This window comes from Gammaproteobacteria bacterium (assembly GCA_013816845.1).
Lineage (GTDB): Bacteria > Pseudomonadota > Gammaproteobacteria > DSM-16500 > DSM-16500 > Aquicella.
Genome location: JACDDU010000002.1, coordinates 113,712 through 229,054, shown reverse-complemented (window position 1 = coordinate 229,054; position 115,343 = coordinate 113,712). Strand labels below are relative to the sequence as shown.

Here is a 115,343-nt window from a genome sequence, read left to right as displayed (position 1 = left end):
ATATGATTTAGCAATTTCTGTTCTTTGTGCATCTGTATCGACCAGTTCGTTTGCTTTGTGTAACGCGTCAATTTGTAATTTATAATTATCTTCCAATGCTTGACGATCATTACAATAACTAAGGTAGAATTTGCTAAAGGCATTATAAAATTGGTGAAGCTTTTCAATTTCAGTATCAAATGCATTTAATGAATAGAAATCTGCATCGAGTTGCGATTGAGCATGAGTGGTATGGAGTTGCAAATTTCGTAACGTCGCCTTTAGAATTTTAAATAGGTCATATTCAATTTGATAATCACTTAAACTTTTTGGATCAAAACAAAAATTGAGGGGGTTGGGAAGATGATTGGGATTAAATTCTGCTGCTGGTTGAAGAAAAGTATACCCATCTTTCAATTTTGCCGTGTAGGAAAAAGGTGTAAGTAACTCACTCTCACCCATGGTCAAAGCGCGGTCTCCCGGTGGTGTTTGATAATAAAGAGGAATACCTGCACTTTGAAGTTTGTGCCAACATTCAAGTAAGCAGTGTTTTAAGAAATTTATACTGGCCGAACTTTCATTACTTTTAAGTAGGATTCGCACAGCTTGAAAGCGTTGATCAACTTGTTCGCCTGTATACGCCCCATCTAACTTTCTTTTATCAAAGAGCGAATTCTGGCTTGGTAACTGAAGTATATCCCAATTATAATTTTTAAATGATTTTTCTAGGATAGGTTTTGCTTGTGATAAATAAAATGGATCAATATGGATGTGCAAGAACCATTGATGTTCTGCAGAGGCTTGCTCCACTTTGCCTGGAACGTAATTTATTAAAGGCATTAAAATTTTCCTAACAATTGATGGAAAGGATTAGTCAAAATAAGCTTATTTAGCTAGAGTTTTGATTCAAGCTTGCGGAGAGTATCAATTTTGATAACATTGCCGCTAACTACAAAGCGGCAATGATTCAAAAAGCTAGTTATTTAACAATAGAGACGTCTTCTGCTTGAAGACCTTTTTGTCCCTGTGTAACAGTGTATTCAACGCGCATTCCTTCTTCAAGCGTGCGGTAACCGTCCCCTTGAATTGCTCGGAAGTGAACAAAAACATCGCCACCTTGATCTCGCTGAATAAACCCATAACCTTTACTATTGTTGAACCATTTTACAGTTCCACTTTCTCGTGCTGACATAAAACGTATACCTTTGCTAATTAAACAAATACCTACATCAAACCTATCTAACCGGAGGATTTTAATCTTGAGGCAAGACAAACAGATGATATTAAAATTATAGCAGATTGTAACTTCAAAAAAAGTGATAAATCAGCGCCTTAAGTTTATTTTAAGACTTCAAAATTAGTAATTTTACGTTATTAGACAAACGTTAAAATAAAGCTTGCTAGAACTTAAAAAAATTTTTCTAAGTGAATTTTGCGGGCGTCACAATCTTTTAAAAATTGATCTGATGCAAAATAGTTGTATTCTTCAATTCGAGCCTTACCTAAGGGATCATTGGGCGTTATAGTGCGTGCAGGGTGGCAGAGAATAATGCCCTTGTCGTCAACCTCAGTTAAAAATTGAGGGAATAATTGCTGATATCGCATTCCCTGCTTGAAAGAATAAATACCTGCGAAACTTTTATTGTGTGGAACTTTCTTATTTCTTAATTTTCTTCCCAACACTTTCGTGCCGGTGAAATGAATTATTCTTTTTTTAAATTCACAACCAAGCCAACCCATTGGTTTTAAATTAACCCATCGAATATAGACGTGATGTTGGCTCAAAAAATGCATATACACGTTAATCAAAACATCGCGGAGGATAGGAAATTGATGGATATGTTGGTGACCATCAATATAATCCGGTAAAAAACCAAAAGCCGTTTTGAAGCTAGTAAGTTGTGCGATCAACTCCTCCCTCAAAATATCCCAGCTTAACTGGCGAAAGAAAGCTTTACGCAACAGAACGCTTAAAGGAAAAAAAACTGGACCATAGGTTTTTTGATAAACCGCTGAGTGGGCATAGCCTTCCGTAAGGTTCCAATGCAAGCCAATATCAATATCCTTTTGATAAGGCTTGAGACGAAGGGCGTCTGCAGGAAAAGTAGTTTTATTGACCAAACAGCTCACTGCAGATAATCGTTTACGCTTTACTAAATCCAGAATGCCTTCCGTGATGCCCACAGCTTGCCCATAATCATCAGCACAAAGTACAATGCGTTTCATGTTTGCCCTTGGGTTAAACTAACAATATTTACTGGAGAGCGATTCTTCATGTCGTCCATTCGCCGTATTTTACAAAATGATTGGATTATTGACCTTATTTTTTTTGCCATCATGCTACTTCTTTTTTATACAGCATGGTTGGGCAGTTATCCGGTATTTACGCCCGATGAAGGTCGTTACACTGAAGTTGCACGAGAAATGGTTGCTCGTGGCGATTATATTACACCCCGAGTCAATGGGGTTGTCTTTCTCGATAAACCTATTTTGTATTATTGGCTCCAAGCCTTATCGATCCAATTATTTGGATTAAAAGAATGGGCCTATCGGCTTTTTCCTGTTCTTTTAGGATTAATAGGCTGTTTAACAACCTATATTTGTACAAGACATCTTTTTGATCGACTGACAGCCTGGTTTGCAGCCGCCCTATTGGCAACTACACCCCTCTATTTTGCTTGTTCCCATTATGCCAATCTCGATCTCGAAGTGGCCGTATTAATTAGTGCATCGCTTCTTTGTTTTATTACCGGAGTGGGTCAAGAAGGGCGTAGAAGGTTGTGGTTCTTTTGTGCAGCTTATGCATTTTCAGGTTTAGCCATTTTAACAAAGGGTATGATCGGCCTTGCTTTCCCGGTGATGATCGTGGGGTTATGGGTATCACTCAGTAACCAATGGTCTGTTTTGAAAAGAATTTATATTTTTCGGGGCTTGCTTATCATCAGTGCTATCATTTTACCTTGGTTTTTACTTATTCAGCGCGCTAATCCTGAGTTTTTTTACTACTTTTTTGTCACACAACATGTGACGCGTTATTTGTCTGGCGCTGCATTCAACAACCAATCACCAGCATGGTTTTACGTTCCCATTGTCTTACTTGGTTTTTTCCCTTGGTCCTTATTTTTATTCCAATCCTTCGTCGTCAATTTTCGGAATGTAATAAAAAATACTAAATCATACAGTACTGAACTTTATCTTTTTCTATGGGTCATTTGTGTCTTTACTTTTTTCTCTATTCCTCACTCAAAAATTATCAGTTACATTCTTCCTATTTTCCCCCCGCTCGCCATTTTAATTGCCCGCTACTTTGCAATTTTGTATCGCGGCGATACGATTAAGCAACAACACGTGGGCTGGCAACTTATTGCAGGCGGTCTACTTTTTGCGATTGTCCTATTAGTTACAACGTTTGTGCCGATTCTTCCTCTACCCGCAACTTTTACACCCCACATCAAGCTTATTGCTTATCTCTTTATTTTATCAGCTTTAATCGGTTTAATTTTTTTAAGGAGAAAGAGTTTGCTGTTTCACTTTAGCTTGTGGAACATTACGACAATCGCTTATTTACTTGTGGTCATAGCCGGCGCAACCCACTTAAACGTTAACACTGCCAAACCGTTAACAACCTATCTACAGACCGTTTTGAAACCTGAAGATGAAGTCGTGCATTACTTTAAATATTATTACGATGTTCCCCTCTATCTCCATCAGCAAGTAACTCTCGTTAATAATTGGGATCCCCTTAAAATACGTGCGAAAGATAATTGGGCAAGAGAATTACTTGATGGTCGCCACAAACAAGAAGCCAATTGGTTAATTAATGAAGAAATTTTTTGGTCGAAGTGGCATAGCAAAAAACGCTTGTATGTATTTTTGAATACTAATTATTTAAATCAATTCAAAGTTGGAGCCCCTACTTATTTTGTCGTGCAAAAACATCGTGATATTTTGCTAGTGAGCAACCAACCACAAGTTACTTAAAAACCCAAAATTTATTTGAAATAAAGGTAAAAATAGGAAGGATCATTAAGACAACGGCGAGCGCTATAGGATAAGGAAGAGATAACGATAAGAATAGATAGAATAACACTTCACTTAGCATTAAAACGATGCATTGGATTAAAAGCAGTTTGGGGAGTGCAATGAAGTGAACGACGTCAGTATCCGAAAAAGTCCACAACCGATGACCCCAATAACTAAATTGGAATGCAACAAAAAAAGCAAAAACATTGGCAATAAGTGGATTTAACGTTCCCCATTGAACAAGAAAAACGACGCAACAAAAATGCACGAGGGCTGCGAATAAACCGACCACTCCAAAACGACACAATTGATGAATCAAAATCAAGTTTGACGTATTACTTCTCATCAAAGCCTTCTTTTACTTCTAATAAATATTTAGGACGTTGTTTGACTTCGGTAAAAATCCGCGCAATGTATTCACCCAAAATGCCAATAGATAATAACTGGATACCCCCTAAAAACATGATAGCAACAATAAGTGTCGGGAAACCTGGTAGATCCGCGCCATAAATCAGCGTCACTGTTACCATGTAAATCGCATAAAGAAGTGAAATAAAAGAAATGATCGAACCGATAAAACCCCAAACACGTAACGGAACATTCGAAAAAGAAGTGATACCTGTAAGGGCAAGTTCAGCTAAACTTCTTAAACCCCAACCACTTTGCCCTCCTCGTCTTGCTTGTACTTCGTAAGGAATACCCATTTTTTTATAACCCACCCACGCATACAATCCCTTCATAAAACGAGTGCGCTCAGGAAAAGTAGACAAAGCGGCCATGATTTTTTTATCGATTAGTCTGAAGTCGCCAGCGTTATTGGGAATATCAACTTGCGCAATTTTACGCATTAGCCAATAAAATAAATGGGCAAATTGACGTTTAAAATAAGACTCGCCAGCACGGTCTTGTCGTAGCCCATAAACCATGTCATAACCTAGCCCCCATTGATTTAAAAATTCAGGTAGTAAGGCAATTGGATGCTGAAAATCACCATCAATTAAAATAGCAACTTGACCGTGCGCGTGCTCAAGACCTGCGGTTAACGCAATTTCCTTGCCAAAATTACGTGAGAGTCCTAATAATTTTAAGGGATAAAGAGATGCAAGTTGACGGATTTTTGCAACGCTCTCATCCGTGCTTCCATCATCAACTAAAATCATTTCGTAAGAATGAGACAATGTTTTAAGCATTTCATTGAGATGTTCGATAAAAAGTTGGATGTTATCTGCTTCGTTAAAAACCGGAATGATGCAAGATATAAAAACTGATTTATTGTGCAAAGCAACTTGGCGTTGGGAAGGATGCATTATTATAATTTCCTACAAACCAAATAAACGATGGGGATGAAAAAAATGAATCACGGGGTGGTCCCTTTATTTTTTTTAAGAAGACGATGAAAGAAAATTTTGCGTAAGAATTGCGAAGACTGCATCGATTCTGTATAAATTTCTAAAAAGCGCGTCAGTGTAAAATGCTGCCAAAAAGCTTGGTCTTCTTTATTATCAAAAATATGTTTTAAATTCCGATACCGTTCATAAATATGGAGCGGACGGGATTTGAATTGAACATCAGTGATATCAATTAAATGAATTTCATTATGATGCCAAATCAAGTTACCCAAATGAATAGACCGAAAAAAAACACCCTTTTCGTGCAACATTGCAATAAAATGAATGATACTTTTTATAATTTTTACATTGGGTTCCACTGCTAGAATAGTTCGCAAATCTTCGCCAGGAATTTTTTTATATTTAATTAAGTGTGCCTGCATAGCCTGACAACTTGCAAATTGACTAATGACAGGAGCGTTAAAACCGTATGCTAATAATTTCCGAGCATTTTCATAAAATTTTAGTGCGCGAGGTTTGATTCGATCGGAAGAAAAAAATTTATCTTTGCGTAAAAAAACGCGAATGATTGCATCATTATTTTCTACAACTTTTGGAAAATAACCGGGCGCTTGTGTTCGATAGACGATATTTTGCGTATCGTAAATAATTGCATTAAACGCGCTAGAAGTTAATGAATCCATGAAAATGCCTTAAAAAAAAGAAAAAATCTACTCTGACTGGTGCAGGCGCAACAAACCTGTATAAACACCTTGGATACGAATCCGATGTGATGGATAAGCTTTTGGTTTGACTGCCGCATCACTCGAAAACAACGTGATATGGTCAGGAATTTGATAAGATAAACGCTTTAAAGTGTTCTTCTTGCCATCAATGCAAGCCACAACCATTTCACCTTCTTGAACATCTTGAGTCTTTTTACAAATGATAAAATCACCCTTCAAAATGCCGTCCTCCGTAACAAAGTCATCTTGCGCTTGCACTAAAAAATGATGCTTAGAAGCAAGTAATCCAGACAAATCGACGGCATTCGTTCGATCCAAGAGATGCATGCCTTGAAAATTGTCTTGCATGACAGGGAACATATAATCCAACGATTCCACGACTTGAAGATTTCGATATCCTTGTCGCTCGTACTTCAACTTTCCTTCTTTGACAAGAGCGTGAATATTTCTGCTGATCAGACTAATTGAATTAGCACTAATCCCTATCCCGGTTGCAATTTCAACTAAAGAGGGGGCATAGCCTTTTTCTGCAATGAAATCCTTAACAAATTGTAGAACCCGAATCCTTACGGGTATCGCCATGTTTATTCACCTTTTGTAGACTATTTTTCGAGAATAGTGAAGTAATAATCAAATAGCAAGCATTGTGAAAGTAGAGGCTAAAAAGGTGCTAACGATCATGACCCAACACCCCAGTGCCTATGTGGCAAATGGGTCGTAATGCAAGCAACTTATGCTTTTACCCTAAATCACGCACCTGATAAGGGCTTCATTAACTTTAAACAAGCCAGATATTCTGATGCATCTAAATAGCGTCGTGCACATGCATAGTAAGGTTTGAATTTATTGACGATCGGTTGCACTCTTTCACCCACTGAATAATAATTTTTATAAATTATTTCATACTGATCGGTGCGTTCAAATGATTTCATGCCGGTTAAAATCTTACAGTCTTTACAGTTGGGATTGTAGGTTGCATTAAAGTCATATTCCTTCTTCCAAAAACCCTTTTGGCGAATGGAATAGTAATACGTAATATAGTTTTCAAGTTGTTGTTGATCAAGTGAGTATTGATAAGATCTGAAAGCTGGATTGTTACCAAAAATAGGACTAACTGCAGGATTACCGCATAAGGGGATTTCAAATTCGCTATGCGGAAAAGTTAAAATTTGAAACCAATCGCTATGCAAATGTCCTGCAAAAATGCCGACAATATCCTCTGCATTTTCTTTTAATAAAGCTTGAAATGCTTTAGCATTTTTCTTTTGCCAAAATTCAATTAGTGTAAACAAACGAAATCTTAAAGTTGCAAAAACATCAATGCCTGGGGGAATATGCATTAAAATAAGAGCTTTTTGATGATTTGTTTTAACGTGTTTCAATTCATTGCGCAACCAATTTAACTCTTCCTCGGCAGCGCTCAACACTTGCTTACCTCGTGCACTTGAAGAAAATAAAACTGTGTTAAGCGCAATGATTCTTAAACGCGGATCGCCGTGGGCATTAATCGCATAATAGCCGCCTTTTAAAAAAGTTTGATTAAACTGACCGCGTTCATTTTGATTCTGAATCAAGGGTCCCCAAAGATTAGCAAGATCCCTAAAAAAACTTCCATTAATTTCCTGAAAATAGTCACCCTGATAGGAATCATTATTCCCAATGACGGGATAAATATCTTTTCCTGGAAAAGCTTCACGTAATTGCAAGGTTAAGAACGTCATCATTTTTTTTATAAACGATTGGTAACCAACTAAACTTCGGTCTAACGAATATTTTTTATAATAAGTTCGCAAATCATGGCCTAAGTAATCGCCTAACAAAATAATAAATTGTGCCTGCTCAAGTTCTGCAACTTTACTTGCTTCAATAAAAGTTGAATGCAGCAAATTGAAATTACTATCTGCAAGATAACGCGGAGGATTCTTATCCAAAGCGGTTAACAGCGTTGCCCACTGCTGGGCAGGAGTTGCTTGCATTTTTTGGATGAGGGGACAAGGAATTTGCTTTCCACAGGAAGTAAAGGGGTCAAAATGGAGGTCAGTCATTGTCAAAAAATGAAGCGCACTCTTCCCTTGCGTTGGCGTTGCTGCTAAAACGTGAGTTGAGGTAAAAATAAAACCAAATAAAGCTACATAAATAATATAGAAAACGCGGTTCAGTGCCTGCATGGGTTTACCCTTTTTATAATTTCTTAATCTGTTTTGGGAAATCATAAAGACTGTTAAAAACATTTGCAAATGCGACGTCATAGCGCTACATTGTTGCACCTTTCTGGAGCGTATGAACATGATGAACTCGATAATTTTAAGAAACCTCATCGTGCTGAGCATTTTTTTAGCACCTTTTGCGCCTCTTTATGCGGCGGTTGCAACCACTGAGCAAGAAAAACTTGCACAAGAAATCAATCAAGCAGCTGATAATGAAACCCAGGTGGAAGGAAAACTAGCCCGCGAAAATAAAATTCCAAATTATTTTGGCATCGCTTTCTATAAGCCTACCTATGTAATGCCTTATTATTACACAGGCTCACCGTACAAAAGTATTTACGAAAATAACACCCCCGGCAATGAAGGCGTTTCACGAACTGAAATTAAATACCAATTAAGTTTCAAAGTGCCGGTTTGGAAAAACATGTTTCATTCTTTTTCCAGTCTTTACATTGCTTATTCGCAACTCTCCTATTGGCAGGCCTATGATCATGATGCCTTTTTCAGAGAAACTGATTATGAACCCGAAGTATTCATTGCTAATGAATTTAATTTACCTCTTACGTCAAATTGGAAATTAAACTTCATTAACCTCGGTGCTTCGCATCAATCCAATGGTTTTGGTAATGATTTGGAAAGAAGCTGGAATCGAGTCTACCTCGAAGCCATTGCTTCTGCCGATAATTGGATGGTAAGCGTGAAACCTTGGCTCATTATTCATGACGAAAGTTTCCGGGAGCACAATCCTAATATTGCCAATTATTTAGGATATGGTCAGGTCACTGTGGCTTACAAAATTGATCGCCAAGTCATTTCGCTCATGGCGCATAATTTCATTGAAGGCGGTGGCAAACATCCGACTGTTGAACTTGCGTATAGCTTTCCTATTACTAAAAACTTTAATGGCTTCGTCCAATTTTTCAGTGGCTACGGTCAAAGCTTAATTGAATACAATCACCACACCAATAGTGCGGGCATCGGCATCGCATTATCTAATTGGATTTAATTGGGGGAAAGGTGTTACCAAGTTTTGCTTCTTTTAGCCAAAACTTAGTGGCACCTGCAACCGCAGCTGGGATCACAAAAAAGTTAAGAAAGGGCACCATACTTGCAATAAGGACGCTAATCCCAAACCCAAAAGTTGTAAAGCGTTGTTTATTTAAAAATAACCGGGTTGTTTGAAAGCTAATCCGATGATTATCTGAAGGATAGTCAATAAAGGTCATGGCCATAAACCATGCATTAAATAAAAACCAAAACAAAGCAGCAAAAGGTTGGGCAAAAGGTAAAAGAAATAAAAGTAAAAGCAACAAAGCTCTTGGTAAATAGTAACCTAACACTGCAATTTGCCGGCCTAAACTACGCGGCACATCTTTCAGCGTCGCCATCATACTTTGATTCACACTCGCCTGCCCTGTTAAATGCGCCTCGACTTTTTCTGCGAGTAAACTATTAAAAGGCGCACTGATCAGGTTAGCGAAAGTCACGAAGGTATAAATAAAAACTAAGACGAAAGCTACAAAAAACAGTAACCATAATAAAGAGCCAAGCCACTGCAACCAACTTGGCAATATGCCTGCAAACCATGCATCAAACACATGCATATAATGTCTTAAGAAAAAAAACAAGCCCAGGAATAAGATGATATTGACGATGAGAGGAATGATTACAAATCGTTTAATACCAGACTTTGTGATGAGACTAAAACCATCCAATAAATAACTTATTCCTGTCATTGGCGAGTTCATAACGTAATTAATTTTCCTGGACGCAAGTTGCTAATACAAATGATTAATAGAAAAGGAATGACAATGTCCATCCAAAACCACGAGCCTGCATTACCCACGGCAAAATTGTTATGTGCCACCATTTGATAAATATGAACTAAGGCGTCTCCCCACAACCAAATGGTTGCGGCAATAACAGTTGCCAAGCGAAAGCCATAACTCGCTTTAAACGCTAAAATACCTAACACCCCAATACTTAAATTAGCCATCGCAACTTCATACTCAAAAGGATTAGTAAACCAACCAATACTTGCAGAAGCAAGATGGGGGAAAAAGAGATGCATGATAAAAGCAAATACGCCGGTAACCCCTAAAGCAAAAAAGGAAATCCACCGAAATACTATTTCACTTTCAATAAAACGTTTACCCACCATTATTTTATGAAAAATCATAAAAAAAACGGCCAAAACCAACATGGCTAAAGAAAAATTTCCTAAAATACTTGCCATCACATTTCCAGGCATATCCCTTACCTCCAAAATAGTGTTGTAAAATCTTATCATAATCCCACGTGACGCTGTGAGTTATCCATGAGGGGTTGAACGATAGGACCAAAATTTCGGTAAACTAATACAGCAAACAGCAACACCCGCTACACAAAGAATGCCGCCCGATACAATCGAAGTTGTGATGCCAAAAGCTGCCGCAACGAGCCCCGCTTCCGTATCACCCAGTTTAGGACCACTTAGATAACTGATCATTTCGATGCCCGCCATGCGACCGCGGATGTTATTGGGAATGGTTTCATTCCACATAATGCTTCTAAAAATGCCACTAATCGCATCAAACCCACCAGCAATGGCGAGAAACAACAGCGCGAGCCCGTAGTATGGCGCTAAACCAAAACCAATCATCGCAAAACCCCAGAGTGTTGCAGCAATAGCAATCGCCCGACCATGTCGTTTGACATCACGTGCCCAACCACTAAAAATAGCGACCCCTAATGCACCCACTGCAGGCGCTGCATAAAGTAATCCAAGTTGCTCCGGCCCACCAAAGGACAAGGCGATAGCAGGAAAAAGCGCAGTCGGCATGCCGAAGACCATTGCAATAAAATCCACTAAATAGGTTCCCATCAGCTCTTGTCTGGAAACGGCATACCGAAAACCTTTCATGATAGAAGCTAGCGTTGATTCATCAACGACGTTCGAGGGTTTGGGGATATGAGACATGAGTAATAGCGCGCAGAGAGACAGGCCAAAGCTCATAAAATCGAGGAGATACGTTGCAACAAGTCCGTAATGGGCAATGACAAGTCCGCCTATAGCGGGGCCTAGAATCATACCGATGCTAAACTTAAAAGTACCTAAAGAACTGACTGCCGGGTAATCCTCTTTAGCGACAACTTGCTGCACCATACTATCCAGTGCCGGACGATGTAAGCCATTAAATGCTGACATGATGGCTGCTACGATAAACATGACTGAGATTGAAGGCACAGGAAGTGTTGCATTCATTGCGAGGATAACGCTGCCGCCCGCTAGAATAGCTTCCGCGCTAAATAATAAAAATTTGCGATGATAACGATCTGCAAAAACACCCCCGATTAAAGCAGTTACTAACAACGGTAGCAATTGCGCTAAACTCAACAAACCCACCATCATAGTCGAACGCGTTTCCATATAGATTTGATAGGGTAAGGCAACGCCTGTAATCATCGTCCCCATAAAGGAAATAAATTGGCCAGAAAAAAGATAAGCGAAGTTACGATTACGACGCAGGATGGATAGATTAATGAGATAGCGCATGACAAGGACCTGATAAGCGGAATAAAAATATATAAATTAAAGCAGGAAATGTAAAGGGATTACGCCGGATTAAGGCTTACTACAGTATTTAGGGGGGGAGGAAGAGGATTTAATTTTATAAGCGTTCAGGATTTCAGAGTCTCAACAAAAAATAAAAAAAGCCCAGAAACAATTCTGGGCTTTTTGAATAGTTGGCGTAAAGTTAGACTTATTATCTAAGCATCTTCATTCATTTTTCGATTAAAACATCCAAGATTCAATTCAAATCGAAAAAAATCACCATTAGCGGTGCAAGCACAAGATGCATCTAAGTCATTCCATTTTTACGCCAAACTTTTTACTATTCTTCCCTGAATATTGAGCAATGTGTGTGTATGCATTTAGTATGAACTAAATTACATTGTGTAACAAGTGACCAACTTCATGATTTGATGAAGAATAAATTTACCAATAGAAACATGTAATTTAGTGAATTGAATTCAATACAAATTATTTTTATTTTATAAATAATCGTTCAAAAAATGCGGAACGCGGCTCTCTAACCAATAATCCGGACGCCAAGGATAGCGACCCCCCACAAACCCCACGTGTCCACCCCGCTCGGTAATTTCTAAAAAAATATTAGCAGGGAGATCATCTTGCTGAGGAATAACATCTTCAGACATGAACGGATCATCTTTTGCATGAATGATAAGGGTTGGCACGGTAATGTGGTTTAAAAATTGTCGTGAGCTTGAAGCGTTATAATAATCATCAACCCCGGTAAAACCATGTAAGGGCGCGGTGACTTTATCATCAAACTCAGCCATCGTCTTAACTTGATTAAATACACTTAAGTCTAGAGGGGCTGCAAGATTTTTAAATTTTTCTTCCAAGCGAAACCTTAAACACTTAATGAAATACCATTGGTAAAAACGTGAAAAACCTTTTTGCAACCGTGCAGCAGCTTTATGCAATTCAAAGGGGACTGAGATAGCCGTGGCTACTTGCAGCGGACTTTTTTCTTTAGTCTCACCTAACCACTTGAGTAAAACATTGCCTCCGAGTGAGTACCCGACCGCGCCCAGTTTCGCATTGGGATAGCGCGATTTTATTAAATCAACTACATAGCTCACATCACTCGTATGGCCAGAATGATAGTCTTTTGGAAAACGGTTGGGCTCACCGCTACAGCCTCGGAAATGCATGAATACAGCATGCCAGCCTCGCAGAGCTAAGCTTCTTAACATACCGCGCGCATAATGCGAATCAACAGAACCTTCAAGACCATGCAAAATAATGACTAGTTTTTCGCAGGGAGCTTTATTAACCAGCCAATCTAAATCAACAAAATCACCATCAGGTAATTCCAAGCGTTCCCGCTTCAAGGGTAAGGGGATGATGCGACGGCAAAACACGGGCCATATCGTTTGTAGGTGAGAGTTGGGTAACCACCACGCAGGCTTAAATTGTTTCTTACTCATGGATGCTCCATCGAAACAACCGATTTCGTTTCAACATAAAAAAACCGAAACGATTTTTCTATCATACAATAGGCACGAATCAGGTTGGAAGAGGGCAAAGTCATTTGAATTGTCGCTGATAAAATCGAAAACATTATAAACATGCATTATTTTTATAACCATTTTTTTGCTCTGAAGTAAAATAACATCAAAATCGCGACCCCTGCCATACTAATAAATACGATGAGCCACGCCCAGGGCGTATGGATGCCGGGCAGATCGACAAAATTCATACCATAAAAGCTTGCAACTGCTGTAATAGGAATAAAAATGGTCGTGATTACGGTTAGGGTTTTCATGATTTCGTTCATACGGTTGGTTAAACCGGATAAATACATATCTAACATACTACTTAACATTTCCCGAAAAGTTTCCAATGTATCGATGGCTTGCATCGTGTGATCATAAACATCACGTAAATAAATTCGCGTCGATGTTGAAATAATTTCATTTTCAATATGCAACATATGGCTCACCGCTTCGCGCATAGGCCATATGGCTTTTCGCAAAATCAACATTTGTCTTTTTAAGCGATAAATTGTTTTTGCGTTTTCAGGTGTGGGACTAATAATAATTTTATCTTCGACTTGTTCAATGCGATCGCCAATAGATTCTAGTACAACAAAATATTCATCAACTACTGCATCAATTAATCGATACGTAAGGTAATCGGTGCCTTGCTCACGTAAGCGCTGGGACGTTCCATGTAATTTTTCACGAATTTGATCAAAACGGGTCGTATCTGCTTCTTGAAAAGATAAAACAAAATCTTTGCCTAAAATAAGACTTAATTGCTTAACTTTAAAAGTTGTTTTTTTCGATTGCCAATCTAACACTTTTAAAATAACAAATAGGTAATCTTCAAATTCTTCTATTTTCGGACGCTGTGCAATATTTAAAATATCTTCCACAGTAAGTGGATGAAGTTTGAAATAAGTCGCCACTTCTTGAATGAGTTGTGTATCATGCAACCCCTCAATATTGACCCATTTCGCACCCGGTGAATGAAGTATTTCCATGTCGGGAGAAAAATGAGTGCCACTCTTTTCTTCATAGTGTGTGGGGCTATAACTCGCAATCGTTACGCTCGGTAGGCGATCACCCTGCTTTCCTGTAAACTTTAATGTTCCGGGGGGTAAGCCTGCTTTTTTGGCGCGCTGATGTTCTTCTGAAAACATAGGATTGGCAACTCCTTTGCCTTAGGCAGATTGAAACCACTTCGCGACATCTTTAGCGAAATAAGTGATGATAAAATCAGCACCTGCCCGATGTATCGCCGTTAAGACTTCAAGGGCAGCTTTTTGCTCATTCAACCAACCTTTCTGATGCGCAGCTTTTATCATCGCATATTCCCCACTGGTATGGTAAGCGCAGAGCGGCATATCGGGATGAGTTTGTTTCACCCGCAAGATTACATCAAGATACGTATGCGCAGGTTTCACCATGAGCATATCCGCACCTTCTTCAACATCTAGTCTGCATTCGCGTAACGCTTCTTGTAAATTAGCATAATCCATTTGGTAAGTTTGGCGATTTCCAAATTGGGGCGCACCTTGTGCGGCTTCACGAAAAGGTTCGTACATGGCAGAAGCATATTTAACTGAATAGCTAAGGATAGGTAAATGCGTAAAACCAGCCTCATCCAAAGCTTGGCGAATATAGCCCACCATGCCATCCATATTGCCACTCGGGGCAATGACATCAGCGCCCGCTTTGGCATGGCTTATGGCAGCTTTAGCAAGTAAGGCTAAAGTCTTATCATTATCTACATCAACATGGCTTTTTTTGTTTGCTGAGTTGACCACTCCGCAATGACCATGATCCATATATTCACAAAAACAAAGGTCAGAAAGGACTAACAAATCAGGGGCGACTTTTTTGATGAGTGGAATAGCGCTTTGGATAATGCCAGTCTCTGCATAGGCATCACTACCTATCTTATCTTTTTTTTCAGGAATACCAAATAAAATGACACTGCGGATACCGAGGGCTACAATATTTTTTATTTCATCTTCCAATTGGTGCAAAGGAAATTGAAAATGTCCCGGCATTGCCTCCAATGGTTTTTTTTCTTTTAATCCGTGTTTAATAAATAATGGCAGAATAAGTTTTTCAAGATCTAACTGCGTTTCTCGAATTAAGCCGCGTAAAACTTCATTTTGTCGCAAACGTCTTAACCGCGTTTTAGGAAATTGACTCATTTTATTACCCTCATGATGCGCGAATTATAATAAATCACAGCAAGAATAAGTAGAAAAAATCCGCATATTTAGACCAGTTTTGGATAAGAAGTTGATAAATATCACTTAAAAAGTTATAGTGCCTGCCTAACCTTAGCAACTCTCGATATCCTTTTTAAAATAATCCACCCTGAAGGAGTTTGATCATGAAAATTTCGCGTTATATACACGCCACCTTTTTTGCTATTTTTATTCTGTTGAGCTTCCAAGCTTATGCAGTTCCCAATGCGGCAGCATCAGATACCGTCATTACGGGAAAAGTAAAATCAAAGATTGCTTTGGATCCAACTATTTCAGTTTTTAAAGTTGATGTCAGTACAAGCAATGGCGTTGTCATGTTATCTGGTACTGTTAATTCAGATACTGATGCGAGTGCTTTGATTGAAATTGCACAATCTACGGATGGCGTTAAAGATGTAGACACTGGCAATTTGGCAATAAAGAATAGTAGCCAACCTTTCACCGATACAGTCATCACTGCGAAAGTAAAGGGCGTACTCATTCGTGAAAAATTATTAGGTAAAGATGTACCTGCAGTCAACGTAAGCGTTGAAACCAATAATGGTGTGGTCTATTTATCTGGTAATGTCGATACTAACTTACAAGCTACTAATGCGGCTAACTTAGCCAAATCTGTGGATGGCGTAAAACAAGTCGAGTCACGTCTCAAAGTAGGTAAAGGAAATTAAGCATTGCAAGCTTGGGGGGCGAGTCCCCCAAGCTTGAAAAGGTTGTCAGTCCATGTTTCAAGGCCGTTCTGGGACCACGCTGAAAGAAGCAAATCTCGGTTGTCTAAAGAAAAATAATAAGAGTAGCGAACTTTAACTTACCGCTTGTTTGAAGACTTTTTCCAATTCACTCATTAATTTTTCCTGACGCGCATAGTCTAAGAAGCTTGCACTAAATGAATTTTTAGCGAGTTCATAGATAATCGTTTTATTTAATTTTAACGCAGCATTCGCTGCAATATAATTTTCATTAAGGTAGGCATCAAAATACGCTGGATCATCTGAATTTAATGTTACGCATAACCCATCTTCATACATTTTTTTTAAGGGATGTTGTTTAAGTTGAGGATAGATGCCCAGTTTGACATTAGAAATGGGGCACACATCCACTGGAATTTGTTTTGCAGCTAATCGGGTAATAAGATCTGGATCTTGCATGCATTGCACACCATGGCCAATACGTGAGACGTGCAACACATCAAGCGCTTGCCAAATATAATCAGGCGACCCTGTTTCGCCGGCGATGGCAACACTTAAAAAACCCTGTGCATGAGCGAGATCAAATAAATTTTTAAACTTTTCTGGGGGGTTACCCTTTTCCGTGGAATCTAAACCAATCGCGACGATATGATCTTTAAAAATTAACGCCTCCTCAAATATTTTAATTGCTTCCTCTTCACTTAAATCACGCATAAAACACATGATCAGAAAAGCAGAGATACCATACTTTGCTTTTGCTTCTTGGACTGCGCGAGTTAATCCCTTGATCACAGTAGAAAGCGCAACGCCTCTGGATACATGTGCCTGGGGATCAAATGAAACTTCAGCATGACGAATATTTTGCATAGCAGCTTTGTGAAAATAAGCCATGCCTAAATCATAAAAATCTTCTTCGGTAAGCAGCACTTGGAGTGCGGCATAATAAATTTTTAAAAAAGAAGATAAGTCGGTAAATTGAATAGTATGCGGAGTAGATAATATAATTTTATTTCGTTCAGCGAAACGAGTTACTAATTCTTCAGATAAACAACCTTCAATATGAATATTTAATTCTGCCTTGGGTATCAGTGCAATAAACTCATCAATTTGCATGGAGGCCCTACTCCTCGGGTAAAAAACGAGTCCCGTTACTTTAAGTCTAGCAAAGTTAAATCCATTTTTATTAACTTTATCTTACTTAAAAAGTTTATAATTAAGTTTTAAGCTGGAAAGGACGCCCTTTGAAAAATTACTCATTTTTGCTCATTTTATTAAGCATTATAGTGGGGATTTTAGCAGGGATATTTTTTCCGCGCGAAACGATTGAAGTTAAGTGGATTGGTCAACTTTTTATCAACCTTTTGAAATTAATCGTTTTACCCCTTATTTTCTGTGCCTTAGTCAGTGCTATTACTTCAATTGGTGGCATGAAACGCCTTGGCACGATTGGCATGTACACATTAGGCTATGTTTTATTCAGTGTTTCAGTAGCCGTTACAATTGGTCTCATTTTGCTCAACATTTTCAAACCAGGCGTTGGCGTCGCTGCAAATTTAATTCTCGCATCTGCTGAGCCCATTGATTTAAAGCCCATCCCTTTTTCCTCTTATATTCTTACATTATTTCCTCCTAATATTGTGGCAGCTGCTGCGAAATATGAAATTATGCCCATCGTTTTTTTCAGTATTGTTTTTGCGATTGCATGCTTAGCAGTGGGAAAAACGTCGCGACCCGTCATTGATTTTTTTGTGGGGTTGCGAGACGTGTTAATTAAAATGATTATGTGGTTGATGTATTTAACTCCCCTTGGCTTATTTTCCTTACTGGGGGCTGCGGTTGCTGAAGCACAGTTACAACATCTTTTGTTGCAAAGTTTAAAAGGTATGATGTTTTTTATTTTGATCTTTTTAGCCGGCTTGTTTTTGCAAATACTCTGGCAATTTGTAGCGTTAATATTAATCACCAAACGCAATCCAAAACTTTTTCTAAAGTCAGCCAGTAATGCTTTGCTGACTGCTTTTGCCACCTCAAGTTCAATGGCAACTTTACCGGTAACGTTGATGGTCGCAAAAGAGCAAAACGTGAATGAAGATGTTGCTCGATTTGTATTACCCTTTGCAACGACAATTAATCTCGCGGGAACTGCAATGTATGAAGCCGTTTCGGCTTTATTCTTTTGTCAAATCCTCGGGTACGATTTATCCCTCCTAGGACAACTGGGCGTCTTCTTTGTTGCCATTCTCGCGGGCATGGGTGCAACAGGTATTCCAGAAGGGGGCTTAATTACCATGGTGATGGTACTAAAAAGTGTTAACGTACCAGCTTCCGCCATTGGATTACTCCTACCTTTCGATCGCATCTTGGATCGCTTTAGGACCATGACGAATGTATGGGGTGATTTAGTCTGTGCCTCCATTGTCGACCATTTTCAGTCGCAATCAAAAAATAAGTCTGGATAAGTTAGATGAACTGAAGTGCCTCTCCACTTCATCAAAAAATTTCCTCTATCTTCTTCTACAAATAAATATTCTTTGCAAGATATGCGTTAAGATAAAAGTTAGATATTGATAAGGCATTGAAACTTCACTTTCAGGGAGAGCAACATGCGCAGGAAACCCCTTTGCAAAACCATTGTAGCAAGCTTCATTTCACTGATTTTAACTTCAGCTTATGCTGCAACCACCGTACCCATGTACATGATCGATGCAAAAGGCCAGGGGAAAAGTATCGGATCCATTAAAATTGAAGATTCCCTTTGTGGTGTCCTCATTACCCCCGATCTCCATGATTTGCCGCCAGGACTCCACGGCTTTCATGTTCATCAAAAACCTTCCTGCGGCGATCGAGGGATGGCAGCGGGCGATCATTTAGATCCTGATGAAACCGGTGAACATAATGGTCCTTATCGAAAATTAGGCCATCTGGGTGATTTACCTGTTCTCGTGGTGGATCAAGCAGGGAATGCAACGATCCCTACCCTTGCGCCACGTTTTAAATTAAGCAAACTTAATGGGCATAGCATTATTATTCACGAAGAAGGAGATAATTATGCTGACTCACCAAAAAAATTAGGTGGGGGCGGTCCTAGAATTGCTTGCGGCATTATTGGTGAAGGCGCATTGTAAAAAAAAAGGGTGAACGTCTTCCGTTCACCCTTCTTGCAGATAGTTACGCAGGCATCGCAAAATCAATTATTTCCTCGATAATTTCACCTAAGACGCGATGAACAATTTCAGTAGGATGGAGTTGATCCCAAAAAATATGTTCGTTAGGTTTTGCACAAGGTATTGCTAAGCCTAATTGGTAAGACTTACCTAAATGATAAGCGTGCATTACTTCAGGTGTTTGCCGGGCTTGTTCTACCAATTGATCAATTTCTTGTTCGGAAGGTGCACTATGATATTCTGCAATCCAACCTTGGCGAAGAGCTTGCTTTAATTCATCTTTTTGATTTTGGTCTTGGAAAAAGTATCCTCCTTTCCAACAAGCAGTGGTGGTGTCTGTAATATTGCCATTATATTTTTTATTATATTTAGCAGGATTGGCAATGACGTCATTTAGCATATCGAACAAATTAATATAAATAATTTTGATTTGCGGATTTGCATTTTTCAATTCCTCCATGACTTTTAATAATTTCTTATTATGGAGTTGCGATAACTCTGAAAGTCGTTCACTGGATTTATTATTATTTTGTGCAAAAGGAGATTTAGCTAAATCAGGTAAATTAAGCACAACAAAAGATTTTCCACCTTTACTTATTAATGTTTTGATAGAAGTAGCAATTTGTTCTGTAACTTTGGTGCTAACCACTTCGCCATCGGCTTTTTCATCGAACATGTAATCATTGGCGCCAATCCACACGGCAAACAAAACTTTTGATTTATCTTGAAAGTTGGAATCAAGAAGGTAATCGTTGACTTGTGCAGTCAATGTTGATGGCGCGATAAACTTACCATTCGGGTGATGATATATTGCAGTTGCTCCACCTACAGCATAAACTTTATAACTACTATAATATTTTTTATAATATCGATCACCTAATCCTTCTGCCCAAGTCATGCCATTAGAAAATCGTCCTTTGTAATAAGGCGGAGACTTTGGAATAATTTTTAAAAACTTTTTATAAAGATTACCATTGTCAGTTAAGCTATCACCAAAAAAGATAATTCGATTAAAGGGTTCGGCAAAAATAGTTGTCGTCCAGAAAAACATAAAGAGGAAGATAAGTTTTTTCATTAAGGTTCCTTGGCAATAAAAATGTAAATTTTAACGAGGCAAGCCTGACTTGTCATGCTGTATCTGCACGTCTAGCCAAACCTTTTATTTTAATTGACCAAAATAAATTTTAGTTAAATAACTAAACTTTATTTTTTTCAAATGTGCGTGCACATTAAATATTTTCTGTAAATCATCAATCATTTCTTCATAACGCGGTTCACCTTTTTGTAAAGCATAAGAAGTTGACAACAACCGGCCTTTAAAGCCTTCCCAATTAAAAAATTGATGCTGAGGAAAAGAATAAGTTTGCATTGTAAAAGGAGAAAAAAAATCATCCATAATAGTTTTTTCAAATTGTCGTGCAGATGTTTCTTGTGCATAACGACCATATTTGAGAATGAGATTTTCATAATCTTGATTAACTTTCGTGTGCAAATCGCGAACGTTCCATACAAATATCCCAAAACCGGGTAAACGAAGAATACGTAAAAATTCCTGGTGACATTGTTTTTGATCAAACCAATGAAACGCTGTGCCTGCGGTAACATAATCAACACTGTCAGCGGGAAGTGTGGTTTGCTCTGCACTACCTTCTACACTGATGAAGTTGGGAAAATTTTTTAAAAAAATTTCGCCTGCTTCGCGCATTTTTTTATTCGGTTCAACACCATAAACACGATTACCATTTGCCAAGAAAAGCTTGGTTAATAATCCCGTACCCGAACCAATGTCAGCAATTACGGCTTGCGGAGATAATTGTAATTTTTCTTTCAATAGCGTTATCAACGCCTGCGGATAAGAAGGACGGTAAAGCTGATAATTGGACGACGTATGGCTAAATCGTTCAAAGTTATTTTTCATTGGGTTTGATGATGAGTCATAACGCGAAGTTGTAGAATTCCGGCAATTTTTGCTATTTCATCTAATGTTTCTTGATTAATCGGTAATGCTAAATCAATCACTGTGTAGGCAATATCTTCGCGCGACTGATTTAATAAACTTACAATATTTAATCGGGCGGCAGCAAGTTTTGCAGAAATTTGCGCGACCATATTGGGAATATTGGCGTTAACGATCGCTAACCGTGCGGGTGTTGATAAAGTAGGAACTGAAAGAGAAGGGAAATTTGCAGCATTCGTAATCGACCCATTTTCCAAAAATTCACGAATTTGGTTTGCGAGCATCATGGCACAATTTTCTTCAGCTTCTTTTGTTGAAGCACCAAGATGGGGCAAGCTGATGACGCGAGGATGGTTGCGCAAAATTTCTGTAGGAAAATCGGTGACATAAATATGAACTTTATCTTCATTCAATGCATCGACAAGCGCTTCCTCGTCGATAATGCCCATACGTGAAAAGTTTAAAAGGACAATCCCTTTTTTCATTAGATTAAAGCGAGCTGCATTAAGTAAATGCTTTGTAGCTGGCATTAAAGGGACATGAAACGTAATAAAATCAGCTTCCATTACCAAATCATCAATACTTCGTGCTTTTTTGACTTCAGAGGAAAGCATCCAGGCATGATTAACAGTAATGGACGGATCATAACCAATAACTTTCATTCCGAAACTCATTGCAGCATTCGCGACGCGCACACCGACATTCCCAAGCCCGATCACCCCTAACGTTTTGCCTAACAATTCAAAACCTACAAATTGTTTTTTATGCTGTTCAATCATTTGTTCTAAATTGTTATTCGTAGCAAGAGAGGTAACATAATTTAACGCTTGTGGAATATTGCGACTCGCAAGTAACATACCAGCCATCACTAATTCTCTCACAGCATTGGCGTTCGCACCTGGCGTATTTAAAACGGGTATGCCGCGTTTAGTTAAAGCAGCCACGGGAATATTATTTAATCCAGCACCCGCGCGTCCTACAACTTGTGTCGAAGCGGGAATCGTCATTTCATGCATAGCATGGGAACGAACTAAAATAGCATTGGGGTTTTTAATATCAGATGCTATTTCATAATATTCACGAGGGAATAAATTTAAACCCGCCACTGCTATGGTATTAAGCGTTTGGATCTTAAACATCTTCGCTCCTTCTCGCCCTAACCAAAGGACGTTGATGATTTCTCATGAAGAGAGTTTAAAAATTAACACAAGATGTTATATTGACATCCGAATGATTAGCGTAATGGGTATATACCATGGCAATTTTAAATTGGCAAATGCAACAACCGATCTCTTCTGTTTTCTTTGATTGCGATGGCACACTCACGAGTATTGAAGGTATCAATCAATTAGCCGAATTGAAGGGTGTGGCCTCCCAAGTTGTCGCCCTCACAGAACTTGCCATGAGTTCAACTGGTATCAATGAAGGGCTGTATACTGAACGTTTAAAGATTATTTTACCTCATGAAACCCAGGTTCATGCATTAGCACAATCTTATATAAAATGGCAAACTCAACATGCTAAAGATGTCATTACCATTTTGCAACGCTTGGGCAAAACTGTTTATATTCTTTCCGCAGGACTAGAACCTGCAGTCATTTTTTTTGGTAAACACCTTGGCGTACCTGAAGAACGTATTTTTTCGGTAGGTATTACTTTTGACGCTCAAGGTCATTATCTTGATTTTGATCATACTTCACCCTTAATTCACCATGATGGAAAACGTCGGCTTATCCAACAACTTGTTCGGGATGCGCGCCTTACATCTTTAATTGGGGATGGATTAAATGACTGTGTTGCGGCCGATATTGTAACTCGCTTTATCGGTTTCGGCGGTGTTTTTTTTCGCGAAAACATTGCGCGCCTCTCTGATTACTATCTTAACGCGCCTACTCTTTCTCCGCTGCTTGCTTTATTGTTAACAGCCTCTGAAATTCAATTATTAAGCCCAGCTGAAAATCAACTTTATCAGCTCGGATTAAACTATTTTTTAATGCAAGACAGTAACATACCCGCCATCAAAAAATAAAATTTAAACTTGCAATCCCAATATAAATTTTGCAAAATGCAAAACCCTTCGTTGCACGTTTTATCCTACCCTTTTTTAAAATTTTCCCACACATCCATCATCTTATTTGCTTTGGAGAAGCTTTATGCGCAATTTTTTTTATGTAATTTTTATTTACGCCCTAAGTACACAAGCCTTTGCCTTTCACGGTTCTCATTTTAAAATACTCAATAGCACCATTCGATCCACAACGAATGCACGGGGTACATTTATTAATCTCCCCCGCGTTTTCCGCATTCATGAAAACGATGACTATCCTGCGTCTAGAGCATTTTCAAGAACAAATAATCTCACCGGTCATACGGGAACCCCTGTTAAATTACGTGGTGTTCACGAGGTCTACATCACGAATGAAACCCAACAAAAGCAAATTTTTGAATATCGTCAGGGATTATATTTCCAACAGCACAAGATTGAGCGCATTACGCTCATTGAACTTGAGCCAAAGGGAGAATTTTCTGATGAATCAGAGAGCGAAATGGAAGTGACCCCTCTTGAGCGAGGTCAATATCCATTTGTGGTCGAGACCGACTTTCGAGGCATCTATAACGCGCACGTTGAAGCTCATGGTAAGTTAGCGATTAGCGATTAGCGATTAGCGATTAGCTCTTCAAATTTTAGTGACTTGGTAATATAGTCCCAACTATAATAATAAAAGACATCATCGTTATGCCCTCCACACAATCTTTAGAACTTTTTGCAACGCTCGCTGGATTTCTGAATATTATTCTTTGCATTCGCGCCAATATCTGGAACTGGTTTTTTGGCATCGTGATGGTCGTTTTATATGCAGTGGTTTTTTACCAAACAAAGCTCTATGCAGACATGGGGTTTCAATGTGTCGCATTAGTTTTGCAATTTTATGGTCTGAAGAGGTGGTCGGAAAAGCTCAAGCTCGAACCAACTCCTCTAAAAATAACACCTAAAAAAATATGGTGGATCGCTTTAAGTTCGACCATGGTTTTATTTGGTGCCATTGCCTTTTTGTTAGCAAGATATACGGATTCAAATACCGTTTTAATCGATGCCGCCACTACCGCAGGGAGCCTGGTTGCCTTATGGATGCAAGCGAATGCTTGGATTGGGCATTGGTTATTGTGGATCGTGGTTTGTAGCGCTTCGGTTGAAATGTATTTAATTAAAAACCTATATTACACAGCGGGTCTATTTTTTATTTTTATTATTTTAAATGGTTTCGGTTTTTACCGTTGGCGGGCGCAATTGCGACTAACAAAGGAAAACTGGTAAGCATTTATTATACAGATGCTTACCAGTTGTTAATTACAACACCAATTTAGCTTACTGGGTAGTAGTCGTTGCTGAAGCTGGTTCAACAGTCGTCGTTGTGGTATCTGGCGCTGCCGTTGTCGTTGTTGTGGTTTCTGTTGTCACTGGTGTGTAATTAAAATAGAAAATCACCCCGATTACGGCTAGTACGATAATGATAATACCAACTATCATGCCTGTATTGCTGGCATTCTCATCACGATCCCTTGGGTTTCTATTGTCACTCATTGTGATCTCCTTAAGTCGATTGCTTCCTAAACGCGAAAATGTATTCCACTCACTATCATAGCAATTTTTTATGCACTTGATAAAGTCACTTTCTTTTCAAGTTCTTGATTTGACCAATCAGGCGTTACTTCCCAATCTCACCACACGTTCAAAATTTGACCCACACTGTTGCAGCTCATCATAAATAGGTTTTAAATGTTTACTTCCCGAAGGTTATTCATTTGAGAAAGGAAGCAGGATGATTAAACGAGTAAAGAAATATTTTGGCATACTCGGACCTGGCATAACCACAGGGGCAGCTGGAAACGATCCTTCGGGAATCGCAACCTATAGTCAAACTGGTGCTCAATTTGGATACAAACAACTCTGGATAGTTTTTTTAATCCTCCCTTTCCAAATTGCTATTCAAGAAGCCTGTGCACGGATTGGTGCCGTCACGGGAGAAGGATTGGCCTCGGTTATCAAAAAGAAATTCAATCCTTGGATTCTTTATAGCGTTATTTTTTTATTCCTCATTGCCAATGTTATTAACATTGGGGCAAATTTAGGTGCGATGGCTGCCACGATGCAACTGATTTTTCCTCTTAACTTCACGCTTTTGACGGTTGGTTTCACGACGATCATTTTGGCTATGCAAATCTTTTTATCCTATCGTATTTATGCAAATATTTTAAAATGGCTGGCCTTGTCGCTCATTACTTACCCCTTGACCGCTATCATGATTCACATTAATTGGGGGCAAGTTTTCAAAGCCACCTTCATCCCCCATCTAGAATTTAATTTTGCTTATTTATTTATCTTAACCGGTTTATTAGGGACAACAGTTTCTCCCTATTTATTTGTTTGGCAAGCTTCGCAAGAAGTTGAAGAGGTCAATAAGAAAAACTTAAATACCATAGGTGGAAACTCAAAAGTAAGTCGGCGTTACATCAAACGAATGCGGATTGATAATTTTGTTGGCATGTTATCCTCACAGATTTGCTCATGGTCGATCATTGTAGTGAGCGCTGCCGTGTTGCATCAACATGGTATTATCGATATAAAAAATGCGGCCGATGCTGCAAAAGCGCTAGAACCTTTTATCCATTCCTTTCCAAACGCTGGTTTAATTACGAAAATTATTTTTGCCACTGGCATTATTGGTTTGGGGTTATTATCGATTCCCATTCTGGCTGGATCTTGTGCTTATGCCATTGGTGAAACTTATAATATGAAAGTTGGATTGGACTTAAAATTTTATAATGCCTATGGATTTTATGGGATAATTATTTTCGCTACGTTAATCGGATTAGGGATAAACTTAGTCGATATCGATCCTTTTAAGGCACTGATCTATAGCGCAGTCCTAAACGGTCTCGTTGCTGTCCCTCTTATCTTTCTCGTAGCAGTTATCGCGCAAGACAAAAAATTTATGGGTAAACATTACAGTCGTTTTCTATCAAATATTTTTGTTTGGCTTACCTTCTTAGGAATATTAGGTGCAGGAATTGGTATGGTCTATTCCCTCTTTTTTTCTTAAGACGGCGACATTGACAATATTAGTATAGGAAAGAAAAGCTTAGATTTAAACTCATAAAAATGATAGAAATGCCTATAATCGGACCTTATTTATCGTCTAAAGTATTATAATGTATTAATAAAGCTAAGTTTAGGAGATCCACATGAATACATCACCGCAACCGCGTCGCAGACTTTACCGTTCTCGTCAAGATCGTATGATTGCTGGTATTTGTGGCGGTATCGCTGCATATTTCCATACCGATCCCACCTGGATCAGACTCTTATTCGTGTTGTTATTTTTCTTGGGCGGGTCAGCGCTATTAGTCTACATCGTGATGTGGATTGTGGTTCCTATTGAACCAGAAAATCTTGTTTAACTTCCTTTTCCATGGGCAAGCTTAGCATCATTATCTGCTTTGCTTGCCTGATATTATATTACTCATCTCTTTAAGAAGGCTCACCTTTTTTAATTAGCGTTGGATCCCATTGAGCCAGTTGAGTTCCCGCATGATAAGTCGATTCAAAAAAATTCAATAAATCTTCTTCAGGTTGGTTAGATTTCTCAATCGCCTCATAATCTAAAACAAATTCCGTTAACTTCGCATCCCAGCGCGCAGCTTGCGGTTGGATAGTGGCTGATTCAATAGCGTCGGGTTGGGGGTAGGTAAATGAATAATAAGCGGGACGAGGATACATTTCATTCCCATGCCAAAAACCGATTTCAACTTGCGCTTCATCCATGGCATTTCGACGAATATAACCTGCATTAACCCCTGTCGTTGGAACAGGCATGCCATTGTAACGTGCATCTCGTAAATCAAATGTTCCCCACATCAATCCAATGGGTGGGGTTTCCCCATCAAAACGTGCATGATAAAGCTTCATCACTTTGTAGGAACTTAATAAGATTCGCCACCACGCATTAGCAAGTACGCTGTTATACTCTCGTATTTCAGTATCTTCATTAAATGGAATAGGATTTGGAATTTCTTGAGGCATAGAATTAATATGCAAATCAATGTTTAAATCTTTTAAAATCATTAAAATTTTTGTTTCGAACTCTGCTACTGACATTGACGTAAGAGGAAATTGTCTTTCAGTTCCAAAACTAGATGTCACTAAAATAAGATGATTGTTTAAATCAACTTCAATGCTAAAAGCACCCGATTGATAAGGAATCAATCCCGTGGTGATGCCTTTGGCTGTTAACCATAAGGCAACATTCGCCCAATGGGGTTCAAAGGGCGTATATAACTTGAATTTTCCAATAATTTGTACGCCCATATGCAATAGGTGGGCTGTCGATTTGAATTCATCGTAATTTAAATGAGGCCAAGCTGCATCCTTCTCATTCATCGCATCATCCTTGTCATAATAAAATAGAGACTTTGGTAATTATTATACAACATCATGCTCAAGAAAAATTGCGCTGAGAACGACAAAACAGTATCTTTTATTAGTTTTATTTCAGATTTATGATTATATTAATTTTAAGAAATGTTATTTTTACGAATGGACATCGTATTGAGGTTACTAGCGAAAACTTCCTTACTGATTAGGCAATTAAATCTTTAATTTTATTTCTTACCGTCTCCATCAATAGTTGCTGTCCATCCAACATTTGGAATTTACCTGCATCAATGGGTTCGCCTACTTTAAGCTCGACAGTTTTGTTAAAACCAAATTCCAATTTATGAGGTGGTAGAATTGCGCGCGTATTGCAGATGCCAACCGGTACAATTTTGGCGGAAATTTCTCGCGCTAAACGAAAACCCCCGCTTTTAAAGGGCAGTAAATCTTTTTCGCGTGATCGCGTCCCTTCTGGAAAAATCCAAATAAATATATTTTTATGCAGCCTCTCTTTAACTTGTTGAAAAAAAGCTTTTTCTTGCATAGGTTTGCTTCGATCAACGGGCACGCATTCACTTATTGCCAACATTCTTCCAAAGATTGGGATTTTAAATAATTCTTTTTTAGCGAGAAAGCGTATGGTTCCTGTCATTGTCGCGTAAATTAAAGGAATATCCATTAAACTTTCATGATTGCTCATGAGAATATAAGCGGTATTTTCTTGAAAATGAAATTGGGTCGCATAAGATATTTTGTAACGCGTTTTGGTTAAACTTAAAACCGACACTGCGGCTTTATTAACAATTCGATTCATCTCTTGATGATTAATTCTATTTAAGTTAGCTTTTACAATCACCACCAGGCAAGGCCAGGCGACCGCCCAAAGGCATTTGGTAAAGAAAATAAATTGCTTCAATTTAGCCAAGATTGTTTGCATGTTTAATTCCGCATTGGTGTCTTCACCGCCGAATATAACACAAAAAAATCACACGTCCTACCGCAAGTAAATTGCGTAAAAAGCTTTATTCAAAGCGTAAGAATCAAATTATAAATTTGTTGAAGCTCATGTTATGATAACCAGTCTTATCATTCCATACTAAGGATAGAATGTTATGAAAAAGCTATTTTTTACCCTGGTTTCTCTATGTGCGGCAACCACACTTGGCGCAACCACTATGACATCGATGACTAAGGATGAGGTCATCTCGACCTTTGCAGGTAATACGATAACAACAATTCCCCTCTCAACCATTGACGCTCAACTTATTCCCAATCGCATCACAATTTATTTAGATAAAAGTAATAAAGCTACGGGTAAGTTGGATACTAAACCGGAAAGTAATGTCCAAGCAGATGAAGGTACATGGACGGTTAGCGATGATGGTGCTTTATGTATCACTTGGCAGCATTGGAATGAAGCAAAACCATTTTGTGATTTCGCTTATAATGCAAACAATAGCTTTATATTTATCAATGCTGAAGGTGATTTTATAAGTTTAGCGCTGAAGAAAAATATCACCCCAGGCAATCAATTTACGCAGTAATTTTTCTACCATCCAATCTTGTCGCGGTGGGCTCAAGTGTGCCCACCTCGATGATCCAATTTGTTTATCTCGAATTACGATGGTTGAGAAAGCTTACTTGCTGACCATCATTATGCTGCAGGGGCGGCCCAAAAAGGCCATGGGAATTTCCAGTTATTTTTTCTTTTTGGATGCCTTGTAAATACTTAGGCGTTTGAAACGAAAAAGTAGTTTTAAAATTAAATAATTTATTGACAGCAAATTGCAGACGTAACAACATCGTATCATTTCTAACCGGCAAATAATTATGTTGACCTATGGAAAGACAATAACTTAGCCGATGGTAATTAGGATTATAAGATGTAAGAAAATGAAACACTCCAATTTCATTTGTTATTTTATGTTTCATAAGTTGAATACGAAACGTTAGTAATTTTTCATTCAAAAACGTTAAAGGATAAACTTCACCGCTCCAGGTATCACAAACTACAGCATGAGGTCCCCACGTCTTCGGTTGCAAAGGATCACTTTGCGGATCACGATCAATAATTAAAATAGCGTGATCACCATTTTGTACATTGTAAACTTCCGCCGGAATGCTAGTTCCATTTTTTTCGATTAATTTTTTTAAAGCAATAAAGCTCATGATACCGCAATTCGCCATTCCCTTTTTTTCATATAGATCAGTTTTACTTTGTAAAAAATGATAAGCAATATCTTGAGGTAATTCGACTACCACTTCATTTTCCCAGACTTGTACTACTTCATATTGGTTGCCTAATTGACGTAAGGCAGTATTCTCAATGAATCCAGATGATTTTTCGATAGATTTAATTTGCTTTTCAATTTGCGAAATTTCATCAAAATTATGCTTTGGAGAAGGATGCGTCGAAGAACCGTGAATTTCAGCCCGCGTTATATTAGCAACCCGACAAGCCTCTTTTAAATTACGATATAATCTACTTTCCTGAGCGGGATTGAATTCTTTAATGATTTCAGAAAATTCAAGGGGCGTGTTCAAGTCCTTTAATTTTTTCATGCTGGTTAAAGACAGAAGGATATCGTAAATTTTCCCTTTTTCAGTATCAGGAACTTTAAGATTTTCAACCAAATCAAAAGGAATTTCTCCCGCATCATTAACAGTTGTCGCCATGAGTGAAACTGCCTGCGCCCCATTTACCTTGATCATGTATTCAATAGCTTCTGCATTCTTGCAGTGTCGAAGTAAGTTATGTAAATCCGTATTGCCTTTCGTATAAACCTTCTGTCGATTATTGAACATAGTTTTTTCCATTCTTTTAATATTTTTATGTTTTAAATAATTTAACTTTTTATATGCTGAAAAACTTTTATGATCTACTCCCAGTTTCATGTAGAAATAGTACTCCGAGGAGCAAACGTAACTGAGAGCTAACTTGAAATGTGAAGCATTCAAAGTTTTTTAGTAAAGTTGTTGAACTAACTCATTCCAAATCATCTTATCCTGCTCCCCCTAATTTTTCTGTCAAATGTCGCGTATGGGAATAAATGAATTCTAATAATAATCGTGTACGTTTTGGTAGAACATGCTGTTGAGGATATATGGCGTACAGCTTGTAGTGACCCCAGTCATAATCCCTGAGGACTGGCTTTAAGGTTTGATGCTGTAGTGCCATTTTTACATTTAAATCAGTGAAGCGTCCGATTCCATGACCTGCTATACAGGCGGTTAAGCTACTTTCAATATCATTAGAAGTATACTGTGGATTAAAAATAAAATACTCTTGCTCGCAGCCGATTAGATAAGGCCACTTTGCCTCTTCTAGTTGTGATGGATTGCTCGCCGAATTAATAATGGCATGGCTCAATAAAGCTTTAATATTTGTAGGCTCGCCGTGTTTGAAGAGATAGCTTGAGCTTGCATATAATCCGATTTTTTCTTGCAAGAGCAACTTCATTTGCAGACTACTATCTTGCAAATTGACTTCATCAATATAACCCGCGCCTCGAATAACCAGGTCAAATTGTTCTTTAATAGGATCTAATTGATCATTACTGAGGTTTAAATCAATTTTTATATCTTTAAAATCAGCTAGAAACTTCATGATAATGGGTGTTAAAAAATGTCTTCCAAAATATAAGGGAGCACTGAGACGAATTTTACCTTTGGGTTTTTGAGCAAGCGATTGGATTGAGCTTACTGCAGAATCAAGTTCTTGTTGTATTCGTTGGGCATGCTGCCAAAATAATTCTCCTTCCCGGGTTAATTGTAACTGACGCGTTGTTCGTTTAATTAATGTTACACCGAGTTTTAATTCCAATTGAGCAATACGTCGACTCACCAAGCCATTGGAAAGACCTAGCTGCTTCGCCGCCCGGCTAAATCCGCCTAACTCAACGACTGCAGTAAAAATAGCGGTGTCATCTAACATTCCCATGCAAATTAACCTCATTATACTCAAAAAGTAAAATATATTGTTTAAAATCGCATATTGTTTAAATTTTGTAACTATATTATAGTATTTAAAAGCACATTTGCGAGGAAATTTAATGAAATTTAATCATTACATTTACATTTTTTTAGGTCCTGATTTGGACCCTCAATTACATCGTACGGAAATTAAAACGGATAAACTTACTTTTGTCACGGCAGGTATCGACTTTAAGCAAAAAGATAGAGTCATTGAAGTTGCCAAAGAGGCCGTGTCTCAAGGTGCGCAAATGATTGAGTTATGTGGCGGATTTGGACCTTTGTGGGTGGCGAAAGTTTATGAAGCACTAGAAGGCGCAGTGCCCGTAGGGAGCGTTGCCTACGGTCCGGAAGCGCGTAAACCTTTACTTGATCTATTGAGTTAATGAAATGAAAATTTTGTATGTTTTAGCGCATCCTAATCCAAAATCATTTAATGGTCACCTTGCCGAAGAAGCTGTAACTCACCTTGCTTCATCCCATGAAGTTAAATTTTCTGATTTATACCAAGAAAATTTTAATAGTGTCGCCAGTTTGCAAGATTTTAATTTGCCTACCCATGCAAAAGATGAAGCTTTTTTTTTAATGCAACAAGCCGCATTCAATGAACAGCGTCTCAGCCCTGATATTACTAAAGCCCTTGAACAAGTTCAGTGGGCTGATCATTTAATTTTTCAATTTCCTTTATGGTGGTTTGCAACGCCGGCGATATTAAAGGGTTGGTTTGATCGAATTTTAGTGAAAGGTTTTGCCTATGATGCGAATAAAATTTTTGATGATGGCTTGTTAAAAGGCAAAAAAGCTTCAATCGTCACCAGCACTCAATCTCCCGCTACAGCCTATCAAACTGATGGTGTACATGGTGCAACCCTTGATACTTTTTTACATCCTATCCATCACACTTTACGCTTTGTAGGTATGCAAATTTCTTCCCCCTTCGTAACCTATGGCGCATTTAATTTAACCCTAGAGCAACAAAAAAATATTATAAAAAATTATAAAAACTACCTAGATCATTTATTTAAATAAAAAAAAAAGATTCTGCCGTTCAATAAAATACTAAGGAAAGCCTCATGACTGAAGTAAGGTTAGATACTTCATTGGATCCTCTATTGCATAGAAAATTTAATGCGCGTCTATTAAATATGATTGCAATCGGTGGTTCAATTGGAACGGGAATTTTTTTGGCAAGTGGTAATGCCATTCACACTGCAGGTCCGGGTGGAACTTTGCTTGCTTATCTTTTAACAGGTCTCATGGTTTATTTTTTGATGACTAGTTTAGGAGAAATGGCAGCCTATATGCCAACCACAGGTTCTTTTTATACGTACGCTGCTAAGTTTGTGGATCCAGCTTTGGGTTATGCTTTAGGATGGAATTATTGGTATAACTGGGCCATCACTGTTGCATCAGAAATTACTGCCGCCTCGTTAATTATGCAATTTTGGTTTCCTCACAGTCCCTCTTGGATTTGGTGCTTAGCATTTATTACTTTGATCGTCGGGTTTAATGCCCTCTCAGCGAAAGGATTTGGAGAAATTGAGTATTGGTTTTCATTTATTAAAGTATCAGTCATCATTTTATTTATTATTGCAGGAAGCGCTCTAATTTTAGGAGTTTCGCCAGGCGAGTCCATTGGTTTTAAAAATTGGTTTATTGGTGATGCTCCTTTTCATGGTGGAAGTATGGCAATCTTAAGTGCCTTTATGATTGCTGGTTTTTCATTTCAAGGAACAGAATTAATCGGTATTGCAGCTGGTGAAAGTGAAAACCCGCATATCAATATTCCAAAAGCAATCAAGCAAGTATTTTGGCGCATTTTATTATTTTTTATATTAGCCATCTTGGTGATCAGCTTTCTAATCCCCTACACTTCACCCCAACTGATTAGTTCGGATGTTGAAATGAGTCCTTTCACGTTAGTATTCAAAGAATACGGCATGAGCTTTGCAGCATCATTTATCAATGGCATCATTTTAATTGCTATTCTTTCGGCGGGTAATTCAGGTTTGTACGCTGCGACCCGGATGCTTTGGTACTTAGCCAAACAACGTCATGTTCCAAAAATTTTTGCACGCGTCAATCAACGTGGCGTTCCAGTTATTGCACTTGCGGCCACAACGTTTATTGCGATGTCCGCATTTTTATCTTCTTTTTTTGGTAATGGCTTGGTTTATTTTTGGTTAATTAATGCGTCGGGTTTGTCTGGATTTATTGCATGGTTAGGCATTGCTATCAGTCACTATCGGTTTAGAAAAGCATATATCAAACAAGGAAAAGATTTAAGCCAACTTCCTTATCTGGCTAAAGGTTATCCATTTGCTCCTTTAACTGCCTTTGGTTTATGTCTTTTAGTGATAGGTGGCCAAAATTATAAGGCGCTTAGTGAACACCAGATTGATTGGTCGCAATTCTTAGTTTCCTACATTGGCTTGCCAATCTTTATATTGTTATGGCTCGGGTATAAACTTATTAAACGCACAAAAATTGTGAAATTAAACGAATGTAACTTTGATTATGATAATATAACACAACCTAATAATTAGGCTTAGGAGAGCGTGCTAGTTCTATAGGAGTGCGGTCAAGTTGATGAGCAGTACAAGGCTTGACATACTTACACCAAAAGTGATGAGAAAATCTTGTAGGTTTAATTTCAGGCGCAGGCGTTTTCTGACTTAATGGTTTAAAACGTGTCCCTTGGGGTAAATCAATATTGAAATATTGTTTTAATACTTGTAAATAATCTTTCCCATCTTTTATATCGCTTTTTATTTCCTGGCCATCCGTTTCTATTTTTAATTTGTTATTATTTAAAATAATATACCCTTCGGATCGTGGCAAAACGCAAATTTTATTATTAAAAAAAAATGATTGTGGATGATGTGAGACAAAGTAACTCATGGGTTCAAAATCGATCGCTTCAAAGACTTCTAAATTGAATTCATATAAATCTTTCCAATCAGAAGTCGTTAAGGTTTGTAACATGAGCCTATCATTGAATTTTTTTAATCGATATTTGTGATGATATTGAACAATTTCTTTCTCAACTTCAAGAGGAAGCGGTTCCAAAAAACCATAGCCGCCAAACCCCACATCAGCAAGCCAAGGCTTCCCTTCAATCGTAACTAATAATATTTTGTGCCCCCGCGCAACAGGTACTGGAGTCATTACGCGAGCTGCTAAACGCTGCACTTTAAATCCAAGTTGAATTAAAACCAGTGCTAACAATTCGTTATTTTCATGACAATAACCGCCCCGCTTATTAATCACTAATTTTTGGAATAAATGCCCCTCATCAAGATGGATAAAGGCATTGGGATTATTTTCATTTTCTCGTTCGTGAATAGCTAGGTTTTCAAAAGGGATTGTTAAGGCTTGGGCGCGATGAATATTTTTCAAAGTTTCAAGGGAAACTGTCATTGGCCCTTGGTAGTTGATTCGATCAAAGTAAGCTTGCAGATTAAGAGGCATGTGAGCTACTTTTCCTTCCTCATGGTCGAGGATCAAGCGATAACTTCAAGTTTACTGTAATTGGTGATGCTGATAAAGATAGCGTAGATTTGGCTTATGCCTTGATTGAATTTTGATCAGCAGAGCGGCGTGCAGTGACAAATAAAGTTTATATTATCTTATCGACCGAGCAAAATTTCGTCGACAGTCGGTTATGAAACTCATGTAATGACCCTTTTCCTTGACCGTTAATAAAATTCGCCCTACCTATTGTCCCTCATTTTAATTTGTTTTTTGAGCAATGCAGAATATCATACGTATCATCCTCAGAAAAAAGTCATTGGTTTTTGAATAGATTTATTCTTAATTTAGCTTTACAACACTTGGCTTGACAAAAAAAAATTAAACTAGGAGCATTAAACATATGGTTGCTGACACATTTGAAATAAAACCCGCAACAATTCAAGATGTACCACTCATTCTTGCTTTTATAAAAGAACTTGCTGAGTATGAAAAATTATCTCATGAAGTTGTTGCAACTGAAGCTGCATTAAGTGACTCATTATTTAGTCAGCCCAGCTCGGTTGAAGTTATCATTGGTTATGTTAATAACCAACCCGTTAGCTTCGCTTTATTTTTTCAAAGCTATTCAACATTTTTGGCACGTACCGGCATTTACTTAGAAGATTTATTTGTAAGACCTGCAGCAAGAGGCAAAGGGGTGGGTAAAAAAATGTTAGCCTACTTAGCGCATTTAGCAAAAAAACGTAAATGCGGCCGGTTGGAATGGTCAGTCTTAGATTGGAACGAATCAGCAATCGGGTTTTATAAAAAGTTAGGGGCAAAAATGATGGATGAATGGACCGTTTTTAGATTAACAAATGAAGCATTAAATAAACTGGCAGCAACCCATCAAGAATAGAGTAACATCATGTTTGAACTTCATATCACGACAACAAATGCATTCATTGATCAGCTTAGCGATGAAATAGCTCTTCATCAGGTCACTGCTATAACTTGGCAAGATGCAGCGGATCAATCTATTTATGAACCTTTGCCGGGCGAGGTTATAAAGTGGGACAAAATGATTCTTAAAGGATGCTTTGCTGATTATGCTTCAGTCTTAACTTTAATTCCTTATTTAGAACTTGCAAAACAACGCAACGAAATTTCTCATTATCAATGTTGTGCTATCGATCATCAAAATTGGATCCAAGTGGGTCGCAAGGGTTTTGAAGCACGTACTTACGGAGAAAGATTATGCATTTGTCCAAGTTGGGAAAAGTCTCCCTATCCTGAACTCGTCAATGTTTTGCTTGATCCGGGACTTGCCTTTGGTACGGGCGCACACCCCACAACAGCGCTTTGTTTGGAATGGTTAGCATCACATATTTCTGGCAATGAAATGATTTTAGATTATGGCTGCGGATCAGGTATTCTTGCGCTCGCTGCAGTCAAACTGGGTGCAACCCATGTCGTTGCTGTTGATCATGACGAACAAGCCCTCACTGCATGCTGTGATAATTTTGCGAAAAATAAATTAGCGCAAAATCAGTTGGACGTATTTCTACCAGATCAGTTACCAAGGCGAGAGGTAGATATCGTGTTAGCTAATATTGTCGCAACGACACTTATTGCCCATGCTGACCTTTTTGCCCAATGGACAAAACCCAAAGGCATACTTGTCCTCTCCGGCTTAACCGAAACAGACTTCGAATCAGTTGTAACCGTCTATCAGCAATATTTTATATTCAAAAATAAGATCACAAAGGAAGGGTGGATTCTTTTAGAGTTTGTTAAAAAATAATAATAGATGATGACAATCTAATGTAATTGATTTTTTCTTTCGAAAGTAATGGTAGACATTAAGAGGTGCCAGGTAATTAAACAGAAGGTAGGACGATAAACAAGATACGAGATGTTAACAAAAGGTAAGGTCCTGGGTGGAACGCAAAGCGAGGAACCCAGGCTAGCAACCTCGCAAACAACTTTTTTTAACTCATTAACTATTACCGAAACCGAGTGAAAGGACGACATATTTAAGAAAACCTTAATACGAAAATAACCTCATGCTTAGCCTGACATTAAACTTAAGGAGATTTTAAATCGCCAGCGCGGAAAAATTTTAGTGGCTAATAATACTGACTTAATCTTTAAGAGTTAACATGTTACTAATCTTATGCTTATCATTTAGGTGCTATGATGCAATTACGCTGTACCGCTCTTGATCCCTGTAGTTACGAACAAATAACATTGCAATCCGTGCAATATAGTAGCTCACATCATCAATATGAAAAAAATAAACAGCATAGATATTTAGCCATATTTTTGACTCCGCCCAATCAGAAAACACTCAGTAAGTGGGGAGATATCATCGTAGGCCGAATCCGAGAATTGAAAGCACATATCGATTTATCTCATCTCAATTTGAATGAGATTGATTTCAACTGTAAAAATGCAAAAACCGGCCCTGACACCATTCATTTACTTGTCAATTCAAGATCCAGTATAAATTTTACTTTAGAAGATTTTCAGCTAGTGGCTAATCTTATAATCACCTCAAATGAGACGATAGTGAATGAAGCGAGTGCTGAAATTAAAGAAAATTCAAATAGTAAAAAAAGAGTTTCGTTAAAAAATAATGAACTTTGCAAACATAAGCCAGCTTTATATCTTAATCTTAAAAGAATTCCTAATTTTCCTTATCCCGCCATACGTAGCACAGTGGAAGACCCACTATTTTTTGCGGTGTTTGAATCTTCCCTGAATATAAAACAAACTCCAAAAGTTCTAATAAGCCTTAGTAAACGATGGGACATAGTCAATACTAAACTCAAAGAAATGGGAATTGAGATTTTTGGAAGTGTAACAGTGCAATTAAATACTATTTATTTTCAAGTTAAACTTTTAGAAAATTTAAATTTAACCATTCAGCAATTTGATTGGATCTGCGAAATTTTATTGCAACCTTCTACTAGTATTTTAGAGAAACATGCATTAGAAAAATTTAATCTTATGCCTGACTCACCCATACCGCTTTCCACAAATACTAATGATTTATCAGTTGAGCAACACATCAACATGATTTGCAATACTCCTACTGAGCGATTGAATACAGATAAAAAAATTAGAGAAATTCTTGGGTTGTTTAAAACAATCAATGCAAATAGTCTTAAAGGTAACCAAGAAACTGATATCATAAGCAATTCTACCACTTTTGATAGTCCCAAACTGGCTCAAATTAACCGGAATAACTTATTTCAACTTTCTAAGTATGACGGCGAATCTGAAGATCCTTTTTCACGACAACCTGATCTTTTAAACCGGGATAATTTAAGCTTAACTTAATATTTAGTAAACTTTGATGCGGTAGAATGTTTCAAAACTGTACTCGACCCAGGTAATGATTTATGCTGACTCAACGTTCTCGCCATCCTCGCCGGACTTATTATGAATTGCTCAGCTTAATATCTATCAAAGACGTTTCTTCATACAATGTCAGTAAAAATTATGCGGCTTATAAATATTTAGCCATTTTTTTAGCTCCTGTTAAGGATACAAGGATCCATAATAATTCATTAGTTAAGTGGAGAGACGTTGTTACATACCGCATTGCTGAATTAAAAAACCACATTACATTTAATCATTTCAATTTTTGTGAGGTAAGCTTTAGGACCAAAATTGAAAAGGAACCCGATAAAATTTATTTATATGTAAGTTATAACTCACCTAAAAATTTTTCAATCCAGGATTTTGAACTATTGGCTAATCTTATAATCAGCAAAAATGAAAAGATAACAAAGGCAGCAAATATTCAAGCCATTGCAGATACAAAGTTAGACAATGCAGAAAATATTCAAATCAGTACAAATGAAAAATTAATAAATGAAGCAAATATTCAAAATGAATTTCTAGATAACTCAGAAAAGGAAGATCCATGTAATACACTCAATTGCAATCACCAGACAACAGCTACAACTGAGAACCCTCTAGTACTCAATATATTTGAAAATGCTAATTTAAATGACGCTCAACAGCCAGAGAAATCGAAAATTGAACAATTTTATGATATTAAAGGTCAACTTTCTGTTCCCATCCCCTCTCAACAAAATATAGAAATGATATTAAATAAAAAATTGCCTGAGCGTGAAACCAAAATAGCAATTTTATCTCTACTCGAAAATTATAGACTAAGTACTGAAGTGGTGGACCATGGAGCAAAACCAAACGGAATGACTGAAGATCAAAAGCTAGTATTTAAAGCTCAAATTCATATGTTCAATTTTTTTTCTGCGGCTCAAGCTCAAGATGAAGTCCAAGACTGTTTTCCAACCCCACCTCAGTTTACTTAAGATAAAATATAATAAATTAGCGAAATTTCTTATTGCGCAGAAGATTTTAAGAAATTTTTTATAATTCTAATATAGGAGTCGTGTGCATCAACTGCAAGAGAATGGCCGCTCTGTTTAAATATTTTTAATTGGGATTTTGGTATATGTTTAGCCATTACTTTTGATTGTGATGGTGGGCAAATCCAATCTTCACTACCAGCCAGGATCAATGTTGGGGCGGTAATTTTTTTAAGGAACGGAATGAAATCAAACGTACGCAAATAACCTTTAAATCCTTCATTAAGCGCTTCATAAGACCAGATGGTTTTGGATTGGTTAAAAGATTGGTGATGATTTTTTTTAGTTGTTGTGGAATATAATGGCTCCATTTCTTTAAAATATTTCATGAGGTGGCGAGAATTCTTAAATGAACCATTCCATAAATGTTGACAAATGGCGATTTGTTTTTGGTTACCACGTTTTGCTAAAATTATTTTTGCTTCGTCTAAAAACCGATAACTTGGGGCGGTGACGACTAAAATAAGTTTATCAACATTTTTCGGGTAACGGATGGCATATCCTTGCGCAACCATTCCCCCGTAGGATGTTCCCAAAATACAAATTTTTTCTAACCCTAAATGTTGGCGTAAAGCTTCCAAGTCTTCGATATTATTGTCTAATGTGTAATCACGTTGTTTGGTCTTCTTACTCCGACCACAACCACGATGATCGATAAAAATTAATTGTGCAACATCTTGTAATTCTAAAGAGTGTTGTTTAAACCGCAAATGGTCGCCTCCGGGCCCACCATGTAACATAAAAACAACAGGTCGTTCCACAAAATGATTTCGAACTGGCTGTAATTGCATGCCAGCAACATCAAAATAAAGTTCAGTATTGCGTAACTTTGCTTTCATAAGTAACCACCGCATTATTTATAAAGTGATAATTATAACAATCACTTTTATTAAGGTATAGCAAACTAAAAAAGTAGCTCCGCCCTAAAACCCCAGGTAAACTAGAGTGCATCTAACTTACTTAGTTAAAATTACTATCCCAAATAGGCTTGTGCATCAAAACATTTATTTTTTATTGGAATTTATTAAATGAATCTAATTTCATATTTTTTCAAATTTATATTCACGATAGTAGTAATCGTAGTACTAACGATCACAACCAGCTATAAATGTCCATTTGGACAATTTTCACCAACTTGCATTGGCTATATACTCCTTCACATCGTTTTTACCTTGATAGGTGCAGCGATCTTCATGGTTATTATTATGGGAATACAATCCATCCTACACTGGCGCGGCAAAGTTTCTCTCTATTTTCAATTTTTGCTGGTCGTTATAGTTACTTCGGTCCTCATAGAAAAATTACCACTTTTGAAGAGCACGACTGAAAAGCAGACAAGTCATACTGTCGTCACGCAAACCCAACGCCTGCAAGATTAAGCTCCCATTTTAGTTTTGAATTTCGTTTGGCTTAGAAAAAAATGGAGTGGGACGGAAAAGAAGTTAGTTTTTTCCTTTTTTACTTTTCCGGTGCATGAGCGAACCGAAACTCAATTTTTTATCAATCCCAGGCTCATTTTTCTTTTATAGCCTAGGATAATTTGTGCAGCAAATCCACTTATGTTAATAATTACTTTTTTTGGACAAATAAAAAACTTAGAGTCTATGGCGCGTGTCGCTATTTAATATCATATCAAGCTCATGGTTAGCACGTATGACACGTAATGCTAAACGCATCCCCGATGCCACCTCATCATGTTTTTTAAATAAACCCAAAACGCGCGAAGAACTTTGATCCGTTTGTATAATGGCTTGCATTCTATCAATTAAACCTAACAACACGTCTGCAAAATTAACAGAGTCGTTTTCAACATGATTCAAATTTTCATTAATATATTTGCGTAAAGAGATGAGCGCTTCTCTGTGAGGAATTTTTTGAGGAAGCTTACTATCCGGATACCGTGAACTTTCATAATCTTCGATATAGTTCAGTTGGAAAAAACCTTGGATATCTTTGGGTGCGCGATTTTTTATCGCTCTTACACAAGTTTCAAATAATCGTAGATTCGTATTTTCTTCCTCTTGCGGATAGTCTTGATAAAGTGGCTCATTGCTTTGCTGCGTACTCATCTCTATCTTTTTAATTTTCGCACTCAGAGTTTTTTCCGCACTGTAAATGATCGGTTTGGCTGAAGCGTTTAAAACAGGAGGCAAAAGAAATGCTTGAGGCTGATTGTTTATAAAAGCCAGTAAATTATTAAAGGTAGCATTAGGCACAATGTCAGCTAGTGCATTTCGAATTTGTGCACCCACGTGTGGATTCATAACTTCAGTAATACCTTTGCGGGGATTGAAGCGACCATGCTTTTTTTGCGCATCAACTTCTGCACCGATAAGGTTTAAAAGACTTTCTTGGGAAATAGTCTGACCTAACGGATAAACATACGTTTTCGTAAATAATTCATCACTGATAGAATCCTGTAATATTTCTTCCATTTTGATTTTAGCTTCCTCTTCGGATGAATTTTTAGTTTCATGTAGTATTTGTAAAATTTCTTCTATTTTTTTGTTTCGGATAAAATCAATTCCCTCTTTGTACTTCTCGGGTAAAGTCGAACGTTCATAAGTAAACCCATATCCCGCGGAATCTTTACGAATGACAATCACAGGTTCGATAAATAATTCTTTAGTGGTCACATCTGTCAAAAAAGGATGCCATTTTTTCAGGTAAGGAGATAAAGTTGTTTGACTATCCATAAACCCCTCGGTTTCTACATTATATTTTAATTATTATACCTCTTAATGATAAGCCAAAAGATGAAGCAATTTGATTTTATGAAAGATTTAAGCTAAGTGATTCATTTCTATAACTTTAGTATAATAGTCAACGGCGTGACTGGCCTCATGAGTATGAGTACCAATCAGTATTTTACTTAGAAAAGAATAGTTTGGAATAAAAGGATTATATTAATGAATTTAACCTACTCTATCGAGGGAATACATTGCCCTTCTTGCATTCATAAAATTTCCTCAGTGTTATCACCCCATGTAAATATAATTGAGATAACACTGAATCCCCCGCTACTTAAAATTGAAGCTGAGCGTCCTCCCAACCTTGATGCACTTAATGCCCACCTCGCTTTGATCGGGAATTACAAACTACAAGCTCGTCCTACACATCATCTTAGCAATTCTAAGTCTCTTTCTATGGCTGATCCAGAACCGCAAGGATGGCGAGTCTATTACCCTATTTTTCTGATTATGAGTTATATAATCGGTGTTGCTGGGATAAATAATTTTCATGCAGGAGAAATCAATTGGCAAAGCTTGATGAACCAATTTATGGCTGGATTTTTCTTAATTTTTTCAGCTTTTAAATTTTTAGATATTCGTGGTTTTGCAGAAGGGTATGCGACTTACGATTTATTAGCACAACGTTGGCATACCTATGGTTACATTTATCCTTTCTTAGAATTAGTGCTGGGAATTTTATATTTAACGCAAGAACTACCAACTCTAACGCAATTTGCGACTATAGTCATCATGGGTTTTTCGAGTCTCGGTGTCATAAACAGTTTACTTAAAAAACAAAAAATCCACTGCGCCTGCTTAGGAACGTTACTCAAAGTTCCGCTTTCGAGTATTACCTTGATTGAAGATTTAACCATGGTCATTTTAGCTGTCGTCGCTTTGATGATGAGAAACTGAGGCAATGGATTCGCCGGCGTGGTTTATAACCTTTACTCAACCGAATATTTAATATAACAAACCAATTATCGTTTATATTTGAAGCACGCTTAATGAAGGAGCACATTACGATAATTTCTTCTTACACAGGTCTAGGTAAATTTTTACAACTTGGTCTTTTTTATTTTGATCATGACACATCCTAAAATACTGTTGAGCTTCCATATAATTTTTTTCTTGATACGCATTTCGTGCCCGATTAAAACAGTCTAAACTTTTTCTTTTTGCTTCTAAGACATCGGGTTCATCGACATCACAAACTTCCCAAACTTCAATTGTATTTTCTTTACCTTTAATGATTGCTTTATCCACCAAACGGAGCGTAAAGTGTTCAGGAAACCGTAAATTTAAGCGCGTTGTTTCGCTAATTAATAATTTTGTCCCGTATAATTTATTTAATGTTTCTATACGCGTAGCAATATTGACTGAATCACCGATGACTGTACTTTCAATCCTATTTTCACTCCCAACAATACCCAACATTAATTCGCCTGTATTAATTCCGATTCCTATATTGATTTCAGGTTTGTTGTTTATTTTGCACGCTTCTTGATACTTTTTGAGACCTTTCAACATATCAACGCCCGCTTGCACGGCATGATCTGCAACGCCGCTAAATAAAGCCATGATGGCATCACCAATATATTTATCGATAAATCCATGTTGCTTGCGGATATAAGGTTCCATGGCTGAAAAAAAGCTATTAATTAAATCAAATGCTTCAGCGGAAGTTAAATGTTCAAACAAATTAGAAAAATTTCGAATATCACAAAAAAGAATGGACATATTCTGATGGGAATTATCGCCTAACGAAACTTCGGATATATTTCGTTTTTGTAACTGTTCCAAAAATTCGCGCGGCACAAAGCGACCACTTGCAGCATAAACTTTAGCATTTTCTAAGGAAATAGCAGTTTGGGTTCCAATTAAATTAAGAACTTGCAACAATTCAGAGGTAAAAGCACCCGTACTGGTATGATTTTCTAAGTATAAAATCCCCACTAAATCATTTTGATGATGAATAGGCATACAAAGGATAGACTTAGGACGATTTTTTATAATGTAAGAATCATTTGCAAATATCTCACTATTAATTGCATCATACAAAATAATGGGTTTATTGGTTCGATAAACCGCATGCAGCAATGTTTGAGGTAAATTCGTGGCATTACCTTCTTTGCGGATAAATTTATCTGGGTCTTCGCTAATTTTATCTATTGCAAGCTCGATTATAAAAGATGTGTTTTGTCTCGTAATAAACATAGCTTTATCTGCACCTGCATTTTCAATAACAACATTTAATGTTTGCAATAATAATCGATCGGGTAAAATTTCTTTTGAAATAGTATGTGAAGCTTTAATAACCGATAAAAAATCTAAAGCTGAAGTCGGCAAAGTAATGGTTCCGCTGTGATCATGCGCAATCGCATTACTATTCATTTGGGGTTTAAGCCATGCTTGGTATTGATGCTCTAATAGATTCGTCTTGGCAACGGCGCCCCAGCGATAAAAATAATAATGCGCCTCTAACATATATGATCTAGCAATTTTATCTTTACCTTGTTTGGAATAAAATTGAGCAGCGCAATCATTGGCAATGGCAATACAATAAATAAAATTATTTTTACTTGCTTGGTTAATAGCATCATCATATAACCGCGCAGCCATAACTGATCGATTGCAAATTTGTGCATATTCAGCTGCAAGTAATAAATATTTATCTGAAAAATTATAGGGACAAAGCTTTGACCATCTTTGTACTTCGTTTAAAATTTTCTTGTAAATTTTCTTATAAGACTTGCGCTGTTTGATATTCAGTTGCGGATAATTTTTGGCGATTGCCAATGCATAGTATAAATAAACTTCACTACGAATCATTTGATGGTGATGATAGGATTGACGATAAGCGAAGGCTTTTTCACTCATTTTTAATGCATTTTCATAGTCTTCGACAAAATAATAATAGCGGGCCGCTAGACTATGTCCCTCACCATTTATAATTTCACTTTCTTTACTCTGAATACCCTTTAAACTTTCAAGCAAATCTTCACGTGAAACAGCAGGGTTAGCTTGTAAACATTGATAATACTGATTGTACATTTTAGTAATATCGTAATAATCTGTGTATTTGATCCTGAGTGTATATTCATAACTATTGAGCGCTTCTTCACCTAGATCTTTAATCGGTTTACCAAGCAAACTCAGTGCTCGGAGTTTACCAACACACGCCCAGGAGGCATAAATGAGCTCCCCTGCTTCCAAGGCTTGTTGATAGGCGATTTTTGCAATATCAGGCAAGGTATGAATGGGTTTATATAAATAATTAGCAAGTATTACCGGTATGTGATAGCGAGCAGATGCTGCAACACTACCCGATTTTTCAGAAATACGTCGTGCAAAATCTAAGAAAATAACAGCTTTTTTGTGTCGTCCAATTGAAAGTAATAGCATTGCATAGGCGCAAATTGCCAAGGGGGCTTCATCTGTATAACCGTATTCCAACACTTGGCGGGTTGCCATGCAAGTCGTCACTAAAAATAAAGGGCGATTAAAAGAGGAGGCGCTTGTACCAATAGCAAATAGAATTCGTAAAATAGAAAGTTGCTTAGGATCAGTCATCTCTACCACATTAAGTTGACTGACATTTTTAAAAAAGATGAGGCGCTCTACAGATAAAATTTTTCGCAATATAGTACCGACATTGGGATGAGTAGGAATTTCGATATCAAACAAACGGAGCGCTTCAATTCCCAGCTGAGTACCTTCATGTAACTTACCTTGGTTGGTATAAATTTTAATTTTGCTATAATATAGATCCGCTTTATCTAAAACTGTTTTTGCCTTAGACATAATAAAATCAAAGTTTTGTTCGGCTTTTTGATATTCACCAATTAAATATTCACATTCTAACAATTGTTTATGTAGCGCAAGAAGTAATTCATATTGTTGGTCCCACGAAATATCTACAAGCAATTGAATACCGGCATTGATATAGTTAAGCGCCGATTGATAAGCCATCGAAAGCCTGGCTTGTTTTGCACCTTTTAAATTCAGTTCAGCAAGTTGAATTTTTTCAGCCTCGGCTCTAATCAGCGATGAAGAAGCATTTAAATGATTTATTATTTCAAATAAATCGACGCTTTCCGACTGTTCATTATATTTTCCTAATAAAATTTTACCGATTGCAAAGTGCATTTTTTGATTATTGTCTTCGGTATTTAGACTCATTACAGCGTGTTGAATTCGATCATGAGAAAAATTATAATTAATGCGTTCTTGAATATTTTTCGGATTGATTTTTTCTCGTGCGAATAAATCTACATCTCGATAATTCGTACCGATTGGGCTAATAAGTTCAGCTTGCACCGCCTCCCATAATAAGATAGAAGTTTTTTGTAATGTTTCTCCAGATAAAATGGCTAATAATCCTAAATCAAAGGTAAAACCAATACATGATGCCCGCTGTAACATCATTTGGGCAGCCGGGGATAATTTATGAATGTTACTTATCAATAAGCCGACAATGCTTTCTGTAATTTTGGCAGCTTCAACTGCCTCAATATTCCATTCCCAAGACCGATTAATATGCGAAAAAGTTAATAATTTTTCTTGATAAAGGGTTTTTAAAAATTTGATCACAAAAAAGGGATTGCCACCGGTTTTTTTAAATACTAAATTCGCTAATTGCTCATCTCGCAAATATTCACCATTTATACTATCAAATATTAAGTCAGTTAAATCTTTGACATTTAAAGGTGCCAGATCAATTGTTTTTATCGTGGTAATGTTTGATTTATTAATTTCGCGCAAATTAATTAATAAGGGATGATCGGCGGTAACTTCGTTATCTCGATAAGAACCGATCACTAATAAATAACGAATTTGCGGATCCGTTAACAACATTTCAATCAGCTTCAACGAACCATTATCCACCCACTGCAAATCATCTAAGAATAAAACAAGTGGATGATTTTTACTGGCAAAAACTTGTATAAAACCGCGGAATAAAATCATGAATCGATTTTGTGTTTGGGTTGGATCTAATGTCAAAGCTTTCGGTTGCGGCCCAATGATATGTTCCAATTCGGGAATGATATCAATAAGTACTTGACCACTCTTACCAACAAGGTTTTGCAATTCATTCCTTAGCACAATAATTTTTTCTTCAGGCTCTGTTAGCCAATTTTGTACAAGCTGTCGGAATGCTTCAATAACAGCACTGAATGGAATATTTCTCTTGAATTGATCATACTTACCGCTAATAAAAAAACCCTTATTCTTGGTAATGGGTTTATCAATTTCATGCACTAAGGAAGATTTGCCTATCCCTGCATTTCCAGAAATGAGAATGCATTCCCTGCCTCCAGCAATCGTGCGGTCAAAAGCATCGAGCAAGGCATTAACTTGCATTTCGCGACCATAAAGTCGCTGCGATAAGGCAAGCGTATCGCTAACATCATTTAGTGCCAGTTCAAAAGGTTTGATAACCCCATATCCACGCCATTCAATTTCACATTGTAAAAGATCGGACTTTAAACCTGCCGCACTTTTGTAACGATCTTCCGGCATTTTTCCAATAAGTTTATGGATAATTCGACTAATCATTTCAGGAATTTCAGGTGCAATATTTTGTAAAGGCGTGGGGGGTTGGGCAATGTGACAATAAACCCAACCAATCGCATCAATTGCTGCAAACGGTAATTGTCCTGCAAGCATTTCATAAAATGTAACCCCTAGCGAATAAAAATCAGTACGATAATCGATTGATCGATTCATTCTGCCGGTTTGTTCGGGAGATAAGTAAAAAAGCGTACCGCTTAGAATATTAGGATTTTGTTGATCTTGAACTTCGTATTGTAAAAGTGATGCGTTACTAAAGTCGGTTAACTTTACGGAAAGCGTTTGGGGTTCAATAATAATATTGGTGGGGTTAATATCTTTATGGATCACCCCTTTTTCATGTAAAGCTTGTAGTGTATCAACGAGGGGCAATGCAATTCTAAAAAAATTAGTTAGAGAGAGTATGCCAAGCTGTAAATATTCCTTTAAAGTAATGCCACCAATATCTTCAAGAACTAATCCATAACCATTTCGATACTTTTGAAAATCATAAGCTTTGATTATACCCGGGATATTGAGTTTTTTAGCAAACTGATAATCTTGTTGTAAAGAAGAAAGTTCAGCAACGGTAGGATATTCTGATCGAATAATTTTTAATATAACTTGCTTATGATCAGACACGCGGATAGCCCGGTAGCATACCGTATGTTCTTGCGCACTAATTTCTTCAAATGCCGTGTAACCTTCTAATTCAACCATAGTTTATATTTAAAGTTGAGATAACTCTTTAAGTATAGTTTCTAAATTTAAGGGCATTAAAATGTTTTTTATCAATAGAATCTGAGGCTTGGATAATGCGCAAGGTAAAAAGCAATCGCTTTCTCGATAAAGCGCACATGAAAGTTGTTTAATAATTCAAAAAAATTCATATCGTTGCTCGAGCAAATTCGCGAAAACAAAAGTTTTTAATTATTTGTTTGGCGAAACAAGCTGAAGCAACCGTACTTAATTGGGCTGTGAATTGAACATTTTTCCTATTAATAGGACTAAAGAGTCACAACTTTTTGGATTTAATCAAATGCTCATCCATCCATGGTAAAATTTGTAGATAAAGGGTTAATTTTTATAATATTTACAAGGATGATTTATAACCAATGCTTGCACTTGTTGGCTATCAAATTCTTGATCAGCTTTACAAAGGTAATCATTATATTGTCTACCGTGGTATCCGCCTCAGTGACAATTTACCTGTTATTTTAAAAGCATGTCGTTTTGAAAAACCTACGCTCGCCGATTTAGCTGCTCTGCAACACGAATTTCAGTTGCTAAAATTACTTAATGTCAGTGGCATTATTGATGTATATGAACTCATCAAAAATCAACATCAATTAGTATTAGTTTTAGAAGATATAAAAGGAAAATCTTTAACGCAATTTTTAGAAAAAAAACCAATGGGCTTGACTGAATTTTTTAAAATTGCTATTGATCTCACTGAGATTTTAATTAATTTACATTTACAGCAAATCATTCACAAAGATATTAACCCTAATAACATTATTATCAACCCTGATACCTTATCTATTAAACTCATTGATTTCAGTATTGCCACTCAATTATCGGAAGAAAATACAGAATATCTCCCAGTTAATAAGTTAGAAGGGACGCTTGCTTATATTTCCCCCGAACAGACTGGAAGAATGAATAGACCCCTCGATTATCGAAGTGATTTTTATTCCTTGGGAGTTACTTTTTTTCAAATGCTGACCGGTGAAACGCCATTTCATTGTGCAGATCAATTAGAAATGGTTCATAACCACATTGCAAAGATCGCACCTAATGTTTGTGAATTTAATCCAAACGTACCCAAGCAAGTCGGTTTAATCATTGCTAAACTGCTCGCCAAAATGCCAGAGGATCGGTATTTAAGCGCGGCTGGCCTCAAAGCCGATTTGACTAAATGCTTCATCCAATGGCAAAGCCATCAAAAAATAGACTTATTTCCCTTAGGTCAAGTCGATGTTCATGATCAACTTAATATGTCACATCGTCTTTATGGCCGCAAAGAACAACTTAATCAACTGCTAGATGCTTTTGAACGTGTTGGGAGAGGGGAGCCAGAATTATTATTAGTAACGGGTTATTCGGGAATCGGCAAATCATCATTAGTTCGAGAAATTCATAAACCTGTTGTGCAGAAAAAAGCATATTTTGTAAGCGGTAAATATGATCAATTACAGCGCGCAACGCCTTATAGCGCCATTATCACGGCCCTTGATGCTTTGGTAAAACAACTCCTTGCTGAATCGGAAACTAAATTAACCGCATTAAAGGAAAAATTGTTAGTAGCCCTCGGTGACAATGGCCAAGTGATCACTGATGTTATCCCTTCGGTTGAATTAATTATTGGCGCACAAAAGAATGTTTCGGCATTAGCTCCGATTGATTCACAAAATCGATTCATATTTACTTTTCAGCATTTTATTCATACTTTAGCGAGCGCTGAACATCCTTTAGTGTTTTTTTTCGATGATTTGCAATGGGTTGATAGCGCTTCATTATTATTAATCCAAAGTTTATTAACTGATACCAAGCTTAAACATTTATTAATTATTGGTGCTTATCGTGACAATGAAGTCAACGCTAAACATCCGTTAACCATTGCTTGTCAGGAATTACGCAAAGCGAAGGTCATTTTACATCAAGTTGTTTTAACGCCACTTACTCTCCATGATATACAACAATTACTTGCTGACAGCTTATTCTCTTCAATTTCTCGTATTGTATCGTTAGCGGATTTGATTGCTTTTAAAACCCAGGGCAACCCTTTTTTTATTAACCAATTTGTTAAAGATTTATATATTCGACATTTACTTAAATTCGATCATCATACACATCAATGGCATTGGGATATTGAAAAAATACAAGCGCAAAACATTACTGATAATGTTGTAGATTTATTAATTAGTCGTATAAAACTCTTAAGCCTTGATGTACAAAACATTTTAAAACTTGCTGCTTGTATTGGCTATAAATTTAATTTAAAAACATTAATCACGATTAGTGAAAAATCACCTCAAGCTGTCATGGCAGCGGTAACTACGGCGGTTGAAAATAATTTCATCATGCCTATCGATGAAACCTACCAGTCGAGCGCCCTAGTGAATGATTTAACAATGTTTCGGGAAGTTGATCTCAGTCAATTATGTTATCAATTTATTCATGATCGCGTGCAACAAGCAGCCTATCAATTAATTGCAGATGATGAGCGACAAACCTATCATCTGCAAATTGGGCGCCTATTACTTAAAGAGCATCCTTTAACGGCTAAAGATGATCTTTTATTTACCATCACGGATCATTTAAATGACAGCACGGCTCTCATTACCGATACTGATGAAAAAGTGCAATTAGCCACCTTTAATTTATGGGCTGGACAAAATGCCAAAAATTCCAATGCTTATTCGATTGCTAAAACCTACATACAGTCTGGATTAACTTTATTGACGCCATTTAATTGGTCTAATCAATATGATTTACTTTTTGCCTTAAAAAAAGAACTCGCTATTTGCCAATATTTAACCAGCGAATTCGATGCGGCGGAATTAACCTTTAATGAATTAGTTGCAAATGTCCATGATAAATTACCTGCTTTGGAAGCAACACAATTGCACTGCGAAATGCTTGCGACAATGAACCGTCATCAAGAGGCAATCAGGTTAGGGTTGGCGGCCTTAAAGCGCATCAATATCATTATTCCACTTAAAACAAATGATTTGCATATTTTGAAAGCCGTACTGAAGGTTAAATGGCAAGTGGGATTTAGCGGATTGCATAATATTGACTTGCAACCCATCACCTCAGCTAATTATGAAGCAGCTATCAATTTAATAACTCAACTCGCTAATAGCGCATTCATGAGTAACGCCAAATTATTTGTTTTGTTATGCGCAACGACAATGCATTTAAGCTTAAGGTGGGGGTATACCCCAGGCACTTCTTATGCATGTTTAGTCTATGCTTTTATGCTTATGCATGCATTGAATTGGTATGGAGAAGGGTTGGATTATGTCAAATTTCATCAAAAATTAATTGGTAAATATTCACAAGGATCTTTGAAAGGAAAAAATCATTTTATCTTTGGAAACTTTATTGCACCTTGGCGGTACTCATTAGCAACGAGCGAAAAAACTTTAATTCAAGCATCGCATGATACTTATGATGTTGGCGATTTAGTTTATAGTAATTATGCAAATTGCGGATTCTTATATTTGATTTTTCACAGTGGCCTACCGTTAAACGAAGTTGAGCGGCACCATCATGATGCCGTTATCTTTCTAACCAATGCGAAAATTAATGATTTTCTATATATTATAAAATTTGCTAATAATATTTGCCGTCATCTTAGTAATAAAAATAAAACATTAATTTCTGAATTAGATGTAAACGAAGCAACAATGTTATCTTGGAATAATAAAACCGAACTTAATCTTTTTTATACTTACTATACGAAACTTTGTTACCTTATGGGCCAATTTGATGCAGCACGCGCAGCAGGAATTAAACACGAACAATATTATGAAAATGGACTGGGGATGCTTAGTAATCTCGATGCGGCTTTTTATCATTGCTTATCAATAACTGCTAACCATTCGCGAGATAAAGTTTTAAACAATAAAACTTTAAGATTATTACACAAGCGGCTACACCGTTGGACTAAATGGAATCCAAATAACTTTGCGTCTTATTTAGCGCTTGTTGATGCAGAAATAGCTCGTATCAATAACCTGCCTTTACGTGCAATTAATAAATATAATCAAGCCATGGTTACGGTTAGTGAAATGAACAATATTGAATTACTAGCTATTGTTTATGAATGTGCGGGTCGGTTTTACCAAGAATACCATATGCCTATTTTTGCTAAAACCTGCATGCAGCATGCCTATTATGCTTATCAACAATGGGGAGCAATAACCAAATGTAAATTACTTGAAGATCAATATCCGGGCTGGTTTACTGAAGACATAACGCATAGTGATGCTGTTAATACGACATACACCACCACAGAATCTTCACTCACCAATATTGATATCTTATCCATATTGAAATTTACGCAAATTATTTCAGGTGAAATTCAATTAGACAAATTATTACAAAAGTTAATGGTCATTTTATTGCAAAATGCGGGGGCGCAGCGCGGGGCTTTATTGGTTAAAAATAATGACAATTGGCTCGTTGAAGCCGAAGGAAGCAGTGCAGAACAATGCGTTTATTTAACGCCAACCCAATTGATTACACAGCGTACCGATCTGCCTCTCACTCTTATTAATCTTGCAATTCGCACACAAGATTTGCTGATTATTCAAAGTCCTGAAGAAATTAATAGTATGACCGTAGAAGATCCTTACTTAATTACCGTAAAACCACAATCTTTATTAATCCTCCCTATCATTTATCAAGGTAAATTTAAAAGTTTATTGTATTTGGAAAATCGTATCACGAGTTATGCATTTACTAACGAACATGTACAAACCTTGAAACTACTTGCCTCGCAAGCCGCCATTTCATTAGAAAATGCTAGGTTATATTATCAATCAACCCATGATCCTTTAACTGGTTTAGCTAATCGTAATCTTCTTTATCAGGTTTTTGATTTAGTTTCGATTAAAGCTAAACGTAATCATACCCAGATTGCTATCTTATTTTTAGATTTAGATGGATTCAAGAAAATTAACGACACTTTAGGCCATGAAGTGGGCGACAAGTTATTGCAATACGTAGCCCAACAACTCAATGCCTGCATACGTGAAGGTGATCTAGCAGTGCGATTAGGTGGCGATGAATTTGTTATTATCATGGATGATATTACCCAAAAATCACAAATTGAAGTTGTTGCCAAAGGTTTATTAAAACGCTTTACTGAAACCATCTTGATTAATAATCATGAAATTCACATTGGTACGAGTGTGGGTATTGGCATTTATCCCGATGATGGTGATGATATTCAAACGATTTTGAAGTATGCAGATTCAGCACTCTATCAAGTTAAATCTCGTGGTAAGGGCCATTACCAATTTTATCAAACGGAAGACCAACTGCATTAAAAACGGTTGTTTAACATTTTGAACTTGTTGTTCATTTTAAACTATTTTTTCAGCTACTTCATGATCCGTTTTCAGATTTTTCAATTAATAAAAATAGCGCCTTGCATATACAACACTGCTTTTCCGCTAATCAAGATCCTATCATTTTGATAGCGGCAAAATATTTCACCACCTCGTGCTGATAGTTGTCTCGTATGTAATTCATTTTTATTCAAACGTTTAGCCCAATAAGGTGCTAATAAGCAATGCGAGGCGCCAGTCGCTGCATCTTCAAAAATGGTCTTTTTTGGATAGAACGTGCGAGAAACAAAATCCACCGTTTTACTTGGTGCACTCACAGTTATACCGAGATGCTCCAATTTTTTAAGAATTTGTATATTGGGCCTTAAGTGTTTAACCTCTTCTTCGGAATGGTAGATCGCAAGACAGCGTTCTTTTTTATGTTGATATATTTCATTGGGTGCAAATCCCAAACCTTCCACTAATAGGGGTAAGGAAACACTTTCAAGAGCCTTCGATGGAAAATTTAAAGTGATAAGATCATTGTTGCAAAACATGGGTAATTCTTCGATACGAGATCGTAAAATCACTTTTTTCCATGTAGGTTCAAGATAATTGAAAATAATAAAACTTGCTGATAAAGAACCATGACCGCAAAGGTCAAGTTCATATTCAGGTGTTAGCCATCGAATCTCATATTGATCTTCCACACGTACCAAAAACGTAGTAGCAGGTAAATTATTTTCTTTAGCTATAGCGTGAAGAGTATCATCAGACAACCATTGTGATAGAAGACATACCGCAGCAGGGTTTCCTGAAAAAACTTGATCGGTAAATGCATCTACATAATAAATAGGGAAACTTTCTATCAATTTATTTCTAAATTCCACCATAAATACTTATTCTCTTCAGTTAATTGTAGCTATCAAATTTGAAAATATTTTTTCGGCTATGATTAAAATGCGCTATATTGCATGTATATTCAGTGAAGTGATTCTGAGTAAAATTCTTAATAGTGGATCGCCAAAAACGATAAGCCCCTTCGTTACCTGGCATGACCATGACTTCCCACGTACCTGGAAATTTTTTAAAAGCTTGTTGCGCGACATAGCGGCCCAAGCCTTTATGTTTAAATTTACGTAAAATAAAAAATTGTGCCATATTGAAATCAATGTCAACACGACTCCCTTTTTTATCTACAATAACAAACCCTGCTATTTCATTTTTATAACGCACTATAAAAGGAAAACTTTTTTCATCCTGCCAATATTTTTTAAAATCAATACATTCAAATAAGCCATCTTCAGGAATTTCCCAACCTGCTTCATAACCCATATATTCACTCATGTCATAAACATAAAACCGCCCCATGTTTTGAATCACAGAATAATCTGCTAATGTGGCCGGTATCAATTCAATGTGTTTATAATCGGTATGAGGTTTATGAATTTCATACAAGGCGACGTCATTATTCCCATATAGCCTCCGTTCCTTGTAATGCATTTTTACTTTTTCCAAAACGTGTCGGGATCTATCGTTTTTTGGATTAATTACGGCTACTAGCTTCGTAACCGATAAATGTTGAAATCCCCAAGTAATCAATGCTTTTAACAATTCAGTTGCATAACCTTTATTCCATGCTGCTTTGATTAAAGCATATCCCACTTCAATGTCAGGCTGGGTATCATCATAGGCAAGAAAAATCAATCCCGCTCGCCCCACAAAAGCACCACTTTCTTTTTCAAACACATTCCCTAAACTAAAACCGTGCTTTTCTTGATGCATGATTGCTTTTTCAAGTCCCATCTGTACTTCAGCGGGATTACGCACGCCCTGGCCTACATATTGCATCACATCAGCATCGGCTTGAAGTGCAAGTAATTGATCAAAATCTTTAGCCGAGGGCGTGGTAATAATTAATCTTGGTGTTTCTAAAAAAATACTCATTTTTTTACTCATCATTATTATTCAAATAATAGGGCCATACTAATTTGATTTTCGTACTCTTTTCCAATACAGAGCGCATTGCGATGCAAACCTTCTACTACAAATCCCAATTTTTTATAGAGCTTTATAGCACGTACATTATTTTCACGAACCGTTAGCTCAATCCGAGTTAATCCTTTGGATTGCGCTTGATTAAGCGCAGCGCGCATTAAAGCCTCTCCAATGCCTCGGCCACGATAAGGAGCGATGACACCCAAACCTAGAGTCCCGGCATGAGCAAACACTGGACGATGAAGCGCAGTAATATCACACCATCCCACCACTTTACCCTCACATAACGCAATGAAATGCGGCCAATAACCTTGCAGATTTTCCAAAACAAAAGCACGTGCTTTGGCTTCTGAAGGCCCCTCAAGAAAAGCTAAATACTGTCGTTCTCTCGCCACGCTATCTAAAGCTGCACAGTAGCCTTCGAGGAAATCTAAAGTAATAGGTATAATTTGGTAATCGTGCATGGGAATACTATTCAAAAATTAAAAAATCATTATAACGAAAAGAAGTGGTGTTTTATCAAAAATATTTTTTTAACATTGATGCGAAGTTTGCACAGCTTGTATGCAACCTGACACCAGTATATTTTTTATAATTATAAATTAAAATTAAAAGTCTGCTTCAATATATTATTTTCTGCCCGCGCATATTCCTTTATACTCCCCGTCACTATTGATTCAATGGAATGAGGCAACTAATGCATAAAAACATCATTTATATCTTTTTGCTACTCGCTCAATGTCTTACCTTTGCCGATGCTTATTCCCCACCCGGATTACAAAAAAAATGGGAATATCTTAACGGCTATACTTTTTTTAAACCTATCTTTGGTAAAGATGGGACCGTTTACACTAACTCACCAGAGACTGATAGTAGTGAGCCCGCCCTCTATGCTTTCACCCCACAGGGAAAGTTAAAATGGGCACTTACCTTTCCCACCCCTAAGCTTTATGAATATTCCCGACCGATCATTGGTCATGATGATACGGTTTATATTTTAGGTTTACAGACACTTGAATCCTTAGCTATTTTACGAGCTATTTCACCCCAAGGAAAATTGGCATGGGAAAAGAAATTAGAAGGTATTAAACCTTATGATCAGGTCTATTTAAGCATGCGACCAGACCATACTCTCTTACTGATGAAAATGAGATATGTTGAACCACGTCGCCCTGAATCAACCTTAATTGCTCTCGATACAAACGGAAATAACAAATGGCAATTCACCTTACCCGCTGAAACTTTTTATGTCATTGGTAAAAATAGTGAAGTGTATATGGTTTGTTATAATACCGGTTTGATTTATCACTTATCAACAAATGGACAGGTTAAATGGATTTCATCTCCTATTCCTGATATTAAAAGTGCAGCGATTGCCGATGATGGCACTTTTTATGTGTTAACCGCGCATGAAATCTATGCTTTGGATCAACAAGGTCATACGCTTTGGAAAAATAATAGCATTGATAAATATGCGGATCATTCTCTCAAATATCTATCCACAATAAATAATGGCCGGATGTATGTTACCTCATATACTTCATTAAATGGAAATATCTCTGCAGTGGATACGTCGGGCAAAGAAATATGGCGTAAAACTTTTTATCAGCATAAACTGGGTCGAATAACCTTTGATAAGGATATTATTTATATCACAATCAAAAACCAGTGGGACCAAGTTTATCTTGCAGGATATGACTTTAATGGTAATCAAGTGTGTCAAAGTACACCCGCCCATTTTGTCCTCTCTGGCGTCACGATAGATCGTGAAGGTACGATCTATACAGGAGGCTCAGAAGAAACGAGGGGTGGATTAAGAGCGTATCTACCCTGCTCTGTAAGCAACTGATTATTCGTCACAAGAAATTTACTTCGACTGAAGTAAGTTGACCTCTAAAATCCACTCTTTCCTCTTACCCCTGAATAAGGGGGCAAGAGGGTTATGATTTTTTTATCAACACACGCTAACATATTGCAAGTATCACGTTCTGAAACGATCACGTGAACCGATAGCGTTGTTCAGAAATCGAAAGGCACTCATTGGGTTGTGAACTGTTGCAGCCAAATTCAGCCCCTATTTTTTTCATACTCGTCACGAATGCAGCAATATTGAATTGAGGCGTAAGAATAAAATCAGTATTGTTAATTTCATCTGAAATAATAATTTTATCTGATTTGCACAAGAGTGCAGCATTCGTTGCTAAAGCTTTATGGTAAATAAATTTTAAAATATTTTCGGTTGGGGTTAGGCTGTATACCGTAAGCAGTGAATTCAAGCTAGTAGATTTTAATGCTATTGTCCAAAGCTTTTTATCGTCAATATCTTCATAATTAAGTTTAGCCACTTCATAAGCAAAGTCATGCTGACCCAAAATGGTGATGGCATTGTTCTGGAGTGAATCACTGGTTCGTATTATTCCTAATAACAAATTAATGATTTGCGTATCTAACCTTAGTCCTGCAAAGGCGTTTAGAATCGATAATTTAATTTTTTCATGGAGCAACGAATTCGATAGAATTTTTATCAATTCATTCTTGATGTTATCTTTACTCGCTTCACTAATTTCGTAAGATTCAGGCGGGATTAATAAAGCTAAGGCGTCAATCAACAAACAGCCGACTTGTTGCCTTTGATTTGATATTTGCGTTACTACACTATCGAACATATCATTGCGTTCGCTAAGCACTCTTGCCAGGGCTGATTTTAAAACATAGTAAATATGCGGTGAAATAACTTCATGCTTAGGGAGCGTATTGTTTAGAAATTCAATAATGTTTTTTGCTTGCCTAAATTTACTGCGAAACGTTTTATATAATTTATCATCCCCCTCTTGTACATTTTCAACTTCATAGTCAATCATATCAGTAGGATTATTTTTACTTTTGTTTAAATTCAGAGTTGAGAAGGATAATAATGCCTCCAAACCTAATTTGGCGTATTCCTCAAAATCACCAAGTATATGTACCGCAAGAACAACATTCTGGTATTGCGTATCCTGCAACACTGTGCAGCATGCCTTTAGCATGGCCGGTGACTTAATTCGTAAATTTTTAATGGCTTGCAGGGCATAAAAGTGCACTTTTTCATCGTTATGCTTAAGTGAATTCATGAGACAGTCATCCAACGCATGACTGCATTCAGTAATCGCCAAGGTAACGATCGCCTGTAATGCAGCAGATTTCACCGCAACATCCTCATTATTTGCAGCAGATATAAGCTGCAAAATAATAGACTCATCTGCTGTCGGAATTTCACTCAATGCCTTAATGATCAGTATTTTAATTTCCTCATCATTTTTTTCTTCATTAAAGAGTAAAATTAATTGATCGGTTAACGCTTGATTACGTGATCCTGTTTGGCTTAAAACATTCAATGCTGAAAGCCGAACATCAAGACTTGAATTATGTAATGCTTCAATGAAAATTTCAGTAATGATTGATGATGCAAATACAGTAGTATTTTTTTTCAAATTGTTTATTAGATGAGTCGCACATTCTGGAACCATTACTCTTAAATTTTGTTGATTAAAGCCAAAAATGTTTATAATCCATGTGCGCAATTCATACAAAATAACATCTTTCTGCTGGGTTGTAACTAAGTCAAAGTTTTCGTTTAAACATTTCACGAGCAAAAGCAAGAGTCTAAATCCTATAATATCGTCTGACTTATCCTGCATCAGTAAATTTAAATAAGATTCTATTTGATTTTCACGGCTCATTAGCCCTGACAAAAATAGACTAACATACTCATTTTTATTCTCCCCTTGATGAGCTTTAAACTGTTGCCATGCCTTTTCACCTTCATCGAATTGACTTGCTAAAAATCTTGCTGTGAAAAACTCTTGTATACTTAAATTAACAAAACAGTATTCAGTCGAATGGCTAACATCTGCTCCATCCATGGGCATGAAAATTCCTGAACTTAATAAATCCTCTAGCGTGATGCCATTTGCTAAAGACTTGGAAATATCATCATGGGTAAAAATAGTATTTCCAAATGCATTAAAAGCAAGTGATTCGAGACAACTTATTATTTTTCCAACTTTTTCATGATCACCTATCACATTATCAATAATTTTTTCATATATTTTGGTGATAGTATTGGCAGTGAAAGGTTTTTCTGCATTAGCTTCTTTGTACCAAATACTGCATATCAATTCTAAGGTGCGAGGCGATGTTGCTATATCCCAGAGCGCCGGATATTTTTTTAGGAAATTCATTAATTGAAGTGGTTGGTTCGTTATCTTGGATAAATTTCTTTGAACTAACCTTTCGCTAAAACGTTTGATATATACTTCCACTTGTTCTGCATTTAAACCATTTAACAATAAACTTCGAGAATTAATTTGCTTTGAGCGGGTAGAAGCAGTAGGTTTTAAACTTTTTGAAAGTAATGGTTCTGTCCAGGGTCTTGAAGTTAAAACATAATGATGAGCTTGCGTAATCAACCACAGTCCAGCAGGAACTAAATCTGGTAATACTTCATCAAAACCATCAAATAGATATAAAACTTTACTTTGATCGAGCCGATCCCACCATGTTCTATACTCGATCGGCATTTTCATATCATTTGAAAAATGTTTACGATAAATTTCCTCATAGACAATATCTCGTAGGGTAAGCTTTTCCAATTGTTTGCGATTGTAATGTACTAACTTGCGAAGGGGTAATAAAAACACCCAATCAAATTGACTCGGTACTATCCCGGAATTTTTGGAGACCCATGATTTAGCAAGTAATTGTGAAAACATACTTTTACCCCCGCCCGCTTCACCAAAGAGTAAGACTTGCGTTGCAATACTTTGTTCCGAAGAGGAAGTCTGTTGCGGAAAATGCAAGATTTTGTCAATTTCCAGCACGGGAAGCTTTGCTATTTCATTATGATAAAAAGTCAAATTTACAGGTAAATAATCACGTTCAACATCGGTAATCATAGTAGGATAAATTGGATTGCTAACCAGCGGTTGGACTTGATAATCCTTCATCAGCCACTGACGCATCATTTTTGAAAATTCGATTTGATTGATAGCAATCGCTCTGAAAGTAGCTTCTCGAGAATCCAACGCAAATACTCCTGTAAATAGATGGCGCTAAATTTATATCGCATACGATAAAAATGAAAGCTTAATTCAATGAATAAAATGAAGTTTGGCGAGACACCGTAGGGAAGAAGTATTCATTAGGCAATTAATGTCAATCTGATTATTTTTTTAGTTATAAAATAACTTGAATTTAACTTAAACGGTATTGATTAAAAAAGATAGTCCTGAAAATAAACTTTATCTTGTAAGTATTTTAAAAATTAAAGCCGGAATTTCGTCCGGCTTTAACCATAGCACAATACTCAAAAGGTAAGATTATTTAATCAATAGTATAGGTTACATGACCTGGTAAACGGGTCTTATCTATAGAATAATCCCCAGCTCTTTCTAAATCATAGTGGTGACAGGCTAAATTTTTATTTTTTAAGTCATATTTAATTGAGACTTTTTTCGTTGGAACGGTTAATGAATGAAATTCAAAACTACCATTCATCGTTTTATCATCTTGACTTTTATTCACGGTAAAAACTTGCTCAACATGCGCATTCAACTTTTGGATTGTTCCAGGTTGAATTTCAGCACCCTGCAGCGCAATTTTATTGATAATTAAATCATCAGAAGAATTATTTTTTATTTTTATTTCAAACCCGTTACAAGGTACCGATGCGGCATGCGCAACACCGAAAGCCAAGAGGGAAGATAAGCAAATTAATTTATACATCTTCATCGTTACATCCTTTTATTTTATTAATAAGCCTCTATGCGAGGTTGTACATCCTAACATACAAAAAAAATATCTTCCACCCGGCGATGATTTATCATTAATCATACTTATTTTTCCAATAATTAAATAATAGACCCTGCTCACCAAAAATTGGATCTGTCTTTGGCAATGGTGTTGATTTAATATTATGATCCACTGCTGGATGCTCCTCTTTTTTTCCATAGTGCATGTCATAATCAATATCAAAAGGATACGCACCAATACACTTAAAGTTTTTTGAGGATTCAATATTTTTGTGTGCGACACCTACGGGAAAAATAATGACGTCACCTTGTGAAATACTATGTACTTTGCCATTGGGTCCACCGAGTTGCACTTTGCAATCTCCTTCATAAACAACCAATGCCTCGTGTGTATTGCTATGATAATGGTGATAATCATAAATGCTATTCACCCAGGTATTATGCCAACCATTTTGTTTTAAGAAATGTTGAATGTCATTGACGGTGCCTTTGTTTATCGCAATAATTTGTTTGTAAATTAATACAGGATAGTATGAATTATTCGGAAAATAACCATTTAAGGGAATAATTTCTGCAATAATGTTACCTGCAGTATTAGATTTAGTATCTTTCATCGGCTCGCCCTCCATCAATGAAGTTGGTTTGTTACCAGTTCCTACCTAGTTTTATTAAACTTAAATCCTTATAATGCGATTCCTGGAGATTATTAATCAAATGATTTTAAAGTAAGGCGATGCATCCTAGAATAATAGGCATTGCGTGATAGATTCAATCTTCAAAATTAAATTTACAACACATCATAAAAAGGACAGATCAATGATAGATGATGATGATTTTAATGAGTCATTCGAAAATACATATAAGAAAATGGCTGATACAGCTCAACGCTTGTCTCATAATCCTGTGGGGGTTGTTACTTGTCCATTTTGGCTTCCTGTTTTAGGATTAGGATTTGCGGGAGTGGGAGTTACTCACGCGCTTGCCTTTCTAGGGGCTATTCCTATATTACTTACTGAAAGAGCGGTAGACAAATTGAAAATAAAAATAGCAGATCATCAAGCTAAACCGGCGGATCAACATCACAGACATATTCATCGTTTTTTTGGCAGTAAGGAAAAAAATACTATTCGCTCTGAACCCGTTCATTCTAGTGTAAACGGTTCGAGACCCTAGGGGATTAATTTTCCCTAATGAGGCTCGGGTTTATATTTTTGATTATTTTAGTTGAATTGAGCAATAAACTGAAAGATTCAAACCTCCCATTTCTTTACGCCAAATTTAAATCAACCCTAGTCATTATTTAAATAAAGTAACAGGACTAGGGCTATCCGCATATTTCCATGCTTCTTTAAATTCAGCTTCAACTTGTTCCGCTTGTTGATTTTTGCCAATTTTTCGCAATGCTTTTGCGAGGCCATAAAGCGCCCAACCATTTCGAGGATATTGTTTAAGATCCTCGTTATACATTTGAATCGCTTCTTTTAGATGTCCCCACTTTAAATAAGCATCACCCCTTATTTCTTTAAGGGGAAAATACCAATCAGGCGGCTCATGATAGCCCATATCGTGCTGTATTTTATCGGCCAGGCTTAACTGAGCGAGTGTTAATTTCTCGTCTCCCTGTTGATTGGCAATGATTGCCATCAATGTCGCCTGGGCAATTTTTAAAAGATTATGCCCAGCTTTACCTAAATTACGATCTGTTGTCCCTTTTGTAATAATTTGTTGTAATTGTAACAATTCATTTTTAGCAGCTTTGATTTCACCTGTGCCAGCTTTTGCCAACCCCCTTGCATAATGCCACATGCCTAAAGCATATTGCGCAGCTTGGGACGGCATAGGCTCATGTAAGATTTCTTTCCACAGGCCAAAACGAGCTTCGACATAGTACGGAATAGGGATAAACCATTGCAAAGTTGCATCGCGGGCTAACCAATTTGCGAAGGGTTTATCAATTAAATTTTTAGCAGCCCATAATGCAAGTTTTTTTCGACCTTCCATGATGGCAGTTGATCGTAAAAAGTCAAAGTTATGAAAATAGAGATAATTAATTTCAGGTTCAAATCCTTGCGCTTTGCACGTTTCATTGTAACGTTGGTAAGTGGTAATGGCTTGCAAATTGGAATTGCTAGCTTGGTGATAACGTCCCGTAAGAAAATAAATATGCGCTGGCATATGCACTAAATGTTCCGAACCAGGCACTAAAGTGTTTAATCGATCCGCGCTTTGCATCGCATCGCTAGGGTGAGATGATGATTCCATAACGTGAATATAATAATGATTGCCGCCAATATCCAAATTATCCTTTGCAAGGATAGCCTGAATAGTCTTAATGATAGTTGGGGTGACAGGATTTATATTTCCTTTCACATCCCAAAAATTCCAATTAATCCTATTAAATAATGCATAAACAAAAATACCGTGTGCAACATTGTCTTGGGGGTATTTTTTTACAATTTTTTGCATGGCTTCAGAATAAGCAGTTAACTCTTGTGGGGTGGATTCTTCGTGTTGGCTACTTGATGTGTGGCAACTGAAAGGGCCTACTTTATTTGATAGTTTTGGCGCATGTTTGAAACGTAATGATAATGCTTTTATATAATCTTGCTCCTTAGGCGTTGCTAGTTTTTTAAGTGAAAGAGCCTTTTGTATAGCAGATTGTGCATCCCCATATTCGTGACCGGTTAAAGGGGCATTAATTTTATTTCCTAACGCTAAAGCTAACCCCCAATAACACATCCCGCAATGAGGATCTAAACGCGTTGCTTCTCTAAAGGAACGTACGGATTCGCCCCATTCAAAGCCATAAAAGAGCACAAGACCCTGATCAAAAAAACGTTGGGCTAAAGGAATTCCAGTTGAGACTTGATAATGAAAAGATCCAAGATTATCAAATTGTGGAGCTTTAAATATTTGATGATTGTCTCGCGCCCGGGAAACAACTGAACAGCTAAAAAAACTGAGGGCAAGCGTTGAGGCAACGAGTAAGGCTTTAATCCGCATGATGGATCTCCGCAACCCTAAAAGCTTGAAGTGATAGATTACTTTAGCAAATAATTTTATTTATCTGTAGTAATCATTTATATCTGCATGAGACACACAGAAAATTCTGCGTCCTATTACTCATAAGCTTAATAAACACAGAAGTTCGTTATTATATTTAAGCGGTCACCATCGCGGTATTACCGTTTATTTTCATCCGACATTTTTTTTAAACGTAATTGTAAATTTGATTTGATTTGAGGCCAGTCCGGCTTTACCACGCTGAACATAACTGTATCCCGTATATAACCATCTTCTAAGATCGTATGATAACGTAAGATCCCTTCTTCTATAGCGCCTAGTTTTTTAATTGCTGAACGGGAACGCGTATTGCGAGAATCAGTTGCAAATTCAACCCGATTTACAAGTAAGTCATCGAAAGCAAATTTTAACATCAATAGCTTACATTCAGGATTAACATAAGTGCCCCACACTTCAGGAACATACCAAGTGTAACCCACCATAATTCGGTGATGCTGAGCGTTAATATCGTAGTAGCGCGTACTGCCAATAATTTTATGATCTGCTAACCGTCGTACGATAAAAGGAAGATGTTCAAGACTTTGTAAAGCGTTAACCGCATTATCAAACCAAGCATTAAATCGCTCTCCAAAAGCTTTAGAACTTGTATAAGTCCAGATGGACTCATCTTGTGCTGCAGTATAAAGTTCTTTTTTGTGAGAAACATTCAGTGGCTCAAGCTGCACCCAAGTTCCTTTTAGTGTTATAGGCTGAATATTAAGCATTCATTTTCCCTTGTTAAAAGTCAGAAAAGTGTAGCATAAGCCAATGCGTTTTGACTTGTGCGAGACGAATTTACTTTGCACAGCCCTTGCCAAAAGATAACGAAGCATGCACCACTGGGATGGGCGATCGTGGGGTCTTCATGTCAATCACTGGCGTTGGGCGAAAGTGACAAAGAGATGAGTTACTAAACCTCTGTGTTGGCACTTCGAGAGACGCTAAAATTTTAGTCATTGCAGCGACAAAATGCTCAGGATTGTGTTGTGAACTTAGCAAGCAATCAGCTATTTGCAACTTACAATTTAAGAGCTGTTGCGCCATGGCGCCAGTATATGTTTTAGACGGCAAATCATTTGCTAAATATTGTAAAAAAATATCTAGTTTGGGACCGGCAATTTTCAAATGATGCTGATCACAAAAATCTTCAAGGGCGGCTAGCATATTTTCTGATGTAGAAAAGTGTACCCGCTGCTTACCGCTGTATCGCGAGATACGAGTAGATGCTTGCTCTAGCAAATAATTGCCCAGGTCTTTAAGACCGAGTTCAATACCACGCAACATGTAAATACATAAAGGTTTGCCATTGGCAAAATATTCCGTCGGTGTTTTACGCTTAATATCGCTCACCTTAACCCAATCAGCCATTGCGACATCATCACCAGGCTTAATTTCAGGCTGGCTATCAAGGTTACCAAGAAAAACTAAATATTGGTGACAACGATTACTGGTTTGGCCAGGCGCATCTCCATGAGAAATACCCAAAGTATTATCGTAAGAGGTAAGGAAATTTTTTCTTTCGGGAAACTGATTGAGATCAAGATTAATTTCCTCAATGCACTCCCGACTGGCAGTGTGAAAACTATTAATATCTATTTTGGGTAACTGAATACCAGCGTTTTTGAAGTCCTTTTCAAAACGTTGATAGTCATAATTTACTTTAGTCCAGTCGCCTTCAGCTTCATCTAAAATTTTAGTCATCGTTTTTGTGGCTGATCGTTGGATATCAGCACGATTATAATAAATTGCCTCATTGTCGTTAGATAGCAATTTACCCCGCCAACCTGGCAGTGGGGCTTCGGTATAACCCGCTGACCAGTTATACATTTCTAAATTTCTTTTGTTGCAAATCAATGCAAGATAAATATCTCCCGTTTTATTATCTCGATAAGCCGGTAATATACCTGCTGAAGTTGCTTCACGAGCAAATTGATAAACATAACGCGCATCAAAACCATTTTTATAAGCGTCTGTTTTATGGGTCAATTTATTTAGTGCTTCCAGTTGCGAAGGATGGGCTAGGATATGTTGTTGAACGGTCATACCCGACATCGGTATGAATCCACGTAAGAGCACGGTAGTAAAACTTTCAATGAAAGCATCTCTAGCTTCAAAGGGTAAAGTCATTAATTGCTTTTCCATAGAAACTAGTAATGCGTCAAAAGCATCAATGCTTAATTTATCTTGCATATCGGCAACTTTCTTACCGATGTCTTGAGTGAAGGATGATTGCTCTCCTTCTGTGGCACGTAAAATCTCATAAGCCTTATTGTATTTATCCAATGACATTTTAAGATTTTCAGGCTGCATTTTGGCCAGATAATCAGCGTAAGAAACATAAAATCGAGCAGCATAAGGATTAAGAGCATCATGCTTCTCTATCCAGTATTTTTCTAACTCATTAAATGTCTTATTAGCTTCAACATCATTATTTTGTTCAGCCCGCATTTGCGCATAGCGATTCTTTGCTCGCGCATATTGATCATCAAGTAAGTCATACTTTTCATACAGGTCTAATGCCAATCGGTAACTTTGCACTGCCTGATTGAGTTGATTGATTTCATACTCCGTTAACGCTTTGACGCAGTATGCAAAAGCGGTAATTTTAATTGAAGCAATATCAGTAAAGTTTTTATATTGCTCGATAACTTGTTTGCAATAGCCCAGTGCTTGAGTTTTATTTTCTTCTATTTTTTCGTCACATTTTTCTTTCTTGGCAGCCGCCAGCATTTGTTGATGCGAAAATGCCAAATGGTTCTTAACCCAAGCTAATTCTTTGTCGACTAAAATTTTTTCAGCCAGAAGTAGTTTTTTATGAGCGGGCACTGGAGCTCGTTTAATATGGTTATAAAAAGTGCCGAGTTTATAACTGAGCTGACCTAAAGCCCGCTTCTCATTTTCATCAAGGGGTTCAAAAGCAGGAGAAATTTGTTCAATGAGGGTTTCAAGTTCATCAATTTTATTTTTATTAAGTTCAATTGTATGATAATCATTCCAATCAAAAGAAAACGCCTTGTTTAAATTTTGGAACCTAGATGAGTTTTGACCGGGCTGTTTTAGCATTAAAAATGTTTCCTTCATCAAGCTTAATAATTATTCAAAATACGTTCGTTTTGGGTTCATACTTGTAGCAAATATTTTGTTAGATTTCTATTGCTTCTCTTTATTTTTATATATTAAGGATTTCCCAACTAGGGCGTGGCATGCCTGAATAAATAATCGTGGTAAAATGCACAAATTAACCTCAATGAGAGGCAAGAATAATTGAGGATTAGTTAACTGTATGAATTTTTTATTTTTCGCGTAACTTCAAAAATCATAGATACGACCCACAGCGGATGGCACAATAACTTGATCGCCAAATTTGGTGGCTAATGCATTGACAGCTCGCCATCCCGTACAGTGTGCTGGGATAATCATTTTCAAATTAAATTGCGCTAGATCATTTATCGTTTGAGGAATAATTTTTTCAACTAATTGACCTGATAAATGAAAACCACCCATAACAGCATAGAGTGGAATAGCGGGAAATAATGATTGAGCGTGTTTTAAAACATTAATGATTCCCGCGTGCGAGCAAGCAGAAAAAATGACAAGTCCTTTATCCCGGATATTAACAGCTAAAAATCTTTCATCTTTTATCCATGGATCAGCTTCCCACTCTCCACTAGGCAATTGACGCACATGACCCGGAAAACCTTTTTCATATTCTGTAACGCGTGGAATTTCACCACTGAGATAAAACATATCACTTAATAATAAACGTGGCGCATCGGAATTAACAACGCTTGCACCATGTTTCTTAAGATCAGCTATACTTGGTATCTTTTTGAACGGACAAATTTCGTCATTATGAGTTGTTGCGCGTTGATAAAACATGCCAGGATTAAGATGAAACACAATTTCTTTGCATTTTTTTTTGCTTTTAATTAAATCAAGGGCTGCAAAAAATCCACCCGCATGATCCCAATGTCCATGCGATAAAACAATGGCTTCAACTGCGCCAATCTTAGCATTCAGATTGTTAACATTTCTTTTAAAAACTTCACCTTCAGGACCTGCATCAAATAAGAGACTATGTGTATTATCTCCCTCAGAAGCTGTAAGGAGAAGAGAAAGTCCGTGCGCTCCACAACAGAGGCATTCGCCCGATAATTCCTTCATACCATTGTTTCGAAGATAAGCCATTTCGTGGGTAACATTCTTTGGCACACTAGAGAGACTGTCAGTCACATTATCCACTAACACTTGTATTTGTAATTGATCTATTATTTTAAGATTCATTATAATTCTACTGTAAATTTTGCGAAATTAATGGGGGTTTCATTATATAAGAATAATCAATTACATGTTTTTAGCCAAATGTAAAATTCTTTTAATAAATTCACTTTTGGTGTTGGTATATTCTTCGCGATCGTAAGTAAATTGTTTTACTAATTTTATTTTTAATTGTTGATATTCTTCGGCAACTTCAGGATGAGTCATCAAATAATTCCTAAAAAGTATTTTCTCCTCCCAATGTTTCGAGGTAGGTTCAACAATATGAACATGATGGGTTCGTTTAACACCAAAGGGAGGCATCCCTTTCACAAAAAACATACGCTCAGGATCAGGATTTTCAGACCAATATTCATAACCTAATTTCTGTAAGGCGGGAACAGCAATTACTTTCATTTCTTCTAATGAATTAACTGCGATTTGAATATCAATAATCGGTTTGGCGGAAAGACCAGGGATAGCTGTGCTTCCTATATGTTGTATATCAATGATCTTTTTAAGAGGCAATACGCATCGTAATTTATTAATCTCTGCGTTCGCACGCTCTGCCCATTCAGCATTACTGGGCTCAAGGTCAATATGATCTTGCTCAAGAACTGCTGAATCATTTCTTATATAATCTTCGCTAGTCATAACCCAATGTTCATGACCACACCATTCATTATTAATTTTTAAATAACGGGGGGAAAAACCTTCATAGCGAAAACCATTCTTTTTTATGAATAAAATGGAACGCATATTTTCGGGTTGTATATTTGCCTCAACACGATGCAAACCCAATTCTTTAAATATTTTCTCCAGCACTAGCTTTAAGCCAGCGCTCATATATCCTTTTCCGTCATAGCCACTTACACCATAAAATCCTAAAAAAGCATTTTGAAATGGGCCGCGAACAATTTCACTAATATTAAATATACCCACAATATTATTACATTGATCGCAAACCAAAAAACTTTTCTGATTCGGGCGTTGAAATTGTTGAAGATAATCATCAAAAGCCTGCGAAGTGTCTGGTGACTTGACCCATGGATGATGTAACGATTGACTTCGCTGCATCGCAGCCAGAAATACGTCTTTATCTTCCATTTTTGGTTCACGAATCGTGACCTTGCACATAGAGCATTTGCACCTTAAAAAAGATTAATTATATAAATTTTATTGGTCAGTTAAAGTTGCTCGGCAATAAACGACTATTTCTTTCACACAAGCTTGAGGCGATAATAACAATAATCCACGAACGATCTGCAAAATATCCTGGGGTTTAATCATTAAGTTTTGCGACGGATATTCCACATGTGAAACCATTTCAGTTGCTACATAACTAGGGCATATTGCTGTCACTTTCACATTGAACGATACTAACTCATGAAATAAAGATTCACTCAACCCCACCAACCCAAATTTAGTAGCGGTGTAAGCGCCAATACCAGCATAACCAATCTTTCCACAAAGCGAGGCGAGATTAAACACATAACCCTGTTGACGTTTTTTCATATGCGGCACAACGGCTTGTAGTATATTAAAGGCACCTATCAAATTTACATTAAGCATGTCGTTAAAATCTTTCGCATTTTCTAACGTTCCATCATGTAAAATGCCTGCATTATTAAATAGCACATCGACATGTCCCAGCTGGGTTATGATATGATCAATTGTTTGATTAACTAATGCAATATTGGTTACATCACATTCATAAATCTGTGGCTCAAGATGTGCAGGTAATTGGGCGTTTTCAATAATCTCATTTGCGATATGCTGAAGGGTATCTTTAGAGCGTGATAGCAAGCAAACACGATATCCATCCTGCGCTAATCCTGCAGCAACAGCTTTGCCAATACCACGGCTAGCTCCGGTTATTATTGCTATTTTTTGTTCATGGGTCATATTGATTTTATTCCAATGTAAATATCTAAAATGGTGTTAGCAGGATCACTTGCACGTTCATCATAAACTTCAAAATCGGCTACATAAGCCCTCTCCCCACCAAAATCACTTGCTGACATTTTCCATATCTGCTGCCATGCATCACTAACAACCGCAGGCATTTGTCCTGATGGTGTTGTAAATTTATGATATTGCGCAGCGGATATGGTTAATTGTTGCAATTCTCGCGGGTTTTCAAAGGAACTAACTTCTTCACCAATAAAATAGGTGTAATCACTGTGTTCATCACTATCATATTCAGTATAAACAGAAAAAGTTACGCCTGGATTTTTTCTATTTAAAATCTGCTCAGCCAGATTTAAGCCCCAAAAACGACCAGCTAATTCGCCTATTTTTGATGTTTTTGGGTTCATTTCATTTTTATTGTTAGTCCGAGCAGTTAAACCAACTAGTTTAATTTCAGATTTATTAATCAATTCTTTTTCCATACGTTACCTTGTCATTGATATGTTTATACTGCTAAGTTAAATTCAGAATTTGAAAAAAAATTTCAGTCAACAACCCCGTTTGAGAGTACGAAATTTATATATGATACGATCATACTGAGTGGCAGTGAGCACGCTGAAATCTGTTTTTTCATCAAAATTCGTTGGCGTATTTTTTAAATACACGCTTCAGATTAATAAGCTTTAGAATAAGGACGTGCCCGCCATTTTTGCATGAATCTCTGCTTCTCAAGGCCATTCAATTTCATACGAATATTGACCACACGCCATGACAGCTGAACTGATTTATGAATGTTTAAATGCTACTACATCGGTATAGTATTTTAAACAAACAAGTTAACCTACGAAACGGTCAAACTTGAATGCCACAGATCATGGTCAAATTTATACCGATACTGTTATATTGACCCATAATAACTTTGTACATTACTCAATAAACTTAAATTGGGATAAATCATTTCACATGGATACATTGAAACAAAATATTACCCATATTTATGGAAAGCGAGGTGAAAAATGGATCGCTAATCTACCCGTTACAATAGAAATGCTCGCTCATCATTGGTTGCTTAGTCAAATTACGCCTGTTAACAATATGACTTATAACTATGTAGCTAAAGCTATTAAAGACACTGAGCAGCCAGTCATATTAAAAATTAGTTGTAATAAACAATCTATGGCGGCTGAACAACAAGCTTTACTATATTTTAATGGTCAAGGCTCTATTAAGCTTCTCGATGAAAATGAAAATTATCATGCTTTGTTATTACAGCAAGCATTACCTGGCAACACGCTTAAATCGCTCTATCCTATGCAAATTCCTTTTGTGATGGACTGTTATGTCGATACCATGCAAAAACTTCATGCTAAACGATTGCCGGATCAACGTCATTACCTTCATATTAGTGAATGGCTGAAATCAATTGATCAACTTAAACCAAACCATCCTTGTCCATCCCACCTTCTAAAAAAAGCTATAGTATTAAAAAATGCATTATTAGCTTCAATGACTACAGCAATATTTTTGCATGGTGACTTACATCACGATAATATTCTAAAAAATGATAATCATTGGTTGGCGATCGATCCTAAGGGGATTATAGGCGAACCAGAGTTTGAAGTAGCAGCATTTGATTTTATGTACGTCCAAGAACTCGCAGGCCAAGCTGATGTAAAAAATATATTTGAATCGCGAATTAATCTTCTTGCTCAAAAGGCAAACTTAAACGCTCAACGCATTAAAGACTGGGTATTTGTGCGTCTTATTTTAATGGCTGCCTGGAACATTGAAGACCATGGTGATTCGAGTTGGGCTATCAAGCTAGCTGAACAACTTGGGTAACTTATGTTATAGACTGGTAGAGAATTGAACCCCCGCTTAAGTTATCCAGCTATCTTCAAGCTCTTTATTAGGATAAGGCGTTTGTTTATTTTTCTGAAGCGAGCGATAAAATTTATCCATTAATAAAGCCACGGATGCGTACCGATTTATGATCGACAAAACAGAAGGTGGCAAAACTTTACTATTTCCCTCTTTGTATTCTTCTAAGGCTGCTGGCCATTTGTCAGGGCCAAAATAATGCGTAATAAGACAATGTAGAAAATTAGTAGCGGTACTACACCGATCGTAATTTACATGATGATTAAAAAAAATTATTTCTTCTTCCGAGAGTTCGAATTCTGAGGATAAAGCTAAACCAAAATCAGTGAAATAAAGGCGATTGCCATCCGTTAAAATATTATGAAAATGCGCGTCAAAGTGAAGTAAACCCTTAGAATTCATGAACGCTGTGGTCTCTTTTAAATGATCCTCGACCATTTTACAAGCTGATTCAACAACAGCTTCTCCTTGCAAAAGCTGATTGCCCAACCATTGATATAAATTTTGTGGAATGTATTCAAGAAATAACACAACATTTGCTGAACCTCGTAAGTTTGCCTCTAGCCGCGCGCGTACTGCTTGCGAATCCTGCCAATATTTAACATCTTGCTCGAGTTTCTCCAATTCGGTTATCGTAGGTTTATGTATCATTTCAGGCAAAATGCGCCAATGATACAGAATGGGAAAGTTTTGGCACTCGCCCGTAAGAACCCAATGAGTAGTCATTAAATGAGTAGTTAATTCACGCCATACACCAAAACCTGTTGAGCCAATTCCGTATTGATAATAAAGAGGCAGCGCAAAGATATTTCTCGTCGACATTATATTTTGAGGGTGTCTCTCCCTATCAGTTAGACGAATTTTTTTAACAAATATTTTTCTACCATGAACTTCTATTAATGCTGAAGTACCGCCAATACTTGTACCAATAGGTGTAGCCTCATTGAGAAGTGCTGCAAGAGCCTGGTCGCTCTGCAAAGCCAATTCAGTAGCAAGACTTGTGTGAGTACTCACACGATTAGAGTTTTGTGCATCACGAGATGGTTTATTCATGAGTTTCTCATTATTAGCGACTAATGCTAGGTAATGTTAACCAGCTTAATCAAAATCTTATCTGGCAGCAAAATGTTATCGTATTAGCTTATATTTACGAAACTCATATCATCACTTCTTTGACACTCTCTTCTCTATCGTAAAAAATAAAGCATTGTCTCTTTCAATAAAATATGATGATTACTAATCGATGAAAAGATGATAGCTACATGATGAAGAAAAACTGTTTTAAGATAGCTTTCTTCTTCATACCTATTTGATCGATATTACTTTTCCATCCGTAAGATTTTCCAAATCCCTTGCAGATAGGGAAAACACAGCATGAGGTGTACCTGCAGCGGCCCATAATTTCTCAAATTTTAATAAATCTTCATCAATATAAATCTGATTGATTTTTTGATCGTGACCAACGGGTGGAACCCCACCAATAGCATATCCTGTTACTTCACGGGTAAAATCTGCATCAGCTTTTACTATTTTCTCACCGATGTTTTTCTCTATTGTTTTTTCGTTAACGCGGTTTATCCCACAAGCTAAAATTAAAATGGGCTGATTTGTTTTTACAGATCGAAACAATAAAGTCTTAACAATTTGAGCGACATCACAGCCAATCGTTTTCGCTGCATCAGTAGCAGTGCGTGTACTCGAAGAGAGCTCCACTACCTCAAACATTAATCCCTTTTGCAATAAAACATTTTGGACGCGCACAGCACTTTTACTTAAATTTTTTGGTTCGTTTACCATATCCACTCCACATCGACAAATGTTATAGGAAAACAAAATTGCTTATTTATTTCGTAGGATTATCACTAGTATAAAAATCAATAAATCGTCTAATTTTAGGCTGTAAATAACGGCTTTGTTGATAGTACAAATAAACTGGCTGTTCGCATTCACTAAATTTAGGAAGAATTTCGACTAAGCTCCCCTTTTCTAAAGCAGCTGCCAATATATAATCATGCAACTTTACAATGCCCATGCCTTGGATGGCACATTCACACATGGCGCGACTATCATTCAGCCATAGTATTGGCTCAACATATATTTTTTTATTATTTTTAAAGGTCACCACATTATCCGGTTTACGCATACTGTGAGTAATATAATGGTATTTACTCAAATCAGCGGGTATACGAGGCTCTCCATACTTTTCTAAATAGGCAGGCGATGCGCAAAGAATGTATCGGGTTGTAGCGACACGACGACGAATGAGAGTTGCCGGCCCTTCCATTGAAACACCAAAAATTAAATCAATATTTTCTAGGGTCAAATCAGGAAAGCGCTCCGCCAATTCAACTTTAATTTTTAGCTTCGGATTAAGTGCCATAAATTCTGGCAACCGTGGAAGAAGATACTTAATCGCAAAATAGCGGCTGCTGGTAATGCTTAGAATACCCGTAGGTTCACTTCGGCTATCAGAAATAGCAATTTCTGCTTCCGCTAATTCTGCTAAGGCTTTTTTAGCATGCTGGTAGTATTCTGCTCCGATTTCGGTTAGCGATAGTTGGCGCGTGGTACGTTGTAGCAATTCCGCTTTAAGATCAGATTCGAGACGAGCGACTTGCCTGCTCATTGCAGCTGTCGATACGCCCTCCTTTCGGGCGGCTGCTGCAAAGCCATTTTGTTCTACAACAGCCATGAAAGCATGAATACGTTCGAGTTTACTCATCAGTTCCTGATTGTTGCAAATTAGTTAACACTCATTGCATAAATTTATCATTGTTTAATTATTTGTCAAGAATTATACTATGGCCAATTATTTATGGCAGTTATCTATCCTAATAATAAATAGGCTAAAACATGCAAAAAAATATTTCTTTTTTTACCCTCCTGTTATTAATATCGTTTGCCTCCGTCAATGCAGTATTATTTACACCCGCCTTACCTAACATTGCCCTTTTTTTTAATATCGGAGAAGATACGGCACAACATACTATGACCTGGTTTTTAGTAGGTTATGCGTTAGGGCAACTTGTATATGGTCCCCTTGCCAATCGATTTGGGAGAAAGCCCGCACTATATGCGGGTGTAAGTCTACAAATTGTCAGCAGCTTGCTCTGTGTATTAGCAGGGGTTATTCATGAATACGAGCTGCTGGTAGTAGCACGATTTATGTTAGCGTTAGGGTCAGGTGTCGGATTAAAAATGACATTCACTTTAGTTAACGAAAGTTACGAACCTAAAATTGCTAGTCAAAAAACAGCATACCTCTTGTTAGCCTTTGCAATTACGCCAGGCTTAGGTGTTGCGATCGGCGGCATTTTGAATGCTTTCTATGGATGGACAAGTTGTTTCTATGCCGGCGCTGTTTACGGGTTAGTGCTCCTATTTTTTGTAGCTCGCTTACCAGAAACGCAAAAAACATTAGACTTGAATGCACTTAAATTAAAACATTTAGTGCATGACTATAGTAGCCAATTTAGAAATAAACAATTAATGACTGGCGGGTTATTGATGGGTTTTTCGACCAGCTTTGTGTACGTTTTTGCGGCTATCGCACCTTTCGTGGCGATTAATACTTTTGGTTTAAACAGTGCCGAATATGGCGTAGCAAATATTTTGCCGTCTATGGGTTTAGTTCTGGGCTCAATCGTTAGTGCAAGACTTTCCAAAAAATATGCACTTCAATCAATTATTAAAGCAGGAATATGGATAGCATGTCTCGGCACAATATTAATGTTCGTAACGATGGCCCTGCATTCGCCTATACTTTTTTCGCTATTCTTACCCATGATCATCATATATTTTGGTTTGTGTTTCATTCTAGCGAATGCTTCAACGCTTGCAATGAGTCACGTTAGCGATAAAGCGCATGGGTCTGCTGTGATGAATTTTATTAATATGGGATTAGCAACAGTGATCGTATTAAGCCTCGGCTTTTTTACAATTAAAGCGCTGTTATTACCTTGCATCTATGTAATTTTATGCGTATCAATGATGAGCATATTTAAATTAGCAGCGAACAAAGTTAATAAAAAAATTCCTAATATCAATCATTCAAAGTTGTGATGTAATCGACTTTGTACTCGATTATTAAATTTACATATCTCGCTGTGGCGCAACATGAATGAGATATGAAATTGCCTCAATACAACACCAAAACGAGGCATGTCAAACTGCTTGTTAAGAACAGAGTTCGCTAGATAAATAAGGGGAAAATTAATACCATGCTTTTAATCTATTTAATGATTGTTTAAACATGTTTTTTAATCTTTGATCATCAAATATTATTTTTTGTTGATTATCCGATGTCATCGCGTGTTTACGCATGAATACAATGACGTAAAAGAGCCGATAAAATGCTAGACGAATTTTTGCATTATCATCCATTTCCAATGCTTCACTCCAATAATCACAATATAAAGTGTCATATCCTTCATTTTCTAGCGCGGTATAAGTAAGTCCAAGCACAAATAGCGGATCACCAAAACACATTTCATCTACATCAACAATTCCTGAAATTTGTCCCTTCTCTACAATAACGTTTCTTTCACTGGCATCCCATAAAAAGGGTCTGGCGCGAATCAAACGGAATTCATTTTCTAAATTTTTTACGATCTTAAAAACATCTTCCATTTCAACATCATTAAATATTTTATTATTACGTATTATTTCGTCAAACAAATACAATCTATGCGTCAAAAAATCATACCATGAGTTATGCGCAGTCATTCGCTCATAACTATTAACAATGCCATAACTTGGACCATCCGGAAGTGGTCCAGTCATAGCCTGTATTTTTACCATTTCAAGGGCTAAATTGTGTTTATTCAAATCGGTTAATTGCGAATAGATATTACACAAATCATCTCCCGACAAACGCAACATCAGCAATGATGGAAATTCGGAAAGCTCACATGCCAAATCAGATTTAATAAATTTTGCAAGGGGAATACCAAGTGGGAGTAACTTTTCTTGCCAATAGGTTGCGGAAATAAATTTATCCGTTTGGCTAGTATCAGTCATACGAATAACATAATCAGATTTTTCAGTTTTTACAGCATAGACAAAATGCTGATCACCAGTAGTCATCCTTTGCGTATGAAGTATATTTTCTGCAGTCATAGTTAACACTACAGAAGAAGCAATTTCCTCAGTGGGATACTTTAGGACATTATTCATCTGAACATTTACCTCATTGATTACACGCATTCAAAATTGAAATATTTTTTGCATTAACTTTATAAATTTAAACTAATCATTATGCTTCTAAAATAATATTTACAGTATCAACCAATTTTTAATGATTTTTATCCCAAAGCTCTCCTGATCCAAATTGTTCTTTTGGAGTATCTTTAAACTTTGGCAGATTATCATTAACACTAATGATCCGATTTACGTAGCAAACATGTCTGACCGGTTTAAATGAGTCAGGCATTGAGTCAATAAAAACAAAGTTATTAACATTAACCCCGATGCCTGCTTGTTTATTTGGATCGAGAGAAATGCCATAAATAAGACTACGGCATGATTTACACAACAGTATTTTGGCATTGTTTCTAATAACTTCATCAAGATCATCAACGCCTGATGTTACATTGAAACTTGATGTTAAGTATCCTGCTGTCCACGCATAACCTTGTTTATCTGCTTCGCGTTTCGATTGTGACGCTACTTCACGGCATTTGTTGCAATGACAATACTGCGTAAAAAATGGTTCGCCCTCACAATAAAATTTAATTGCCCCGCAATAACATTGACCTCGATATTTAGACATATAAAACAATCCTTGTTATGAATAGTCATCAGTTCTTAATTCGGTAAAATCGGCACTCAATACCTTTGGCGATGTCATTTTTATAATAGTTCATGCCACACTTTTCCATGACTCGGGTTGAACCAATGTTACCCACATGGGCATAATCAATAATGTAATAAACATCAATATGCTCTCTTGCATATTCAAGTAATTTTGTTACTACTTCAGAAGCATAGCCTTTACCCCAAAACCTTTTATGCAGAACATAGCTCACCTCGGTATCACCCGTTTCAGTAATCCCAAAACCAGCCCGACCCATCAATTCCTCTGATTTCAAATCAAATAGCAAAAAACACGACAAATTTTTTTCTTCATAAGCAGAAATGAATCGTACAATCATATCTTCTGTTTTGTTGCGATCTCTTGCGCCATCTGGGAAGAATTGTTTAACATCTAGATCGCTCTCCAATCCTTCTAAATAAATAATGTCGCGAGCATCGAGAAGACGAAGCCCTAAGCGCTTTGTCTTGATTAAATAATTTTTCATTTTAATTTGCGCTGAAACGAAAGGAATATTACCCCGAGACAAAAGGAAGTTTAATGCATTTTATTGCTATTTGCTATTTTCAAATACCCCTACCAGTCGATGACTTGAATCATCTACTGCCTGAAGTGTGAGAGCTAGTTAAGCTGCCAAATTGGGAAAGGGTCAATCATATAAAAAAAGATATTTGGATTGGATATCCAACTGCAATGAAAGCATTGGAAAAACTAAAAAGATCTTTTTGATCATCCGCAACGACAACGAATCAATTTTATGGTTTAGAGCAAGATTATCTTGTTGAAATGCCGATAGTATCGATCCAAATGCCGCCACTACCTGATGCAAGACGATTTTACTTAGCAATTCTCGAAAATTTAAATTGGCGTGTACCTGGACGTATAGTAGATCTAATATTGGCTATCTAGAAAACCAGATTATTTCTCTCTTTAGAGAATATAAAGTGAAGATGTTAATTATTGATGAGATTCACAATTCATTAGGCGGGCAAAATAACAAACAACGTGAATTTCTTAATTTATTGCGCCTTATTGGTAATGAATTAAAAATCCCTTTAATTTGTGTTGGCACAAAAGATGCTTATCTAGCTATTCGCAGTGATACGCAACTTGAGAATCGTTTTGAACTTTTTGTTTTGCAAGATGGAAAGTGGGAAGAGAATATGATTCGTTGTTGGCTAGCATGGCTGCCACCTTTCCTTTAAAAAAGCCATCAAACTTGAATGACCCAAAGATATCTGAATTTATCTTGCAAAAAAGCGAAGGAATTTTAGGAGAGATAGTCACTTTGTTGCGAAAAGCTGCTATTCAAGCTATTTATACGAAAGCAACAATAAATGAAATGATGTTTAGGATGATTGATTACCATTCTCTTTCAGAGTGGCGCAAAACATTTGAAAGGAGTTTAGCAGAGGCATCATAAAATCAGTTGGTTCCGTTTAACCTGAAAAAGGACTTGAAAAATGTATACGTTCAACACACGATAAGACGCATTATCGATATTACATAACTTGTTTGTTTAAAACACCAATTTATACAATAGGTTATATTTGGATAAGAAATCTTTAACAAAAACACCCTTGCATAAGTCAAAAAGATATGGATTAATATGTTCATAGTTAAAAATATGAAGAGAAATTAAAAATGATTTTTAAATTTGTAAAACATCATGCACATCACCATCAGTTGAGATAGCCTCTACTGAAGGGAGGCTATTTGCCTCCCGCATGAGTTTGGATGTCATCAAACCCTGGGCGGCAAAAGTTTCCCGGGGTTTTTTTACGTTCAATACTTTGTGGGAGTAGGTAAATGCAAAACAATAATCGAATACGTATCGCAATACAGAAGTCTGGCAGATTAAATGACGAGTCATTGCGACTAATGGCTGGATGCGGAATATCCATTAAACCGCGAAAAGAGCAGCTCTTTTGCCAAAGTGACAACTTTGAACTTGATGTACTCTTAGTCAGAGATGATGATATTCCAAGTCTCATATCAGAGGGGATCTGTGATTTTGGTATAGTTGGAACCAATTTATTGAATGAAAAGGTATTACAAAATAACAGTAACTTAAAAAATAAAGTTGAAGTCATTCGGACTTTAAATTTTGCTTATTGCAGGCTTTCCATCGCCGTGCCTAAAAACTTTCAATATGGAAATATATCTAGCCTTAAAAACTGTCGTATCGCAACAAGCTATCCAGACTTGTTAAAAGAATTTCTCGAAATAAATAAAGTTAAATCAGAAATTATTAATTTATCAGGATCAGTAGAAATAGCACCAAAACTAGGTCTCGCTGATGCGATTTGTGATCTTGTTTCTTCTGGTGCAACACTAGAAGCAAATAATCTAAAAGAAGTTGAAACGGTGTTAGAAAGTCAGGCTGTTTTAATCCAATCATCAAAAATACTATCTACTGAAAAACAAAAAATCGCTGAAATATTTAAAAATCGCGTTCAGGGATCGCAGCGTGCGTGTGGAAGTAAATACATTATGTTACACGCCCCCAAATCAGCATTAGAGAGCATCGTATCCTTACTCCCAGGCGTTGAAAGACCCACGATTCTGGAGCTGCAAGGGGATCCGAATAAAGTCGCTATTCACGCTTTGTGTAGTGAGAATATTTTCTGGGAAACCATGGAAAATCTAAAGTCTGCTGGCGCCACATCAATACTGGTTTTACCCGTTGAAAAAATGATGGCCTGAGGAGAGTATGTGCTTAAAACTATAATTTGGAAAACTGTATCTGAGAATGAGAAAATTAGTCTGCTCAAGAGACCATTACGAAAAAAAAATTCGACCTTTAATAATCAAATCCGAGAAATGGTAGAACGAGTACGCAGGGAAGGTGATGTTGCATGCAAAGAAATGACCGATAAATATGACGGTGTTAAGTTAGATAATTTACAGGTCAGTGTGGAGGAATTCGAGGAAGCTCAAAAAAAAATTAATCCGAACACTATTCAGTCTATAAAAAAAGTTATTTCGCAACTAACGGCCTATCATGCACCGCAACGAATACAAAATTATAGCGTTGAAGTGTCAACCGGCGTGTTATGTGAAAGTCGCGCAATTCCTATTGAGCGCATCGGACTTTATATTCCGGGTGGAACTGCACCTTTAATATCGACTGCACTGATGCTCGGTGTTCCATCTAAAATTGCTGGCTGTCCTATACGTATTTTATGCTCCCCACCAACAAATAATGGCAATATAGACCCGAACATATTGGTTGCAGCCGAACTTTGCGACATTGATAAAGTTTATAAATTAGGTGGTGCGCAAGCGATTGCTGCCATGGCATATGGGACAGCCACCATCCCGAAAGTGTACAAAATATTTGGGCCAGGCAATTCATTCGTGACGCAAGCTAAAATGATTGTTGCTCAGGATGTCGATGGCGCAGCATACGACTTACCTGCTGGACCATCTGAAGTATTAGTCGTGGCAGATGCTAATGCAAATCCTGACTATGTTGCAGCTGATTTATTAGCACAAGCTGAGCACGGCTCTGATTCACAGGTCTTACTAATAACTACAGCCTTAGCTATGTGCGATAAAGTAAATCATTCATTGCAAGAACAAACAAGAAATTTAGCAAGAAACTCGATCATTCTGGAAGCGCTTCAAAATAGTCGAATGATTATTGTTGATTCAATTGAAGAAGCGCTGCAAGTATCTAACCGGTATGCGCCCGAGCATTTGATGCTACAAGTAGATGATCCAAGAAAATATCTGAATTTAATAAGTAATGCAGGCTCAGTATTCTTAGGCAAGTGGTCACCAGTAACAGCTGGAGACTATGCAAGCGGCACAAATCATGTATTGCCTACTGATGGTTATGCAAAAAAATCAGGCGGCTTATCTGTCAGAGATTTCATGAAGAGTATCTCAATTCAGGAGTTAACAAAGGAAGGCCTAATAGACCTTAACGATACAATAAAAGTCCTGACTGAAATAGAAGGTTTAGACGCTCACATGAATGCTGTGACAATCAGACTTGAGGGGAAGAATAGTGAAAAATAATATAACCGACTTGGCCAGAAAAGAGATTGTCAGCATGAAGGCATATCGCTCTGCCAGAAGCGAAGGATTAAAAGGCAGTGTTTTTTTAGATGCAAATGAAAATGCTTATAGCGATACACGTTATAATCGTTACCCTGAATCTCAGCCTGATAAATTAGCTGACCTACTTACAAATGTATACGGCGTAGACAGACAACAAATTATTGTTACCCGAGGTAGCGATGAAGGCATTGATTTACTAATACGTTTATTTTGTCGAGAAGGGCTAGACAAAATCATGGTATGCCCGCCGACTTACGGAATGTATAAAGTCGCCGCCACTATTCAAGGTGCAGAAATAATTGAAGTTCCTTTAATAAAAGATAGGGAATTCTCGCTTGATGTGGATGCATTATTATGTGCGTGGGAGCCAGCCATTAAAATTATATTTCTTTGTTCACCGAACAATCCAACAGGAAATGTACTATCTAAATCTGACATCTTATCCCTGTGTCAGTCCTTAAGTGATAAGTCGGTTATTGTAGTGGACGAGGCTTATATTGAATTCGCCAATGAAGAAAGCGTAGCTAACTGCATTAATGACTATCCAAATCTTGTGATCCTGCGGACGTTGTCAAAAGCTTACGGTTTAGCTGGCATACGGTGTGGAGTGACTATTGCTAACAGTGAAATTATTAAACTTTTATTAAAGATAATTGCACCTTACCCTATTCCATCGCCAATCTCCGACATTGTCTGTCAGCAGGTAAATTCCAATATAACACAAAATATTATTTCTACGATTCAGAAAGAGAAGGAATTGATGAAAGAATTTCTCACAAAAATTCCCTCAGTCAAGAAAGTTTGGGAAAGCCAAGCTAATTATCTCCTCATTCAAACTGTTGATGCTAATAAGATGATGAATGCCTGCTTAAAATATGGAATTGTTATAAGAAATAGAAGCAGTGATTACGGCTTAAATAATTGTGTACGCATCACTATCGGATCACCTAATGAAAATGCACTATTACGCGAGGCTATAAGCAATGTTAAAAAAAATATTATTTCTGGATAGAGATGGAACGCTCATTGATGAACCGATGGATAAACAGGTTGATTGCATTTCGAAATTACGACTGAAAAATAATGTTATTCCTGCATTACTACTATTGAAGGACGCTGGATATTCATTTGTGTTGGTTACCAACCAAGATGGGCTTGGGACTAAATCATTTGAGAAGAATTTGTTTGAAGCATCGCAAGCCATGATGATTAATATATTTAACTCGCAAGGTATAAGCTTCGATGATATTTGTATTTGCCCTCACACTCAGGACGACGCCTGTGAGTGCCGAAAACCAAGGCTAGGCCTTGTGATGAACTATTTACGAAGTGACAAAATTGATTTTGCACGTTCTTATGTCATTGGAGATAGAGAGACTGATTTGCAGCTAGCCAAAAACATGGGGATTACTGGTATTTTATATAAGATAGAATGTGATTGGTTAGAGATAGCCAGACAGATATTAGATAAACCCAGATTCGCTGAAATTCAACGTAGCACTAAAGAAACAAATGTGTCAGTCGCAGTGAACCTTGATCAATGTAAAAAAATAAATATCGCCACTGGTGTCGGATTCTATGATCACATGCTCGAACAGCTCGCCAAACACGGCGACTTCAATTTAGATATCAATGTGACAGGTGATTTAGATGTTGATGAACATCACACAGTTGAGGACACAGCCCTTGCATTAGGCAGTGCACTTAGAACAGCTTTAGGCGATAAGTTAGGGATCAATCGATATGGTTTCTTGTTACCGATGGATGAGGCCAGTGCAGAGGTGGCTTTGGATTTGAGTGGCAGACCTTACTTTGTCTTTGAAGGCTCGTTTAACAGAGAAAAAGTGGGTGATTTACCCACTGAGCTTGTTTCACATTTTTTTAGATCTCTCTCTGAAAGCCTAGGTGCAGCAATTCACATTAAAGTTAAAGGTGAAAATGCTCATCACATGGTTGAATCTATCTTTAAAAGCTTTGGCCGTGCATTAAAACAAGCAATCTATAAACAAGGCAATGAACTGCCCACGACAAAAGGTGTTCTATGATTACAATTATAGATTACGGCGGCTCTAACCTTGCATCACTCGTCTACAGCTTGAATAGACTGGGTGTATCAGCAAACATCAGCCAAGATGCTAAAGTGATAACAAATTCCAGCCATGTTCTTTTACCGGGCGTTACTTCTGCAAGTACCGCCATGAAAAACTTGGCTAACCTTGGGTTGATTGATGTCATACGCTCTTTGACACAACCGGTGCTAGGAATTTGTCTTGGCATGCAAATATTATTTGATCACTCACAAGAAGGGGATATTACATGCTTGAGTATTATTCCCGGTAAAGTCAAAAAACTAATTCCTTCTGATAATTTAACTGTACCGCATATGGGTTGGAATGCACTTCTTAATGTTTCTGATATAGCAATCATGAAAGGAGTCGCTGAGCAATCTTATGTTTACTACGTCCATAGTTACGCAGCGCCAGTTGGCTCACAGACTACAGCGGTGACAAGTCATAGTTCGGATTTTTCAGCAGCAGTCCAATGTCGAAACTATTTTGGTGCACAGTTTCACCCAGAACGATCAGGCTCTGTAGGATCACTCATTATTAAAAATTTTCTGGAGTTATAAATGATTATTTATCCTGCAATTGATATTCGAAATTCAAAATGTGTACGTTTATATCAAGGTGATTTTAACCGTGAGACTATTTACAGTGTTGATCCTATTTCAACAGCAAAGAAATTCGCTGTCGATGGCGCTGAATGGATACACATTGTTGATTTGAGTGGCGCAGATGATCCTGATAATAATCAACTGTCGTTGATTTCTACCATTATCACAGAGACCAACATTAAAGTTCAAACAGGTGGCGGCATTAGAGATAAAACTCAAGTGGAAGCTTTACTGAAAATTGGCGCTGCTCGTGTCATTGTTGGAAGCATGGCTGTACAGCAACCAAATGAAGTTTCGACTTGGTTAAATGAGTTCGGAGCTGATCGAATTGTGCTAGCGTTAGATGTTATTTTTAATAGTAGTAATCAACCAATGATTACTACTAATGCGTGGAAAGATATCAGCGTACAATCGTTGTTTGACATGATTCGTTTCTATGAACGATTTGGCTTAAAACATGTGTTATGCACGAATATTTCATTAGATGGCACATTGAGTGGCCCAGATTGTAATTTATATAAGCAGTTGTTGGATAAATTTCCTTTTCTCTGTTTACAGGCATCGGGTGGAATACGCTCGCTTGATGACATCAAATCACTTAAAAATCAGGGATTGAGCGGTGCAATTGTAGGGCGGGCACTTTACGAAAATAAACTTGAATTACCCGAGGTATTAGCATGTTAACAAAACGAATTATTCCCTGCCTTGATGTTAAGGATAGCGTGGTAGTAAAAGGAGTTCAATTCAAGAGTCATCAAGTGATGGGCAGCATACTTGAGTATGCTAAATATTACCGTGATGCAGGCGCGGATGAGCTGGTATTTTATGATATTACTGCCAGCAGTGACGGACGATTAGTAGATAAAAACTGGATATCTGACATTGCTCGTCTATTAGATATTCCATTTTGTGTAGCAGGCGGCATTCGTTCAATAGCCGACGCCAGACTGATTTTAAATTCAGGGGCAGACAAGATATCTATTAATTCCCCAGCACTTGAAAATCCTAAATTAATTTCAATGTTGGCTGAAGAGTTCGGCAGTCAATGCGTAGTTGTTGGCATTGATAGCCATCAAATAAATGGAGATTACTATGTCTATCAATATACAGGCGATGAAACGAAAATTCGTGCCGCTGATAGAAAAACAATGGAATGGGCTATTGAAGCGGAGAACTTGGGTGCGGGTGAAATTGTTTTAAATTGCATGAACCAAGATGGTGTCAAAAATGGTTATGACATTAGACAACTTTCTCAACTTCGAAGCCTAATAAATGTACCTATTATAGCTTCTGGTGGTGCGGGTCAATACGAACATTTTAACGAAGTGTTTGATGAAGCGAAGGTTGATGGCGCATTAGCTGCCAGTGTTTTTCATACCAAGCATATTTTAATCCCAGATTTAAAAGAATATTTGCGTTTAAAAAATATAAAGGTCAGATTATGAATACTCAAATATCAGAATTAACGAATTTAAATTGGGATAAGAGCAACGGATTAATTCCCGCTGTAATACAAGACAGCGTAACCTTACAAGTTTTAATGCTGGGATACATGACCCAAGAAGCGCTTGCGCTTACATGCTCAAGCGGTAAGGTGACTTTCTTTAGTCGAACGAAGAATAGGCTTTGGGTAAAAGGAGAAACATCGGGCAATTACCTGACTGTTGTTAGCATATCACCTGATTGCGATAGAGACACTTTGTTAATCTTAGCAATCCCCATTGGCAATACTTGCCACCTTGATGGCAAAAGCTGTTTTGGCGACTGCTCAACAACTTCGTTGAATATTTTAACTAAACTTGAAAACACCATAGAGCAACGATATATAGAAAAAACTGAAAACAGCTATGTGTCTCAGTTATTTAATTCTGGAACGCAAAGAATCGCGCAAAAAGTAGGTGAAGAAGGTGTTGAGACTGCATTAGCTGGTGTTGCAGGTGATAACTATGCACTCATTAGTGAATCTGCTGACTTATTATTTCATTTATTAATATTACTAACAAAAAGGCGGATTATATTTTTAGATGTACTGAATGAACTAAAAAGAAGAATGGATCAGTAAAACTGAGTGGCACTCAGGCTGTGAGCGCTCTTTGCGCGCAGTCTCGTGAGTGGTCAGTCCCGGCTAACTGCAATTTGGATATCAATAATAGGTTTTGCAGACATTTTTTGAATAGCGGTACTTCCGACGTGTTGAATATCGACTATTTTATTAGTAGGAACAATTCTCTTATTTTTTTGATTTCCTGACTAGCCATAGTTGGTCATTCTGGATTGTAAGAAGCAATATCAACATGATCTTTCTTTAGAATATCTGCGTCATTTCTTATATAATCTTCAATCGTAATTGCCCAATGTTCATGGCCTCGCCACTCACCATCAATCTTAAGATATCACGGAGAATACCCCTCATAACGAAATCATTTCTTTTTAATTCTACCGAATGAGTATTTTCTGGTTGAATGTTTGCCTCCAAACGATGCAATGTAAACTCTTTAAAAACTCTTTCCAAAACCAATTTTAACCCAGCACTCATGTAACCTTTCTCAGCGAAATCAGCAACCACATATAATCCTAAATAAGCATTTTGAAACAATCCACGAACAATTTCACTAATATTAAACCCTCCTGCAATATCACTAGATTGATCACATACTAAAAAACTTTTTTAATTTGGCTGTTGAAATCGCTGATAATAATCACTAAACTCCTGCGGAGTTTCTGGACGATTTGACCCACGGATAATGCAATGAACGACTGCGTTGCATAGCTGAAAGAAATATCTTTTCATCTTCAAGCGTAGGTTCTCGTATAAATAATTTCTGCTTTTGAGACATACTTATTGTGTACATACCTTATTCATAAATACCTAATTCAATTGCAATCTCATTAAGCACATTTTTATCTATTTTTTCTCTTTCTTTATCAACAATTGCTTTAGTATTTTGATTAAATTGAATGCCATTTTCACAAGTCCAAGAAATTTTATTAAGTAACGCATATACCAAAACTAATTTTCTTTCGTTTTCAATAAGCTCCAACCCATCCATAACGGCATTTGTATAAACCTCACCATGATGAGTGCCATACCAGCTCAATTTTATTCTGCCAACTGCCTCTAATGGATCGCCTTGCGTGAGGCCATCTAAATCTACTAAGCCATTAAACTTGCCGTTATCTATCATTACATTTTTGGAACATATATCCCTGTAATAAGTGACGGGTTTAACTGAATCAAAATAAGATTTATATTCGGTATATAATTTTTCTGCCAACGATAGCATTTTATCATCCATCACCCCTGTTTTTTTACCACGTTCAATTGATTCCTCTATCCATATCTTCATTCTCTCAGTCCAAGTGCCGCTAGTCTCGTTATCACCACCGCCCCAAATAACGCCATATTCTTTACTGGAAGGGAGAGTTTTCACTTTATGAAATATGGAGGCAATTTCTTTGGCAAGAGCTTTTAATTGTTCATCCGTGAGAGTTTCTATAACATTCCCTAAATCCATCCCTTCAATTTTGTTTTGTATTTGATAAGAAAAAGGGATTAGGGTTTTACTATAATTTTCAAACAAAATATCCGGTACTTGAATGCCTAATTTTTTAAATCGTGGAATATGATCATGCGATCCCATTAAATACTTATCATAAGGACTTAGGCGTATAATTACTTCTCGATTATTCAAACCAACATCATATACTTCATTGCAAATACCAATAGTCATACGCCGAATTAACACTGGAGATTGATTAAAATGAAACATAATTACTTTATTTATCATTTCTTCATGTAACAAATGAGCATTCCTTTATTTAAAAACGGGAAAAAATTCAATTTCATTAGTTTCTGGCCAAATTTTCCTTAAGTAAGAATGCAGATGTATTGCTGCTTCGCATAACTTAGGAAGTTGCCCTGTTGTTTTCGAGCAAGAAATAAAAGCTTCTAGTCTTGATAAAATTCTGGGGCGAAATGCATTTTTTTCAGGCTCCCATTTAGAATCAGAATCTACAGGACCACTTGGGCAAATCCATTCATGATCTATTAAGTCCATATCATTAAGTTGTTTTATAGTTCTCACCAACCAATACGCACACGCATAAGCTAATTGTTTATTATAAACGGCGTCATCAGCCGCTGATAAAATACCCGCTTTTAATTCCTCTCGATAGATCGATTCCATTTGATAAACAATTGACTGTGGAACAGCCTTAGAACACCAGCAGCTTGGCATATGCATGCGCAAGTAAACACCGTCAACTAATGCATTTCCAAAATCACCAAACTCAAAATCAATGAAACGCATTTCATTATCTTGGTAATAAACATTATCAGGGCAAATATCCCCATGTAAAAATACATTAAATTCGTTTACCGACTGAGAGAACTCTAAAACAGCGTGAATTTCTGCTGCTAATTCTTTAGTTTCTTGTCCTATTAATTTTTTAAACTGAAAAATAATAGTTTTGGCATCTGATTCAAGAATATAATTAAAGCAGAGAGCTTGAGGGTAGACTCGTTTTAAAATTGAAAGAAATTGATCTCCCTTTCCCGCTGTATCTGCATGCATCTTGCCTAATCTACGCACATAAGCAGTTAAAGCAGATGTTGCCTCTTGCAGATTTGCGGGAGAAGATGCTCTTGTTAATGGTCCTACGAGACTTGGGTGTGCGAGACCTAAATCTTCAAGATTGCGCGCTTCCTTTAGTTACAATTGAAGGCAGTATTCCTATAAAGCCAAATTTGGGAATGATAAAAGTTTCTGGGTTAAGAGTTTGATGCCAGTCAGTCACAATACATAAATTGGGATGATAATCTTTGATCATTTCATGAGTAGCAGCGCTAGAGTTAGAAAACAACAAATCGAGATCATATTGTCGCGAGAGTCTCACAAAATCATCTTTCCGTGATCCTTCAACAGCGCTATCATCACATGTGATGACTCTTTTAAGAGTGCCAGGGGCAACTTCTTGCATCACTCGGAGAGTTTCAAGACCAAAGCTTTTGCTGCCAACAAATAAAATCCTATCTATCAAATAAACACTCCGTAAATAAAAAATACCCTTTTATATGGTAGCACCGCGGTAGCACTGACTAATTTTCTAAAATTTAAATATCTCGCAACCTACTGTTTCTACTGATGCCGACGCGCAGAGTCGAACTGCGGACCTACTGATTACGAATCAGTTGCTCTACCAACTGAGCTACGTCGGCTGAAGGGGGATGCAACGTGTGGCAGTATAGATAAAAAGTAAATTGAGTGCTAGTAAAAGTGGCTAAATGATTGGTCAATTTAAGCTTAATTTTCGAAAGGTTTGGGTGACGAATTTTGCTTTACGTGTCAAACAGGGGTTACCGAGAGATTAAATTATGCACACATCTACTTTTGTGCACGCAAGGATAGAATTTTAGCAGCAACGCTTTTACAGATAGAGCATCCGTCGTGGGCGGTCACCCAAGCTAGCTTGCAAACTTCCTCCATCATCTTTTTTAAAAACTATTGCAACTTTTTTTTAAAAAAAGTATAAATGCTTTTCTTGTTTCAATCCCCTGCACTATTTCTTTTATCCAAATTCTTTTAAACAATATCCTCTTCTCGGAGATTCTATGCTGTCTGTCAGAAAACAGATTGGCTTTTCGTTAATTGAATTAATGATTGTCGTTTCAATTATTGGCATTTTAACGATGATTGCGCTGCCAACTTATCATCATTATTTAAAACGCGCGCGTTTCGCAGAAGTTATTGCATTTGTTGGAGTTTATAAAACTGCGGTTGCTCTAGCTTTGCAACAAGGCATCATGCCGACTGACATTGCCAATGAGCATTATGGCATTCCACCCGCACCGCACCCTACTGCTAATTTAGCCAGTCTCATTGTAAAAAATGGTGTTATTACAGCAACTGCTACCCAACTTCTATTTTCAGCGACACTTATTCTAAAACCTAATATTGAGGGTACGCATTTCACCTTATCGGGAACCTGCTTACGCTTGGGATTATGTCATGAATAATGTAATGCATCACCATACCGATGAACCGGTAAGTCATTTTATTGAAACCATGTTAAATGAGGCAAATGCTAAGTTGGCATCTGACATTCATATTGAATATATGGAACAAGCTTATCGCGTACGCGCGCGAATTGATGGGGAATTATACGAATTCACCACTATACCTTTTCAATTTGCTCAACGTGTTATCACTCGCCTTAAAATTCTCGCGGGATTAAATATAGCAGAAAAACGACTTCCCCAAGATGGACGGATTACTACTGGGGCTGAAAATCATCCTGAAATTCGCATTAGTACTTGCCCGACATTTCACGGAGAAAAGATAGTTATGCGGTTGCAGCACCCATTTAACACGAATGTCAAACTCCACGAACTTGGATTAAATGAAAATCAAAATAACCTTTTACAAACTAAATTAAGACAACCGCAGGGTTTGATTCTTACCACGGGTCCGACTGGATCAGGGAAAACTTTAACCCTTTATTCAGCTTTAAAATTTATTAACAATTCAAAAAAAAATATTTTAACTGTTGAAGATCCCATTGAAATTGAACTCGCAGGAATTAATCAAGTGATGGTTCATCCGAAAATTGGTCTCGACTTTGCAACCATCTTACGCGCTTTTTTACGGCAAGATCCCGATATCATTATGATTGGTGAAATACGTGATTTTGAAACGGCAAAAATTGCCTTACAAGCTGCCCAAACAGGACATTTGGTCTTATCTACCTTGCATGCTAACCATGCGAGCGAAGTAATCGATCGGTTTAAAATATTAGGCATTGATTTACTGGATAGTCTCACCTCTCTATCTTTGATTATGGCGCAACGCTTGATTAAAAAACTTTGCAATCATTGCAAAGTTTTAATACCTGAGACCAAAGAATATAGAGCGAAAGGCTGTGCTCATTGCCGGGGAGGCTATATAAATCGAACGGGGATTTTTGAATTAATGGATGTGTCAAAGCATGTTAATGCTTCATCATCCCTTCAAAATCCTTCTTTGCTATTACACAAAATAAAAACAGAGACGCTTTCGTTATGGCAATCAGGATGCGAAAAAATAAAAAGTGGCGAGACGACTTATCAAGAATTGCAACGCGTTTTAGGAACTTCTTACAATTAAAATTAACTTTTGCGCACCCCAAAAAAATATCTGAGACCGAACAATTTATTTTTTTACAACAATTTTCAACGTTAATTGATGCTGGGTTACCTATTATCGATTGCTGCAATATTGTTATTGCAACTCAAAAAAATACCCCTTTATCTCAAGTGTTAGTCACTATTAAAAATAATATTTTAGCGGGTAAAAGTTTATATCAAAGTTTTAAAATGCATTTTCACTTTAATGCTATTACTTGTGAACTGATTAAAATTGGCGAACAAACAGGAACGCTTGAAATCACCCTACATCGTTTACTATTCCATCTAGATAAGACGATTAAAATTCGTAAACGATTAAAACAAGCTTTATTTTATCCGTGCATTGTTTTGAGTATTGCAACTGCGGTGACAGGCATCATGTTCTTTGTGGTCATTCCACACTTTCAAACCATTGTTACTGATATGACTACGGATTTACCTCTCCTTACCCGTGTCATTTTTTTTATCGCGACCCTGTTTCGCCAATACGGTCACTATTTTATTTTTTTTATAATTATTTCTAGCTTTTATCAATATTATGGAAATAATCACATTAATATTTTAAATAAAATATTAAATCGACTGCCTTTTTACCGTTATTTTATACGTAAAATTATTTTAGCGCGTTTCACAAGAACTATGGCTTTATGTCTCGATGCTGGGCTGCCTATCCTTGAAACTTTAAGGTTGCTTCGAAAGTTAGATCAGCGTCAATGGTATCAAGCCATGCTTCACCAAATCCAAACTGGCATGAGTACTGGCATGCCACTAAGTTATGTCTTGCAAAACCAAGCCTTATTCTCTGTCATGCTCATTCATTTAATAAAAACTGGGGAAGAAACTGGCCGTTTAGACGCAATGCTTAACAACGTTGCGGACAATCTTGAAGAAGAAATTGAAACCTTACTATTCTATCTTAACCAATTGTTAGATCCCTTGATTATGGTAGGGGTTGGTGTTTTAATCGGTGGATTAGTTATTGGAATATATTTGCCCATTTTTAAATTAGGAAGTCTTCTTTAACCATGGAAACAATGGATTTTTTTCGCACAAACCCTCAGGCTTTCATCATTGTTGTGGGTATTTTATCTTTATTTATTGGCAGTTTTCTCAATGTCGTTATTTATAGACTTCCCCGTATGATGGAACGCTCTTGGAGTGAAGAATGCCGCATTTATTTGGGCTTAAAACCAAATCCCAGTGAAGAAGAAAAAATTAATCTCTATCTTCCTTTTTCTCATTGCCCACAATGTAAAAAGGTGATTCGTCCTTGGCACAATATACCGCTGTTAAGTTTTGCATGGTTGCGAGGTCATTGCGCAAATTGTCGCGCGCGCATTTCCGCACGCTATCCGTTGGTTGAAGGACTAACTTGTATCGCCTCAATGTACGTTGTCTGGCGATTTGGATTTTCTTGGGAAACACTTGCTGCTTTGATTTTTACTTGGTTTTGTATTTGCTTAACTTTCATCGATCTTGATTTTCACTTGCTACCTGACTCACTTACTCTCGCTTTATTATGGATTGGGCTACTTTGCAGCATTGTACCTTTATTTGCCAACAGTACAGATGCTATTATTGGGGCCATCGTCGGTTATGCTATTTTTGCATTAACGCAATTAATATTCTCTTTCGTTACTGGCAAGACGGGCATGGGGCAAGGAGATTTTAAATTTTTAGCAGCGATCGGGGCATTCACAGGCTGGCAAATGCTGCCTTTAATCATTTTGCTTGCCTCAGTTTCTGGCATTATCTTCAGTGTGACGGGCATGCTTATCAAGCGCCAGATCAAAAGTGTCCCCCTTCCTTTTGGTCCCTATCTTGCTCTTGCAGGCTGGGTTGCCTTATTATGGGGCGGTCCTATCATGCAATATTATTTTGAAATCATTTAACCACAATTTTTTAGGTTGATATGCTAGTCATAGGTTTAACAGGCGGAATTGGCGTTGGTAAAACCACCGTTGCCAATTTGTTTGCTAAACACGGTGTCCCGATTATCGACGCAGATGAAATTGCTAAAAATTTAACTCAACCAGGAACGCAGGTTTTTGCTGCTATTCAAGATCATTTTCAAAAAGAAAATATCATTCAGGCAGGTCAATTAAATCGATCCCAACTACGTCAACTCATTTTTGCTGATGCCAAGGAACGGCTTTGGCTTGAAAACTTACTTCATCCCTTAATTCTTGCTGAAATTTTAGCGCAAATTAAACAACTTAAAACGCCCTACTGTATAGCAGTCATTCCACTTCTCATCGAAGTCAATTCCTATCCATTTATTAATCGAATTCTAGTGGTTGATGCACCGCTTGCGTTACAGAAAACCCGCGTTCAATTGCGAGATCATCACCATTCAGCGGCTGTGGAAGCTATTTTAAATGCACAGTTATCTCAATCAAAACGCTTAGAAAAAGCAGACGATGTCATTTACAATCGCGGAGAGTTAACTGAACTTATTCCACAAGTTGAAAAGCTTGATCATTTTTACCGCGAGCTTTGCAAACTTGGTTGATCTTAAATTTTCCTTTATACGTGTGGGTAAAGCAGTTATTATACTGTCTAATAACCCTGCAACTCATGTTATGATTATGGATCAATACCGGCATAGTCAATGACCATGAAAGATACCATCATATATGAACATCCTTTAAACGAAGTGATTCGCGTTTGTTTACGTTTAGAGCAATTGTTCGACCAAATTGATCATCAATTAAATGATGTCTCTTTGCTTGGCACGCGCAATATCATTAATAATATCATTCAAATTTTACAAGTTTTGGACCGGCCCGATTTGAAAGCCAAATTAGCAAAAGAATTGAGCCATCTCTTGGCTAATCTAATGCGCTATGGTGGGCAACCCGATATTGATGCTGTAAAACTTCAATCGTTGACGCAACAATTGAATGATTTATCGCGTACTTTTATTGAAACCAGTGGCAAAATTGGCAATCGGCTACGCGATGTTGAATTACTGAATACTCTCCGCTCTCATCTGGCAAGTCCTGGTGGCGGCTGTAGTTTCGATACCCCTGTTTATCACTATTGGTTACAACAACCTGTCGAAACTAGACAGCAAGTCATTAACGATTGGTTAAAAGACTTTGCTCAAATCAAAAAAGCATTTGCTTTGGTACTTGACCTGGTGCGTAAACATTCTAAGACTGAACAAAAAACGGCTGTACATGGCTTTCATCAAGAGTTGCTAGATCCGAACGCCAACCTGCGAATGATTCGAATTTGCATCCCTCGTGAAGTTGCAGCTTACCCTGAACCAAGCATTGGGCGACATTTTTTAAGTGTTCGTTTTTATTCTCACGAAATTGAAAATCGACCTGTACAATACGCAAGCAACCTTCCATTTTGGGTCTCTTACTGCAACCTATGAATCAGAAAACTATTATCACTTGTCCAACTTGTAAAAAAACAAGCGTCTGGGACACCCAAAACGCTTTCCGGCCTTTTTGCAGTGAACGTTGTAAGCTTATCGATTTAGGCGATTGGGCGAGTGAAAAGCACCGCGTAGCAGGCGACCCTGTCTCAAACCAGGATGAAGATGATACGAATCAGGATTAACAAGTTATTAGTCGTCAAAACTTAATTGAACATATTTTAACGTCTTCGCTTCACACGCGGTAGAATAAAATGATCATCTACAGTTGGGACATGCACAGCCAAAAGACCTTGAGTCCTTAAAGTAGCCGCCATAGTCGCTTGTTGCACTTCTTTATCTTTTGAAGCACTGGGCTTCCTCGAAGTCGAAGGAACTTTAAATTCAGCGGATGATGAATCTTGATTATTACTACCCACCAGGAAATGTGATCTCATGCGATTAATCTCTTTTTACTAATTTTGTTATAATAAATAATCTACCTTAATGAAATCTTAATCGATCAAATTTTTTTATTTAAACTTTAAATTCCTTCATCCTAGTTAAGGTCATTTTAAGAAAATTTCCTCAGTCACAAAGTTAAAGAGCATGACATCTTCTCACTACCAAAGGATGGGTTATGAAGAAAAAAAATTTAAAGCAAGGCGATGTGCAAACATGGATTATTAAACGTTTACAAAAAGCACTCCCCCAAGAAAAAAATGTTATTAATGTGGAGCGCTCATTTGCTGAATATGGATTGGGTTCTCTGCAAGCGGTCAGCTTAGCAGGCGATTTAGAAAAATGGTTAAAAAAACCTGTTTCACCGACGCTTTTTTTAGAACATGAAAATATCAGTGCGTTATCAGCATTTCTATGCCAAGAAGACTTACCAACATCAACGCCTACTACGCCGCCTCCTGAACTTAAAACCAATCGCACTCAATATAAAAAAATCTTGACTGAGTTTAAACATTTCCCTGAAATTGTTGATTTAGAAAATTTTAAAAAGTACGTTCGTAAAAAAGCTGGTATGGATCTTTTTTTTCAAGTCACGGAAGGGATGCCGGTGAGTGATATACGTATTGATGGGAAAAAATTTATTAATTTTTCTTCCTATAATTATCTTGATATGGCCAGTCATGCAAATAATATTAAACAACTTATTACTAGTGTTAAACGATTTGGAACCTCCGCCTCTGCAAGTCGATTAGTCGGTGGTGAAAAACCAGTTCATGTTGCGTTAGAAAAAGAGTTGAGCCGTTTCATCAACACGGAAGCTTGTGTCGTTTTTAATTCTGGACATGCTACTAATGTGTCAACCATCGGGCATATGATGAAAAAAAATGATTTAATTCTTTTAGATAAACTTTCTCACAACAGCATCGTTCAAGGTGCACTCTTATCAGGCGCAACACTGCGTTATTTTGAGCATAATGATCCACAATCTTTATCCGCATTATTAACTTCATTACGTGATCAATATGATCGTGTTCTGATTGTAACTGAGGGTGTATTTAGCATGGATGGTGATATTGCGCCGATCCCCGCATACATTGCCTTAAAAAAGAAACATCATGCCCTACTCTACGTTGATGAAGCCCACTCAATTGGTGTCCTTGGTAAAAAAGGCCAAGGTATTCGTGAATATTTTAATCTTAAAGGAACCGAAGTTGATTTTTGGATGGGAACATTGAGCAAGGCTTTAGGATCATGTGGCGGTTACATTGCTGGTCAAAAGACCTTAATTGAATATTTAAAATTTAGTGCACCGAGTTTTGTTTATAGTTGTGGTTTATCACCCGCCGATACCGCAGCTGCCCTTGCTTCGCTTATTCATTTAAGGAAAAATCCAACCTTACCGGCAGTATTACAAGCACGCTCCGCATATTTTTTAGACGCGCTGCAACGAGCTAATATTAATACGGGGCTTTCCTCCTGCACGCCCGTGATTCCAATTATGATTGGTCATTCAGACAAAGCCATTCAATTGTGCGCAGCACTACGACGCAAAGGACTTTTTTTACAAGCTCTTTTCTATCCGGCTGTTGAACCCAATGCCTCACGTTTACGCGCTTTTATTAATTGCTCTCATACAGAAGCCCAGCTCCGCAAGGCAGCAAAATTAATTGCGAGTGAAATGCATGATTTAGGGTTGTTGTAAACGATAGTTGAACAGCGGCAAAGCCTAGTATTTTGCTTAATATCATCTAAGCTTAATTTATCAATCATAATAAATTAAGATGAACATGGTCGCAAAAAATCGGCTTTTAGATGAGAATCAAGCACCTAGTGATATAGAAATTTTAACGAATCCAATGACTATCTTGGATAAGTTAACTATCCGAGCAGGTCAAAACCCTGAATTCCATGCGTATACTTTTCTGAAAGATGAAGCAGAGTATGCAAGCCATTTAACTTGGCAATCTTTACAACATCGCGCCAAGGCCATTGCTGCCGTTTTACAGCAACAACATGCTAAAAACAAAGCAGTCTTATTATTATTTGAACCCGGCACTGATTATATATGTGCCTTTTTTGCTTGTCTTTATGCGGGAGCGATAGCGGTACCTGCTTATCCACCTCTATCAGGGGAGATGGCAAGCCAATTACTTCATATTATGGAAAATGCCAAAGTTTCAATAACCCTTACTAATACAAAAATTTCAGGGCGCTTACGTACATTTAAACGTATAGCCCCTTTTATCAAGTTAGTGAAAAATTTTTTACCTGCCAAATTTTCTCATCATGGCGTTTTAGATTCGACCGTAACATCGCTATATCATTCTAAACTAATCGAAGTTGATTCTATTTCTGAGAAATTATATAAAGAATTTAAGTCCTTCTCGATTCATTTAGATGATATAGCCTATTTACAATATACCTCGGGGTCTACAAGCCAACCGAAAGGTGTCATCATTACGCATCGTAATTTGATGGCGAATTTGAAACATTCCGAAAGTGCCTTCGAAGCAACACCTCGAGATATCCTTGTAAACTGGTTACCGCCTTATCATGATATGGGTTTAATCTCTTCTATATTACTACCTGTGTATTCAGGTTTTAAAACTTTTCACATGTCCCCTTTTGATTTTTTAAAAAATCCATTCCAATGGTTACAAACATTAAGTAAATATAAAGCGACTGTCACGGGCGGCCCTGATTTTGCTTATCGTCTATGCAACCATAAAATTACGCCTGCGCAAAAAAAACAACTTAACTTACATCATTTACGGACAATATTTTGTGGGGCAGAAAAAATTCATGCCGAAACATTCGTCGAATTTTATGATAAATTTAAAAGCCAAGGATTAAAATCCCATACACTTTTTCCCTGTTATGGTTTAGCTGAAGCAATTGTTTTTGTTTCTGGTGTTAAAAAATCTCTACTCAACTTTTATAAAACATTTGATCGCCATGCTTTAAGTCAAGGCCGGGCAGTTTTGGTTGACCCTAAACATTCCCATGCCAAAAAAATGGTGAGTGTAGGGCATTTCCAGGATGATTGCCTCGTAGAAATTGTTGATCCCGAAACCGGTTTAATTCAGGAGCCAAACTGCATTGGTGAAATTTGGGTTAGTGGCCCCCATGTTGTAGAAGGATACTGGCAAAATAAAGAGGCAACTAAAGCTGCCATGAAAGCAAAGTTAAAACAACACCCCAAACTTGATTTTTTACGTACTGGCGATTTAGGATTTATTTTTGAAGGGGAACTTTTTATTTCTGGACGCATTAAAGACATGATTATTATTTCAGGCGTTAATCATTACCCGCATGATATTGAAATTGATATTGAAAATCATACACCTCATCTTCGTCCTGGTTGTATTGCTGCATTTGCAATTGAAAAAGAATCAAGTGAAGGCTTAATAATTCTAGCCGAAGTAAAACCTGGACCCACTAAGAAAATGACCAAAAAAGATTATGAACAAATAGTTCAACAAATTAAAATTTCTCTTTCCAAACACCACCATCTCGTTGCAGATGAAATTATACTTTTACCACCACGCACTTTAAGCAAAACCACCAGTGGTAAACTGCGCCGCAATCAATGCAAACTGCTTTACGAAGAAGACAAGCTATCTACGCTTTACAAAATGAACGGAACACACTCAGTCGTTTCTCCATAGTTTTAGTTTCATCCAAACATCCCTCTGCTCGCCTACATTCTGTACGCCTCAGTCGCTTTGCCATGCTTACTTCTTAATTTAACGTTAACAATGAGAGCTGCTACTTTATGAGTGCGAATTTATTTATAAGGAGAACTTACTGAAATATTACGTGCGCCGCTTTTAATTGTGCGGAAAATGTATTGAAATAGGAAAAATCACATCACCTTAAAGATGGCTTCAGCAAGATGCTGGTCATCGATGCCCCGGAGCTGCTGATGAAGGGTAGTGAATTTTTTCTTAATATCATCGACCAATTGAGGTTTAGCAAAATAATTTAGTACGTATTCAGCAATTTTTTCAGGAGTTAGGGCTTCTTGGATAAGTTCTGGAACAATCTTTTTCTTAGCTAACAAATTTGGCAAGCCCACATACGATAACTTTACCAACCGTTTAGCTAACCAAAAAACTGCGGGCGACATTCTATAACCAATAACCATGGGTTTTTTAAATAACATGGTTTCAAGCGTTGCCGTCCCTGATGTCACTACGACGACATCAGCTGCAGCCATCACTGCATGAGCACGTTGTAAAAAGGATTTAATTTTAATATGCGGCGCATATTGCCGTGCAAGCTCAGCAAATTCGGCTTCTCGTTTTGTATTAATTGCTGAAGTAAGAAATACCACATTAGGAATTTTTTTCTGAATAAGCATCGCTGCTTCTAAAAAAGGTTGCGCCATATATTTAATTTCTTGAGCCCGACTTCCCGGCAAAAGGGCAACATAAATTTTACTTGCTGAGAGATTTAAAGCTGATTGGGCAAGTGAAACATTTGTTGTGACACTGATCTGATCGGCCATCGGATGTCCTACGGCTAGGACTGGTACATTATGAGTTTTATAAAATTCAGTTTCGAAGGGGAAGAGTGTCAGCATTAAATCAACAGCTTTTTTAATTTTACGAATACGATATTTACGCCATGCCCATACGCTGGGACTCACATAATGGATGACTTTGATTCCAGCTCGACGTAACTTAACTTCAAGGCTCAAGTTAAAATCCGGTGCGTCAACGCCAATAAAAAGATCCGGGGGATCTTGAATAAAGTGTTGGTAAAGTTGGCGATGGATTTTAATAAGTTGAGGTAAACGAAAAAGCGGTTCAATCAAGCCCATCACGGATAATGTTTCAATATCAAATAAGCTTTGGCAACCCGCGGCTATCATTTTCGGGCCACCGATACCTTCGATAACGATATTGGAATGGTATGCACGAAGCGTTTGAATGAGTCTCGCTCCTAACAAATCACCTGATGCTTCTCCTGCAACAATACCGATCCGAAATGGTTTATTCACCTGACGATGCCTGCTGTGGAAGCCGAGATGAATTGCGCTAATTGTTTAATTTCAGCACCTTCCATATCTTGTAATGCTTCAAGGGCTTGAGAAACGGTGAGTCCATTGCGGTAAACAATTTTGTATGCACGCCGTAACATTTTAATTACTTCGGCATCAAAACCTCGTCTTACTAAACCGACTGTATTCAATCCAAACGGTTTTGCGTAATAACCCGAAACTTTTACAAAAGGAGGTACATCTTTTATAACCACTGAATTTGTGGTAATAAAGCTATGCGTACCAACTCGGCAAAATTGATATACACCCGAGAAACCGCTCAAAATCGCATAATCATCCACCGTCACATGACCTGCTAATGAGGCATTATTCGCAAAAACCGTATGATTGCCAATATGACAATCATGCGCAATGTGCACATAAGCCATAAACAAATTTTCATTACCAATTTTGGTTAACGCTTGATCTTGCGCAGTGCCACGATTAATCGTACAAAATTCGCGAAAAACATTCCCCGAACCAATTTCTAAAAAAGTTTTTTCACCACTAAATTTTAAATCTTGTGGTACTTCGCCGATTGAGGAAAATTGGAAAATTTTATTATTAGGGCCAATACGCGTGGGGCCTTTAATGACAACATGGGGGCCCACCCAAGTGCCCTCGCCGATTTCAACATCTTCACCGATGACACTATAAGGTCCGATTGTCACATTTTTAGCGATGAGGGCTGAGGCATCAATAACCGCAGTATTGTGAATAAATGTACTAATTTCAGTATGGAGACTTCTCATTCCATTAGACTCCTATTTAGTAACTTTTCCGTGCACTAATTAATTCTGCGCTACAGGCTAATTCATCCCCAACAAAAGCAGCACTTTCTAGTTTCCAAATATCACGTTTGGACCGCAATACTTTTACCTCTAATCGAAGTTGATCACCAGGCTCAACAATGCGGCGAAAGCGTGCATTATCAATACCTGCAAAATAATAAAGGGCATCTTTAGGAGATGAATTTGTAGATTTATAGGCTAAAACACCGCCCGCTTGCGCTAACGATTCTAGAATCAAAACGCCTGGCATGACCGGCCGTTCGGGAAAATGTCCCATAAAATACGCTTCATTGACGGTCACATTTTTTATAGCGACGATGGACTTGCCGATATCAATTTCTAGAACACGATCTATTAACAAAAAGGGATACCGATGGGGCAATAACTTTAAAATTTCATGAATATCCATTAGCAGAGTTCCAACTTAATGATCATCTTTAAGAGTATCTTCTAGCTTTTTAACGCGTTCATATAAATTTTCTAAACGATGGAACCTAGCATTATTTTTACGAAACTCGAGATTAGGAACCATACCTACAACACCTGAAGAATAAATGCCTGGTTCTATGATCGATTTTGTAACTGAACTCATGCCCGTTATCATTACCTTATCACAAATCGTAATATGACCAGCAAAGCAGGTTGCTCCTCCAATCATACAGTGTTTACCAATTGTGACGGTGCCAGCAACGGCAACGCAACCTGCCATTACGGTATGGGCACCGATCTGGACGTTATGTCCAATCTGAATTAAATTATCAAGCTTAACGCCATTTTCAATAATTGTATTTTCTAAAGCGCCGCGATCAATAGTAGTATTGGCACCGATGTCTACATCATCGCCAATCAGCACTGTACCCAATTGCGGGACTTTATGCCACTTACCCTCGGCTTGTGCAATGCCAAATCCTATACTGCCAATGACAACGCCACTAGCAATCGTATTACGTTGTCCTATCTTTACAGCTGAATAAATAGAAACGTTTGAAGCAATGACGGTATCATCACCAATTTCAGCAAACTCTTCTATCGTCGTATTGGGACCGATTACAACACGAGCGCCAATTTTTACACCTTGACCAATAAAACAATGTGCTGAAATAGCTGCGCTTGAGTCTATCGTTGCACTTTCATCAATGACGGCAGACGAATGAATGCCGGGCTGAATAACTTTATTTTTTTGAAAAAAAGCTGCAACTTTAGCATAAGCAAAATAAGGGTTTGCACTAATAACAGCATGAACGGGACACTCTTTAGCGTCTTTTGCCGTTAAAATGACTGCTGAAGCTTGGGTGGTAGCAAGATACTTACGGTAAGCTACATTATTAAGAAAAGTGAGTTCGCCAGCACCTGCCTGCTGAATCGGTGCTATACCTTTTATCAAACAGTGAGGGTCGCCTTTCACTTCGACATCGAGATCGACGAGAAGTTCACTTAATTTAAAATTTTTTGGTGTAGTCATGAGAAATCGAGAGAAATACTTTTGCATGGTGATGTCGAATGACCATCACCATGCGTAGAAGTAATGCAGCAACTAGCCTTTTGCATTAAATTGGCTAGAAACATCTTTGGTAATATCATTGCCATCTGGTGCAAAAATAACTGCTTGTGAATCTAGCACTAAAGCATAATTTTGATTTTTGGCGATCCCAGAAACAATGCCATTTAAATCATTAAGAATGCTTTGCATAATTCTATTTTGTTCTTTTTGCAAATCTTGCTGATAAGCCACAACTTGTTTAACTAAGTCAGCACGTTCTGCAGCCACTTTCTTTTGCATTGCATCACGATCTTTTTGACTCATGGTAGGAGATTCTTTTTTCATCTTATCCAATTCATCTTGCAATGCTTTTTGTTCATCGTTAATTTTGGTTTGACGTGTTTTAAACTGTGCTTCTAACTTTTTGCTTAATTCTGAAACTCGGGGGGATTGTTGTAAAACTTGCTGTACATTCACAACAGCCACTTTTAATTGAGCAGTAGTAGGTGTTGCTACGACATCGGTGGCTTGCGCGAAAGAAGGGCTGAGTCCAGCAGCTACTAACAAAGCACCTACAAAAAGGCCAATCTTTTTCATAATCTTCATGATGTTTCTCCAAATTAAATTAAACAGCTTTTCCTTACAAACGATATTCCATGCAACTTAACTAGACTAAGTCGTTGCTAAAACCACAGCTTATGGATGATGCCATGTTTATCAGAAATTTGCACCTAGAGCAAATTGGAATGGCTCACTCTTATCGCCGCGTCGTGTAAACGGTTTAGCTAAACTTAACTGAATGGGTCCAAAGGGAGTAATCCAATCTGCTTCAATACCAATGGCATAGCGAATAGGCCCTGTAGTCGTACTGGCGCCACCAAACTGGCGATTATTGAGGGAAGTATAAACATTACCGGCATCAGCGAAAACGCTTGTTCGGACGCTGTCTGAGATGTAGTTAGGGAAAATCAGGGCAATGCTTGCATCAAGCAACATATTGCCGCCAAAAGCTTGGTCATTTGAGTCACGGGGTCCTAGCGTAAAAGCTTGAAAGCCGCGTACTGAATCGATACCACCGGCATAAAAATTCTTAAAGAATGGAAAATCTTGAATACCGTGCAATCCATTTCCATAACCTAAATTAGCCCGCGTTAATAAAATAAACTGGTCAATTAAAGGTTGATACCATTTGCCATGATAGTTAACGGTGTAAAATGAAAGTGATCTTGATGAAAGTGGGGCGTAAGCATCCAAGAATAAAGTTTGCAAGCCACCTGATGTTGGAAAAATAGCACGATCACGGCTATCCCGAGAATAGCCTAATTTTAAATCTAATTCTTGAAAGTGACTACCATGGTCCGTAACAAAACTATTTACCTGATTAGATACTTTACCTGGATTATCGTGATTTAAATGGATTCGAATATTTTGATAATTTAAACCTGCATAAATACGGTTGAGGGCACCGATCTCTTGACTGATGGGTATACCGTAAAGAACACCAAGATCGTATTGGTTAGTTGCGTAACCGCTATTTAAGTCAGAAATTTTACCTGGATTAACGCGTGAAATAGAGGCGTTAAAGCTCCGACTAATTCCATCCTCAGTATAGTAAGGATCGGTATATTCAATACCGTAAAATTGCTCATATTTACTTGTATTAATATTCAGTCCAAGCGTATTACCCGTACCGAGAAAATTCTTTTGGTTAATCCCTGCGCCTAAAATAATGCCATAGGCTTGTGAGTAACCTACTTTAAAAGAAGCTTGTGATGAATTTTCTTCTTTGACTTTGTAATTGACATCGACTTGATCATCTTGGTCTTCGACCGGGTTTAAAGACATTTCGATATCTTTAAGGTAGGGCAGCAAACTTAATCGATGTTTTGAATCCTCAAGTTTAACGGTAGAAGCAGGAGCTGCTTCTAACTGCTGAATTTCACGACGCAAAACAATATCATTAGTGCGAGTGTTATCAGAAAAAGTAATGTGCCTTACGTAAGTTCTTTTACCAGGATTAATATCAAATACTAAAGTGACTTCTTTGGTATTTTCATTAATCTCAGGTTTAATGACAATTTGCGTAAACAGATAACCTTTCTGGCCCAGGAAGCGTGCTATCTCTTTTTGAGTATCCATGACTTTTTGTCTTGAAAAAACTTCACCTGGTTTGATAGTGATATATTTTCTATAGTCGCTTTCTGGATAAATTAAACGACCTTCAAGTCGATAGGTGTGAATCCGATACAATGCGCCTTCATCAACAACAATATTGACATAAACCGACTTTCGATCGGGTGTCACTTCCGCTTGGGCAGACTTTACTTCAAAATGAACATAACCATGATCTAAATAAAAACTACGTAATTTCTCGAGACTTTCTTCTAAACGAAATTCAGAGTAACGATCAGTTTGCGTAAAAAAAGTTAGCAACCCAGAAGTAGTTAAAGTGAGTTGCTTGATAAGTGTGCTTTCGTCAAAAGCATGATTGCCCATGATTGAAATGCGACGGATTTTGGCAACCAACCCTTCTGAAATATTAATTTTTACCATCACCCGATTACGCGGCATGGTGGAAACATTTACCTCAACTCGAGCATTGTAGCGACCCAATTGATAATATTGATTAATCAGGCTTTGCTTAATTTTTTGCAATATTGAAGGATTGTAAACACGACCTTCCGCAATATCTAACGAACGCATAACAGCGGTTAATTTATCAGTGGGAATAACCGAATTCCCAGTGATTTTTAATTGTCCAATCGTCGGACGTTCAACAACACGAATAATTAAAGTACTATTTTTCTCTGCTAAAGTAATATGTTCAAAAAAACCAGTGCGATAAAGTTCTTGCAGAATGCTCGATGTTTTTCCCGCAGTTAATGTGTCACCCTTTTTTATAGGTAAATAACTTTCTACTGTGGCTGGCGTAATGTGGTTTAACCCTTCAATTTGGATGCGCTGAACTACAAAGGATCGTGCCCACAGGGGTGTGCAAAATTGTGCACATAATAAAATTAAAACCACAGCAAATTTTTTCATTGTATCCTCGTTGGCCATCTCTTCTCTGAGATTTAGACTAAGTACGATCAGGCAGGTGATCATGCCCGGGGCACCCTACTTAATCAAGGGGCCAATTATCTGGACTTTTATCGTGAAAATCCAGTCTTTGTAAATGTTTTTGGAATTGCTTGTGCAAGTATTTAGCGAACTCTATGCAGCACTTTCTATAAATACATCCCTAATAAGGTTGCACCGGTTGCAAAAATAGGTGCAGCCGCCGTCATGCTATCAATCCGATCTAATAAGCCACCGTGTCCAGGAAGTAATTGGCCGGAATCTTTTAAATTTTCTTGGCGCTTCAGTGCACTTTCAAATAAATCACCCATGATTGAAAATAAAACGGTAAGCATGGAGAGCAGAATACCCCAATGCCAAATCGTTTTAGGAATACTACATAGCCATTGCGCTAATACTGCTAATCCAATTCCAAATAAAACAGCGCCTATTAATCCTTCCCATGTTTTACCGGGACTAACTAAAGGCAATAATTTGGTTTTGCCCCATTTTTTCCCGACAAAGTAAGCCGCAGAATCAGCACCCCACGTCAGTACAAATAAATATAAAAGCGCATAAATACCATCGGGTTGATTACGAATATAATTAAAAGCAACCCAACAGGGGATTAAAACGATAACCCCCATTAATCCGCGCCAAATCACGCCCTTACCCCACCACGAACTGCCACGCGGATAAATGAACACAACCAGGCTCGCGCAAATCCACCATGCTGCCGCGATGAATAAGAGCAGTTGTACTAAAATAAACAAAGAGGCCCAAAGCAACAAGGCGATGAAACCAACATAAAGTAATACAGGAAAGAAACGTCGAAGACCCATTAAATGAGCCCATTCCTTAGCAGCGAGTAACGTAATCAATGCTGTTAACAGTGCGAAATAAGCCGGTGGTAAATAAAATAGTAAAAGAAGCGTAATCGGAATGAGGACAAGCGCGGTTAGGATACGTTGTTTTAGCATAGGTTAAGTCCATTTCTTTACTAAGTGATTTTATTCATTTGATGCAGGCAGTTGGTGGGTTAGCAGCATCGATTATTGAGCAAGTATTTTTCCCGATTAGGAAAGTAACCCGAATTCAGCTTTGCTGAACCCGGGGACTTGCCAAGCCCATCCATACTGTTGAACGCGTTGGATAGGCGCAACTGTAAAATCGTTAGATCGCCATCAAATCTGCTTCTTTAGTGGTCGTAAGTGCATCGATTTCAGCAACGAATTTATTGGTTAATTTTTGAATGTCTTCGCCAAGACGACGCTCTTCATCTTCAGTAATTTGCTTAGCTTTTAATAATTCTTTTAATTCTGCATTCGCATCACGTCGAACATTGCGAACGCCAACGCGTGCAGATTCAGCTTCGGTGCGTACAACTTTAATAAGTTCGCGCCGACGCTCCTCATTCAAAGCAGGCATGGGCACCCGAATAATCTCACCCGTTGTTGCAGGATTTAAACCGAGATCAGAATTCATAATGGCTTTTTCGATCACTTGCACCATTTTCTTTTCCCACGGGGTGATGGTTAAGGTACGGGCATCAGAAACAGTGATATTTGCAACTTGGTTGATCGGTAATTCTGAGCCGTAATAATCAAGACGTATATGATCGAGGATACTGGGATGAGCGCGTCCTGTTCTTAGCTTGGAAATTTCTGTTTTGAATGATTCAATACTCTTACGCATCCGGGTATCAGAATCTTTAAGGACCTTTTGCACGGATAATACTCCACTATTATTTTTTATAAATATGCACCTTGATTGACTGAGATCAAGGCTACATGCTCTAGAAATTTAGGGTGTCTGTGACTGAATTAAAGTGCCAATTTCTTCACCTAGCATAATTCTTCTTAAGGCACCTTGCTTATTCATGTTAAATACACGAAGCGGCAAACCATGGTCTTGGCAAAGTAATATGGCTGTTAAATCCATTACACCTAAGCGTTTAGCAATAACTTCTTCATAGCTTAATTGTTGATAGCGTTCTGCTTCAGGATTTTTGATTGGGTCATCATCAAAAACACCTTCAACTTTTGTTGCCTTTAAAACAATATCCGCATTGATTTCAATACCGCGTAATGCAGCAGCAGAATCAGTTGTCACTAATGGATTACCTGTACCTGCGGCAAAAACCAAGACCCGTCCTTGCTCGAGTTTTTCAATAGCAAGGGAGCGATCATATTGAGCAGCAATACTAGGGACGCCAAAAGCCGACATGAGAGCAACTGGAATAGATTTTCGTTGAAGTGCATCTTGCAGCGCTAAACCATTGATGAGCGTTGCAAGCATACCCATTTGGTCTGCTGCAATACGATCAAAACCCGCGGCACATAAATCAGCACCACGAATTAAATTGCCTCCGCCAATGACGAGTGCAACTTGTACGCCAAGATCATAAGCACCGGCAATCTCTTGAGCGATGCGAGCCAATTTGCTCGCATCGATACCAAATAAATGATCACCTTGTAGCGCTTCGCCACTTAATTTCAGTAAGATACGGCGGTAAATAGGTTGAGCAGTTGATTGTTCCATAGAAGATGCCTTTAGCTTCCTTGCATTTGAGACATGACTGCCTCTTTAAAATCTTCTGTTGTTTTTTCAATCCCTTCACCCACCTCAAAACGATGGAAAGCAATAACCTTGGCGCGTGCTTTATTCAGAAGTGAACCGACGGTAATATCCGGATCCTTTACAAAAGGTTGGCCGATAAGACTGACTTCATCAAGATACTTACGCAGTCTTCCCACAACCATTTTATCAATAATGTCTTGTGGCTTACCGCTGCTAGCAGCTTGCGCTTGGTAAATCTCTTTTTCTTTTGCTATTTCATCTGGAGAAACATCATCCGGCGAAACAACGATGGGACGGCTCGCAGCAATATGCATCGCAACATCGCGTGCTAAATCAACATTCTCTGTATCTAATTCAACAAGAACACCAATCCGATTACCATGTAAATAAGTTCCCACTGAACCTGCATTTCCCGTTTTAATCATGCGACGAATTTGAACATTTTCACCCACTTTCGCAACTAACTCTAAGCGAGCTTCTTCAGTGGTGTGCGCTACATCAAAAGGAACAGATGCCAAAGTTTCAACGCTATCAACATTCGGTTGTATTGCAAGCTCTGCAACATGCTGAACAAATTGAGTGAAGTTTCCATCACGAGAAACAAAATCAGTTTCGCTATTAACTTCTAGCATGACGGCAGTCTTATCTTGCACAGCAATCACAATCGCGCCTTCTGCTGCAATACGACCTGCTTTGTTGTCAGCTTTGGCTCGACCTGTTTTTCTTAGCACCGCCACTGCCTCATCTAAATCACCTTGGGTGGTTAATAAGGCTTTTTTGCACTCCATCATGGGAGCGCCTGTGCGCTCACGTAATTCTTTCACTTGCGCTGCAGAAATTGTTGACATAGTGAACCTCTACTTACTGGCTTGATTATCATCACCACTCGCCTTATCAAGGGCAAGAGGGGCTGCTTGGTTATCTGGAAGATCCATAAAGTCACCCGCATCAGTTAAATCTTGCGAGCTCACTTTGGCGTCTAAAATAATATCAGCAACCGATTTTGCGTAGAAACGAATAGCGCGAGTGGAATCATCGTTGCCAGGAATGATGTGGGAAATACCATCAGGATCATTATTGGAATCAACAACGCCAACCACAGGAATGCCTAAACGGTTTGCTTCGCTTACTGCAATTTTCTCATGGCCAACATCAATAACAAATAAAGCATCAGGTATGCCGCCCATGTTTTTGATCCCGCCTAAGCTATTCATCAATTTTGCTTTTTCGCGTTCTAAGCCTAGAATTTCTTTTTTTGTTAAACGACCAAACTTGCCAGACTCAAACATTGCTTCTAATTCTTTCAAGCGTTTGATGGATTGGCGGATGGTTTTATAATTGGTTAACATGCCACCTAACCAGCGGCGATTAACGTAAGGCATGCCACAGCGTTCTGCTTCTTGTTGCACAATTTCTTGCGAGGCATATTTTGTACCCACAAATAAAACTTTGCCTTTACGCGCAGCGACACTACTGAGAAAATTCAGCGCATCTTCAAATAAGGGGAGCGTTTTACCAAGATCAATAATATGAATTTTATTACGCGAACCATAAATGTACCCTGACATTTTAGGGTTCCAATAACGCGTTTGATGACCAAAATGAACACCAGCTTTTAATAAATCTTCTATAGTAACGGACATTCTCTATTCCTCTAGTTTGGGTTAAGCCTCCGCCCTACTCTTTTCAATCAACTTTGCAGTACTGCTCGCAAAGCACCCAATGAAAAGTATCGGTAGGCGTGTGGACTTGCCACCCTGTAATGTGGCATAAATAGTTGCTTAATAAAGCACGCCTTTATACCATAGACGCTTTCAATCAACAACATCCAACCGTTTCGATCAAATTGGAATCCCATGACCGGCATTATCATTAAAAACAAGCAAGACATTGAAAAAATGCGAATTGTTGGCAAGCTTGCGGCCGATGTATTAGAAATGATTGAACCCCATATTAAACCAGGCGTAACAACAGACGCCTTAAATCAAATTTGCCATGATTATATCGTCAACGTTCAACAGGCGATCCCTGCCCCCCTTAATTATAATGGCTTCCCCAAATCGATCTGTACTTCAGTAAACCATCAAGTATGCCATGGGATTCCCAGTGCTAAAGCGTTGAAAGAAGGTGATATTGTTAACGTCGATGTTACAGTGCTAAAAGATGGGTACCATGGAGATACCAGCAAAATGTTTGCTGTGGGTAAAATCTCAATTCTTGCTGAACGTTTAATGCGTATTACGCAAGAATGTATGTATCTGGGAATTGAACAAGTTAAACCCGGAGCGCGCTTCGGGGATATTGGTGAAATTATTCAGCAGCACGCTGAAAAAAACCGCTTTACGATTGTGCGCGAATACTGCGGTCACGGAATTGGACAAGTTTTTCATGAACCCCCCAATGTGCTGCATTATGGAAAAAAAGGGACGGGTGCAGAACTTTTGCCTGGTATGATTTTCACCATCGAACCTATGGTCAATGCTGGGAAAAAAGAAGTAAAACTTTTACCAGACGCTTGGACGGTGGTGACCAAAGACCATAGCTTATCTGCTCAATGGGAACATACCATTTTAGTTACCGATACAGGTTATGAAGTCTTGACCCAGCGCACTGAAGAAACATTCTAGTCATCTCGATAACCTTGCTTACACGGCGAACCGAAGTTGCACTCATGATAAAGTAGTCTTGATTTCGCTTTAAACTAATCGAGGCTACAATACAATACTAATAAATCTATTGAAGGAATAACGCATGAACCTTAGTGAAGAACGTGGCACATTTGTTTTGCCTGAATTACCGTATACCTTGGAGGCTTTAGCTCCCCATATTTCCAAAGAAACATTGGAATACCATCACGGCAAACACCATAAAGCTTATGTCGACAACTTAAATAAGTTTATCCAAGACACTGAATACCAAAATATGTCACTTGGAGACATTATCAAAAAAGCAACCGGGCCTATTTTTAATAATGCTGCTCAACATTGGAACCATTCTTTTTATTGGTTATGCATGACCCCGGATAGCAGCAAAGCGCCGATTGGAAAACTAGCCGATGCGATAAAGAAAAAATTTGGTTCATTCGATGAATTCAAAAAATTATTTACAGAATCTGGAACCAAGTTATTTGGTTCAGGTTGGACTTGGCTTGCTCAAGATAGCCAAGGTGAATTAGAAATTATTAATGAGAGTAATGCTGGTTTACCTTTAAAGCAAAATAAAAAAGCCATTATGACTTGCGATGTATGGGAGCATGCTTACTACATCGATTATCGAAATTTACGTCCAAAGTATATTGAAAATTTTTGGGATATTATTAATTGGGATTTTGCTGAAAAAAATTTCACTGAATAAAAATAACAATTCATTCACTGGGGTTTCCTTCACCAAACCCCAGTCTTGATTAATCAATGCTAAATTAAGGAAGCGATATGTATAAAGGGAATTTATTTAACAAAGCTTCATTACACGATATAAAAGAAATGTTTATTGACGCTGAATTACCCGCTTATTTATTTGACCAAGTAGCACATTTAAAACTTATTAGTAATTACAATGCACTCTTTCAGCGTTTTAAAAAATTACCTGAGGTTTTAAAAAATTCCATCCTTCATCCTTGGCAGCTGATCGTTTTAAGTGGTGAAACGTCTGCCTTCAGGAGTGCAATTAATGAGGGGTTAGTCGATAAATGGAGTCAAGATGTTTTAGAAATGAATCCGCTTCATTATGCTTTATTAAGCGGTTCAGCAGATCAAGCACAGATTGCCTTAAGCTTAGGAATTCCATGGGACAGCAATTCACTGCTTGGGTTTAACATTGGCCATTTCGCGGCCCTCAGTGGTCAACCTCAACAAATCGATTTGGTTAACACACTTAATAAAGGTGATATGCTCAACAAAGTTGCTGCAGGTGGAGAAACCTGGCTCCATTTTGCTGCATGGTCTGGAGATATTGAAACCGTGGAAAAAGTTTATCAACTTACCCATGATGTTCATCAAGAAGACCTGAACCAACTCAATGCTGCGAACTATGCAAATCAAAGTGGGAATCAACGCGTCATTTATTTTTTTGCCAAAAAAGGTTTAATCGCTAATCCATTGCGTTTTACCGCTGATGATAAAGAACAAGATAGCGTCATGCGATTTCAATCCTAACTCGCTAAGTGAATTTCACTATCTTCATCAATAGAATTGAAACTTTAAACTCGCTTAATCCATTCAGACCACGACGTTTGATAGTGGTCTGAATTTTCCCGCGCATAGTCGTAGAATTTTCTTAAGAATTGAAATCGATTTTTTGATAATTGATATTTATAAATGTGACGTTTAGGGAGTGCGGATAAATCTTTCCCACCGATGGCATGTTGTCGTTTCATGATATCTTCAAAAGAAACTTCTTTGGCATTGCGCAACATATCATACATCACCATAAACATAGTCGTTCGACCCACCCCTGCACGACAATGAAAATATAACCAATGATTGTGCGGCTTTCCTTTCACTAGGTTGATAAACCGGTCAACCTCCTGATCTTCTGCTGCATGAAAATCTTGAATATAAAATCGTTGATACTGAACACCCTGTTGAGTTGCAATGTCAGACTCATTCATCACTTCTTTAACTTTAAAATGTGTGGGTTCCACTTCATCAATAACTTCGTTTGCAGTTTTACGCAGAATCGTAAAAACTTTTACTGCGTTTTTCATTTGCACGGTTTGCAATAATTTTGTCTCAGACAAATTAATATGTTGGGGACTTTGATTTTCATTATTTGCATTATGAGGACCATACCAACTAATGGCATGACCATTTAAAAATCCGTGCGATTCTTGACGCAAATCAATAATGGTTAATGATTTTGTGTTTAATTTTTTTAAAATTGCTTCAAGACTTAACGAGGAAAATTGTCCACTGCCCAATGCTTTTAATTCTGCTAAGCCGTGGGGATTAAATTTGTTAGCTAAAGGTTCAGACGTGGTGCGAAAATGTCGAGGTAATTCAGGCAAGTTAATCATGTCTAAGACGAGCCAAGTTCGATGCCCTTTGCCAAATACAAGTGTACTCAATGTGATGACAAGCGTCAGGCTTAAAAATAAAATGATTTGTTTAGTTGTCATTTAGGTTGATTAAATTGTTTTTCAAAAAAATGAAGTTGTTGTTTTAATTGTTCTAACTGCTCAATTAAATCCAAAAGTACGCCAATGCCTTCTAAATTAACGTTAAGATCACGACGCAAGCGTAAAGCACGTTGTACGCGCTTTAATTCGATTAAATTAAAGGTTCGCTCATCAGCATTGCTTGCAGGCGGCGAAACGATTTCAAACTCGATTAAATTATTTATAATTTCTTCAGATACCCGGCAAGCTTCGCACAATTCCTTCAGAGTAAGCTGCGACTGGGCGGTATAATCTGCAATAATAATCAAATCCTTTTTTGACATAATTCCCTCTATAAAACCCATGCTTTGCGCAGATCCAATGGCATTGCTTGCGCCATCTTCTCGTATATTGCTCGATCCTCATTAGTTTTAGCGGGTGGCACCATAATTTGAATAACCGCGTACTGATCTCCCGGTGACGGTCCTGGCATACCCCGGCCTTTGAGACGAAGTTTTTGACCTGTTTGAGTCGCCGGGGCTATTTTTAATCCTACGGGACCCCCTAAGGTGGGCACGCGAATACTTGTACCGAGTGCTGCCTCCCATGGGGTGAGCGGGAGATTTAAATAAACATCACGACCCGTCAGAGAAAAATAAGGGTGGGGAGCAACTTCTATTTCCAGATAAAGATCACCAGCAGCTCCTCCATTCATCCCCGGGCTACCTTGTCCAGCAAGTCTAAGTTGCTGACCGGTCGCAGCACCTACTGGAATATTAACCTTAATAGTTTTAACTGCACTGTTGCCGTCCATAGAGGGCATTTGTAATTGAAAAGTTTTCGTTGTGCCCTT

Annotated in this window: 112 protein-coding genes, 1 tRNA gene and 2 pseudogenes (2 of these 115 cut by a window edge); 48 read left to right on the top strand and 67 right to left on the bottom strand. The window is 37.6% G+C overall.

Going from position 1 to position 115,343, the window contains the following annotated elements; genetic code table 11:
• The 3 genes from H0W64_04660 to H0W64_04650 all read right to left on the bottom strand — a co-directional run.
• Positions 1–819: the 5' portion of a hypothetical protein gene (locus H0W64_04660; GenBank protein MBA3660995.1), read on the bottom strand. The gene continues 681 nt to the left of window position 1, outside the view; the window shows 819 of its 1,500 coding nt (coding positions 1–819); its start codon is at positions 817–819; its stop codon lies beyond the left edge, outside the window.
• A gap of 139 nt (positions 820–958) precedes the next feature.
• The gene (locus H0W64_04655; protein ID MBA3660994.1) at positions 959–1,171 is read right to left on the bottom strand and encodes a cold-shock protein; all 213 of its coding nucleotides are present in this window, start codon (positions 1,169–1,171) and stop codon (positions 959–961) included.
• A gap of 215 nt (positions 1,172–1,386) precedes the next feature.
• Positions 1,387–2,205, bottom strand: a complete 819-nt coding sequence (locus tag H0W64_04650) for a ChbG/HpnK family deacetylase (GenBank protein MBA3660993.1) — start codon at positions 2,203–2,205, stop codon at positions 1,387–1,389.
• Positions 2,206–2,253: 48 nt separating this feature from the next.
• Between H0W64_04650 and H0W64_04645 the strand changes: the two genes are divergently transcribed.
• Positions 2,254–3,960, top strand: a complete 1,707-nt coding sequence (locus tag H0W64_04645) for a glycosyltransferase family 39 protein (GenBank protein MBA3660992.1) — start codon at positions 2,254–2,256, stop codon at positions 3,958–3,960.
• Here H0W64_04645 and H0W64_04640 read toward each other — a convergent pair.
• From H0W64_04640 to H0W64_04620, 5 genes are all read right to left on the bottom strand, one after another.
• On the bottom strand, positions 3,953–4,348 hold the full coding sequence (locus H0W64_04640) for a GtrA family protein (protein MBA3660991.1): 396 nt from the start codon (positions 4,346–4,348) through the stop codon (positions 3,953–3,955). The genes H0W64_04645 and H0W64_04640 overlap by 8 nt on opposite strands.
• Positions 4,338–5,309 carry a glycosyltransferase family 2 protein gene (locus H0W64_04635; protein ID MBA3660990.1) on the bottom strand — a complete coding sequence of 324 codons (972 nt, stop codon included), beginning with the start codon at positions 5,307–5,309 and terminating at the stop codon, positions 4,338–4,340. The genes H0W64_04640 and H0W64_04635 overlap by 11 nt, the downstream gene beginning before the upstream one ends.
• Positions 5,310–5,359: 50 nt before the next feature.
• Entirely contained in the window at positions 5,360–6,034 is a 675-nt protein-coding gene (locus tag H0W64_04630) for a hypothetical protein (protein ID MBA3660989.1), read from the bottom strand.
• A 27-nt stretch (positions 6,035–6,061) separates the two neighbouring features.
• Complete coding sequence (locus tag H0W64_04625) at positions 6,062–6,658, bottom strand: hypothetical protein (GenBank protein MBA3660988.1); 597 nt, start codon at positions 6,656–6,658, stop codon at positions 6,062–6,064.
• A gap of 167 nt (positions 6,659–6,825) precedes the next feature.
• Positions 6,826–8,244, bottom strand: a complete 1,419-nt coding sequence (locus H0W64_04620) for a metallophosphoesterase (protein ID MBA3660987.1) — start codon at positions 8,242–8,244, stop codon at positions 6,826–6,828.
• A gap of 151 nt (positions 8,245–8,395) precedes the next feature.
• Here H0W64_04620 and H0W64_04615 point away from each other — a divergent pair, with 151 nt between their 5' ends.
• Complete coding sequence (locus H0W64_04615; GenBank protein ID MBA3660986.1) at positions 8,396–9,289, top strand: phospholipase A; 894 nt, start codon at positions 8,396–8,398, stop codon at positions 9,287–9,289.
• Here the strand turns inward: H0W64_04615 and cysZ are convergent.
• The 6 genes from cysZ to hemB all read right to left on the bottom strand — a co-directional run bounded on the left by cysZ (position 9,276) and on the right by hemB (position 15,521).
• Positions 9,276–10,031, bottom strand: a complete 756-nt coding sequence (gene cysZ / locus H0W64_04610) for a sulfate transporter CysZ (protein MBA3660985.1) — start codon at positions 10,029–10,031, stop codon at positions 9,276–9,278. The genes H0W64_04615 and cysZ overlap by 14 nt on opposite strands.
• Positions 10,028–10,534, bottom strand: a complete 507-nt coding sequence (locus H0W64_04605; GenBank protein MBA3660984.1) for a hypothetical protein — start codon at positions 10,532–10,534, stop codon at positions 10,028–10,030. The genes cysZ and H0W64_04605 overlap by 4 nt, the downstream gene beginning before the upstream one ends.
• Positions 10,535–10,594: 60 nt before the next feature.
• Positions 10,595–11,818, bottom strand: a complete 1,224-nt coding sequence (locus H0W64_04600) for an MFS transporter (protein MBA3660983.1) — start codon at positions 11,816–11,818, stop codon at positions 10,595–10,597.
• Between the two features lie 500 nt (positions 11,819–12,318).
• A complete protein-coding gene (locus tag H0W64_04595; GenBank protein MBA3660982.1) occupies positions 12,319–13,281 on the bottom strand; it encodes a hydrolase in 963 nt (320 codons plus the stop codon).
• A gap of 152 nt (positions 13,282–13,433) precedes the next feature.
• Positions 13,434–14,498 (bottom strand): magnesium/cobalt transporter CorA, encoded by a 1,065-nt coding sequence (corA, locus tag H0W64_04590; GenBank protein ID MBA3660981.1) that lies wholly within the window; start codon positions 14,496–14,498, stop codon positions 13,434–13,436.
• A gap of 21 nt (positions 14,499–14,519) precedes the next feature.
• Positions 14,520–15,521, bottom strand: a complete 1,002-nt coding sequence (gene hemB / locus H0W64_04585; protein MBA3660980.1) for a porphobilinogen synthase — start codon at positions 15,519–15,521, stop codon at positions 14,520–14,522.
• A gap of 185 nt (positions 15,522–15,706) precedes the next feature.
• Here hemB and H0W64_04580 point away from each other — a divergent pair, with 185 nt between their 5' ends.
• A complete protein-coding gene (locus H0W64_04580; protein ID MBA3660979.1) occupies positions 15,707–16,249 on the top strand; it encodes a BON domain-containing protein in 543 nt (180 codons plus the stop codon).
• Positions 16,250–16,381: 132 nt separating this feature from the next.
• Here H0W64_04580 and H0W64_04575 read toward each other — a convergent pair whose 3' ends face one another.
• Positions 16,382–17,380, bottom strand: coding sequence for an adenosine deaminase (locus H0W64_04575; GenBank protein ID MBA3660978.1), 999 nt, complete (start codon positions 17,378–17,380; stop codon positions 16,382–16,384).
• A 128-nt stretch (positions 17,381–17,508) separates the two neighbouring features.
• On the opposite strand from H0W64_04575, the gene H0W64_04570 reads away from it, so the two are divergent.
• The gene (locus H0W64_04570; GenBank protein ID MBA3660977.1) at positions 17,509–18,726 is read left to right on the top strand and encodes a dicarboxylate/amino acid:cation symporter; all 1,218 of its coding nucleotides are present in this window, start codon (positions 17,509–17,511) and stop codon (positions 18,724–18,726) included.
• 144 nt (positions 18,727–18,870) lie between these two features.
• Entirely contained in the window at positions 18,871–19,392 is a 522-nt protein-coding gene (locus H0W64_04565) for a superoxide dismutase family protein (GenBank protein ID MBA3660976.1), read from the top strand.
• Between the two features lie 43 nt (positions 19,393–19,435).
• Here H0W64_04565 and H0W64_04560 read toward each other — a convergent pair whose 3' ends face one another.
• From H0W64_04560 to H0W64_04550, 3 genes are all read right to left on the bottom strand, one after another.
• On the bottom strand, positions 19,436–20,506 hold the full coding sequence (locus H0W64_04560; protein MBA3660975.1) for an SGNH/GDSL hydrolase family protein: 1,071 nt from the start codon (positions 20,504–20,506) through the stop codon (positions 19,436–19,438).
• A gap of 84 nt (positions 20,507–20,590) precedes the next feature.
• A complete protein-coding gene (locus H0W64_04555) occupies positions 20,591–21,349 on the bottom strand; it encodes a class I SAM-dependent methyltransferase (protein MBA3660974.1) in 759 nt (252 codons plus the stop codon).
• On the bottom strand, positions 21,346–22,527 hold the full coding sequence (locus H0W64_04550; protein ID MBA3660973.1) for a 3-phosphoglycerate dehydrogenase: 1,182 nt from the start codon (positions 22,525–22,527) through the stop codon (positions 21,346–21,348). The genes H0W64_04555 and H0W64_04550 overlap by 4 nt, the downstream gene beginning before the upstream one ends.
• 116 nt (positions 22,528–22,643) lie before the next feature.
• On the opposite strand from H0W64_04550, the gene H0W64_04545 reads away from it, so the two are divergent.
• The 3 genes from H0W64_04545 to H0W64_04535 all read left to right on the top strand — a co-directional run bounded on the left by H0W64_04545 (position 22,644) and on the right by H0W64_04535 (position 24,704).
• Entirely contained in the window at positions 22,644–23,417 is a 774-nt protein-coding gene (locus tag H0W64_04545; GenBank protein ID MBA3660972.1) for an HAD-IB family phosphatase, read from the top strand.
• Between the two features lie 124 nt (positions 23,418–23,541).
• Entirely contained in the window at positions 23,542–24,048 is a 507-nt protein-coding gene (locus tag H0W64_04540) for a hypothetical protein (protein ID MBA3660971.1), read from the top strand.
• 77 nt (positions 24,049–24,125) lie between these two features.
• On the top strand, positions 24,126–24,704 hold the full coding sequence (locus H0W64_04535) for a nicotinamide mononucleotide transporter (protein ID MBA3660970.1): 579 nt from the start codon (positions 24,126–24,128) through the stop codon (positions 24,702–24,704).
• Between the two features lie 51 nt (positions 24,705–24,755).
• Here the strand turns inward: H0W64_04535 and H0W64_04530 are convergent, their stop codons facing one another.
• The gene (locus H0W64_04530) at positions 24,756–24,971 is read right to left on the bottom strand and encodes a hypothetical protein (protein MBA3660969.1); all 216 of its coding nucleotides are present in this window, start codon (positions 24,969–24,971) and stop codon (positions 24,756–24,758) included.
• Between the two features lie 238 nt (positions 24,972–25,209).
• On the opposite strand from H0W64_04530, the gene H0W64_04525 reads away from it, so the two are divergent.
• Both H0W64_04525 and H0W64_04520 read left to right on the top strand, forming a co-directional pair.
• A complete protein-coding gene (locus H0W64_04525) occupies positions 25,210–26,490 on the top strand; it encodes an Nramp family divalent metal transporter (protein MBA3660968.1) in 1,281 nt (426 codons plus the stop codon).
• Between the two features lie 142 nt (positions 26,491–26,632).
• On the top strand, positions 26,633–26,848 hold the full coding sequence (locus H0W64_04520; protein ID MBA3660967.1) for a PspC domain-containing protein: 216 nt from the start codon (positions 26,633–26,635) through the stop codon (positions 26,846–26,848).
• Positions 26,849–26,918: 70 nt separating this feature from the next.
• Here the strand turns inward: H0W64_04520 and H0W64_04515 are convergent, their stop codons facing one another.
• Both H0W64_04515 and H0W64_04510 read right to left on the bottom strand, forming a co-directional pair.
• Entirely contained in the window at positions 26,919–27,827 is a 909-nt protein-coding gene (locus tag H0W64_04515; GenBank protein ID MBA3660966.1) for a hypothetical protein, read from the bottom strand.
• Between the two features lie 199 nt (positions 27,828–28,026).
• Positions 28,027–28,758 carry a 1-acyl-sn-glycerol-3-phosphate acyltransferase gene (locus tag H0W64_04510; protein MBA3660965.1) on the bottom strand — a complete coding sequence of 244 codons (732 nt, stop codon included), beginning with the start codon at positions 28,756–28,758 and terminating at the stop codon, positions 28,027–28,029.
• A gap of 175 nt (positions 28,759–28,933) precedes the next feature.
• On the opposite strand from H0W64_04510, the gene H0W64_04505 reads away from it, so the two are divergent.
• Positions 28,934–29,365, top strand: a complete 432-nt coding sequence (locus H0W64_04505; GenBank protein MBA3660964.1) for a hypothetical protein — start codon at positions 28,934–28,936, stop codon at positions 29,363–29,365.
• A gap of 64 nt (positions 29,366–29,429) precedes the next feature.
• Here H0W64_04505 and H0W64_04500 read toward each other — a convergent pair whose 3' ends face one another.
• Together H0W64_04500 and H0W64_04495 are read right to left on the bottom strand one after the other, a co-directional pair.
• Positions 29,430–30,626, bottom strand: coding sequence for a hypothetical protein (locus H0W64_04500; GenBank protein MBA3660963.1), 1,197 nt, complete (start codon positions 30,624–30,626; stop codon positions 29,430–29,432).
• Positions 30,627–30,822: 196 nt separating this feature from the next.
• On the bottom strand, positions 30,823–31,761 hold the full coding sequence (locus H0W64_04495) for a LysR family transcriptional regulator (GenBank protein ID MBA3660962.1): 939 nt from the start codon (positions 31,759–31,761) through the stop codon (positions 30,823–30,825).
• Positions 31,762–31,873: 112 nt separating this feature from the next.
• Here H0W64_04495 and H0W64_04490 point away from each other — a divergent pair, with 112 nt between their 5' ends.
• The 3 genes from H0W64_04490 to H0W64_04480 are packed head-to-tail and all read left to right on the top strand — an operon-like array spanning position 31,874 to position 34,339.
• Positions 31,874–32,179, top strand: coding sequence for a hypothetical protein (locus H0W64_04490; GenBank protein MBA3660961.1), 306 nt, complete (start codon positions 31,874–31,876; stop codon positions 32,177–32,179).
• 4 nt (positions 32,180–32,183) lie between these two features.
• A complete protein-coding gene (locus H0W64_04485) occupies positions 32,184–32,822 on the top strand; it encodes an NAD(P)H-dependent oxidoreductase (GenBank protein ID MBA3660960.1) in 639 nt (212 codons plus the stop codon).
• 44 nt (positions 32,823–32,866) lie between these two features.
• Positions 32,867–34,339 carry an amino acid permease gene (locus H0W64_04480; protein MBA3660959.1) on the top strand — a complete coding sequence of 491 codons (1,473 nt, stop codon included), beginning with the start codon at positions 32,867–32,869 and terminating at the stop codon, positions 34,337–34,339.
• Here H0W64_04480 and H0W64_04475 read toward each other — a convergent pair.
• Positions 34,329–35,264 carry an arylamine N-acetyltransferase gene (locus H0W64_04475; protein ID MBA3660958.1) on the bottom strand — a complete coding sequence of 312 codons (936 nt, stop codon included), beginning with the start codon at positions 35,262–35,264 and terminating at the stop codon, positions 34,329–34,331. The genes H0W64_04480 and H0W64_04475 overlap by 11 nt on opposite strands.
• 403 nt (positions 35,265–35,667) lie before the next feature.
• On the opposite strand from H0W64_04475, the gene H0W64_04470 reads away from it, so the two are divergent.
• The 4 genes from H0W64_04470 (at position 35,668) to H0W64_04455 (ending at position 39,595) form a co-directional block, all read left to right on the top strand.
• Entirely contained in the window at positions 35,668–36,165 is a 498-nt protein-coding gene (locus H0W64_04470; GenBank protein ID MBA3660957.1) for a GNAT family N-acetyltransferase, read from the top strand.
• A gap of 9 nt (positions 36,166–36,174) precedes the next feature.
• Positions 36,175–37,050 (top strand): 50S ribosomal protein L11 methyltransferase, encoded by an 876-nt coding sequence (gene prmA, locus H0W64_04465; protein MBA3660956.1) that lies wholly within the window; start codon positions 36,175–36,177, stop codon positions 37,048–37,050.
• A 392-nt stretch (positions 37,051–37,442) separates the two neighbouring features.
• A complete protein-coding gene (locus H0W64_04460) occupies positions 37,443–38,591 on the top strand; it encodes a hypothetical protein (GenBank protein ID MBA3660955.1) in 1,149 nt (382 codons plus the stop codon).
• Positions 38,592–38,653: 62 nt separating this feature from the next.
• The gene (locus tag H0W64_04455; GenBank protein ID MBA3660954.1) at positions 38,654–39,595 is read left to right on the top strand and encodes a hypothetical protein; all 942 of its coding nucleotides are present in this window, start codon (positions 38,654–38,656) and stop codon (positions 39,593–39,595) included.
• A 29-nt stretch (positions 39,596–39,624) separates the two neighbouring features.
• Here H0W64_04455 and H0W64_04450 read toward each other — a convergent pair whose 3' ends face one another.
• Positions 39,625–40,491, bottom strand: a complete 867-nt coding sequence (locus H0W64_04450; GenBank protein MBA3660953.1) for an alpha/beta hydrolase — start codon at positions 40,489–40,491, stop codon at positions 39,625–39,627.
• Positions 40,492–40,845: 354 nt separating this feature from the next.
• On the opposite strand from H0W64_04450, the gene H0W64_04445 reads away from it, so the two are divergent.
• Positions 40,846–41,031, top strand: a complete 186-nt coding sequence (locus H0W64_04445) for a hypothetical protein (GenBank protein ID MBA3660952.1) — start codon at positions 40,846–40,848, stop codon at positions 41,029–41,031.
• 216 nt (positions 41,032–41,247) lie between these two features.
• Here the strand turns inward: H0W64_04445 and H0W64_04440 are convergent, their stop codons facing one another.
• The gene (locus tag H0W64_04440) at positions 41,248–42,348 is read right to left on the bottom strand and encodes a hypothetical protein (protein MBA3660951.1); all 1,101 of its coding nucleotides are present in this window, start codon (positions 42,346–42,348) and stop codon (positions 41,248–41,250) included.
• A 213-nt stretch (positions 42,349–42,561) separates the two neighbouring features.
• Between H0W64_04440 and H0W64_04435 the strand changes: the two genes are divergently transcribed.
• Positions 42,562–43,299, top strand: a complete 738-nt coding sequence (locus H0W64_04435) for a heavy-metal-associated domain-containing protein (GenBank protein ID MBA3660950.1) — start codon at positions 42,562–42,564, stop codon at positions 43,297–43,299.
• Between the two features lie 105 nt (positions 43,300–43,404).
• Here H0W64_04435 and H0W64_04430 read toward each other — a convergent pair whose 3' ends face one another.
• The gene (locus H0W64_04430; protein MBA3660949.1) at positions 43,405–48,657 is read right to left on the bottom strand and encodes an AAA family ATPase; all 5,253 of its coding nucleotides are present in this window, start codon (positions 48,655–48,657) and stop codon (positions 43,405–43,407) included.
• 395 nt (positions 48,658–49,052) lie between these two features.
• Between H0W64_04430 and H0W64_04425 the strand changes: the two genes are divergently transcribed.
• Positions 49,053–53,999 (top strand): diguanylate cyclase, encoded by a 4,947-nt coding sequence (locus tag H0W64_04425; protein ID MBA3660948.1) that lies wholly within the window; start codon positions 49,053–49,055, stop codon positions 53,997–53,999.
• A gap of 80 nt (positions 54,000–54,079) precedes the next feature.
• Here H0W64_04425 and H0W64_04420 read toward each other — a convergent pair whose 3' ends face one another.
• The 3 genes from H0W64_04420 to H0W64_04410 are packed head-to-tail and all read right to left on the bottom strand — an operon-like array spanning position 54,080 to position 56,461.
• Positions 54,080–54,892: a PhzF family phenazine biosynthesis protein gene (locus H0W64_04420; protein MBA3660947.1), complete on the bottom strand. Its 813-nt coding sequence runs from the start codon at positions 54,890–54,892 to the stop codon at positions 54,080–54,082.
• 19 nt (positions 54,893–54,911) lie between these two features.
• On the bottom strand, positions 54,912–55,946 hold the full coding sequence (locus tag H0W64_04415; protein MBA3660946.1) for a GNAT family N-acetyltransferase: 1,035 nt from the start codon (positions 55,944–55,946) through the stop codon (positions 54,912–54,914).
• A gap of 17 nt (positions 55,947–55,963) precedes the next feature.
• Positions 55,964–56,461 carry a GNAT family N-acetyltransferase gene (locus H0W64_04410; GenBank protein MBA3660945.1) on the bottom strand — a complete coding sequence of 166 codons (498 nt, stop codon included), beginning with the start codon at positions 56,459–56,461 and terminating at the stop codon, positions 55,964–55,966.
• Between the two features lie 233 nt (positions 56,462–56,694).
• On the opposite strand from H0W64_04410, the gene H0W64_04405 reads away from it, so the two are divergent.
• A complete protein-coding gene (locus tag H0W64_04405; GenBank protein MBA3660944.1) occupies positions 56,695–57,846 on the top strand; it encodes a PQQ-like beta-propeller repeat protein in 1,152 nt (383 codons plus the stop codon).
• A 148-nt stretch (positions 57,847–57,994) separates the two neighbouring features.
• Here the strand turns inward: H0W64_04405 and H0W64_04400 are convergent, their stop codons facing one another.
• The 3 genes from H0W64_04400 to H0W64_04390 form a co-directional block, all read right to left on the bottom strand.
• Positions 57,995–61,060 carry an NACHT domain-containing protein gene (locus tag H0W64_04400; GenBank protein MBA3660943.1) on the bottom strand — a complete coding sequence of 1,022 codons (3,066 nt, stop codon included), beginning with the start codon at positions 61,058–61,060 and terminating at the stop codon, positions 57,995–57,997.
• Between the two features lie 298 nt (positions 61,061–61,358).
• On the bottom strand, positions 61,359–61,766 hold the full coding sequence (locus H0W64_04395; protein ID MBA3660942.1) for a hypothetical protein: 408 nt from the start codon (positions 61,764–61,766) through the stop codon (positions 61,359–61,361).
• 94 nt (positions 61,767–61,860) lie between these two features.
• Complete coding sequence (locus H0W64_04390) at positions 61,861–62,400, bottom strand: cupin domain-containing protein (GenBank protein MBA3660941.1); 540 nt, start codon at positions 62,398–62,400, stop codon at positions 61,861–61,863.
• Between the two features lie 202 nt (positions 62,401–62,602).
• On the opposite strand from H0W64_04390, the gene H0W64_04385 reads away from it, so the two are divergent.
• Positions 62,603–62,959: a hypothetical protein gene (locus H0W64_04385; protein MBA3660940.1), complete on the top strand. Its 357-nt coding sequence runs from the start codon at positions 62,603–62,605 to the stop codon at positions 62,957–62,959.
• A gap of 123 nt (positions 62,960–63,082) precedes the next feature.
• On the opposite strand, the gene H0W64_04380 is transcribed toward H0W64_04385, so the two are convergent.
• The 7 genes from H0W64_04380 to H0W64_04350 all read right to left on the bottom strand — a co-directional run bounded on the left by H0W64_04380 (position 63,083) and on the right by H0W64_04350 (position 71,499).
• Positions 63,083–64,789 carry a hypothetical protein gene (locus tag H0W64_04380; GenBank protein ID MBA3660939.1) on the bottom strand — a complete coding sequence of 569 codons (1,707 nt, stop codon included), beginning with the start codon at positions 64,787–64,789 and terminating at the stop codon, positions 63,083–63,085.
• A gap of 179 nt (positions 64,790–64,968) precedes the next feature.
• Positions 64,969–65,574, bottom strand: coding sequence for a GNAT family N-acetyltransferase (locus H0W64_04375; GenBank protein MBA3660938.1), 606 nt, complete (start codon positions 65,572–65,574; stop codon positions 64,969–64,971).
• Between the two features lie 70 nt (positions 65,575–65,644).
• Positions 65,645–67,912 (bottom strand): hypothetical protein, encoded by a 2,268-nt coding sequence (locus H0W64_04370; protein MBA3660937.1) that lies wholly within the window; start codon positions 67,910–67,912, stop codon positions 65,645–65,647.
• A gap of 246 nt (positions 67,913–68,158) precedes the next feature.
• Positions 68,159–69,133 (bottom strand): MBL fold metallo-hydrolase, encoded by a 975-nt coding sequence (locus H0W64_04365; GenBank protein ID MBA3660936.1) that lies wholly within the window; start codon positions 69,131–69,133, stop codon positions 68,159–68,161.
• Positions 69,134–69,193: 60 nt separating this feature from the next.
• On the bottom strand, positions 69,194–70,243 hold the full coding sequence (locus tag H0W64_04360; GenBank protein MBA3660935.1) for a GNAT family N-acetyltransferase: 1,050 nt from the start codon (positions 70,241–70,243) through the stop codon (positions 69,194–69,196).
• 39 nt (positions 70,244–70,282) lie between these two features.
• Complete coding sequence (locus tag H0W64_04355; GenBank protein MBA3660934.1) at positions 70,283–71,011, bottom strand: SDR family oxidoreductase; 729 nt, start codon at positions 71,009–71,011, stop codon at positions 70,283–70,285.
• The gene (locus H0W64_04350) at positions 71,008–71,499 is read right to left on the bottom strand and encodes a GyrI-like domain-containing protein (GenBank protein ID MBA3660933.1); all 492 of its coding nucleotides are present in this window, start codon (positions 71,497–71,499) and stop codon (positions 71,008–71,010) included. The genes H0W64_04355 and H0W64_04350 overlap by 4 nt, the downstream gene beginning before the upstream one ends.
• Positions 71,500–71,980: 481 nt before the next feature.
• Between H0W64_04350 and H0W64_04345 the strand changes: the two genes are divergently transcribed.
• On the top strand, positions 71,981–72,859 hold the full coding sequence (locus tag H0W64_04345; GenBank protein MBA3660932.1) for a phosphotransferase: 879 nt from the start codon (positions 71,981–71,983) through the stop codon (positions 72,857–72,859).
• Between the two features lie 36 nt (positions 72,860–72,895).
• Here H0W64_04345 and H0W64_04340 read toward each other — a convergent pair whose 3' ends face one another.
• The 3 genes from H0W64_04340 to H0W64_04330 all read right to left on the bottom strand — a co-directional run bounded on the left by H0W64_04340 (position 72,896) and on the right by H0W64_04330 (position 75,620).
• Positions 72,896–73,951 carry a protein kinase family protein gene (locus tag H0W64_04340; GenBank protein ID MBA3660931.1) on the bottom strand — a complete coding sequence of 352 codons (1,056 nt, stop codon included), beginning with the start codon at positions 73,949–73,951 and terminating at the stop codon, positions 72,896–72,898.
• 252 nt (positions 73,952–74,203) lie between these two features.
• The gene (locus H0W64_04335) at positions 74,204–74,695 is read right to left on the bottom strand and encodes a YbaK/EbsC family protein (GenBank protein MBA3660930.1); all 492 of its coding nucleotides are present in this window, start codon (positions 74,693–74,695) and stop codon (positions 74,204–74,206) included.
• A 46-nt stretch (positions 74,696–74,741) separates the two neighbouring features.
• Positions 74,742–75,620 (bottom strand): LysR family transcriptional regulator, encoded by an 879-nt coding sequence (locus H0W64_04330; protein MBA3660929.1) that lies wholly within the window; start codon positions 75,618–75,620, stop codon positions 74,742–74,744.
• A 131-nt stretch (positions 75,621–75,751) separates the two neighbouring features.
• Between H0W64_04330 and H0W64_04325 the strand changes: the two genes are divergently transcribed.
• Positions 75,752–76,960 carry an MFS transporter gene (locus tag H0W64_04325; GenBank protein ID MBA3660928.1) on the top strand — a complete coding sequence of 403 codons (1,209 nt, stop codon included), beginning with the start codon at positions 75,752–75,754 and terminating at the stop codon, positions 76,958–76,960.
• A 150-nt stretch (positions 76,961–77,110) separates the two neighbouring features.
• Here H0W64_04325 and H0W64_04320 read toward each other — a convergent pair whose 3' ends face one another.
• From H0W64_04320 to H0W64_04310, 3 genes are all read right to left on the bottom strand, one after another.
• A complete protein-coding gene (locus tag H0W64_04320) occupies positions 77,111–78,073 on the bottom strand; it encodes a phosphotransferase (protein MBA3660927.1) in 963 nt (320 codons plus the stop codon).
• Between the two features lie 118 nt (positions 78,074–78,191).
• A complete protein-coding gene (locus H0W64_04315; GenBank protein ID MBA3660926.1) occupies positions 78,192–78,668 on the bottom strand; it encodes a hypothetical protein in 477 nt (158 codons plus the stop codon).
• Positions 78,669–78,696: 28 nt separating this feature from the next.
• A complete protein-coding gene (locus H0W64_04310) occupies positions 78,697–79,197 on the bottom strand; it encodes a GNAT family N-acetyltransferase (GenBank protein MBA3660925.1) in 501 nt (166 codons plus the stop codon).
• Between the two features lie 299 nt (positions 79,198–79,496).
• Here H0W64_04310 and H0W64_04305 point away from each other — a divergent pair, with 299 nt between their 5' ends.
• From H0W64_04305 to H0W64_04255, 11 genes are all read left to right on the top strand, one after another.
• On the top strand, positions 79,497–79,619 hold the full coding sequence (locus tag H0W64_04305) for a TniB family NTP-binding protein (protein ID MBA3660924.1): 123 nt from the start codon (positions 79,497–79,499) through the stop codon (positions 79,617–79,619).
• Positions 79,574–79,915: a TniB family NTP-binding protein gene (locus H0W64_04300; GenBank protein ID MBA3660923.1), complete on the top strand. Its 342-nt coding sequence runs from the start codon at positions 79,574–79,576 to the stop codon at positions 79,913–79,915. Before H0W64_04305 ends, H0W64_04300 begins: the two co-directional genes overlap by 46 nt.
• Positions 79,894–80,133, top strand: a complete 240-nt coding sequence (locus tag H0W64_04295) for an NTP-binding protein (GenBank protein ID MBA3660922.1) — start codon at positions 79,894–79,896, stop codon at positions 80,131–80,133. The genes H0W64_04300 and H0W64_04295 overlap by 22 nt, the downstream gene beginning before the upstream one ends.
• Positions 80,134–80,519: 386 nt before the next feature.
• On the top strand, positions 80,520–81,416 hold the full coding sequence (hisG, locus tag H0W64_04290; protein ID MBA3660921.1) for an ATP phosphoribosyltransferase: 897 nt from the start codon (positions 80,520–80,522) through the stop codon (positions 81,414–81,416).
• 9 nt (positions 81,417–81,425) lie between these two features.
• Positions 81,426–82,736 (top strand): histidinol dehydrogenase, encoded by a 1,311-nt coding sequence (gene hisD / locus H0W64_04285; protein ID MBA3660920.1) that lies wholly within the window; start codon positions 81,426–81,428, stop codon positions 82,734–82,736.
• On the top strand, positions 82,726–83,790 hold the full coding sequence (gene hisC / locus H0W64_04280) for a histidinol-phosphate transaminase (GenBank protein MBA3660919.1): 1,065 nt from the start codon (positions 82,726–82,728) through the stop codon (positions 83,788–83,790). Before hisD ends, hisC begins: the two co-directional genes overlap by 11 nt.
• Entirely contained in the window at positions 83,762–84,823 is a 1,062-nt protein-coding gene (gene hisB / locus H0W64_04275; protein ID MBA3660918.1) for a bifunctional histidinol-phosphatase/imidazoleglycerol-phosphate dehydratase HisB, read from the top strand. The genes hisC and hisB overlap by 29 nt, the downstream gene beginning before the upstream one ends.
• Positions 84,820–85,407, top strand: coding sequence for an imidazole glycerol phosphate synthase subunit HisH (hisH, locus tag H0W64_04270; GenBank protein MBA3660917.1), 588 nt, complete (start codon positions 84,820–84,822; stop codon positions 85,405–85,407). Before hisB ends, hisH begins: the two co-directional genes overlap by 4 nt.
• Positions 85,408–86,136, top strand: a complete 729-nt coding sequence (gene hisA, locus H0W64_04265) for a 1-(5-phosphoribosyl)-5-[(5-phosphoribosylamino)methylideneamino]imidazole-4-carboxamide isomerase (protein ID MBA3660916.1) — start codon at positions 85,408–85,410, stop codon at positions 86,134–86,136.
• Positions 86,130–86,897 carry an imidazole glycerol phosphate synthase subunit HisF gene (gene hisF / locus H0W64_04260; GenBank protein ID MBA3660915.1) on the top strand — a complete coding sequence of 256 codons (768 nt, stop codon included), beginning with the start codon at positions 86,130–86,132 and terminating at the stop codon, positions 86,895–86,897. The genes hisA and hisF overlap by 7 nt, the downstream gene beginning before the upstream one ends.
• Positions 86,894–87,514 (top strand): bifunctional phosphoribosyl-AMP cyclohydrolase/phosphoribosyl-ATP diphosphatase HisIE, encoded by a 621-nt coding sequence (locus H0W64_04255; protein ID MBA3660914.1) that lies wholly within the window; start codon positions 86,894–86,896, stop codon positions 87,512–87,514. The genes hisF and H0W64_04255 overlap by 4 nt, the downstream gene beginning before the upstream one ends.
• Positions 87,515–87,567: 53 nt before the next feature.
• Here the strand turns inward: H0W64_04255 and H0W64_04250 are convergent.
• The 6 genes and pseudogenes from H0W64_04250 to H0W64_04225 all read right to left on the bottom strand — a co-directional run bounded on the left by H0W64_04250 (position 87,568) and on the right by H0W64_04225 (position 90,670).
• A pseudogene (locus tag H0W64_04250) lies at positions 87,568–87,710 on the bottom strand (GrpB family protein).
• Positions 87,711–87,716: 6 nt separating this feature from the next.
• Positions 87,717–88,220 (bottom strand): annotated as a pseudogene (locus H0W64_04245) (GNAT family N-acetyltransferase).
• An 87-nt stretch (positions 88,221–88,307) separates the two neighbouring features.
• Positions 88,308–89,255 (bottom strand): phosphotransferase, encoded by a 948-nt coding sequence (locus tag H0W64_04240; protein MBA3660913.1) that lies wholly within the window; start codon positions 89,253–89,255, stop codon positions 88,308–88,310.
• A gap of 12 nt (positions 89,256–89,267) precedes the next feature.
• Positions 89,268–90,026, bottom strand: coding sequence for a phosphotransferase (locus tag H0W64_04235; protein MBA3660912.1), 759 nt, complete (start codon positions 90,024–90,026; stop codon positions 89,268–89,270).
• A 115-nt stretch (positions 90,027–90,141) separates the two neighbouring features.
• Entirely contained in the window at positions 90,142–90,492 is a 351-nt protein-coding gene (locus H0W64_04230; protein ID MBA3660911.1) for a hypothetical protein, read from the bottom strand.
• Positions 90,493–90,597: 105 nt separating this feature from the next.
• A tRNA-Thr gene (locus tag H0W64_04225) sits at positions 90,598–90,670 on the bottom strand.
• A 393-nt stretch (positions 90,671–91,063) separates the two neighbouring features.
• Here H0W64_04225 and H0W64_04220 point away from each other — a divergent pair.
• From H0W64_04220 to yacG, 7 genes are all read left to right on the top strand, one after another.
• A complete protein-coding gene (locus tag H0W64_04220) occupies positions 91,064–91,468 on the top strand; it encodes a prepilin-type N-terminal cleavage/methylation domain-containing protein (GenBank protein MBA3660910.1) in 405 nt (134 codons plus the stop codon).
• A complete protein-coding gene (locus H0W64_04215) occupies positions 91,461–92,594 on the top strand; it encodes a type II/IV secretion system protein (GenBank protein MBA3660909.1) in 1,134 nt (377 codons plus the stop codon). Before H0W64_04220 ends, H0W64_04215 begins: the two co-directional genes overlap by 8 nt.
• A complete protein-coding gene (locus H0W64_04210; protein ID MBA3660908.1) occupies positions 92,522–93,637 on the top strand; it encodes a type II secretion system F family protein in 1,116 nt (371 codons plus the stop codon). Before H0W64_04215 ends, H0W64_04210 begins: the two co-directional genes overlap by 73 nt.
• 2 nt (positions 93,638–93,639) lie before the next feature.
• Positions 93,640–94,506, top strand: a complete 867-nt coding sequence (locus H0W64_04205; GenBank protein ID MBA3660907.1) for a prepilin peptidase — start codon at positions 93,640–93,642, stop codon at positions 94,504–94,506.
• Between the two features lie 20 nt (positions 94,507–94,526).
• A complete protein-coding gene (locus H0W64_04200; GenBank protein MBA3660906.1) occupies positions 94,527–95,126 on the top strand; it encodes a dephospho-CoA kinase in 600 nt (199 codons plus the stop codon).
• A gap of 99 nt (positions 95,127–95,225) precedes the next feature.
• Complete coding sequence (gene zapD / locus H0W64_04195) at positions 95,226–95,999, top strand: cell division protein ZapD (GenBank protein MBA3660905.1); 774 nt, start codon at positions 95,226–95,228, stop codon at positions 95,997–95,999.
• Positions 95,996–96,187: a DNA gyrase inhibitor YacG gene (yacG, locus tag H0W64_04190; GenBank protein ID MBA3660904.1), complete on the top strand. Its 192-nt coding sequence runs from the start codon at positions 95,996–95,998 to the stop codon at positions 96,185–96,187. Before zapD ends, yacG begins: the two co-directional genes overlap by 4 nt.
• A 36-nt stretch (positions 96,188–96,223) precedes the next feature.
• Here yacG and H0W64_04185 read toward each other — a convergent pair whose 3' ends face one another.
• On the bottom strand, positions 96,224–96,439 hold the full coding sequence (locus tag H0W64_04185) for a hypothetical protein (protein MBA3660903.1): 216 nt from the start codon (positions 96,437–96,439) through the stop codon (positions 96,224–96,226).
• Between the two features lie 182 nt (positions 96,440–96,621).
• Here H0W64_04185 and H0W64_04180 point away from each other — a divergent pair, with 182 nt between their 5' ends.
• Both H0W64_04180 and H0W64_04175 read left to right on the top strand, forming a co-directional pair.
• Positions 96,622–98,145, top strand: a complete 1,524-nt coding sequence (locus H0W64_04180; protein MBA3660902.1) for an aminotransferase class I/II-fold pyridoxal phosphate-dependent enzyme — start codon at positions 96,622–96,624, stop codon at positions 98,143–98,145.
• Positions 98,146–98,230: 85 nt separating this feature from the next.
• Positions 98,231–100,111 (top strand): fatty acyl-AMP ligase, encoded by a 1,881-nt coding sequence (locus H0W64_04175; protein ID MBA3660901.1) that lies wholly within the window; start codon positions 98,231–98,233, stop codon positions 100,109–100,111.
• Positions 100,112–100,308: 197 nt separating this feature from the next.
• On the opposite strand, the gene lpxB is transcribed toward H0W64_04175, so the two are convergent.
• The 11 genes from lpxB to rpsB all read right to left on the bottom strand — a co-directional run bounded on the left by lpxB (position 100,309) and on the right by rpsB (position 111,038).
• Complete coding sequence (lpxB, locus tag H0W64_04170) at positions 100,309–101,448, bottom strand: lipid-A-disaccharide synthase (protein MBA3660900.1); 1,140 nt, start codon at positions 101,446–101,448, stop codon at positions 100,309–100,311.
• The gene (gene lpxA / locus H0W64_04165; protein MBA3660899.1) at positions 101,445–102,239 is read right to left on the bottom strand and encodes an acyl-ACP--UDP-N-acetylglucosamine O-acyltransferase; all 795 of its coding nucleotides are present in this window, start codon (positions 102,237–102,239) and stop codon (positions 101,445–101,447) included. Before lpxA ends, lpxB begins: the two co-directional genes overlap by 4 nt.
• A 16-nt stretch (positions 102,240–102,255) precedes the next feature.
• Positions 102,256–102,687 carry a 3-hydroxyacyl-ACP dehydratase FabZ gene (fabZ, locus tag H0W64_04160; GenBank protein ID MBA3660898.1) on the bottom strand — a complete coding sequence of 144 codons (432 nt, stop codon included), beginning with the start codon at positions 102,685–102,687 and terminating at the stop codon, positions 102,256–102,258.
• Positions 102,688–102,702: 15 nt separating this feature from the next.
• Entirely contained in the window at positions 102,703–103,740 is a 1,038-nt protein-coding gene (gene lpxD, locus H0W64_04155; GenBank protein MBA3660897.1) for a UDP-3-O-(3-hydroxymyristoyl)glucosamine N-acyltransferase, read from the bottom strand.
• Between the two features lie 72 nt (positions 103,741–103,812).
• Entirely contained in the window at positions 103,813–104,364 is a 552-nt protein-coding gene (locus H0W64_04150) for an OmpH family outer membrane protein (GenBank protein ID MBA3660896.1), read from the bottom strand.
• A gap of 111 nt (positions 104,365–104,475) precedes the next feature.
• Complete coding sequence (gene bamA, locus H0W64_04145; GenBank protein ID MBA3660895.1) at positions 104,476–106,800, bottom strand: outer membrane protein assembly factor BamA; 2,325 nt, start codon at positions 106,798–106,800, stop codon at positions 104,476–104,478.
• Between the two features lie 185 nt (positions 106,801–106,985).
• Complete coding sequence (locus tag H0W64_04140) at positions 106,986–107,795, bottom strand: phosphatidate cytidylyltransferase (GenBank protein ID MBA3660894.1); 810 nt, start codon at positions 107,793–107,795, stop codon at positions 106,986–106,988.
• A gap of 193 nt (positions 107,796–107,988) precedes the next feature.
• The gene (frr, locus tag H0W64_04135; GenBank protein MBA3660893.1) at positions 107,989–108,510 is read right to left on the bottom strand and encodes a ribosome recycling factor; all 522 of its coding nucleotides are present in this window, start codon (positions 108,508–108,510) and stop codon (positions 107,989–107,991) included.
• Positions 108,511–108,618: 108 nt separating this feature from the next.
• A complete protein-coding gene (gene pyrH, locus H0W64_04130) occupies positions 108,619–109,356 on the bottom strand; it encodes a UMP kinase (GenBank protein ID MBA3660892.1) in 738 nt (245 codons plus the stop codon).
• Positions 109,357–109,367: 11 nt separating this feature from the next.
• Complete coding sequence (locus tag H0W64_04125; protein MBA3660891.1) at positions 109,368–110,243, bottom strand: elongation factor Ts; 876 nt, start codon at positions 110,241–110,243, stop codon at positions 109,368–109,370.
• Positions 110,244–110,252: 9 nt separating this feature from the next.
• On the bottom strand, positions 110,253–111,038 hold the full coding sequence (rpsB, locus tag H0W64_04120; GenBank protein ID MBA3660890.1) for a 30S ribosomal protein S2: 786 nt from the start codon (positions 111,036–111,038) through the stop codon (positions 110,253–110,255).
• A 213-nt stretch (positions 111,039–111,251) separates the two neighbouring features.
• On the opposite strand from rpsB, the gene map reads away from it, so the two are divergent.
• From map to H0W64_04105, 3 genes are all read left to right on the top strand, one after another.
• Positions 111,252–112,022 (top strand): type I methionyl aminopeptidase, encoded by a 771-nt coding sequence (gene map, locus H0W64_04115; GenBank protein ID MBA3660889.1) that lies wholly within the window; start codon positions 111,252–111,254, stop codon positions 112,020–112,022.
• A 124-nt stretch (positions 112,023–112,146) separates the two neighbouring features.
• Positions 112,147–112,749, top strand: coding sequence for a superoxide dismutase (locus H0W64_04110; protein MBA3660888.1), 603 nt, complete (start codon positions 112,147–112,149; stop codon positions 112,747–112,749).
• A gap of 77 nt (positions 112,750–112,826) precedes the next feature.
• Positions 112,827–113,549, top strand: a complete 723-nt coding sequence (locus tag H0W64_04105; protein MBA3660887.1) for a hypothetical protein — start codon at positions 112,827–112,829, stop codon at positions 113,547–113,549.
• Between the two features lie 44 nt (positions 113,550–113,593).
• On the opposite strand, the gene H0W64_04100 is transcribed toward H0W64_04105, so the two are convergent.
• The 3 genes in view from H0W64_04100 to H0W64_04090 are tightly spaced (at most 8 nt apart) and all read right to left on the bottom strand, a layout consistent with a single transcriptional unit that may run on beyond the window.
• Complete coding sequence (locus H0W64_04100) at positions 113,594–114,511, bottom strand: hypothetical protein (GenBank protein ID MBA3660886.1); 918 nt, start codon at positions 114,509–114,511, stop codon at positions 113,594–113,596.
• A complete protein-coding gene (locus H0W64_04095; protein MBA3660885.1) occupies positions 114,508–114,834 on the bottom strand; it encodes a MerR family transcriptional regulator in 327 nt (108 codons plus the stop codon). The genes H0W64_04100 and H0W64_04095 overlap by 4 nt, the downstream gene beginning before the upstream one ends.
• Positions 114,835–114,842: 8 nt before the next feature.
• Positions 114,843–115,343, bottom strand: partial view of a DnaJ domain-containing protein gene (locus H0W64_04090; protein MBA3660884.1) — the 3' portion only. Its footprint extends 465 nt past the window's final position; only the last 501 of its 966 coding nucleotides appear in the window; its start codon lies off the right edge, out of view; it ends in the stop codon at positions 114,843–114,845.

Excerpts from the sequence above, each read along its gene's own strand:
- H0W64_04655 (MBA3660994.1), bottom strand. The coding sequence starts at position 1,171 with ATGTCAGCACGAGAAAGTGGAACTGTAAAATGGTTCAACAATAGTAAA.
- H0W64_04650 (MBA3660993.1), bottom strand. The coding sequence starts at position 2,205 with ATGAAACGCATTGTACTTTGTGCTGATGATTATGGGCAAGCTGTGGGC.
- H0W64_04645 (MBA3660992.1), top strand. The coding sequence starts at position 2,254 with ATGTCGTCCATTCGCCGTATTTTACAAAATGATTGGATTATTGACCTT.
- H0W64_04640 (MBA3660991.1), bottom strand. The coding sequence starts at position 4,348 with ATGAGAAGTAATACGTCAAACTTGATTTTGATTCATCAATTGTGTCGT.
- H0W64_04635 (MBA3660990.1), bottom strand. The coding sequence starts at position 5,309 with ATGCATCCTTCCCAACGCCAAGTTGCTTTGCACAATAAATCAGTTTTT.
- H0W64_04630 (MBA3660989.1), bottom strand. The coding sequence starts at position 6,034 with ATGGATTCATTAACTTCTAGCGCGTTTAATGCAATTATTTACGATACG.
- H0W64_04625 (MBA3660988.1), bottom strand. The coding sequence starts at position 6,658 with ATGGCGATACCCGTAAGGATTCGGGTTCTACAATTTGTTAAGGATTTC.
- H0W64_04620 (MBA3660987.1), bottom strand. The coding sequence starts at position 8,244 with ATGCAGGCACTGAACCGCGTTTTCTATATTATTTATGTAGCTTTATTT.
- cysZ (MBA3660985.1), bottom strand. The coding sequence starts at position 10,031 with ATGAACTCGCCAATGACAGGAATAAGTTATTTATTGGATGGTTTTAGT.
- H0W64_04605 (MBA3660984.1), bottom strand. The coding sequence starts at position 10,534 with ATGCCTGGAAATGTGATGGCAAGTATTTTAGGAAATTTTTCTTTAGCC.
- H0W64_04600 (MBA3660983.1), bottom strand. The coding sequence starts at position 11,818 with ATGCGCTATCTCATTAATCTATCCATCCTGCGTCGTAATCGTAACTTC.
- H0W64_04595 (MBA3660982.1), bottom strand. The coding sequence starts at position 13,281 with ATGAGTAAGAAACAATTTAAGCCTGCGTGGTGGTTACCCAACTCTCAC.
- corA (MBA3660981.1), bottom strand. The coding sequence starts at position 14,498 with ATGTTTTCAGAAGAACATCAGCGCGCCAAAAAAGCAGGCTTACCCCCC.
- hemB (MBA3660980.1), bottom strand. The coding sequence starts at position 15,521 with ATGAGTCAATTTCCTAAAACGCGGTTAAGACGTTTGCGACAAAATGAA.
- H0W64_04580 (MBA3660979.1), top strand. The coding sequence starts at position 15,707 with ATGAAAATTTCGCGTTATATACACGCCACCTTTTTTGCTATTTTTATT.
- H0W64_04575 (MBA3660978.1), bottom strand. The coding sequence starts at position 17,380 with ATGCAAATTGATGAGTTTATTGCACTGATACCCAAGGCAGAATTAAAT.
- H0W64_04565 (MBA3660976.1), top strand. The coding sequence starts at position 18,871 with ATGCGCAGGAAACCCCTTTGCAAAACCATTGTAGCAAGCTTCATTTCA.
- H0W64_04560 (MBA3660975.1), bottom strand. The coding sequence starts at position 20,506 with ATGAAAAAACTTATCTTCCTCTTTATGTTTTTCTGGACGACAACTATT.
- H0W64_04555 (MBA3660974.1), bottom strand. The coding sequence starts at position 21,349 with ATGAAAAATAACTTTGAACGATTTAGCCATACGTCGTCCAATTATCAG.
- H0W64_04550 (MBA3660973.1), bottom strand. The coding sequence starts at position 22,527 with ATGTTTAAGATCCAAACGCTTAATACCATAGCAGTGGCGGGTTTAAAT.
- H0W64_04545 (MBA3660972.1), top strand. The coding sequence starts at position 22,644 with ATGGCAATTTTAAATTGGCAAATGCAACAACCGATCTCTTCTGTTTTC.
- H0W64_04540 (MBA3660971.1), top strand. The coding sequence starts at position 23,542 with ATGCGCAATTTTTTTTATGTAATTTTTATTTACGCCCTAAGTACACAA.
- H0W64_04535 (MBA3660970.1), top strand. The coding sequence starts at position 24,126 with ATGCCCTCCACACAATCTTTAGAACTTTTTGCAACGCTCGCTGGATTT.
- H0W64_04530 (MBA3660969.1), bottom strand. The coding sequence starts at position 24,971 with ATGAGTGACAATAGAAACCCAAGGGATCGTGATGAGAATGCCAGCAAT.
- H0W64_04525 (MBA3660968.1), top strand. The coding sequence starts at position 25,210 with ATGATTAAACGAGTAAAGAAATATTTTGGCATACTCGGACCTGGCATA.
- H0W64_04520 (MBA3660967.1), top strand. The coding sequence starts at position 26,633 with ATGAATACATCACCGCAACCGCGTCGCAGACTTTACCGTTCTCGTCAA.
- H0W64_04515 (MBA3660966.1), bottom strand. The coding sequence starts at position 27,827 with ATGAATGAGAAGGATGCAGCTTGGCCTCATTTAAATTACGATGAATTC.
- H0W64_04510 (MBA3660965.1), bottom strand. The coding sequence starts at position 28,758 with ATGCAAACAATCTTGGCTAAATTGAAGCAATTTATTTTCTTTACCAAA.
- H0W64_04505 (MBA3660964.1), top strand. The coding sequence starts at position 28,934 with ATGAAAAAGCTATTTTTTACCCTGGTTTCTCTATGTGCGGCAACCACA.
- H0W64_04500 (MBA3660963.1), bottom strand. The coding sequence starts at position 30,626 with ATGTTCAATAATCGACAGAAGGTTTATACGAAAGGCAATACGGATTTA.
- H0W64_04495 (MBA3660962.1), bottom strand. The coding sequence starts at position 31,761 with ATGGGAATGTTAGATGACACCGCTATTTTTACTGCAGTCGTTGAGTTA.
- H0W64_04490 (MBA3660961.1), top strand. The coding sequence starts at position 31,874 with ATGAAATTTAATCATTACATTTACATTTTTTTAGGTCCTGATTTGGAC.
- H0W64_04485 (MBA3660960.1), top strand. The coding sequence starts at position 32,184 with ATGAAAATTTTGTATGTTTTAGCGCATCCTAATCCAAAATCATTTAAT.
- H0W64_04480 (MBA3660959.1), top strand. The coding sequence starts at position 32,867 with ATGACTGAAGTAAGGTTAGATACTTCATTGGATCCTCTATTGCATAGA.
- H0W64_04475 (MBA3660958.1), bottom strand. The coding sequence starts at position 35,264 with ATGCCTCTTAATCTGCAAGCTTACTTTGATCGAATCAACTACCAAGGG.
- H0W64_04470 (MBA3660957.1), top strand. The coding sequence starts at position 35,668 with ATGGTTGCTGACACATTTGAAATAAAACCCGCAACAATTCAAGATGTA.
- prmA (MBA3660956.1), top strand. The coding sequence starts at position 36,175 with ATGTTTGAACTTCATATCACGACAACAAATGCATTCATTGATCAGCTT.
- H0W64_04460 (MBA3660955.1), top strand. The coding sequence starts at position 37,443 with ATGATGCAATTACGCTGTACCGCTCTTGATCCCTGTAGTTACGAACAA.
- H0W64_04455 (MBA3660954.1), top strand. The coding sequence starts at position 38,654 with ATGCTGACTCAACGTTCTCGCCATCCTCGCCGGACTTATTATGAATTG.
- H0W64_04450 (MBA3660953.1), bottom strand. The coding sequence starts at position 40,491 with ATGAAAGCAAAGTTACGCAATACTGAACTTTATTTTGATGTTGCTGGC.
- H0W64_04445 (MBA3660952.1), top strand. The coding sequence starts at position 40,846 with ATGGTTATTATTATGGGAATACAATCCATCCTACACTGGCGCGGCAAA.
- H0W64_04440 (MBA3660951.1), bottom strand. The coding sequence starts at position 42,348 with ATGGATAGTCAAACAACTTTATCTCCTTACCTGAAAAAATGGCATCCT.
- H0W64_04435 (MBA3660950.1), top strand. The coding sequence starts at position 42,562 with ATGAATTTAACCTACTCTATCGAGGGAATACATTGCCCTTCTTGCATT.
- H0W64_04430 (MBA3660949.1), bottom strand. The coding sequence starts at position 48,657 with ATGGTTGAATTAGAAGGTTACACGGCATTTGAAGAAATTAGTGCGCAA.
- H0W64_04425 (MBA3660948.1), top strand. The coding sequence starts at position 49,053 with ATGCTTGCACTTGTTGGCTATCAAATTCTTGATCAGCTTTACAAAGGT.
- H0W64_04420 (MBA3660947.1), bottom strand. The coding sequence starts at position 54,892 with ATGGTGGAATTTAGAAATAAATTGATAGAAAGTTTCCCTATTTATTAT.
- H0W64_04415 (MBA3660946.1), bottom strand. The coding sequence starts at position 55,946 with ATGAGTATTTTTTTAGAAACACCAAGATTAATTATTACCACGCCCTCG.
- H0W64_04410 (MBA3660945.1), bottom strand. The coding sequence starts at position 56,461 with ATGCACGATTACCAAATTATACCTATTACTTTAGATTTCCTCGAAGGC.
- H0W64_04405 (MBA3660944.1), top strand. The coding sequence starts at position 56,695 with ATGCATAAAAACATCATTTATATCTTTTTGCTACTCGCTCAATGTCTT.
- H0W64_04395 (MBA3660942.1), bottom strand. The coding sequence starts at position 61,766 with ATGAAGATGTATAAATTAATTTGCTTATCTTCCCTCTTGGCTTTCGGT.
- H0W64_04390 (MBA3660941.1), bottom strand. The coding sequence starts at position 62,400 with ATGAAAGATACTAAATCTAATACTGCAGGTAACATTATTGCAGAAATT.
- H0W64_04385 (MBA3660940.1), top strand. The coding sequence starts at position 62,603 with ATGATAGATGATGATGATTTTAATGAGTCATTCGAAAATACATATAAG.
- H0W64_04380 (MBA3660939.1), bottom strand. The coding sequence starts at position 64,789 with ATGCGGATTAAAGCCTTACTCGTTGCCTCAACGCTTGCCCTCAGTTTT.
- H0W64_04375 (MBA3660938.1), bottom strand. The coding sequence starts at position 65,574 with ATGCTTAATATTCAGCCTATAACACTAAAAGGAACTTGGGTGCAGCTT.
- H0W64_04370 (MBA3660937.1), bottom strand. The coding sequence starts at position 67,912 with ATGCTAAAACAGCCCGGTCAAAACTCATCTAGGTTCCAAAATTTAAAC.
- H0W64_04365 (MBA3660936.1), bottom strand. The coding sequence starts at position 69,133 with ATGAATCTTAAAATAATAGATCAATTACAAATACAAGTGTTAGTGGAT.
- H0W64_04360 (MBA3660935.1), bottom strand. The coding sequence starts at position 70,243 with ATGTGCAAGGTCACGATTCGTGAACCAAAAATGGAAGATAAAGACGTA.
- H0W64_04355 (MBA3660934.1), bottom strand. The coding sequence starts at position 71,011 with ATGACCCATGAACAAAAAATAGCAATAATAACCGGAGCTAGCCGTGGT.
- H0W64_04350 (MBA3660933.1), bottom strand. The coding sequence starts at position 71,499 with ATGGAAAAAGAATTGATTAATAAATCTGAAATTAAACTAGTTGGTTTA.
- H0W64_04345 (MBA3660932.1), top strand. The coding sequence starts at position 71,981 with ATGGATACATTGAAACAAAATATTACCCATATTTATGGAAAGCGAGGT.
- H0W64_04340 (MBA3660931.1), bottom strand. The coding sequence starts at position 73,951 with ATGAATAAACCATCTCGTGATGCACAAAACTCTAATCGTGTGAGTACT.
- H0W64_04335 (MBA3660930.1), bottom strand. The coding sequence starts at position 74,695 with ATGGTAAACGAACCAAAAAATTTAAGTAAAAGTGCTGTGCGCGTCCAA.
- H0W64_04330 (MBA3660929.1), bottom strand. The coding sequence starts at position 75,620 with ATGAGTAAACTCGAACGTATTCATGCTTTCATGGCTGTTGTAGAACAA.
- H0W64_04325 (MBA3660928.1), top strand. The coding sequence starts at position 75,752 with ATGCAAAAAAATATTTCTTTTTTTACCCTCCTGTTATTAATATCGTTT.
- H0W64_04320 (MBA3660927.1), bottom strand. The coding sequence starts at position 78,073 with ATGAATAATGTCCTAAAGTATCCCACTGAGGAAATTGCTTCTTCTGTA.
- H0W64_04315 (MBA3660926.1), bottom strand. The coding sequence starts at position 78,668 with ATGTCTAAATATCGAGGTCAATGTTATTGCGGGGCAATTAAATTTTAT.
- H0W64_04310 (MBA3660925.1), bottom strand. The coding sequence starts at position 79,197 with ATGAAAAATTATTTAATCAAGACAAAGCGCTTAGGGCTTCGTCTTCTC.
- H0W64_04305 (MBA3660924.1), top strand. The coding sequence starts at position 79,497 with ATGCCGATAGTATCGATCCAAATGCCGCCACTACCTGATGCAAGACGA.
- H0W64_04295 (MBA3660922.1), top strand. The coding sequence starts at position 79,894 with ATGGCTGCCACCTTTCCTTTAAAAAAGCCATCAAACTTGAATGACCCA.
- hisG (MBA3660921.1), top strand. The coding sequence starts at position 80,520 with ATGCAAAACAATAATCGAATACGTATCGCAATACAGAAGTCTGGCAGA.
- hisB (MBA3660918.1), top strand. The coding sequence starts at position 83,762 with ATGTTAAAAAAAATATTATTTCTGGATAGAGATGGAACGCTCATTGAT.
- hisH (MBA3660917.1), top strand. The coding sequence starts at position 84,820 with ATGATTACAATTATAGATTACGGCGGCTCTAACCTTGCATCACTCGTC.
- hisA (MBA3660916.1), top strand. The coding sequence starts at position 85,408 with ATGATTATTTATCCTGCAATTGATATTCGAAATTCAAAATGTGTACGT.
- hisF (MBA3660915.1), top strand. The coding sequence starts at position 86,130 with ATGTTAACAAAACGAATTATTCCCTGCCTTGATGTTAAGGATAGCGTG.
- H0W64_04255 (MBA3660914.1), top strand. The coding sequence starts at position 86,894 with ATGAATACTCAAATATCAGAATTAACGAATTTAAATTGGGATAAGAGC.
- H0W64_04235 (MBA3660912.1), bottom strand. The coding sequence starts at position 90,026 with ATGCATGCAGATACAGCGGGAAAGGGAGATCAATTTCTTTCAATTTTA.
- H0W64_04220 (MBA3660910.1), top strand. The coding sequence starts at position 91,064 with ATGCTGTCTGTCAGAAAACAGATTGGCTTTTCGTTAATTGAATTAATG.
- H0W64_04215 (MBA3660909.1), top strand. The coding sequence starts at position 91,461 with ATGAATAATGTAATGCATCACCATACCGATGAACCGGTAAGTCATTTT.
- H0W64_04210 (MBA3660908.1), top strand. The coding sequence starts at position 92,522 with ATGCGAAAAAATAAAAAGTGGCGAGACGACTTATCAAGAATTGCAACG.
- H0W64_04205 (MBA3660907.1), top strand. The coding sequence starts at position 93,640 with ATGGAAACAATGGATTTTTTTCGCACAAACCCTCAGGCTTTCATCATT.
- H0W64_04200 (MBA3660906.1), top strand. The coding sequence starts at position 94,527 with ATGCTAGTCATAGGTTTAACAGGCGGAATTGGCGTTGGTAAAACCACC.
- zapD (MBA3660905.1), top strand. The coding sequence starts at position 95,226 with ATGACCATGAAAGATACCATCATATATGAACATCCTTTAAACGAAGTG.
- yacG (MBA3660904.1), top strand. The coding sequence starts at position 95,996 with ATGAATCAGAAAACTATTATCACTTGTCCAACTTGTAAAAAAACAAGC.
- H0W64_04185 (MBA3660903.1), bottom strand. The coding sequence starts at position 96,439 with ATGAGATCACATTTCCTGGTGGGTAGTAATAATCAAGATTCATCATCC.
- H0W64_04180 (MBA3660902.1), top strand. The coding sequence starts at position 96,622 with ATGAAGAAAAAAAATTTAAAGCAAGGCGATGTGCAAACATGGATTATT.
- H0W64_04175 (MBA3660901.1), top strand. The coding sequence starts at position 98,231 with ATGGTCGCAAAAAATCGGCTTTTAGATGAGAATCAAGCACCTAGTGAT.
- lpxA (MBA3660899.1), bottom strand. The coding sequence starts at position 102,239 with ATGAGAAGTCTCCATACTGAAATTAGTACATTTATTCACAATACTGCG.
- fabZ (MBA3660898.1), bottom strand. The coding sequence starts at position 102,687 with ATGGATATTCATGAAATTTTAAAGTTATTGCCCCATCGGTATCCCTTT.
- lpxD (MBA3660897.1), bottom strand. The coding sequence starts at position 103,740 with ATGACTACACCAAAAAATTTTAAATTAAGTGAACTTCTCGTCGATCTC.
- H0W64_04150 (MBA3660896.1), bottom strand. The coding sequence starts at position 104,364 with ATGAAGATTATGAAAAAGATTGGCCTTTTTGTAGGTGCTTTGTTAGTA.
- bamA (MBA3660895.1), bottom strand. The coding sequence starts at position 106,800 with ATGAAAAAATTTGCTGTGGTTTTAATTTTATTATGTGCACAATTTTGC.
- H0W64_04140 (MBA3660894.1), bottom strand. The coding sequence starts at position 107,795 with ATGCTAAAACAACGTATCCTAACCGCGCTTGTCCTCATTCCGATTACG.
- frr (MBA3660893.1), bottom strand. The coding sequence starts at position 108,510 with ATGCGTAAGAGTATTGAATCATTCAAAACAGAAATTTCCAAGCTAAGA.
- pyrH (MBA3660892.1), bottom strand. The coding sequence starts at position 109,356 with ATGGAACAATCAACTGCTCAACCTATTTACCGCCGTATCTTACTGAAA.
- H0W64_04125 (MBA3660891.1), bottom strand. The coding sequence starts at position 110,243 with ATGTCAACAATTTCTGCAGCGCAAGTGAAAGAATTACGTGAGCGCACA.
- rpsB (MBA3660890.1), bottom strand. The coding sequence starts at position 111,038 with ATGTCCGTTACTATAGAAGATTTATTAAAAGCTGGTGTTCATTTTGGT.
- map (MBA3660889.1), top strand. The coding sequence starts at position 111,252 with ATGACCGGCATTATCATTAAAAACAAGCAAGACATTGAAAAAATGCGA.
- H0W64_04110 (MBA3660888.1), top strand. The coding sequence starts at position 112,147 with ATGAACCTTAGTGAAGAACGTGGCACATTTGTTTTGCCTGAATTACCG.
- H0W64_04105 (MBA3660887.1), top strand. The coding sequence starts at position 112,827 with ATGTATAAAGGGAATTTATTTAACAAAGCTTCATTACACGATATAAAA.
- H0W64_04100 (MBA3660886.1), bottom strand. The coding sequence starts at position 114,511 with ATGACAACTAAACAAATCATTTTATTTTTAAGCCTGACGCTTGTCATC.
- H0W64_04095 (MBA3660885.1), bottom strand. The coding sequence starts at position 114,834 with ATGTCAAAAAAGGATTTGATTATTATTGCAGATTATACCGCCCAGTCG.